Source organism: Clostridium simiarum (genome assembly GCF_018919175.1).
Taxonomy (GTDB): Bacteria; Bacillota; Clostridia; order Clostridiales; family Clostridiaceae; genus Clostridium_L; species Clostridium_L simiarum.
This window is the reverse complement of record NZ_JAHLQL010000002.1, coordinates 115,343-230,685: the sequence shown is the minus strand read 5'-3', so window position 1 is coordinate 230,685 and position 115,343 is coordinate 115,343. Positions and strand designations below refer to the sequence as shown.

Annotated in this window: 105 protein-coding genes and 2 pseudogenes (2 of these 107 running past the window's edge); 21 read left to right on the top strand and 86 right to left on the bottom strand. The window is 30.2% G+C overall.

The annotated features are described in order from the left end of the window. The 21 genes from KQI89_RS09070 to KQI89_RS08970 all read right to left on the bottom strand — a co-directional run. A protein-coding gene (locus tag KQI89_RS09070) for a hypothetical protein (protein ID WP_216456835.1) crosses the window boundary here: on the bottom strand, window positions 1-49 show its start. Its footprint begins 1,085 nt before the window's first position; 49 of the gene's 1,134 nt are visible here — the first part of the coding sequence; its start codon is at window positions 47-49; the stop codon falls past the left edge of the window. A gap of 268 nt (window positions 50-317) precedes the next feature. Then, a complete protein-coding gene (locus KQI89_RS09065; protein WP_032120543.1) occupies window positions 318-782 on the bottom strand; it encodes a cupin domain-containing protein in 465 nt (154 codons plus the stop codon). Window positions 783-890: 108 nt separating this feature from the next. After that, on the bottom strand, window positions 891-1,982 hold the full coding sequence (eutH, locus tag KQI89_RS09060; protein ID WP_216456834.1) for an ethanolamine utilization protein EutH: 1,092 nt from the start codon (window positions 1,980-1,982) through the stop codon (window positions 891-893). Window positions 1,983-2,066: 84 nt separating this feature from the next. Then, window positions 2,067-2,609: a BMC domain-containing protein gene (locus KQI89_RS09055; protein ID WP_216456833.1), complete on the bottom strand. Its 543-nt coding sequence runs from the start codon at window positions 2,607-2,609 to the stop codon at window positions 2,067-2,069. 24 nt (window positions 2,610-2,633) lie between these two features. Next, window positions 2,634-2,903 carry a EutN/CcmL family microcompartment protein gene (locus KQI89_RS09050; protein ID WP_032120540.1) on the bottom strand — a complete coding sequence of 90 codons (270 nt, stop codon included), beginning with the start codon at window positions 2,901-2,903 and terminating at the stop codon, window positions 2,634-2,636. Between the two features lie 24 nt (window positions 2,904-2,927). Continuing rightward, a complete protein-coding gene (locus KQI89_RS09045; protein WP_032120539.1) occupies window positions 2,928-3,635 on the bottom strand; it encodes a TIGR02536 family ethanolamine utilization protein in 708 nt (235 codons plus the stop codon). A 14-nt stretch (window positions 3,636-3,649) separates the two neighbouring features. Then, window positions 3,650-4,492 (bottom strand): ethanolamine utilization protein EutJ, encoded by an 843-nt coding sequence (gene eutJ / locus KQI89_RS09040; RefSeq protein ID WP_032120538.1) that lies wholly within the window; start codon window positions 4,490-4,492, stop codon window positions 3,650-3,652. An 11-nt stretch (window positions 4,493-4,503) separates the two neighbouring features. Further along, on the bottom strand, window positions 4,504-5,145 hold the full coding sequence (gene eutD, locus KQI89_RS09035) for an ethanolamine utilization phosphate acetyltransferase EutD (RefSeq protein ID WP_216456832.1): 642 nt from the start codon (window positions 5,143-5,145) through the stop codon (window positions 4,504-4,506). 12 nt (window positions 5,146-5,157) lie between these two features. Further along, window positions 5,158-5,919, bottom strand: a complete 762-nt coding sequence (locus KQI89_RS09030; protein WP_216456831.1) for a cobalamin adenosyltransferase — start codon at window positions 5,917-5,919, stop codon at window positions 5,158-5,160. Between the two features lie 115 nt (window positions 5,920-6,034). Further along, window positions 6,035-6,319 carry an ethanolamine utilization microcompartment protein EutM gene (eutM, locus tag KQI89_RS09025; protein ID WP_032120535.1) on the bottom strand — a complete coding sequence of 95 codons (285 nt, stop codon included), beginning with the start codon at window positions 6,317-6,319 and terminating at the stop codon, window positions 6,035-6,037. Between the two features lie 52 nt (window positions 6,320-6,371). Beyond that, window positions 6,372-7,844 carry an acetaldehyde dehydrogenase (acetylating) gene (locus tag KQI89_RS09020; protein ID WP_216456830.1) on the bottom strand — a complete coding sequence of 491 codons (1,473 nt, stop codon included), beginning with the start codon at window positions 7,842-7,844 and terminating at the stop codon, window positions 6,372-6,374. Window positions 7,845-7,856: 12 nt separating this feature from the next. Further along, a complete protein-coding gene (locus tag KQI89_RS09015) occupies window positions 7,857-8,543 on the bottom strand; it encodes a BMC domain-containing protein (protein ID WP_216456829.1) in 687 nt (228 codons plus the stop codon). Window positions 8,544-8,549: 6 nt separating this feature from the next. Then, entirely contained in the window at window positions 8,550-9,206 is a 657-nt protein-coding gene (eutL, locus tag KQI89_RS09010; protein ID WP_032120533.1) for an ethanolamine utilization microcompartment protein EutL, read from the bottom strand. Between the two features lie 18 nt (window positions 9,207-9,224). Then, on the bottom strand, window positions 9,225-10,109 hold the full coding sequence (gene eutC, locus KQI89_RS09005) for an ethanolamine ammonia-lyase subunit EutC (protein WP_216456828.1): 885 nt from the start codon (window positions 10,107-10,109) through the stop codon (window positions 9,225-9,227). Window positions 10,110-10,123: 14 nt separating this feature from the next. Beyond that, window positions 10,124-11,491, bottom strand: a complete 1,368-nt coding sequence (locus KQI89_RS09000) for an ethanolamine ammonia-lyase subunit EutB (protein ID WP_216456827.1) — start codon at window positions 11,489-11,491, stop codon at window positions 10,124-10,126. A 23-nt stretch (window positions 11,492-11,514) separates the two neighbouring features. After that, window positions 11,515-12,951: an ethanolamine ammonia-lyase reactivating factor EutA gene (eutA, locus tag KQI89_RS08995; protein WP_032120530.1), complete on the bottom strand. Its 1,437-nt coding sequence runs from the start codon at window positions 12,949-12,951 to the stop codon at window positions 11,515-11,517. Between the two features lie 266 nt (window positions 12,952-13,217). Continuing rightward, window positions 13,218-14,633 carry a sensor histidine kinase gene (locus tag KQI89_RS08990; RefSeq protein WP_032120529.1) on the bottom strand — a complete coding sequence of 472 codons (1,416 nt, stop codon included), beginning with the start codon at window positions 14,631-14,633 and terminating at the stop codon, window positions 13,218-13,220. A gap of 15 nt (window positions 14,634-14,648) precedes the next feature. After that, the gene (locus tag KQI89_RS08985) at window positions 14,649-15,227 is read right to left on the bottom strand and encodes an ANTAR domain-containing response regulator (protein WP_216456826.1); all 579 of its coding nucleotides are present in this window, start codon (window positions 15,225-15,227) and stop codon (window positions 14,649-14,651) included. A 78-nt stretch (window positions 15,228-15,305) separates the two neighbouring features. Continuing rightward, window positions 15,306-15,740, bottom strand: a complete 435-nt coding sequence (locus KQI89_RS08980) for a EutP/PduV family microcompartment system protein (RefSeq protein WP_096877946.1) — start codon at window positions 15,738-15,740, stop codon at window positions 15,306-15,308. A gap of 12 nt (window positions 15,741-15,752) precedes the next feature. Beyond that, the gene (gene eutS, locus KQI89_RS08975; protein ID WP_246583043.1) at window positions 15,753-16,097 is read right to left on the bottom strand and encodes an ethanolamine utilization microcompartment protein EutS; all 345 of its coding nucleotides are present in this window, start codon (window positions 16,095-16,097) and stop codon (window positions 15,753-15,755) included. Window positions 16,098-16,294: 197 nt separating this feature from the next. Then, complete coding sequence (locus KQI89_RS08970) at window positions 16,295-17,464, bottom strand: 1-propanol dehydrogenase PduQ (protein ID WP_216456824.1); 1,170 nt, start codon at window positions 17,462-17,464, stop codon at window positions 16,295-16,297. 493 nt (window positions 17,465-17,957) lie between these two features. Here KQI89_RS08970 and KQI89_RS08965 point away from each other — a divergent pair, with 493 nt between their 5' ends. The 3 genes from KQI89_RS08965 to KQI89_RS08955 all read left to right on the top strand — a co-directional run bounded on the left by KQI89_RS08965 (window position 17,958) and on the right by KQI89_RS08955 (window position 21,537). Further along, complete coding sequence (locus tag KQI89_RS08965; RefSeq protein ID WP_216456823.1) at window positions 17,958-20,666, top strand: sigma-54-dependent transcriptional regulator; 2,709 nt, start codon at window positions 17,958-17,960, stop codon at window positions 20,664-20,666. A 206-nt stretch (window positions 20,667-20,872) separates the two neighbouring features. Beyond that, window positions 20,873-21,184 carry a PTS sugar transporter subunit IIB gene (locus tag KQI89_RS08960; protein ID WP_032120518.1) on the top strand — a complete coding sequence of 104 codons (312 nt, stop codon included), beginning with the start codon at window positions 20,873-20,875 and terminating at the stop codon, window positions 21,182-21,184. Between the two features lie 47 nt (window positions 21,185-21,231). Then, a complete protein-coding gene (locus KQI89_RS08955; protein ID WP_216456822.1) occupies window positions 21,232-21,537 on the top strand; it encodes a PTS lactose/cellobiose transporter subunit IIA in 306 nt (101 codons plus the stop codon). 44 nt (window positions 21,538-21,581) lie between these two features. Here KQI89_RS08955 and KQI89_RS08950 read toward each other — a convergent pair whose 3' ends face one another. From KQI89_RS08950 to KQI89_RS08900, 11 genes are all read right to left on the bottom strand, one after another. Then, window positions 21,582-22,595 (bottom strand): sugar kinase, encoded by a 1,014-nt coding sequence (locus KQI89_RS08950; RefSeq protein ID WP_216456821.1) that lies wholly within the window; start codon window positions 22,593-22,595, stop codon window positions 21,582-21,584. Between the two features lie 6 nt (window positions 22,596-22,601). After that, on the bottom strand, window positions 22,602-23,342 hold the full coding sequence (gene dagF / locus KQI89_RS08945) for a 2-dehydro-3-deoxy-phosphogluconate aldolase (RefSeq protein ID WP_216456820.1): 741 nt from the start codon (window positions 23,340-23,342) through the stop codon (window positions 22,602-22,604). Between the two features lie 2 nt (window positions 23,343-23,344). Further along, the gene (locus KQI89_RS08940) at window positions 23,345-24,463 is read right to left on the bottom strand and encodes a DgaE family pyridoxal phosphate-dependent ammonia lyase (protein WP_216456819.1); all 1,119 of its coding nucleotides are present in this window, start codon (window positions 24,461-24,463) and stop codon (window positions 23,345-23,347) included. Beyond that, the gene (locus tag KQI89_RS08935; RefSeq protein WP_216456818.1) at window positions 24,463-25,584 is read right to left on the bottom strand and encodes an amidohydrolase/deacetylase family metallohydrolase; all 1,122 of its coding nucleotides are present in this window, start codon (window positions 25,582-25,584) and stop codon (window positions 24,463-24,465) included. The genes KQI89_RS08940 and KQI89_RS08935 overlap by 1 nt, the downstream gene beginning before the upstream one ends. Before the next feature lie 2 nt (window positions 25,585-25,586). After that, window positions 25,587-26,684, bottom strand: coding sequence for a DUF871 domain-containing protein (locus KQI89_RS08930; RefSeq protein ID WP_216456817.1), 1,098 nt, complete (start codon window positions 26,682-26,684; stop codon window positions 25,587-25,589). A 1-nt stretch (window position 26,685) separates the two neighbouring features. Beyond that, complete coding sequence (locus KQI89_RS08925; RefSeq protein ID WP_216456816.1) at window positions 26,686-26,991, bottom strand: hypothetical protein; 306 nt, start codon at window positions 26,989-26,991, stop codon at window positions 26,686-26,688. 20 nt (window positions 26,992-27,011) lie between these two features. After that, on the bottom strand, window positions 27,012-28,304 hold the full coding sequence (locus tag KQI89_RS08920; protein ID WP_216456815.1) for a PTS sugar transporter subunit IIC: 1,293 nt from the start codon (window positions 28,302-28,304) through the stop codon (window positions 27,012-27,014). Window positions 28,305-28,547: 243 nt separating this feature from the next. Then, complete coding sequence (locus tag KQI89_RS08915; RefSeq protein WP_216456814.1) at window positions 28,548-29,249, bottom strand: GntR family transcriptional regulator; 702 nt, start codon at window positions 29,247-29,249, stop codon at window positions 28,548-28,550. 201 nt (window positions 29,250-29,450) lie between these two features. Continuing rightward, window positions 29,451-30,518: a PTS sugar transporter subunit IIC gene (locus tag KQI89_RS08910; RefSeq protein ID WP_216456952.1), complete on the bottom strand. Its 1,068-nt coding sequence runs from the start codon at window positions 30,516-30,518 to the stop codon at window positions 29,451-29,453. A gap of 206 nt (window positions 30,519-30,724) precedes the next feature. Beyond that, entirely contained in the window at window positions 30,725-31,573 is an 849-nt protein-coding gene (locus KQI89_RS08905; protein ID WP_032120508.1) for a DNA-binding domain-containing protein, read from the bottom strand. A 4-nt stretch (window positions 31,574-31,577) separates the two neighbouring features. Further along, a complete protein-coding gene (locus KQI89_RS08900) occupies window positions 31,578-32,864 on the bottom strand; it encodes a sensor histidine kinase (protein WP_216456813.1) in 1,287 nt (428 codons plus the stop codon). Between the two features lie 271 nt (window positions 32,865-33,135). Between KQI89_RS08900 and KQI89_RS08895 the strand changes: the two genes are divergently transcribed. Further along, window positions 33,136-33,696 (top strand): RIO2 family protein, encoded by a 561-nt coding sequence (locus KQI89_RS08895; protein ID WP_216456812.1) that lies wholly within the window; start codon window positions 33,136-33,138, stop codon window positions 33,694-33,696. 136 nt (window positions 33,697-33,832) lie between these two features. After that, window positions 33,833-34,183: a CGGC domain-containing protein gene (locus KQI89_RS08890; protein ID WP_216456811.1), complete on the top strand. Its 351-nt coding sequence runs from the start codon at window positions 33,833-33,835 to the stop codon at window positions 34,181-34,183. Between the two features lie 111 nt (window positions 34,184-34,294). On the opposite strand, the gene KQI89_RS08885 is transcribed toward KQI89_RS08890, so the two are convergent. The 9 genes from KQI89_RS08885 to KQI89_RS08845 all read right to left on the bottom strand — a co-directional run bounded on the left by KQI89_RS08885 (window position 34,295) and on the right by KQI89_RS08845 (window position 47,908). After that, window positions 34,295-36,985, bottom strand: a complete 2,691-nt coding sequence (locus tag KQI89_RS08885; RefSeq protein ID WP_216456810.1) for a transglutaminase-like domain-containing protein — start codon at window positions 36,983-36,985, stop codon at window positions 34,295-34,297. A 4-nt stretch (window positions 36,986-36,989) separates the two neighbouring features. Then, window positions 36,990-38,414: a leucyl aminopeptidase gene (locus tag KQI89_RS08880; RefSeq protein WP_216456809.1), complete on the bottom strand. Its 1,425-nt coding sequence runs from the start codon at window positions 38,412-38,414 to the stop codon at window positions 36,990-36,992. Between the two features lie 168 nt (window positions 38,415-38,582). Next, complete coding sequence (locus KQI89_RS08875) at window positions 38,583-40,580, bottom strand: alpha-amylase family protein (protein WP_216456808.1); 1,998 nt, start codon at window positions 40,578-40,580, stop codon at window positions 38,583-38,585. Between the two features lie 77 nt (window positions 40,581-40,657). Then, the gene (locus tag KQI89_RS08870; RefSeq protein ID WP_042439031.1) at window positions 40,658-41,506 is read right to left on the bottom strand and encodes a carbohydrate ABC transporter permease; all 849 of its coding nucleotides are present in this window, start codon (window positions 41,504-41,506) and stop codon (window positions 40,658-40,660) included. Then, window positions 41,506-42,405, bottom strand: a complete 900-nt coding sequence (locus tag KQI89_RS08865) for a carbohydrate ABC transporter permease (protein ID WP_216456807.1) — start codon at window positions 42,403-42,405, stop codon at window positions 41,506-41,508. Before KQI89_RS08865 ends, KQI89_RS08870 begins: the two co-directional genes overlap by 1 nt. Window positions 42,406-42,536: 131 nt before the next feature. After that, the gene (locus KQI89_RS08860) at window positions 42,537-43,859 is read right to left on the bottom strand and encodes an ABC transporter substrate-binding protein (protein WP_216456806.1); all 1,323 of its coding nucleotides are present in this window, start codon (window positions 43,857-43,859) and stop codon (window positions 42,537-42,539) included. Window positions 43,860-43,925: 66 nt separating this feature from the next. Further along, window positions 43,926-45,689, bottom strand: a complete 1,764-nt coding sequence (locus KQI89_RS08855; RefSeq protein ID WP_216456805.1) for an L-fucose isomerase — start codon at window positions 45,687-45,689, stop codon at window positions 43,926-43,928. Window positions 45,690-45,712: 23 nt separating this feature from the next. Next, window positions 45,713-47,182 (bottom strand): rhamnulokinase, encoded by a 1,470-nt coding sequence (locus KQI89_RS08850; RefSeq protein WP_216456804.1) that lies wholly within the window; start codon window positions 47,180-47,182, stop codon window positions 45,713-45,715. A 33-nt stretch (window positions 47,183-47,215) separates the two neighbouring features. Then, complete coding sequence (locus KQI89_RS08845) at window positions 47,216-47,908, bottom strand: class II aldolase/adducin family protein (RefSeq protein ID WP_216456803.1); 693 nt, start codon at window positions 47,906-47,908, stop codon at window positions 47,216-47,218. 165 nt (window positions 47,909-48,073) lie between these two features. Here KQI89_RS08845 and KQI89_RS08840 point away from each other — a divergent pair, with 165 nt between their 5' ends. Further along, window positions 48,074-48,829 (top strand): DeoR/GlpR family DNA-binding transcription regulator, encoded by a 756-nt coding sequence (locus tag KQI89_RS08840; protein ID WP_032120496.1) that lies wholly within the window; start codon window positions 48,074-48,076, stop codon window positions 48,827-48,829. Between the two features lie 291 nt (window positions 48,830-49,120). Here KQI89_RS08840 and KQI89_RS08835 read toward each other — a convergent pair whose 3' ends face one another. Continuing rightward, on the bottom strand, window positions 49,121-51,115 hold the full coding sequence (locus KQI89_RS08835; RefSeq protein WP_216456802.1) for a methyl-accepting chemotaxis protein: 1,995 nt from the start codon (window positions 51,113-51,115) through the stop codon (window positions 49,121-49,123). A gap of 476 nt (window positions 51,116-51,591) precedes the next feature. On the opposite strand from KQI89_RS08835, the gene KQI89_RS08830 reads away from it, so the two are divergent. Continuing rightward, complete coding sequence (locus tag KQI89_RS08830; RefSeq protein WP_032120494.1) at window positions 51,592-51,939, top strand: hypothetical protein; 348 nt, start codon at window positions 51,592-51,594, stop codon at window positions 51,937-51,939. Between the two features lie 68 nt (window positions 51,940-52,007). On the opposite strand, the gene KQI89_RS08825 is transcribed toward KQI89_RS08830, so the two are convergent. From KQI89_RS08825 to uvrA, 3 genes are all read right to left on the bottom strand, one after another. Next, window positions 52,008-52,994 (bottom strand): ketoacyl-ACP synthase III, encoded by a 987-nt coding sequence (locus tag KQI89_RS08825; protein WP_216456801.1) that lies wholly within the window; start codon window positions 52,992-52,994, stop codon window positions 52,008-52,010. 285 nt (window positions 52,995-53,279) lie between these two features. Continuing rightward, window positions 53,280-53,693: a MarR family winged helix-turn-helix transcriptional regulator gene (locus KQI89_RS08820; protein WP_216456800.1), complete on the bottom strand. Its 414-nt coding sequence runs from the start codon at window positions 53,691-53,693 to the stop codon at window positions 53,280-53,282. 154 nt (window positions 53,694-53,847) lie between these two features. Continuing rightward, window positions 53,848-56,349 carry an excinuclease ABC subunit UvrA gene (gene uvrA, locus KQI89_RS08815; protein WP_216456799.1) on the bottom strand — a complete coding sequence of 834 codons (2,502 nt, stop codon included), beginning with the start codon at window positions 56,347-56,349 and terminating at the stop codon, window positions 53,848-53,850. A gap of 471 nt (window positions 56,350-56,820) precedes the next feature. Here uvrA and KQI89_RS08810 point away from each other — a divergent pair, with 471 nt between their 5' ends. Both KQI89_RS08810 and KQI89_RS08805 read left to right on the top strand, forming a co-directional pair. Then, window positions 56,821-57,030 (top strand): hypothetical protein, encoded by a 210-nt coding sequence (locus KQI89_RS08810; protein ID WP_216456798.1) that lies wholly within the window; start codon window positions 56,821-56,823, stop codon window positions 57,028-57,030. Window positions 57,031-57,253: 223 nt separating this feature from the next. Beyond that, the gene (locus tag KQI89_RS08805) at window positions 57,254-57,991 is read left to right on the top strand and encodes a 3'-5' exonuclease (RefSeq protein ID WP_216456797.1); all 738 of its coding nucleotides are present in this window, start codon (window positions 57,254-57,256) and stop codon (window positions 57,989-57,991) included. A 117-nt stretch (window positions 57,992-58,108) separates the two neighbouring features. Here KQI89_RS08805 and KQI89_RS18020 read toward each other — a convergent pair whose 3' ends face one another. The 20 genes from KQI89_RS18020 to KQI89_RS08705 all read right to left on the bottom strand — a co-directional run bounded on the left by KQI89_RS18020 (window position 58,109) and on the right by KQI89_RS08705 (window position 85,718). Next, window positions 58,109-58,909, bottom strand: coding sequence for a MurR/RpiR family transcriptional regulator (locus KQI89_RS18020; protein ID WP_032120489.1), 801 nt, complete (start codon window positions 58,907-58,909; stop codon window positions 58,109-58,111). 109 nt (window positions 58,910-59,018) lie between these two features. After that, window positions 59,019-59,672, bottom strand: coding sequence for an N-acetylmannosamine-6-phosphate 2-epimerase (locus KQI89_RS08795; protein ID WP_032120488.1), 654 nt, complete (start codon window positions 59,670-59,672; stop codon window positions 59,019-59,021). 5 nt (window positions 59,673-59,677) lie between these two features. Beyond that, window positions 59,678-61,168: a PTS transporter subunit EIIC gene (locus KQI89_RS08790; RefSeq protein ID WP_216456796.1), complete on the bottom strand. Its 1,491-nt coding sequence runs from the start codon at window positions 61,166-61,168 to the stop codon at window positions 59,678-59,680. A 432-nt stretch (window positions 61,169-61,600) separates the two neighbouring features. After that, complete coding sequence (locus tag KQI89_RS08785; protein ID WP_216456795.1) at window positions 61,601-63,418, bottom strand: oligopeptide ABC transporter substrate-binding protein; 1,818 nt, start codon at window positions 63,416-63,418, stop codon at window positions 61,601-61,603. 18 nt (window positions 63,419-63,436) lie between these two features. Then, complete coding sequence (locus tag KQI89_RS08780) at window positions 63,437-64,396, bottom strand: ABC transporter permease (RefSeq protein ID WP_216456794.1); 960 nt, start codon at window positions 64,394-64,396, stop codon at window positions 63,437-63,439. A 12-nt stretch (window positions 64,397-64,408) separates the two neighbouring features. Next, window positions 64,409-65,374 carry an oligopeptide ABC transporter permease gene (gene opp4B / locus KQI89_RS08775; RefSeq protein WP_216456793.1) on the bottom strand — a complete coding sequence of 322 codons (966 nt, stop codon included), beginning with the start codon at window positions 65,372-65,374 and terminating at the stop codon, window positions 64,409-64,411. Window position 65,375: 1 nt separating this feature from the next. Next, on the bottom strand, window positions 65,376-66,317 hold the full coding sequence (locus KQI89_RS08770) for an ATP-binding cassette domain-containing protein (protein WP_216456792.1): 942 nt from the start codon (window positions 66,315-66,317) through the stop codon (window positions 65,376-65,378). 1 nt (window position 66,318) lies between these two features. Beyond that, window positions 66,319-67,320: an ABC transporter ATP-binding protein gene (locus KQI89_RS08765; RefSeq protein ID WP_032120483.1), complete on the bottom strand. Its 1,002-nt coding sequence runs from the start codon at window positions 67,318-67,320 to the stop codon at window positions 66,319-66,321. Window positions 67,321-67,621: 301 nt separating this feature from the next. After that, window positions 67,622-68,959 carry an amidohydrolase gene (locus KQI89_RS08760; protein ID WP_246583042.1) on the bottom strand — a complete coding sequence of 446 codons (1,338 nt, stop codon included), beginning with the start codon at window positions 68,957-68,959 and terminating at the stop codon, window positions 67,622-67,624. A gap of 3 nt (window positions 68,960-68,962) precedes the next feature. Then, a complete protein-coding gene (locus tag KQI89_RS08755; protein ID WP_216456791.1) occupies window positions 68,963-70,087 on the bottom strand; it encodes a M20/M25/M40 family metallo-hydrolase in 1,125 nt (374 codons plus the stop codon). Between the two features lie 203 nt (window positions 70,088-70,290). Then, window positions 70,291-70,965, bottom strand: coding sequence for a hypothetical protein (locus KQI89_RS08750; RefSeq protein WP_216456790.1), 675 nt, complete (start codon window positions 70,963-70,965; stop codon window positions 70,291-70,293). A 21-nt stretch (window positions 70,966-70,986) separates the two neighbouring features. Continuing rightward, the gene (locus tag KQI89_RS08745) at window positions 70,987-71,697 is read right to left on the bottom strand and encodes a DUF5058 family protein (protein ID WP_216456789.1); all 711 of its coding nucleotides are present in this window, start codon (window positions 71,695-71,697) and stop codon (window positions 70,987-70,989) included. A gap of 710 nt (window positions 71,698-72,407) precedes the next feature. After that, window positions 72,408-73,691 (bottom strand): hypothetical protein, encoded by a 1,284-nt coding sequence (locus tag KQI89_RS08740; protein WP_216456788.1) that lies wholly within the window; start codon window positions 73,689-73,691, stop codon window positions 72,408-72,410. A gap of 818 nt (window positions 73,692-74,509) precedes the next feature. Continuing rightward, a complete protein-coding gene (locus tag KQI89_RS08735) occupies window positions 74,510-78,997 on the bottom strand; it encodes a hypothetical protein (RefSeq protein WP_216456787.1) in 4,488 nt (1,495 codons plus the stop codon). Further along, window positions 78,975-79,745: a DUF6063 family protein gene (locus KQI89_RS08730; RefSeq protein WP_216456786.1), complete on the bottom strand. Its 771-nt coding sequence runs from the start codon at window positions 79,743-79,745 to the stop codon at window positions 78,975-78,977. The genes KQI89_RS08735 and KQI89_RS08730 overlap by 23 nt, the downstream gene beginning before the upstream one ends. 9 nt (window positions 79,746-79,754) lie before the next feature. Next, a complete protein-coding gene (locus KQI89_RS08725) occupies window positions 79,755-81,248 on the bottom strand; it encodes a hypothetical protein (RefSeq protein WP_216456785.1) in 1,494 nt (497 codons plus the stop codon). 4 nt (window positions 81,249-81,252) lie between these two features. After that, window positions 81,253-82,329, bottom strand: coding sequence for a Wadjet anti-phage system protein JetD domain-containing protein (locus KQI89_RS08720; protein WP_216456784.1), 1,077 nt, complete (start codon window positions 82,327-82,329; stop codon window positions 81,253-81,255). Window positions 82,330-82,478: 149 nt separating this feature from the next. After that, window positions 82,479-83,084, bottom strand: coding sequence for a hypothetical protein (locus tag KQI89_RS08715; protein WP_216456783.1), 606 nt, complete (start codon window positions 83,082-83,084; stop codon window positions 82,479-82,481). 843 nt (window positions 83,085-83,927) lie between these two features. Beyond that, the gene (locus KQI89_RS08710; protein WP_216456782.1) at window positions 83,928-84,539 is read right to left on the bottom strand and encodes a DUF4276 family protein; all 612 of its coding nucleotides are present in this window, start codon (window positions 84,537-84,539) and stop codon (window positions 83,928-83,930) included. A gap of 3 nt (window positions 84,540-84,542) precedes the next feature. Then, window positions 84,543-85,718: an AAA family ATPase gene (locus KQI89_RS08705; RefSeq protein WP_216456781.1), complete on the bottom strand. Its 1,176-nt coding sequence runs from the start codon at window positions 85,716-85,718 to the stop codon at window positions 84,543-84,545. Window positions 85,719-86,126: 408 nt separating this feature from the next. Here KQI89_RS08705 and KQI89_RS08700 point away from each other — a divergent pair, with 408 nt between their 5' ends. Then, window positions 86,127-86,393: a transposase gene (locus KQI89_RS08700; protein WP_216456780.1), complete on the top strand. Its 267-nt coding sequence runs from the start codon at window positions 86,127-86,129 to the stop codon at window positions 86,391-86,393. A 42-nt stretch (window positions 86,394-86,435) separates the two neighbouring features. Here the strand turns inward: KQI89_RS08700 and KQI89_RS08695 are convergent, their stop codons facing one another. Beyond that, on the bottom strand, window positions 86,436-86,684 hold the full coding sequence (locus tag KQI89_RS08695) for a hypothetical protein (protein WP_246583041.1): 249 nt from the start codon (window positions 86,682-86,684) through the stop codon (window positions 86,436-86,438). 150 nt (window positions 86,685-86,834) lie between these two features. Beyond that, window positions 86,835-87,104, bottom strand: a pseudogene (locus KQI89_RS08690) (ASCH domain-containing protein); the annotation flags it as partial. 116 nt (window positions 87,105-87,220) lie between these two features. Between KQI89_RS08690 and KQI89_RS08685 the strand changes: the two are divergent. Both KQI89_RS08685 and KQI89_RS08680 read left to right on the top strand, forming a co-directional pair. Beyond that, window positions 87,221-87,799: a TetR/AcrR family transcriptional regulator gene (locus KQI89_RS08685; RefSeq protein WP_216456779.1), complete on the top strand. Its 579-nt coding sequence runs from the start codon at window positions 87,221-87,223 to the stop codon at window positions 87,797-87,799. Next, window positions 87,723-88,418: a GNAT family N-acetyltransferase gene (locus tag KQI89_RS08680; RefSeq protein ID WP_216456778.1), complete on the top strand. Its 696-nt coding sequence runs from the start codon at window positions 87,723-87,725 to the stop codon at window positions 88,416-88,418. Before KQI89_RS08685 ends, KQI89_RS08680 begins: the two co-directional genes overlap by 77 nt. 746 nt (window positions 88,419-89,164) lie before the next feature. On the opposite strand, the gene KQI89_RS08675 is transcribed toward KQI89_RS08680, so the two are convergent. From KQI89_RS08675 to KQI89_RS08645, 9 genes and pseudogenes are all read right to left on the bottom strand, one after another. Then, window positions 89,165-89,935 carry an ATP-binding protein gene (locus KQI89_RS08675; protein WP_246583040.1) on the bottom strand — a complete coding sequence of 257 codons (771 nt, stop codon included), beginning with the start codon at window positions 89,933-89,935 and terminating at the stop codon, window positions 89,165-89,167. A gap of 67 nt (window positions 89,936-90,002) precedes the next feature. Next, window positions 90,003-90,545 (bottom strand): Mu transposase domain-containing protein, encoded by a 543-nt coding sequence (locus KQI89_RS17655; protein ID WP_246583039.1) that lies wholly within the window; start codon window positions 90,543-90,545, stop codon window positions 90,003-90,005. After that, entirely contained in the window at window positions 90,524-90,706 is a 183-nt protein-coding gene (locus tag KQI89_RS17650; protein ID WP_246583038.1) for a hypothetical protein, read from the bottom strand. The genes KQI89_RS17655 and KQI89_RS17650 overlap by 22 nt, the downstream gene beginning before the upstream one ends. 79 nt (window positions 90,707-90,785) lie before the next feature. After that, a complete protein-coding gene (locus KQI89_RS17645) occupies window positions 90,786-91,490 on the bottom strand; it encodes a hypothetical protein (protein ID WP_246583037.1) in 705 nt (234 codons plus the stop codon). A gap of 350 nt (window positions 91,491-91,840) precedes the next feature. Next, window positions 91,841-91,990 carry a hypothetical protein gene (locus KQI89_RS08665; protein WP_216456777.1) on the bottom strand — a complete coding sequence of 50 codons (150 nt, stop codon included), beginning with the start codon at window positions 91,988-91,990 and terminating at the stop codon, window positions 91,841-91,843. Window positions 91,991-92,039: 49 nt separating this feature from the next. Next, window positions 92,040-92,366 (bottom strand): hypothetical protein, encoded by a 327-nt coding sequence (locus tag KQI89_RS08660; protein WP_216456776.1) that lies wholly within the window; start codon window positions 92,364-92,366, stop codon window positions 92,040-92,042. A gap of 402 nt (window positions 92,367-92,768) precedes the next feature. Further along, window positions 92,769-93,800, bottom strand: a complete 1,032-nt coding sequence (locus tag KQI89_RS08655) for a radical SAM/SPASM domain-containing protein (protein ID WP_216456775.1) — start codon at window positions 93,798-93,800, stop codon at window positions 92,769-92,771. 387 nt (window positions 93,801-94,187) lie between these two features. After that, window positions 94,188-95,063 (bottom strand): radical SAM/SPASM domain-containing protein, encoded by an 876-nt coding sequence (locus KQI89_RS08650; protein ID WP_216456774.1) that lies wholly within the window; start codon window positions 95,061-95,063, stop codon window positions 94,188-94,190. Beyond that, window positions 95,056-95,250: pseudogene (locus KQI89_RS08645) on the bottom strand (PqqD family protein); the annotation flags it as partial. The pseudogene KQI89_RS08645 and the gene KQI89_RS08650, both read right to left, overlap by 8 nt. 346 nt (window positions 95,251-95,596) lie before the next feature. On the opposite strand from KQI89_RS08645, the gene KQI89_RS08640 reads away from it, so the two are divergent. From KQI89_RS08640 to KQI89_RS08625, 4 genes are all read left to right on the top strand, one after another. After that, window positions 95,597-97,237, top strand: a complete 1,641-nt coding sequence (locus KQI89_RS08640) for an ATP-binding cassette domain-containing protein (protein WP_216456773.1) — start codon at window positions 95,597-95,599, stop codon at window positions 97,235-97,237. Between the two features lie 341 nt (window positions 97,238-97,578). Beyond that, on the top strand, window positions 97,579-97,716 hold the full coding sequence (locus KQI89_RS08635) for a hypothetical protein (RefSeq protein ID WP_216456772.1): 138 nt from the start codon (window positions 97,579-97,581) through the stop codon (window positions 97,714-97,716). Window positions 97,717-97,730: 14 nt separating this feature from the next. Then, complete coding sequence (locus KQI89_RS08630) at window positions 97,731-98,051, top strand: radical SAM protein (RefSeq protein WP_216456771.1); 321 nt, start codon at window positions 97,731-97,733, stop codon at window positions 98,049-98,051. Window positions 98,052-98,201: 150 nt separating this feature from the next. Continuing rightward, window positions 98,202-98,711: a hypothetical protein gene (locus tag KQI89_RS08625; RefSeq protein ID WP_216456770.1), complete on the top strand. Its 510-nt coding sequence runs from the start codon at window positions 98,202-98,204 to the stop codon at window positions 98,709-98,711. A 237-nt stretch (window positions 98,712-98,948) separates the two neighbouring features. Here KQI89_RS08625 and KQI89_RS08620 read toward each other — a convergent pair whose 3' ends face one another. Continuing rightward, a complete protein-coding gene (locus tag KQI89_RS08620; RefSeq protein ID WP_216456769.1) occupies window positions 98,949-99,098 on the bottom strand; it encodes a hypothetical protein in 150 nt (49 codons plus the stop codon). 608 nt (window positions 99,099-99,706) lie between these two features. Next, complete coding sequence (glmS, locus tag KQI89_RS08615) at window positions 99,707-101,533, bottom strand: glutamine--fructose-6-phosphate transaminase (isomerizing) (protein WP_216456768.1); 1,827 nt, start codon at window positions 101,531-101,533, stop codon at window positions 99,707-99,709. An 885-nt stretch (window positions 101,534-102,418) separates the two neighbouring features. Between glmS and KQI89_RS08610 the strand changes: the two genes are divergently transcribed. The 5 genes from KQI89_RS08610 to KQI89_RS08590 all read left to right on the top strand — a co-directional run bounded on the left by KQI89_RS08610 (window position 102,419) and on the right by KQI89_RS08590 (window position 109,087). Next, the gene (locus KQI89_RS08610; protein ID WP_216456767.1) at window positions 102,419-103,750 is read left to right on the top strand and encodes an HAD family hydrolase; all 1,332 of its coding nucleotides are present in this window, start codon (window positions 102,419-102,421) and stop codon (window positions 103,748-103,750) included. 377 nt (window positions 103,751-104,127) lie between these two features. Continuing rightward, window positions 104,128-105,453, top strand: a complete 1,326-nt coding sequence (locus KQI89_RS08605; RefSeq protein WP_246583035.1) for an HAD family hydrolase — start codon at window positions 104,128-104,130, stop codon at window positions 105,451-105,453. Between the two features lie 306 nt (window positions 105,454-105,759). Beyond that, on the top strand, window positions 105,760-106,083 hold the full coding sequence (locus KQI89_RS08600) for a lactococcin 972 family bacteriocin (protein ID WP_216456766.1): 324 nt from the start codon (window positions 105,760-105,762) through the stop codon (window positions 106,081-106,083). Between the two features lie 175 nt (window positions 106,084-106,258). Then, window positions 106,259-108,439, top strand: coding sequence for a DUF1430 domain-containing protein (locus KQI89_RS08595; protein ID WP_216456765.1), 2,181 nt, complete (start codon window positions 106,259-106,261; stop codon window positions 108,437-108,439). Between the two features lie 3 nt (window positions 108,440-108,442). Beyond that, window positions 108,443-109,087, top strand: a complete 645-nt coding sequence (locus KQI89_RS08590) for an ABC transporter ATP-binding protein (protein ID WP_216456764.1) — start codon at window positions 108,443-108,445, stop codon at window positions 109,085-109,087. A gap of 176 nt (window positions 109,088-109,263) precedes the next feature. Here the strand turns inward: KQI89_RS08590 and glmM are convergent, their stop codons facing one another. From glmM to KQI89_RS08550, 8 genes are all read right to left on the bottom strand, one after another. Further along, window positions 109,264-110,610 (bottom strand): phosphoglucosamine mutase, encoded by a 1,347-nt coding sequence (glmM, locus tag KQI89_RS08585; protein ID WP_032120476.1) that lies wholly within the window; start codon window positions 110,608-110,610, stop codon window positions 109,264-109,266. Window positions 110,611-110,797: 187 nt separating this feature from the next. Further along, complete coding sequence (locus KQI89_RS08580) at window positions 110,798-111,625, bottom strand: ABC transporter permease (protein ID WP_216456763.1); 828 nt, start codon at window positions 111,623-111,625, stop codon at window positions 110,798-110,800. A gap of 13 nt (window positions 111,626-111,638) precedes the next feature. Next, window positions 111,639-112,463, bottom strand: coding sequence for an ABC transporter permease (locus tag KQI89_RS08575; protein WP_216456762.1), 825 nt, complete (start codon window positions 112,461-112,463; stop codon window positions 111,639-111,641). Window positions 112,464-112,476: 13 nt separating this feature from the next. After that, complete coding sequence (locus KQI89_RS08570) at window positions 112,477-113,475, bottom strand: ABC transporter ATP-binding protein (protein WP_216456761.1); 999 nt, start codon at window positions 113,473-113,475, stop codon at window positions 112,477-112,479. A 176-nt stretch (window positions 113,476-113,651) separates the two neighbouring features. Continuing rightward, the gene (locus KQI89_RS08565; protein ID WP_216456760.1) at window positions 113,652-113,906 is read right to left on the bottom strand and encodes a hypothetical protein; all 255 of its coding nucleotides are present in this window, start codon (window positions 113,904-113,906) and stop codon (window positions 113,652-113,654) included. A 110-nt stretch (window positions 113,907-114,016) separates the two neighbouring features. Continuing rightward, window positions 114,017-114,388: an SHOCT-like domain-containing protein gene (locus KQI89_RS08560; protein WP_216456759.1), complete on the bottom strand. Its 372-nt coding sequence runs from the start codon at window positions 114,386-114,388 to the stop codon at window positions 114,017-114,019. A gap of 59 nt (window positions 114,389-114,447) precedes the next feature. Further along, window positions 114,448-114,810, bottom strand: coding sequence for a DUF2089 domain-containing protein (locus KQI89_RS08555; protein ID WP_216456758.1), 363 nt, complete (start codon window positions 114,808-114,810; stop codon window positions 114,448-114,450). A 152-nt stretch (window positions 114,811-114,962) separates the two neighbouring features. After that, window positions 114,963-115,343: the 3' portion of a polymer-forming cytoskeletal protein gene (locus tag KQI89_RS08550; RefSeq protein WP_216456757.1), read on the bottom strand. The gene runs 438 nt beyond the window's last position; the window shows 381 of its 819 coding nt (coding positions 439-819); the start codon falls outside the window, past its right edge; it ends in the stop codon at window positions 114,963-114,965.

The following is a 115,343-nucleotide window of genomic DNA, read 5'->3' as shown; positions in this document are numbered from 1 at the left end:
TTTTATCTAATACTTTTATTTTATTTAATTCATCTAAAACCTTTTTCATAAATCTCAATACCTACATTTTTTATACTCTTGATTATTTATCGTTTATAGTATAAATTTCTTTATAACACAAAACTGCCTAATCCCCCTTATATAAGGTTATGAATGTACTCTCCTACTCTTTGAGCACTTGTCCTAAGTTATAAAAATAAGGTATTGCAGACTAAAAAGTATCACTTTGGCAATCATTGTACAAATAGTAAAATAGGGTATATCATATTTGGTACATAATAAAAAAGCCAGCAGTGCTGACTTTTTTTACATTAAAACTATTCTTGATCTGCCCAGTCTGCTGGATATGTTACATACATAAACTTTGCGTAGTTTGGAACTGTAAAGTTTATTTTAGAATCTCTTGGGATATAAATTATATCACCTTTATTTCCAACAACTTTTTTACCGTTTATATCTATTTCTAATCTTCCTTCTATTATATAGTCCACTTCATCATATCTTAATGTCCATGGGAAACTAGTTTCTTTCATTTCCATGATTCCGCAACCTAATCTTGGACTTTCTTGTACTGATATTACATCTTTTAAATAAACTTGATCTCCATCTTTTCCTGTATCAAATTTTTCTGGTTTAACTGTTTCTGTCTTTATTGAAATAACTCCACTTTGATCTACATTTCTTTCCATTTCAGGAGCTTTTTCTTTAGATGCTTCCCCTAATTTTTCTGTTATTAGTTTTCTTACTATCTCTTCTATCATTGCTTCATTTAAATTTTCCATAATAATGTCTCCTTTAAACTTTTTAGTTTCTTGTTCTTGTACTTAGAACTTTATGGAACTTATAGTTTTATTGCATCCTATAAGTTCCTTGTAACATCCTTGTTTATATTAAGCTTTTTTAGCTTCTACGATATTCTTAGTCATCATAACAGCTACAATTACAGCTGTTATACCTCCTACTAATTTACCTACTATCATAGGTGCTATTAGTCCTGGGTTAACCCCTGCTGCAAATCCTAAGTGATCTCCAAATACAAAGGCTGCACTTACTGCGAAAGCAACGTTAATGATTTTTCCTCTTTCATCCATATCTTTCATCATTCCAAACATTGGTATGCTGTTTGCAAGTGATGCTATCATACCTGCTGCTGAAACATCATTAATTTTAAGTAATGATCCAACTTTCATAAGAGGTTTTTTGAATACTTTTGTTATAAAATGTACTAGAGGATATGCTCCTGCAAGTATTACAACTATATCTCCAACAACAGTAAGTCCTTCTTCAATTGGTGCCATACCTTTTATTAAAACAATTCCTGTAGTCTTTTGTAATACAGCAGCTGCAAGTCCTAAAGTTATTACTATAGTTATAAACTTTCCGAAATAAGTGAATCCTTTTATCATTCCTTCTGGTGCTAGCTTTAATCCTAGAACTATAAGTAATGCAACTATTATTATTGGTGTTAAACTCTTAAGTACTAACATGGCTGGAAGTCCTGCTAAAACTCCTCCTACAAATGTTCCAACTGGTACTGTTATGATACCTGCTAAAACTCCTCTAGCTAAAAACTTTTGGTCATCTTTTTTTATTATTCCAAGTGCTACTGGGATTGTAAAAACTATTGTAGGTCCCATCATTGATCCTAATATCAATCCTGCAAATGGTCCTACTGCCGCATTTTCTGCTAATTCTTGAGCCAATTGATATCCACCCATGTCACAAGCAAGTAAAGTTGTAGCAAACATTGATGGGTCTGCTCCTAATGCTTTATAAACTGGAACTACTATTGGCTTTAACACATTTGCTAAAACTGGTGCTAGACAAATAGCTCCTACCATAGCTAAAGCAAGAGATCCCATAGCCATAAATCCTTCTTCAAATTGCTCACCATATCCAAACTTATTTCCTAAAAGTTTGTCTATAGCTCCTATTACTAAAAATGCCATCATAATATATACAATAATTTCGTTAACGTTCATCTGGTACACCCCTTTTTTATTTTAAATCATCTTTGTAAAACTTTATTATGTACTTACTCTTTAATATCAAAATAGATTTTAAACTTATAAATTCTTTAAAAGAAATTCACTTGGGGAGGGGATTACTGCACTATGAATTATTTTATTAGGGCTTACATGGGCTTTAGATGCTCCTATGCCTTCTTCAACACTGGATACAGATCCGTTAATTATGAAATAAGCTTTTCCAGCAATACCATTTCCTAAAACTAATTTAACAAGCTGAACATCAGAAGATTTTAAAGCTATATCCAGCGCTATTAATGCAGAAGCCATAGTATTAAATTCCATTATACCTATGGCATTAAAATTTATTATTGTAGGTCTTTTTTTTAACGCATTTAGCATTTCGTAACTAGCATTTGTTATAACAGTACCTTCAACTAACTTTTTTTCTTCTTTACCCTTAGCTTTTTCTATAGCTTCTTTTACTTCCTCAGTTTCACCTGAAATTATAGTTAAAAATTTTCCAGGGCATATATGCTTTAGTATTTCTACTTCCACAAAAGAAGCTTTTAAAAGTACATCACTTACTTCTATACCCTTTGATATGCTACTAAACTCTAATATCCCTAAAGCCTTTTTCATAAATTCAATCTCCATATCTATTTGTTATTCTTCAATTTCCAAAGTATCTATAATAGCTACTATAGTTGCATCAATTGGAGCCTTATTTTCTTCAAGTACATATCTAGCAGAGCTTCCTCCAACTACAAGAACTTGATCCCCGAATCCTGCACCTACAGAATCCACTGCTACAATTGCCTCATCAGTAAGTTCACCTTTAAAGTCTAACTTTCTTACAACTAAAAACTTAAAACCATTAAGGTTTTCATCTTTTCTAGTTGCCCATAAGTTTCCTGTTACTTGCCCTATAAACATATTCAGCTCCCCTTTCCTCTTTGATTAACCTTCTATCTTAATCTTAATATTATTTACTCTAGCAAAATCCTTTGCAAGTGGAGTTACTATAGATTTTTTAGGAACTATAATCTCGCCTATGCCTTCTTTCTTTAAGTCTCGTACATCAACTTCTGAAATTAACCTCTTACTTAATACTTGACTTAAAGAATTATTATCTACCTCTTGTACTTTAGAAATACCTGCACTTATAGTTTTCTCTATGACACAAGATTCTTTACAATCTTTAGATTTGCTTAAAATGCTTCTTAAAGATGTAAATTCAACTCCAAAAGATGCTAGCTTATCTTTATAACCTTTAAAAACTTCTAATAATGCTTTAGGTGATGTGCTGTCATACTTTTTATATTGTAATCCTTTTTCTAGTGCATATATTTTTTTGCCTTTTAAAAGAAGGTCTAAGATTACACTCTCTTTAGATGAACTTACATATCCTCTTGATATATTAATCAATTCATTATTAGAAAGGTTTTGTATTAATATAAATTCGTAAGAGTTTATATCTTTCATGTTATCTATATAATCTACTGATATTCTCTCTTCTTCTATCTTACCTTTAACTATAGGACATAAATCCTTAGTCTCTTCTAATATTAGTACCCTTTTTTCAAGGTCACTATTACTGTCCATCATAAGTTTTATTCTTTTCATAACTTCTTTAGTTATAGTGTCCACTAGTATATCCTTATTCACAGTTTCAACTCCTTTCATCTCATATTAAAATGATTAGTAGCACAATTCATTGCAATTCCTAAAGGAGTAACTAAAAATGGATTGGATGGCTTAACTGTACTTATTCTTGTTTCTTTTTGAATTACTTTTTCAAATTCTTTCAGACAACATGTACCGCCAACTAAATAGATTTCCTCTACATCAAATCCCTTTATATGTGTTTTAATAATAGATGCTATCTTTTGAATTACTGGTGTTACAATATGGAAGATCTCCTCTTGATTTTTAGCATCTTTTTTCTTTTGTTCAGCTTCTTCAAAAGGAATCTTATAAGCACCTGATACTACTAAAGATAGTTGTGTACCTCCAGTAGCTTCATCTGCAGTATATATAACCTTTCCATCTTTAAATATAGAAAGACCTGTAGTTCCTCCTCCAACATCCACAACTACTCCATTATCAATTTGCAATACAGCATTTGCAGCAGTTGGCTCGTCTTCTACAGATATAACTTCCATACCAGCGCCTTCAATTACATAAGAATGAGTTTTTATATCTCTTTCGTCAGTTCCTGGTGGTACTGCTATTGCCGCCTTTGTAAGTTCAACACCTAACTTATCTTCTAATTTTCTTTTAAGGTCTTTTACTATATTAGTAGCTCCTATAAAGTCTACAACCAAACCATCTCTAACTACTTGAGCAAATTGCATCTCACAGGCAACTGGTTTTTTCTCACTATCTAAAACCACTATTACTATATAAGCTGTACCTAAGTCTACACCTACATACAGTTCCTCATCCTTATGAATTTTTCTAGGGCTTTTTATTGAGTCTTCAACTTCCTTTATAAGTTTATCAACTCTACTTAAATTTATCATAATTAACCTCTTTATTTAAGTATTTCTCCACGCATACCTTTAACAAATCCACATGCATTTGCCTCATCATAATCTATGTGAACTACAGTGCTAAATTTATCACTTACTCTAACTGCTACCTCATCAAAAATTAAACTTCTATCACTATTAACTTTAAACTTAATGATATCATTGTTTTTTATTCCGTATTTTAATGCTTCTTCTGGCGTTATATGTAAATGTCTTTTAGCCACTATTACGCCCTCTTCTATTGTAATAGCTGCTGTTTTAGTAGCTAAACTGATAGGGGCACTTTGCTTTATATCTCCTGACATTCTAACTGGAGCCTTAACTCCTAGTAAAACAGCATCACTTTTAGAAATTTCAACCTGTGTATCTTTTCTTACAGGTCCTAATACAGCAACATTTTGCATTACACCTTTAGGACCTATTAAGGTAACTTTTTCTTCACAAAGATATTGTCCTGGTTGAGATAAATCTCTTTGCTTTTTTAATTCATATCCAGGTCCGAATAATACATCAACATCCTTTTGAGAAAGATGAACATGCTTTCCTGATGCTTCTACTAATATTCCTTTATCGTCTTTTTTTTCTTTTAATCTTTTTATTACTTCATCAATTATATAATTAATTTCTAAGTTAGATATTTCCATTACTTTCACCTCTTATTTGTACTTCCCTGAAACAAACTTGCACATCATTACATAAAAACAACTACTAAGTCTATTCATGGCTAGTGCTATATCATTTCTTGAAAGCTCTCCGTCTTCACTTTTAAATGCGCTAAAGGCTACTATCTCCACTTCTCTACTTTCAGTTCTTAACCTGTTTAGTTCTATAACTATATCTCCCATTTCATAGCTTGGGAATATTATATGATCAGTATTTAAGTACTTTTTAGGATTATGAGAATAGGCTCTAAGCTCTTTTTCATCTAATCCTATAAGCTTAACCTCTGGCAATGGTTTTTCTGTTACTTCACACTCTAATATCTTTCTTACATAGGCTAAAATTTCTTCTAGATCTTGTAGAACTACCTTTTCATTTAAATTTTTACATAAAATTTGCGCTCTTAATATTTTAGATTGTAATGAATCAAGTCTTCCTCTTAATACTATTCGTTTATGATCCTTACATACCAATTTGTTTCCATTAAGCTGAGTCATATGTTCTGGCTTATTTTCAAATAAGCCGCCATTTAAATGCTCATATTTAGGTACAAATGTTTTTTCTTTAACTTCTGATATATTTGCACTTTTAACTGCCTCATTAGTGTTTACCTGGTCTTTATATACTAATTTTATCTTCTTATCTTGAAGATATTGCTTTGCTGATGGAGTTACTATAACTCCCTTTTCAACTACATATTCACTAATATCTTGATTTTTAAGTTTACTTCTTAAAGTACTTTCTGTTAAAACACTCATTAATTCACATCCTTTATAAGATGTTTTCTTATTATTCTAATCATGCCCATGACTAATTAAAATAAGTTCATGAGCATGATAAATGGAGTTTAAAATATTTTTTTATAATTTAATTTTATAGTGCAGCTTTTGGAAGTATAACTTCAACTTCACCATGTGGTCTTGGTATTACGTGAACAGATACTAATTCTCCAACTCTTTCAGCAGCAGCAGCTCCTGCATCTGTAGCAGCTTTAACAGCTCCAACATCTCCTCTTACCATTACTGTAACAAGTCCTGCACCTATTTGTTCTTTACCTATTAAAGTTACGTTTGCAGCTTTAACCATTGCGTCTGCTGCTTCTATTGCTCCTACTAATCCTTTAGTTTCTATCATTCCTAATGCGTTCATATTTGCCATTTTAATATCCTCCTTAAGTTTTACCTTTTATTTATATTTTAAAATTTATTTTTTAAGAAAGTGTTGATAATTGTTCAACAACTTTTCTTATTATTAACTCTAATTGATCTTTAGACATTGAAGTTTCATTTCCCTTAACTTCTGGAGCTTTAATTCCTGTAACTTCTTCTTGCTCTTTAACTCCAAAAGCAACTCTTTTAATATTTAATAGATTTAAAGGTCCTATATTATCAGAAGTTGAACTTCCTCCAATAGCTCCACAACCTAGTGTAAGTGCTGGAACTAGATTAGTAGTTGCTCCTATTCCACCAAGGGTACCTGAAGTGTTAACAAGTAATCTAGCTACTGGCATTCTAAGTGCAAAAGCTTTTACAACTTCTTTATCTTCTGTGTGAAGTGTTGAAGTATGTCCTTTTCCTTCATTCATTAATATTTCTACACAAAGTTCAATTCCTTTTTCTAAGTTATCTACTGTATAGAAAGCTAATATAGGTGTAAGTTTTTCTCTTGAGTAAGGATTATTCTTACCCACTGTAGTTTCTTCAGAAATTAATACTCTAGCACCTTTTTTAACATTAAGGCCAGACATTTCAGCAAGCTTTTCTACACTTTTACCAACTATTTGTGGGTTCATAGTTCCATTTGCTCTTAGTATAAACTTACCAAGCTTTTTAGACTCCTCTTCATTTAAGAAGTAAGCACCTTGTCTTATAAGTTCTTCTTTAACAGCTTCTTTCATGCAACTTTCAACAACTATTGATTGTTCTGATGCACAAATTACTCCGTTATCAAAAGTCTTACTAGCTAGTATTCTCTTAACAGCTAACTTAACATCTGCTGATTTATCTATAAATGATGGTCCATTTCCTGGTCCAACTCCTATAGCTGGTGTTCCTGAACTATATGCAGCCTTTACCATTGCTTCTCCACCTGTGGCTAAGATAAGAGCTGTGTCTTTATGCTTCATAAGTTCTGTAGTTGCTCCTAGTGAAGGCATTGTAGTATAACCTATTAATCCTTCTGGTGCTCCAGCTTTAGTTGCCGCATCGCTTAATATCTTTGCTGTTTCAACAATACAATTCTTAGCATTTGGATGTGCTGAAATTACTATAGCATTTCCTGATTTTAATGAGATCAAAGTTTTGTAAATTGTTGTTGATGTTGGATTAGTTGATGGTATTAATGCAGCTATAACTCCAAGTGATACACCAACTTCAAAATACTTTTCTTCTTCATTTTCGTTTATTATTCCAACTGTTTTTAAATCTTTCATGCTTTCATAAACTACTCTGCTTGCAAAAGTATTCTTTACTACTTTATCTTGCCATATTCCAAATCCTGTTTCTTCAGAAGCCATTTTAGCTAATCTAACAGCTTCTTTTTCAGCAGCCTCTGTTACAGCTTTAACTATTGAATCAACCTTTTCTTGAGAAAATGTTTTGTATATATCATGAGCTTTTTTAGCCTTAGATATAAGTGTCCTTGTCTCTTGTAATGATAATAAATCTTTATCTAAAAGTTCCATTGTCTACTCCTCCTACTGCTCATTAAGTATAGCTTCTACAAGTTGATCTTTTTTGCTAAACTTAATTTGTTTTTTAGTTAGAGAAAATTTATGTTGTTCCTTCAAATTTCTAGCCACAGTTCTAAGCTCTTGAACCTTTAATGCCTCTAGTTCTTCTTTTGACATTTTCATAATTTCTTCAACTTCTAGGCTCTTATTTAGGTCAGCATCTTGATTCTCTATATTTTCATTAATTTCTATGCTCTCTTTTACAGATTCAATCTTCTTAGACTCTTCTAATTTTTTAGTATCTTTTACTTTTGCAGACTCCCCTATGCTTTCAGAATCTTCAACCTTTACTGAAGTTCCTATTTTTTCGGTTTCATCTACTTTTTCCAAGAAATCTTTTTTTAAAGTATCTGCATTTTTTTCTTCAGTTTCTTTATTTAACATGTTCCAAACTTGTTCATCGCCCCTAGCTATTACATGGGCACTTCTTAAAGTTCCTATCCTATCTATTGCTGTACATGCAGCCTCTATAGAAGCCTTTACAGATGCTACATCTCCTGTAAGTACAACTGTAACTATTCCACTACCTATAAATTCACAGCTAACAAGCTCCACATTTGCAGATTTTAAGGCTACATCAAGACCTTCTACAGCAGCAACAAATCCATAAGTTTCTAAAAAACCTAAAGTAGATTTATTTAAATTTTTCATCTAATTTTAGTATTCTCTAGGATTCTCTGCTACAAATTTAACTGCTGTTGCAAAAGCATCACAAGCTGCCTTACATGCTGATTGACTTCCTGTTAATAATCCTCCACCGAAATTTGTCTCAGATGGTGGTCCAAAGAATGCCTTTAATTCAACTGCTGCTGCTTTCATAGCTGCATCTAATGCGTACATTGCTTCTAGTGGTGGAGCTATTAAGTAAGCTAATGCTTCACCTTCTTTTATTCCTGCTGTTTTAGAAAGATATGAACCTGTTCTTGATACACATTGTGCATAATATGGGATAGAATCATCATCATTAGCACTATAGAATGTAGCCACTCCGCTTTCTATAAAGTCAACTGCTACATTTAATCCACTTCTAACTTCCGCTGGACTTGGTCCTGCTATAATTCCTATAACTTCACCTGCAAGTTTACTGTTTGCATTTGCAGCTCCACCATAGAATGATTTTGCATAAACTACTTCAACATCTACAGATTTAGTAGCTTCATCTAATGCAGTATAAGTAACATCATCACAATCAGCTGTTAATATTCCTATACTTTTATGTTCAGGTTTTAAATTAAACTCTCTAGCCATATCAGCATTAACATTAGGTATTAACTTAACACTCAATACTGATGGACGAAGTTGATCATTTTTCATAACAATGTCCTCCTTGAATTATAATTTTAAGTCTAGTCCACTTGCCTTCTTCTCTAACATAAGCTTTATAATGTCAGCTATATAAGCTCCAGCTTCAACTGCAGGAGTACCACCACTATGTATGTTAGATACAACTGTTCTTCTTGACTCTTCCATTCCTACTGTTCCTTTGTAAGCTATGTAAGCACTCATACTCTCTGCTGTTACAAGACCTGGTCTTTCTCCTATAAGAACACAGGTTACATCAGCTCCAAACTCTTCAGATATAACATCCATAACCCCAACTCTTCCAAGTTTTACGAAGAAAGGCTTTCCTACAGATATTCCATATCCTTCAAGTCCTTGTATTAATGCTGGTAATATGCTTTTAACGTTAGCTTCTATAGCTTTTGAGCTTAATCCGTCTGAAACATATATTTGTACTTGTGGATTTCTTTTGTAAGATTTTAATTTATCTAACTCTTCTCTTGAAAGCTTTCTTCCAAGGTCTGGTCTAGTTATAAACTCATCTTTAGATGAACACATAGTTTGAACTATTTCTAAATCCATCTCTTTTAATAATTCTTCATCAACATCTGTAAATACAGCATCTTGTGCAGCCGCATGGTCTGCTCTAAATCTAAGTACTGTCTCTGTTTTATATCTCGCTCCAGCTTTTCCAACACCAAGTCTTGCTGGAGTGTGTTTTTTCATTTTTAAGTAACCTTCTCTATCTTCTGGGTTTTCTACTAAAAGAGTTGACTTTATATCAACCTCTGTGATGTCAGGAATCATCCCATTTTCATCTACAGCTATATTTTCTTCATTTTTCTTAGGTTCACTTTGAATATTCATGCCATCTTTTGTAGTCATTTCTACTAAAACTTGCTCTACTAATTTTTTTAAATCATTTTCTGAAAACATGTCTTTACCTCCCGTTACTTTTTAAGAAATATAGAAGCATCCCCTGCTCTTGATGTCAATCTTCCATTCTTTATGAATTCCCATTTTTCTAACCAAGCTTCAAACTCAGCAATTGGTCTTTTATTTAATAATTCTCTTAATGTTGCTGTTTCATGGTATCCTGTAGTTTGGTAGTTAAGCATTACGTCATCTCCGTGAGGTATTCCCATAAAGTAAGTACATCCTGCTGTAGCTAATAATACAGCTAAGTTTTCTACATCATTTTGGTCTGCCTTCATATGGTTTGTATAACAAACGTCACATCCCATTGGTATTCCAGTTAATTTACCCATGAAGTGATCTTCAAGTCCTGCTCTTATAACTTGCTTACTGTCATATAAATATTCTGGTCCTATAAATCCAACAACTGTATTAACTACAAATGGGTTGAATTTCTTAGCAAATCCATAACATCTAGCTTCCATTGTTACTTGGTCTGCACCAAAATGTGCTTCTGCTGATAATTCGGAACCTTGTCCTGTTTCAAAATACATAACATTTGGTCCTGCTGCTGTTCCTTCTGTTAATGCTAATTGTCTAGCTTCTTCTAACAAATCACCTGTAACACCAAAAGCTGCATTTCCCTTTTGAGATCCTGCTATACTTTGGAATATTAAGTCTGTTGGAGCTCCTTGTCTTATAGCTTCCATTTGAGTTGTTACGTGAGCTAAAACACAGTTTTGAGTTGGTATTTCATAAGTTTGTTTTACCTCTTCAAATTTCTTTAATATCTTAACTACACTTCCAACTGTATCATCAACTGGGTTTAATCCTATAAGTGCATCACCTATTCCAAAAGTTAATCCTTCTAATAAAGAAGCAACTATTCCATCAACATCATCTGTTGGGTGATTTGGTTGTAATCTTACGGATAATCTTCCTTCTTCACCTATTGTAGTATTACAATGAGCTGTTATCTTTATCTTTTCAGCTCCATATATTAAATCTAAATTAGACATAAGCTTTGCAACTGCTGCTATAACTTCACTTGTAAGTCCTCTTGAAATTCTTCTTATATCAGCACCTGTTGTAGTTTCAGCTAAAATCCACTCTCTAAGTTCTGAAATTGTCCAATTCTTAATTTCACCATATATTTTTTCATTTACTGCATCTTGTATTATTCTTGTAACCTCATCCATTTCATAAGGAACAACTGGGTTGTTTCTTATATCTGCAACGGTTAGATTGCTTAATACAACTTTTGCTGCAACTCTTTCTTGAGCTGTTTCTGCAGCTACTCCGGCTAACTTATCTCCGGATTTTTCTTCATTAGCTTTTGCTAATACTTCTTTAACATCCTTAAACTGATACATTTTTCCAAACAATTTAGTTTTAAGTATCACTTTCTTCACTCCCCTAAATAAAATTATGAATTAAATACTAAGGTTTTGATTACTACTGGTACAACCTTCCCATTTACAAGTGGTTTCCCAATATCAATATAGTCTCCATTTTCTACCTTCACGCTATCTATACATATTACATTGTTTTTTCTACCTAATTTTGCATAGATAGTTTGTCCTAGAACCTTGGCTATATCATTTTCAACAATTATAAATAGAGGATAGTTACTGCTTATTAAAGATTCCATTCCATTTATAATTGAGGTTGCTAAATTTTGTATATCTATAAAAGAAGGATTTTTACTCCCTTTTAAAGCTACTGCTACTAACTGATTTTGATTTTCTACATTAAACCAATTTATTTTTTCTTTTATTGATTTACCTAAAAACTCAAATCCGTTACTTTCATCATCATTTGACAACTTTAATACTGGAAGATTCTTAATTGGAAACACATCTTCTGTTGTATAAGTAATTGTGCTACCACTAATATCTGTTGTATGAGATCCTGCTCCAACTACTGTTGCCCTTATGGTTTCAATGGCTGGTTTTAATTTTATTTTTGATAATAAACTAGATTTTTTTATCTCTTCTCCTAAAATTACTCCCATATCTCCGAATTTAAAGTAGTCACTATAATCTTCACTGTATATGTAATCAGCTACACCACCTGAAAAAGTTACATATTCTATGTTATAGCCGTCTTTTATTCCTTTATTAGTTTGAAGATTATCATACATCTTACTTCTTTCTCTTATACAAACAGCCTCTTCTAATATTTCTGTCATCTTTCTTGCAATTTTTCTAAGTTTATCTATATCTGCGGTATCTCCAACCTCTATTTGAACACCTATAGACTCTGCTAATTCCTTAATTTTAGGATAGATATAGTATATTTTCTTAGTATTTATATCTATTTTTATAAGTCTTCCACCTATATCCATGCATCCTGTGTCTACAAGCTCACCATTTTTAAATAGTGCTAAGTTAGAAGTTCCTCCGCCTATATCAACATTTACAACATATGCATTTTCTTCATCTGACACCTTATCTGCCCCAGCGCCTCTTCCTGCAATAATTGATTCTAGATCAGGCCCTGCTGTTGCAACAACAAAATCCCCAGCAAAACCGCTTAGTGTTTGCAAAACATCATTAGCATTTTCTTTTCTTGCAGTTTCTCCTGTTATTATTACTGCACCAGTTTTTACATCGCTTATACTTACTCCTGCTTTTTCATACTCGCTTTTTATTATCTCTTTTACTTTTTCTTTATCTATTTTCTTTTGAGTAATAAGTGGTGTAAAGTAAATTTCGCTTCTATATATAATCTCTTTATCTACAATATTTACTCTTGGTACAGAAAAGTTGCTAGCTGTGTTTTCAATTGTAATATTGCTAAATACAAGTTGGGTTGTAGAGGTTCCAATATCAATACCTACACTTAAAATTTGTTCTTTCATATCACTCTCCGTTATATAACTTTTAAGTACAATAAGTTATAAGTTATTAAATACGGACTCCTCCTTTCTTATTTTTTAATATTTATTAAATTTATGAAAAATAAAGTTTAATTTTTCACAAATTTGCTAAAGTTAGGTGTAAAATATCTATTTATAAAATAAAGCCCAAAATATTCATTAGCACATATTAAAATGTTATCTAATAAATATTTTGGGCTTCATTGCCTTTTATACACAAAAACATCTTTGTCTTTGAGTTACTATATTTAATTTTTAAAGTCAAAAGTAATAGTAGTTCCATTGGCTGTGGATTGAATATCTAGCTGTCCTTTTAGCTTATCTGAAACTAAACTATTAATTATCATAAGCCCTAGACTACTTTGCGATACAGAAGCCACATTAAATCCAATTCCATCATCAATTACAGATATCTTTGAGTAAACATTTCCTTTTTCTACTTCCACTATTATCTTTCCATTTTCTCTACCTACAAAAGCATGTTTTAAACAATTTTGTATAGCTTCATTTACTATTAATGATATAGCTGTAGATTTATCTGAACTAATAGTTAAGTCATCCCCTATAACTTCAATTACTAAATTTAAGTTTTCGTTTTTTTCAAAACTTATCATATAAGATTTAATCTTATTTATAACTTCTTTTATATTAACATCATCAATACCTTCTTTAGCAAGCATTTCATGGGTTATAGCTATACTTAAAATCCTATTTATACTATCATCTATAGCTGCTCTAAACTCTTTTCCTTTAATCCTTCTGGATTGAAGTCTTAAAAGGCTTGCTATGGTTTGAAGATTATTTTTTACCCTGTGATGAATTTCTTTTATTACTACAGATTTTAAAACAAGTTCTCTTTCTTTTTCTTTTAAATCTGTAATATCTCTTACAAGCATTACTAACTTTAAAACTTTACTGCTTTGGACAATGTACTTTATTTGAAAAGACATCTCCCCAATATCTATCTCCTCTGAATCTATAGCCTTCCCTTCAATTAGTTCAGCTATAGTATACTTGGATAAAGATAGGTTTGAAAAATCCATACCAACTAATTCCTGATGATACCCAAGTTTATTGTATAATTCTTCAGCTACAGGGTTCTTAAACCTTAAAACTCCATCCTCATCAAATATGAGTATGGCATCATCTATATGGTATGTTATGTTTCCATCTCCAAGTCTTCCTTTTTTGCCTTCTATCTGAGATAATAACTCCTCATTGGTTTCTGCCAATATCTCTAGTTTTTTACTTCCCTTTAAATCTTCAGTAACATCTTGTTCTGAAATAATAACTGCAATAACTTTATCATTATGATTTTTTATTGGTTCAACGTTTTGTTTAACCAATATATCCTCTTGTGTAGTAGCCTTTATGTCCCTTGAAGGTATACCTGTCTGCAATGTCCTTAGTACAGCTGGTTCATTTTCTCTTATAGCAAGTTTACCTACAACCTCTTCTTTATAAAAAGATTGTGCTCCTCTAGTCTTTGCACTTGCAACTACTATGGCTGCATTTTTGTCATTTTTCACCATGCAATCTATAAAAACATCTGCTTTTGCAGAATCAGCTACAAATTGAAGGGTCTTTGCTATACTTTGTATTATTTCAATATCACTCTCATTTAAAGAAGTATACTTTAGACATATATCCCTTATTTTTTCCATATCTATTCCTACTTTTTAAGTTTCTTCTTCACTAATTATTATTATTCTAGCTATTTCTTCCATAGTTGTTCTCTTTTTCATGCTTATATCTCTTATATGTATGTAAGCATCATTTTCAGACATCCCATTTTTAATCATAAGTATGCCTTTAGCTTTTTCTATGATTTTTCGTGATTCTAATTTTTTTTCTAAAACTTTAACATTTTTCTTTATCTCTTTAATTTCCTTATGTCTTGATAAACAAACTTCTATAGTTGCAACTAAAGACTTGTTATCTATAGGTTTTACTAAATAACCTATAACCCCTACCTCTTTAGCTTTTTCTATAAAGCTTTTGTCACTATAAGCACTTAAAAGTATTATCTCACAAGCCAGTTCCTCTTTTAAAATTATCTTAGCTGCATTTAAACCATCTAAAAGCGGCATTTTTATATCCATGATTATTAAATCTGGCAAATGTTTTCTAGCAAGTTCTATAACGTCAAACCCATCTGAAGCTTCAGCTACTACATTGTAACCTTCTTCTTCTAACATTTCCCTTAAATCCATTCTTGTAATAGGTTCATCATCGGCTATTACAATCCTTTTCGCCATTTTATTCCACCTCTTTTGGATAAATATATTTGAATATAAGTGTAAGGTATTTCTTTAAAATCATTTTATCATAAAACTTTAATCAAAATCCAAATATTTTTTTAATTCCTCAATTTTTTCATTATTTATAGCGCTTACACCAAATACATATTGTGCCCCTGCTGAGGATAAAAATTCTTCACTTCTTTTTAAGTTTTCTTCGCTTTCGCATAAATCAATTTTAGTACAAATACCTATAACTTCCTTATTAAACATATTACCAAAACTCGGTGGAAAACTGCTTGTTTCATCAGTGGAATCCTGAACTAATCCAATTACGTCTGCATCTGCTGATGTTACTACTAGTGCATTATAGTACACTTTATTATCAATATACTCTCCTGGTGTATCTATTATATAGTCATCAAACTCTATAGACTGAGTTTTCTTATATTCTATTATTTCATTTTTTAGAGCTTGAGTTAATGTAGTTTTTCCTGCTCCAATAGATCCTATAAGCATTATTTTTTTCAATACTTCTTCCCCCTAGGATTTTGTTATATCTGTAATAGAAAAATGTAAAATGTTTTTAAGTACATTGCAAACTTCTCTTAAAGAAGCCTCTACACTTGAAACATCTCCAGTTACTATTAAAGATCCACTAAACCTATCTACAAAACCTATCTCAACTCCAGCTGCTTTAGTTGCAACATCTGCTGCTATTATAGCTGCCTCGCTTGGGGTTATTGTTAGTATTCCTATTGCCTCTGAACCTTCTTCTTTAAGTCCTAATTTTTTATATATTGATTTATTAGGATGTGCAATTAAGTGAGCTAATGTAACTTGTTTTCCAGGTACGTATTCCTGTATAACTCTTTGCTTTTCTTCCAAACTTCCCACCCCACTCCTATTTAAAAGTATAAAAAGCCCCTTAAATAACAATCAATGTATTTTAAGGAGCTCCATTGCTCTAATTAATAATCGTACGCCATTGCACAATTAATATTTATTAACTTATACTGAAATTATAATATTAAATACTTTAATTGTCAAATGTTTTTGAAAACCTTTTTAAGTTTATATCTCAATTATTTTCCTTCGTATACTTTTTTAAACAATATATTAAGTTCTTCCACTGTTGGCTTCCTTGGACTAGTTGCTGTGCAGCCATCATTTAATGCAATCTTTGAAAGATCTTCTATATTGTCTTCAAAATCTTTTTTACTTATATTAACTTCTTTAATACTAGATGGTATCCCTAAAGATTTTCTTAGGGAATTTATAGCTCTTATTAAAGCTTTAACCCCTTCTCTAACATTATTGCTGCTTGTTAGGTTTAAAAATCTAGCGATTTCAGCATATCTTTTTGCAGTATCACTATATTCATTTCTGTTATTAAAGCTTAAATCTGCATTGTATTCTATAACATATGGTAATAATATTGCATTTGCCTTTCCATGAGGGATATGGAATCTGCCACCTAATATGTGTGCCATACTATGGTTTATTCCAAGGGAAGCATTGGTAAATGCCATTCCTGCTATACAAGAAGCATTATGCATTTTTTCTCTTGCCTCTAAATCCTCTCCATTTTTATATGCCTTTTCTAAGTAATTAAATACTAATTTTATAGCCTTTTCAGCTAAAGCATCACTAAAATCAGAATGTTCTGTAGACACATACGCCTCTATGGCATGAGTTAGAACATCCATACCTGTATCCGCAGTTATAAAGTTCGGAACTGTTTTTACAAGATTTGCATCTAATATAGCCATATCTGGTACCATGGATTCCTCAACTAATGGATACTTAACATTATGTTTTTTATCAGTTATAACTGAAAATGCTGTAACTTCAGAGCCTGTGCCACTAGTTGTTGGTATAGCTATAAATACAACTTTTTTATGTTCTACACCTTGATTTAACCCTTTACTTATAAGACTTCTAAAATAAATTATAGCCTTAGCTGCGTCAATTGCAGAACCGCCCCCTAGTGCAATTACTGCTTCCGGATTGAATTCATCCATTTTTTTAATACCCTTTGAAACTATTTCAAGTGGTGGATCTGGAACTATGTCTGAAAAAATAGCAAATTCAATATTTGCAGCCTCTAAATTTTCTGTAACTTTATTTATTGTTCCTGAGGTCACCATAAATGGATCTGTTACAATAAATACTCTTTTGCAATCAAGTTTTCTAAGTTCTTCAAGCTTTCCAGCTCCAAAATAAACATTAGGTCCTACTTTAAAATTACTCATACTTTCACTTCCTAAATATAGATTTTAAGTTAATAAAAAAATAAAAGCCCCCTAAGAAAATCTTAAGGAGCTTCATCACTCTTTATAATTGCACGCCATTGTGCAACTTTATCTTTATAAAATTGTATGACATTACTTTATAAACTTGTACACATTTATTTTATAACTTTATAATATTACTGTCAAGGTGTTTTACATCATTTCAACTTAGGTCATACCCTCATTGAGTATAAAAGTATTAACGTTAATTCATCTAAAATATACTATACAAATTTTTAATTTATATAAAACAATCCACAATCCTCCCCCTATAATAGCACTAGGCTGTGGAAAATATCTTAAGTATAATTTGAAGCTTTAATATCTCAACCCTAAATAGAGATATTAAAATTTATGATTTCATTATAGTCATTCTAAAATAATAGTATATAAAGTTGTCTATGATATAATTGATAATAACACTACATTTATCTTATGTATTTGGAGGACATTAATGAAAAAAATTGATAAAGTTTATAGGCTTCTACAGGATTTAGAATCTCAGGGCAAAGAAAATATTTCAGCAGAAGAGCTTATGCAACACTTAAATCTTGATAGAACCAGCATAAGTCGTTACCTTAACGAACTATTTAGAAAAGGTAAAGTTATAAAAATTAATAGTAGACCTGTTTTGTATTCTTTAGCAAAAGAAGAGGCATCTTCAGAAAAAATAGATATAAAAGCAGGTAGCTTAGATAAGTTAATAGGTGCTGATTTTAGCCTTAAAATATCTATTCAGCAAGCCAAAGCTGCTATACTCTATCCTCCTACAGGACTTCACACTCTAATTTTGGGAGAAACAGGTGTAGGAAAATCTATGTTTGCAGAACTTATGTATGAGTTTTCTAAAGAATGTAATATACTTAAAAAAAATGCTCCTTTTATAAGGTTTAATTGTGCTGATTATGCAGATAATCCTCAATTACTTATAAGTCAGATATTCGGTGTTAAAAAGGGAGCTTATACTGGAGCTGATCATGATAAGGAAGGACTACTCACAAAAGCAAATAAGGGAATTCTATTTTTAGATGAAGTTCACCGTTTACCTCCTCAAGGACAAGAGATGCTATTTACGTTTATAGATAAGGGTTCCTTTAGACCTCTTGGAGAAACAGAAAATATTGTAAAAGTTCAGGTTCAAATAATTGCTGCTACTACGGAGTACTCAAAGTCTACTTTATTAAAAACCTTCCTTAGAAGAATTCCCATGGTTATAGAGTTACCTCCCCTTAGAGAAAGAAGTTTAGTGGAAAGATACTACCTATTAGTGGATTTTATAAAAGCAGAATCTAAGAGATTAAATAAGAGTATATATATAGATAAAAGTGCCTTAACTTCTTATCTACTATATGATTGCCCTAATAATATAGGTCAATTGAAAAGTAATATTCAGCTAGCTTCTGCAAAAGCCTTTTTAAAGTATAAAACTAATAATATTGGTCATATACTTATTGATCAGGAAGACTTAGAGCAAGAAGTAAAAAAGGGACTAATGAAAATTCAAGATTATAGAAAAGAGATTAATGAAATATTTAAAAATAAAGGTGATATTCTAAGATTTAATTATAGTGAAGAAGGTATTATAAATAATGAAATAATAAGCTTAGAAAATAATGAAAGTAGCGAGATCTTCTATGATGTTATAGAAAAGAAACTCTCTCTTCTAAAATCTCAAGGATTATCCGAAAAAGAAATAAATCAAATATTGAATATAGATATTGAAAGTTACTTTAGTAAATATATGAATAAGCTTCCAGAGAAGCTTCCTAAGGATCAGCTTTATAAATTTGTAACCATGGAAATAGGTGATACCGTGGAGGAAATCTTAAATGTGGCTAAGGAGAGATTAAATAAATCTTTCGATGAAAAGGTTTATATTGGTTTAGCTATACATCTTCAAGGTAGCATAGAAAGAATAAAAAATGGAAATAAAATTTATAATCCTAAACTTAATTTTATAAGAATACATTATTCTAGCGAATTTCTTGTGGCTATGGAACTTGCAAAAATAATAGATAGCAAATTTAATATAGAAATTCCTTTAGATGAAATTGGATATTTAGCTATGTTTTTAGCCTCTGATTTATATGAGTCCAAAATAAAAAAGGAATCAAAGGTAGGAATACTTGTAATAATGCACGGAGATTCTACTGCAAGTAGCATGGTGAGGGTTGCTAATTCCTTAATAGGAGAGGTATATACAGAAGCATTGGATATGCCTTTAACCATGAAAGCTGAAAAGATGTATGATGCTGCAAAAAATAAGATAATAGAAATGGATAAGGGTAAAGGCGTTCTTTTATTAGTAGACATGGGATCTCTTACAAACTTTGGAGAAATGATATCTGAAGAAACAGGAATAAGCATAAAAACTATTGATATGGTTAGTACGCCTATAGTAATCGAGGCTTGTAGTAAAGCACTTTTAGGAAGAGAGCTGCAATCAATTTATAAATCCTGCTTAGAATTAAGTAGGTGTAGGATTGAAACAAGAGGCAATAACTATAGTAAAAAAAAGTTTTTAATTATTACAGCTTGTTTTACAGGTGAGGGAGCTTCTGAAACCTTAAAGCAAATCCTAATTCAAAGTTTAACTAAATCCTATAATATAGAAATTATAGCCTTGAACATATTGGATCACAATGATTTTTTAACTCATGTTGATAGTTTAAGTGAAAAGTATAAGATTATTGCCCTGGTTGGTACTGTTAATATGTTTATTGAAAATATACCCTTTATTCCTGCACCAGATATTTTATCCGGTGAGGGAGTTAAGAAAATAAATAAATTAATAGAGGTTGAAGAAAACTATATGAAAATTGACCAGTCATTGAAAAATCATTTAAACCTTGATAATGTAGAAGACTTAGTTGAAGATTGTAGAGTTATTATTAGAAATACGGAAGAAATACTTAGTATAATTATAAACGAAGAAGCAAAGACAGGAATTATTCTGCATTTAGCCTTTATGATAGATAGAATTAAAAATAAAAATGGTACTCCAATAAAAGAAGACATTAATTCTATGAGAGACATTTATACTAAGGAGTTTATACTTATAAAACAAACTCTTAAACCTTTAGAAGAAAAATACGATGTAAATATAAATGATGATGAATTGGCTAATATAGTAAAAATTATAATAAACAATAATGAAAAATAATATATTTATACTACTGTGTAATTATATAATACCGTGCAATTATATTGAAATAGTGTGCTAGTTTTTAACACACTATTTCAATATTTTTTGCTTTAAAAGCTGATAATTAGGTGAAGTTGCACAGTTATATTTGGCATGCAATTTGCTTATTATATATGTGTAAGTAGTATAATATTTTTTAAAAAATTGATTAGGGGGAACAGTATATGATAAGAGTATTACTAGTTTGTTCAGCAGGTATGTCAACAAGTATGTTAGTAGCTAAAATGAGAACGGCTGCAGAGACCCAAGGTATAGAAGCAGAAATAAATGCAGTGGGTGAATCTCAAATCTCTAACTATGTAGATAAAATAGATGCATTATTACTTGGACCACAGGTTAGATTTTTACTTAATAAGGTAAAAGCAAATTTAGAACCTCAAGGTATACCAGTAGAGGTTATAAATAATATGGATTATGGCACTATGAATGGTGAAAAGGTATTAAAACAGGCCTTAGATATGATAAACAATAAGTAATAAGGTACTAAAAATAATAATATCCACAATAGAAAGAGGTAACTTAAATGGAGCAAATTGTTTTAAATCTTATAATGAACAGTGGAGATGCTAGAAGCTACGCAATGGAAGCTATACAATCCGCCAAAGATGGCGATTTTAATACTGCAGAAGATTTAATGAAAAAATGCAATGAGCAGTTAGATCATGCTCATTCCGCTCAGACTAGTCTTATTCAATCCGAGGCTAGTGGTAATAAAACAGAACTTTCATTACTTCTTGTACACGCTCAAGATCACCTCATGACAACACTAACACTAAAAGATCTAGCTTTAGAGATCATAGATATACACAAAAGAATAGATGCTAAATAAGAATAAAAAAGTAAAGAGCCAGCTTTAAAGCTAGCTCTTTACTTTTATCTAAATATATCTGTTTTATCTTTTTTCATTAATCTATAGATTGATTTCTTCCCTACTACAGGACTATCTCCATAGGTGGTATGAGCAAGAACAGCACTGCAAGTAGCAAATTCTAAAGCTTCAGACCTATCTAAGTTTTCAAGTATGGAATAAATTATGCCTGCAGCAAATCCATCACCAGCACCGATCCTATCTAAAACTTTAAGTTCATATTCACTACTTTCATGATATCCTTTATGGTCAATTAAATAACCCTTTATATATTGATGTTCACTAGATTGGATCCTTCTATTTGTTCCACAGATAGTCTGTATATTATATTTGCTTCTCATTTTTAATAATACATTACGTGAAATGTTTTCTTCTTTCTCATCTTTGTCCGGTTCCATTCCTAATATTAACCTGGCATCTTTATAACCAGCAAAGACTACAGTACAATATTTAAGAATTTCTTCATACTGTATCCTTGCAAAACTATAATCCTTATCACCCCATAAGGAAGGTCTATAATTAAAATCAAAGAATACCTTTATGTTTTTTTCATAGGCTTTTTTCGCTAGATTTATGGATAATTTTCTTGTATTATCATTAAGAGCAAGAGATATTCCACAAATATGAACAGCATCAACATCTTGTAATATTTCATCAAAATTATAATCTTCAATAGAGCTTTGACAAAAGGCACTATTTTGTCTGTTCATATAAGTTACTTCTGTGGCTCTAGGTCCAAAACCTGTTTCTAAGAAATATATTCCTATATAATCTCCACCAAAATTTATATAATCATCTTTCACACCTAATTTACGAAGATAAGCACTAGCCGCATAACCTACATTATTATTAGGAAGTTTGCTGGCTAAATAAGTTTCATAGCCCATTTGATATAAACCTGAAAGAATGTTTACCCCTGTTCCAGAAAAAATATATTTTAAATCCTCAGACTGTGAAAGCAGCTTATGGTCTGGAACCATAAGCCTCATCATAACTTCACCTAAAGCTAATACCTTCATATGAAATTACTCCACAACTCTTTTTATGATTTCATAGATTTTGATTATATCTTCTACCTTAGTTTTACCAGTAGCTTTATCTACTATAGAGGTGTAAACATGAGGAACAACTTTTTTTACTCCTGCTTTAAGAGCTATAGTAAGGATTTCTTCAAAGTTATCTAAATCTATTCCCCCAGTAGGTTCTAATATAAAGTCTTGTTTTGCACAAGCTTCTGCTAAGGATTTATATTCTTCTATAGTGCTTAATCCATTCATAGGAAAAAACTTAACAGAAGTTGCCCCCATATCCTTTAACATTTCAATAGCTGTTTCTACAGTTACAATACCATCTTCAGCTTTTGAACTTAAAGGACCAGTAGAAATTTTTACATAACCTACTTTTCCACAAGGAGATACTACAGCATTTACTAAGGTTTCATTTTGTCTTAATAAAGCACGAGTATAGCCTACAGCAGTAAATACTTGGTTTACGTGTTGAGGTTGTAACTCTTCAGATATTTCTGCTACCATCTTCCATTGCTTTGGATCTCCAGCACCTAATCCTACAGATACTGCATTATTAATTTCTTTAGAATATAATTTCATATCCTCTACAGCAGCTTCTACAGTAGGATAATTTTTTGATAGTAATCCTACTAATATATGCCCATCTATAGCCTCGTATATTTCTTTAGCATTTTCTATGGAGTTTGCAAGAACATTAATACATACTTTATCCTTATAAAAATTAGCTTGTTTTGTCATAGTTATTTACCTCCAATTATTTCTATAATTCTATCTTCAATAATCTTTAGTTCTTCATCACTAACACTTCTTATATCAATTTCTATTTTGCCCTGATTAGCTCTATAATCTCTAGTATATATTGCTATATCTCCTTCTTTTAATTCATTAGCTATATATTTAGCATTTAAATTTAGAACTTCACTATTAAAACTTAATTCACCTCTTACTATGTCTCTTCCAGAATCATCTTTTACAGACTTTGCTTCAACGCCATTTATCTTATTGAGTGTATTGATGAAGCCTTCTAATCTTTTATTAAGTTCTTCACCAGTAGTCTTTATGCTGTTTTCATATAGCTCGATAGCTCTAGTTAGACCTAAAATATTTTCTTTTCCAACCTTCATAGCTCTTCCGATACCTTGGCTTTGGAGCTTAATAAGATCGATATATTTCTTTTTACCTATTACTAACCCAGAAGTAGGACCTTCTATAGCTTTTGCTCCACTATAGATAACCACATCTGCACCTAGGTTATAGTATTTTTTTAAATCTTCTTCTGCAGCAGCATCAATAATAACAGGTAATTTATACTTTTCACCTAAGTCTACCAATTCTTTTATTTCTACCATACCCTTTTGTACACAGTGATGAGATTTTACGTACATTAGGGCTAGGGTATTTTCATTTATCAAAGCCTCAACATGTTCCTTTTTACATTGATTGGAGTAACCAGCTTCTCTAAGTAAACCTCCACCTAATTCTATCATGGTTTCTACAGGGCATCCATAGTCTACATTATGACCCTTAGGTAGTATTATCTCTCTAGGAACATCATATTTTCTACTATGAAGATTATAAATAATATCTAAATTATCCTTTGAAATCAATGAAGCAACACTTAAGGCAATACCCGCAGAAGCACTGGATACTATATAAGCAGATTCTACATTAAGTGTTTTAGCTATATAAGCTCCTGTTTTATCTAACAAATCCTTTATTTCAAAAAAGTTTGAAGCTCCTTTTTTCATATCCTGCACAACTTCTTCACTTAAAGTAGAAACTCCTAGTATGGTCATTTTTCCTGAAGCATTTATCACTTGCTTTAAACCATACTTTTCGTAAAGAGACAAATCACTCATTAAAGCTCAACCTCCTTTAAATCTATATATTCACCATTTAAAACCACAGCCAAAGGCATTACTTTTTTATTTCCTTTTACTACAGTGCCAAGAGAGTCTACAAGCTCTATTTCTTCATCATATAGAGTGAAAATAGTGATATCTGCATCCATATCTTTTTCTAAACGACCTTTCTTGGTTAGGTTAATAGCCTTTGCAGGATTTATTGTAACCAAAGGTATTATTTCCTCTAATGAATAACCTAGATACAAAAATTTTGATAGGGTAGTAGCCATATTAAACACTGGCCCATGAATTCTATTTCTAAAGTAGATATCAGTGCTTATGCTATGAGGATAAATTTTAGCACTTCTTCCCTGACCTGCTACCTTAAAGCTAAAACTCTCTTTTCCATGTCCTACATCTAAATGTAGACCCCTATCTAAAGCTTTCAAAAGTTCCTCTTTAGGAATACCCTCTTTATCAAACAAACCATTCTCTTTTCCATGATAACAGTGAGTTAGTATATCATCTTCACCTAATAAAGAAAGAATCCCCTCTATTTGTGGAGGCTTAGTTCCTATATGCACCATAAGAGGCATATGATCATTTTGATCCTTTGCTTCTAAAGCAAGCTTTAGAGGCAATATGCCATTATCTCCAACTACACTTTTACTCATCCTAGCTTTTAATCCAATTATAAAGTCTGGATATTTTTCTATACTGCTTTTTATTAATTTTAAATCTATATTACTTAAGTCTGATAGCTCATTTTGCTGAACTATACCAGTTTTAGATATATTTAAAAAAGCATAAACATTTGTTTTATATTGTTTTGATAAATTATAAAAATCTTCTATATTTAAAGCCCCAGCTGTACCAGTGTCCACTACAGTAGTTACCCCTGACTTTAAACCTATTTCATCAGGATTATCACTATATAGTTTTAATCCTGTATAGGAATGGGTATGCAAATCTATCCATCCTGCACTTACATACTGGTTATCCTTAAGCTCTATTATCTTTTTAAAATCATTTGTATTTATATTTTTATCTATATCTAATATAGTACCATTATGAATTGCAATATCATAAATTTCTCCAGATACTAATTTAGCCTTCTTTAATAATAAATCGTACATCTTTATTTACCTCTTTTTGAAACTAATTTAAATTTACTCCAAGGTTCTATAAAATCTAAGAGTATAAGTTCCTCTTTAGCTATTCTACCTACTAAATTTTTTCTTTCATCATAGCAATCCTCTAAGATTATTTGTAACTCCCCTTTGTATTTACCAAACTCATCATTACCTATAACTATATCTCCAGGTTTGAATTCAATTTTGTTATCATGCTCTGGAATGTTTTCTTTAGCATATTTTTTTCTTACTTCTGTAGATCTAGCCACTTGAGAAGATATGTCACCTCTTCTAAAATGTTGTTCTTTAAAAAGAATTGTTTTTTCAATATCAGAAGTATTTTCTAAAGTTTCCACTGACAGCTCTACTTGATATTTATTGATATTTGATAGTGCTTTAAGCTCTTTTTCAGAGGCATAGGCATTTCCTATTATTACATCATCTATTAATCCTGTAGCATATAGATGTTTTGCTTGAACCTCAATAGGTAGATTCCTATGACCTTCTAAAGTACATAACCCATCATTTATATTCCAAGGACCTATATTGGCATTTTTAGCGCTTACAAAAGCAGCAGTTCTAATACCATATTTTTTAAATCTCCTGCTGCACTTTAAAAAAAAGTCGTAAGGAAGTCCTGTACCCTTTTGTGGGTAAAAATTATGACAACCATATATGAAAGGAGTATTAGGTTTATACGTGATTATATTGTCTAAATAAGCCACATCATTACTCATGTTAAGTTCAATCTTTAAATGATATTCATTAAATGAAAGAAGAGCTTCTTTATTTCCATCAAAGCCTAAGTCAAGTCTTATACCATCAGCACCTAATTCATGAAAAAAACTTAAATTATCGTAAGAAATACCTAAGGAATCAAATATATTAGGAGCTATGTCCAATACTACTTCAAAATTAAAAGTCTTTGCATAGGAAATTATATTAGAAAAATGCTCCTTTATCTCTTCTTTAGAGTGAGAAACAGATAGCATACACATAAAAATTCTAGAAAATCCATATTTGGCTGCTAATTCTATATATTTTTTATCTTCTTCTATTACAGAGTGTTCAGGATATATTGATATACCTAGTCTACGTTCCATATTACATCCCTCCTTTAATTTTACTTAATTTATGTCTATAAAAAACATTAATGAAGCTAGCGTTTATTATAGTAACCAAACCCAAAAGTGTTGTAAAACCCTTTATATAAGCTGCTAGAGTTAAAAAAACAAACTCTATGGATAAGGTTATGAGCATCACAGGAAAAGTTCTTATTTTATCTTCTATTTTAATTATTAAATACTTCTCAAAAACAAGATGTGATACAAAAAAGGCCATAAGCATTAGTAATATATATATTCTCATAGATTTAATTGAGTAAAGGTATAATACTAAAAGACACAGCATTATACCTTTACTCTCCCCTCCTATTGGATTTCGCTTTTTTCTTTTTCTAGTTGTTGTTTTTCAAATACCTTGAAGAATGGATAATAGATAACAAAAGATATTATAAAATTAATTACCACAAGCACACCTGCCATGATACTCCAGTTAGTACTCATAACTGCCGCTAAAGGAGATGGCATTGTGAAAGGTAATCTTGCCATCATCATAGGAATAACTCCTGTGACAGTTAAGAAATAAGATAAAACTGCCATTACCATAGGCGCTAAGATAAATGGAATAGCTAATATTGGATTCATTACTATAGGAGCTCCAAAGATTATAGGTTCATTTATATTAAATAATCCTGGTAATAAGGATAAGCGTCCTAAGCTCTTTAAGTATTTTGATTTTGACATTAAGAACATTATTACTAAAGCTAGAGTAGCTCCGGATCCACCAATCCATAAAAACCATTGTAAAAATTGCTCTGTAAATAGATTTGGTAAATTGTTAGCAGAAACTCCGTTAGCAAAAGCTTGCATATTTTCAGCAATAGACATATCCCATATAGGTCTTATGATGGGTCCTAAAATTGCAGGTCCATGAATCCCTAAAGTCCAGAACATTGTTATTAAAAATACTGTTAGTAATCCGCCAAATAAACTGTTTCCAGCTAATACACCTTTTAATGGTGAAAGTAAAGTACTCAATGTAGCACTTATATCAAACTTTAAGAAGTGTCTAATTACCCAAAATAGTAAAATTACAACAAGAGTAGGTAATAATGCTGAGAAAGAATTTGATACCTCTGGAGGAACTCCCTCTGGCATCTTAACAGTGATATTTTTTTCTTTCATCCACCTATAAATTTCTACAGCAATCATCGATGTTACTATGGCTCCAAATAAGGAACTAGAACTTAAGCTTGCAATATTAATGTATCTTCCAGCACCTATAACGCCATCTACGGCTTTTTCTACATGTACAGGAACTACAGTAGATATTAAGAAGGCTAATACAGCTAGAAAACCTGAACCTACCTTGTCCAAATCATAACTGCTAGCTAAAGCGGCTCCCATTCCATAGGCAGCATATAAAGATAGAATCCCCACGGTAAATCTAAAAGGAATATCTATTATTGCTTTGTATGGGGCTATAAATTCTGCATAGCCTGGAATAGGAATGTTTAAGAATATTACAAAGAACGATCCCACTATAGTTAGTGGAAGAGTAGATATTATACCAGTTCTTATTGCTCTCATATGTCTTTGCTGACTTATCTTTAAAGCAACTGGCATAATTTTTTCTTCAAGGAATTTAATAAACTTATCCAATGATTACACCTTCTTTCTTAAGATTACATTAATATTATAACATTATAATGTTATAATGTAAACATTTAATTTAATTTTAGAATTTAGAAAATTCATCATAGTATTTCACGGGAAAACAATAGTTAGCAGTCACATTTAAATCCTTTACACATATTAAAACTTATTAGCTAGGGAGGTGATGTTTTATATAGAATATATCGTTGTTTTAAGCTATAAAAAATAAGTGAGGTTATGCCCCACTTATTATATTTCATATTTTATTATATAATTATGAACCTTAGTATTATATTTTGCATAGGATAATTCAAGCACATTGTTGTTACTATCCATAGATTTTCTCTTTCTACCTAAAAGAGGCTCCGAACCTAATTGTAATCTTGCTAAAATATCTTCTTTTGGATAATCTATAAAAAATTCATCTTGAAATTTGGATATGTAAAGCTGGTTATTATGAAGAAGCATATATAAAGAAGCATCGTTATCTATAGTATCCTTGTCTAATTTAAACTTATAAGGAATATAATGTTCAAAATAAATATAAGGCACATCATCTAAATAATATATTCTGATTATTTTATAGCACTTTTCACCAAAGTATTGGTAAAGCTCAGAATCCTCTTCATTAAAAACTGCTGTAACTTCTTTAATTTCCTTTCTTAATGAATATCCTTCCATCTTTAATATACTTGAAAAAGATTCAGCTTTAGATAGCTTATTGAATATACTATTACTTAAAACCGTAGTTCCTCTTCCACTTTTTTTCATTACATATCCTTCAGTTTCTAAAAGCTCAATAGCCTTTCTTATAGTAATTTTACTAACCTTAAACTCTTCTTCTAATTCAATTTCAGTAGGAATAAAATCTCCAATTTTATATTCCCCTGTTAAAATCTTCTCTTTTATTATCTCCATTATTTGGATGTATAAGGGTGAGTTTTTCTGCATTACAATCATCCTTTTCTTAATATATATATTTATAAAAGATTAACTTATATAATTAAATAAAATTATATACTATTTCTATAATAATAGACAATAGTTGTGCCTAATAACCCTTAATTACCCAAAAATGTTTATATTATAGAAGTAGCTACTTTTAGAGCAAAATAAAATGCGAGCCCAAAGGACTCGCAAGAATTATATAATTTAAGCAATTACCTGTTTTTTATTTTTAAGTTCTATTTTATCACTTTCTTCATCGGTTGTACCATCACTTAGTTCTTGATCTTTTACAAAGCCCTTAAATACAACTGACCCTAAAAGTCCTGCCACGGTTCCCCCTAATATTGCAAAGAAGATTGCTAAAACTACCTTTATGGGATCATTAAAACCAAAGGGAGCTAATAGTCCTGGTATTGGGGATGCTGTCCCTGGTGCATTATTCACTATATTAAAAAATGCAGCCGAAAGTCCGGCAAGTCCACCACCTAATAAATTTGAGCAATATATTGGTATAGGATATTTTGTTACAATATGAGCTTGAGTTAATGGTTCCAGCATAACAGCTATTACATTACTTTTTTCTCCAAGTTTTAATTTTTTAAATATAATGCCATTTGTAAATGAACCTCCAACACAGGCTATAGCCGCTATTCCCATAGCTAATCCTCTTAATCCTATCATTGCAGTTAATGCCATTGAGCTTAATGGTGATGTACATGTTACCTTCATTATTCCACCTAACAAAAATCCCATTACATATGGAGATTGCTTAGCTGCTGTTGATATCATTTCTCCTATATTAACTAAAGTTGAGTTTACTACTGGATCTACTCCTAAAGCTATAAGTCTTGCTAAGGGTGCTATTGTAAGTGCTCCCACTATTGTATCTAAACCTTCTGGAAGCTTCTTTTCTATAATGGGCGCTACAAGTCCTACTATATATCCTGCCACAAATCCTGGAAGTATTCCATATCCTCCTAATGCCACACCTGCCGCTACCGCATATATAGGATTTACTCCCATGGATATTGGAACTAATATAGCCGCTGCAACTCCCCCCATAGACCCGGAGCTTTCTCCTACCTTTCCTAAAAAGCTTATGCTTAAAAAGTCGCCACTTATATATTTGTGTATTGCTTCTACAAGAAAAGTAGCTACCGCTGCATTTGCAAGTCCTGACATAGCTTTGCTTCCTTTTGGTGCCTTAAAGCTAAATAGTGAAAATAAGCCTAATGTAAATAGTAAGAGCCCTATACCCTTTAATATGTCCATCATAAAACTCACTCCTTTAAAATTTATAATCTAAATAACCTCAATTTATTGATTATTCTGATTGTAATGCTTTACCTTCAATAGGTTTCAAAGAGTTTCAAATTAGTATTTATGATGTCCTATCAAATATTCTTATAGCTTCTATTCCTTTTTCAAATAGTTATTATCTACAACATTATTTTTCCCTATTTAAAGCCCCTGTAAGACTAAAAGTCCTTGATATAATAAAATATTCCCTGTAAGAATTTTTTCACATTAACTTTTCCTCTTTCCTTACTTTTACCCCTTATGTAATCCATTTCTTTTTTAATATCATCAAAACTGAATAAGGATGTTGAAAACTCAGTAAAGGTTTCATTCATATAATCTTCTATTCCTAAATTAGCTAAATTATTCATAGCTACAAAGGCTGTTCTCCTTATCCTTTGTTCTGTAGACTTAGGTTTACATGAGATTTTTTTAAAAAATTCGTTTAAAGTGCTTTTATCTAAAATCCCCTCATCTCTCACCATATATGATAAAGCTTTTATTATATCCTCTTCTCCCCCTTCACCTAATATACCTATTCTTTTCATTATATCCTTAACATTATCTTGAATAGATACCTTTGGTGGAGCTTGCATTGTATCCTCCCTTACATTCTCTACTTCAAATAAGGTTTGAATTTTATTTAATTTTTCCCGCATTAATATATCATTTATTACTCTAGATAAAACTGCCTTAACTTCAATGGCATTTATAGGTTTATTTATAAAAAATTCTATTCCACTAGCATAAGCCTTTTCTATCATGTCTTTTGATGTTACTTGAGATATCATGATGAATCTTATGTTATTATATCTACAATTTATTTCCTTAATTAATTCTATTCCATCTTTACCTGGCATTAATAAATCCACTATTATTATATCTGGTTTTTCTTTTTCTATTAAATTAAAGACTTCTGTACCATCTAAACTTCTATTCTCTATCACCTGACCTATTTTCTCATGCTCTATTATCATAGTTAATATCTTATGTATATTAAAATCATCATCAACTATAAGTATTTTCATTTTCTCACTCCTCTAATATACCTTTAGGAATCAAAATAGTAAATTCTGTTCCCTCACCCTTTTTAGAGGCAATACCAACAGTGCCCTTCAGCCTAACCTCTATTATCTCCTTTACAATGCTAAGACCTAATCCTCTATTAATACTTCCAGTTTCAAAGTTTATTTTAGTGGAAAACCCTGGATTAAATATGTAATTAATATCCTCCTTATCAATTCCCTGCCCATCATCTCTAATGCTAAAAACATGGTATTCATCCTTTTCCTTATTAACTAAGTCATGACTTAAATATATATTTCCATCATCTTTTTCTATGGCATCTATAGCATTATTTATGATATTTCTAAATACGGAAATCAAATAATAATGATGTATTGTCTTAAAATTCTGTCCTTTATCTATATGTAATTTTATGTTTTTATCTTTAAGCACTGGTGTCATCATTTCATTTATAAGATCTACAACATCATAGTATTCCATAATACTATGTTTTACTCTATCATCTGTTATTTCTATAACACCTCTAGCTATAAGAGCTATTTCCTTCTTTACCTCATGTATGTCCTTAGCTATACCTCCTGCCGCCTCTTCCCAATGAGGATACTTATTAAATGACTTTATTTCATTATACAATTTGTAGGATTTACTCATTACTACTTCCACATTATCCATAGTTTTTTCCATTAAATATATTTCACTTTTCATTCTTGAAGTAGCCATAAGAAGATTCATATACCGAGCTCTATGCTCTTTTTTTAATAGTTTTACACTATATCTATCCATGAGATTTAATATAATCCATATAAAAAAAGACCTTATTACAGCCACTATAGATAACCCTATGTATACATTTATTCCTATTACTTCTTTTAATAAATAGCTTCTTACCGCCATTTCTACTATATTAGCGAAAAAGTCACATAGTATAGTATAGAAAAAAAGTCTGTTTATGTTTTTTATTCTCTTATTAAACAATGTATAAAAAAGAATATAGCTAATATAAAATATAGTCTCTGGAAAATAATTAATTAAACCTTTATTTAAATAATAAAGCTCTCCTCCACAGTTTAAAAAATATGTAAAAGCCCTTAAAACACAGACAAAAATCCCACAAAGTACACTAGTCTTTAGCTTATCCTCCATATCTCCTTCATAAAAAAATATTATTAAAGCTACTATACCAAAGGATACATTAAAATTTTCTATAAATATGCCCATATAAACTTGAGAAAAAAGTGCCGACAAGGCAGCTATAAATATTATCTTTCCTTTTCTTTTAAGAGTCTCCTCCATAAAATCCACCCTTTAATATTATAAGTAAAATCAAAAAATTCTATCTATAAAATATTTCGACATTTTAATATAAAAACCTTTACTATGACTAATTCTTTGTTATATAAATAACAAATACTCTTTATTATGTTTCCCTATATTGATAAAATCTTTAATCTTAGATTTTTTACACAATGACATTTATTTAACTAATTATCTCTTACCCTTTCTTTTCACCACTCTTTCACTTATGTAATATAATATAATACTGATGATTAACCGAGGTGAAAAAATGAATAGTTCTAAGAATAATAAATATTTAGGAGTTGATTTAAATCTTTGTAAATTTATAGGTAAAGGCTATGAAGGAAAAGTATACCTACTTCCAGATGAAAAAAGAGTTATTAAAGTATATAAATCTCCTAAAGGATGTAGGGGTGAAGCCAAAATACTACTAAGTGTAGACAATAATCCATACTTCCCTAGGATATATGCCTATAATAATATTTGCATGATAAGAGAATATGTCCCTGGCATTTGCATTACAAAATATCTAAAAACCCATGAACTCTCTAGAAAGCTAGCTATAAACATAGTTAAACTTATAGAAAGCTTTAAATCTGAAGGTTTTAAAAAATTAGATATAAGATGTGCCCATATTTTTGTGCAACCTGATGAAAGTCTAAAAGTAATAGATCCCAGAAGAGTTTTTGAGAAAAAAATCAGCTATCCTCGAAGTATATTAGAAACCTTAAAAAAGTCAGGACATCTTCAACAATTTATGGAAATATTGAAAGAGGAATACCCTGAGTTGCATAAGAAATGGGGCCATAAATATAAAAAACATAGATAACTTTTATTCATTTTTTATCTTTCATTACCTTATTAATTTAAAAAGGATAAATATTATTTTACAATAGCTATTATGGAGTATATAATGATATGGTTAGGAATCACTGCAAGATAATTTCAAAGGGGGAATAACTCATATGAAGATAGGTATACTAGTAAACGAAGATACAGCTAATAGGTGTACAGGAAAAGGCTGTCTAGACGCCTTTTATAAAAATAAGGATTCTTTTGAAAGATATAAAGATGTTGAGGACATAGAACTTATGGCATTTACCCACGATGGAGGAGATATAAATAGAAAGATTGAAAAAATGATATCAAATGGAGTAGAAGTTGTTCATCTTTCTAGTTGCATGAGAGGTTCTTCAAATAATTATGAAAAACTTGCTGATATACTATCGGAGCATTTTGAAGTAGTTGGCTATACCCATGGGTCTAAAGAAGGTAAAAAGAATAATACAATTAATTTAGATAAAAAAACAGTTTAATCTTATAGGTTTATCATTACGATAAACCTATTTTTTTATATATTAATTTATATGGTTCTACCTCTTAGGCAATCCCTTTTTATAGACACACCTAAGAGGTAGAGTTTAGAATTAAATCATTCTAATAATAAGTTCTGCTGTACCTACATTATATCCATTAGTGGCATAGATTCCATTTATATACTTTCTTGAATCTTCTACTTTTTTTGACCCCTCAGCAATTAATATCAGTGGAAGTTTGTCTGGATCTAGGTACATTCTTCTAGCAACGGTATCTACATTTTCTTTAAAATCATCAAAATAAGTTTTAATACTTGGTATTAATTCATAAACCTTTTGCAAAGTCTTATTTTTAAGTGCTGAGCTATCTTTTACAATAAATATTATCTTGCATTTTATATTAATAAAGTCTTTATGCCTCTCTATCATTTCATTTAATATATGCTCTGTTGGTTCACTACCCTCTTCTATCCATATAATAATGCTTTTTTTATCCTTTACCAACTCAGATAAACTCACTAGATTATTACTCTTATCCCTAATATTTAAATCTTCAATATCGTAATTTTCTACCATATCTGATATTTTTGCATCGCGAAGAGTTATATCTATAGATTTAATTTCATCATTATTTACCTCAAAAACATATTTCTTTATAAATACACTTCCATTCGGTAATCTATTTGAGGTTAAAATTCTATAATATCCTGGTTCAATGTTTACGCTAATTTTATCTTTACCTTGTATATCTTTATTTAGAGTAAGAGTCTTATATATTCCATCTTTTAGTACTGACATGGTCCAATTTTGAAAATATTTTAATTCTGATTCATTAGCATTATTAACTATAACCTTTGAAGTTATTACTTTAGATTCATCTTCTATTTTTATAAATACCTTATCATAATATTCTATAGATAAATCAGTTTTATTTATTCTTGCAGGTATCCCAAGACTTCTGCATATAGCAACAAATAAGATTTTCTTAGATATAAGGCTTCCAATGCCAGTTTTAAGCAAAGCTACAGGTGGAGTATATAGCTCCTCATAATCAAAATCTTTAAGTTCTATAATATGTTTTTTAATATAATTCCATATTTCTATAGGTGTTTTTATAAAACTTTCTTTCAAGGAACCATTAAAGTAATTTATTATAAACCCTCTATAATCGGTTAATGCTTCTAAATATATCCTAGGACAAATCACATATTTAAAGTATATTTCTTTAGGATAATCTCCTGAAAATTTGATTGCATGATTAATATGTGAATTTAATATATTAGCTTTACTATCTATATAATCTTTTTTGGGTAGGCACATTAATAAATTTATAGCCTCTTCAAATTTATTATTATTATAACTACAATTTAAAAATTCTAAAATTTCATTATAATTCCCCATAGAATATAATAATATGTCCTTCACCTTAGAGTTGTACTCTTTTGAATAACTTACACCATTACCTTTTGTATTAAGTTCTTCTATATTATCTATACCTTTAATAAATTCCTGATTTTTTTCTATATTATCTATTTCTTTTATAATATTTTTTGTAATCTCAGTATTTTTCTCTTCTCTAATTTTATTACAATTTTCTAATCGTTTTTTATGCTTAGACTTTTCATCATCAGTTATATTATAAGATATTCCTCTTTTATCAGAAGGAGGAATTATATTTATATCTTGTTCCTTTACCTTTTGTTTTTCAGTGTTTTCTTTATCTATTTCTGATATATCCATTTTCTCTTCAGTATAACCAAAGTCATCTGCATTAAAAACTACTTCATCTAAATCTTTTGTATTAACTACTTTATAAAAAAACTTATTATCCTTTACTAGGTGAACTACTATAGTACCAGCACCAATATTTATATTAGCAGTACCATTTTCATCAGTATTTAATATAGCTATAGGAGTAAATTCGGAGTAGTTTAGTATCTCAATTCTTACCTTTGCACCACTTATAGGTTTATTTTTTGAGTCTACTACCTTAATAGAAAAGTTTTTTGAATTAGCATATTTTCTAATATTATTTATGGTAGTCACTGCCTTATTCTTTGAAATTACATCCTCATCTTTAAAATACTCCGAGAATATTCTACTATGGATTACCATAGCCCTAGAGGCTGCCGATGTAAACCAACCTTTATCTAACACTGGCTCTGGCTCACAAGCTCCAAGATAATGCCACTGACCATCACACCATACTTCCACCCAAGCATGATTATCATCACAATGCGCCCACCTTGGGGTGTATATCTGTCTCGCTGGAATGCCTACACTACGAAGAGCTGTAACTGTAAAAGTTGACTCTTCTCCACATCTTCCATAGCCGCACTTTAATAGAGTCATTGGAGATGCTGTTCTTTCATCTGTAGACTTATAGGTTGCTTTCTCTGCACACCAATAGTTAACTTCTAAAATTGCTTCGTACATACTTTTATTTTCTAATCTGTGATAAAGCATATCGTAAAATACTCTTCTGCAATCTTCTATTGCTTCATTGTTTACACGATAATGAAGCACATAATTTAAAAATATATCTTCAGGAATTTTATCTCCCCAAGGTGTATTTTCTCTTAAATATATGGCATGTTTAACATACTCATAATAAACTTCAAAATCGTAGCTTGCCATATCACTTAAATTCATGGAAGCATATAAGTATTTCATTAAAAACTTTTCCTCTTCGTTACATAATGAGATCTTATAAAGTATCTCCCCTTCTTTATCACCACACATTTTTAATACATTATTAAATCTAGAGTTTACATATTGCTTAACCTCACTTGTATATACCATATACTTACTCCTTTTCATCAAATAAATAATACATAGATGTTACTCCTGCTCCTGTAGCTCCTTTAGCTTGATATTCATAAAGGGGTGTGTCTACCCAAGCAGTACCTGCAATGTCTAAATGTATCCATGGTGTGTTTTCAACAAATTGTTCAATAAAAAGTCCTGCTGTTATAGTTCCACAATAACTTTTACCAATGTTTTTTATATCCGCTATATCACTTTTTATCATATCCCTATGCTCATCACATATAGGAAATCTCCAATATTGTTCACAAGATTTACTGTAGGCTTCTTTAAATTCTTTAAAGAACTCATTATTATTTGTTAAAACTCCTGCAGTGCTAAAGCCTATGGCATTAACCACAGCTCCTGTTAATGTTGCTATATCTATAATCTTAGTGGCATTTTCCTTTTGAATAGCATAGGTTACTGCATCTGCTAAAATAAGTCTTCCTTCAGCATCTGTATTTAAAACTTCAATGGTTTTTCCAGCCATAGAATTAATTACATCTCCAGGAATAAAACTTTCTCTTGAAATTCTATTTTCGCAGGCAGGTATAATCCCTACCACATTAGCCTTTATCTTATTTTTTGCCAAAGAGTAGATTGCACCTACAACAGCAGCTCCACCTCCCATATCTCCCTTGATTCCTTCCATGGAACCTGAAGGTTTTAAGCAGTAACCTCCAGTATCACAGGTAACCCCTTTACCTACAAGAGCAGTAATATCTTTGCTACTAGGATCTTGTAAATATCTAAGTACAATAAGCCTTGGAGGATTTCCACTACTTTTTCCTACTGTATAAAAAGCTTCCATACAAGTGTTCATAATGTAATTTTCATCAAAAACTTCTACCGTTACTCCCGCAACCTTCCCCATGTCAGCTATTTTTTCTGCCATGATTATAGGGGTAAGCATATTTGCAGGGGTATTAACTAAATCTCTGGCAAGTATAACTCCCTCTGCAATATTTGATCCTAGTTTTATTTCCTCCATTATACTTTCTTCATCACAGCTTTCATAACCTTGAAAAAATATATTATATTTCTCTTGTTTTTTTGATGTATTATATCCCTTAAATTTATAAAGTCCTAACTTTACTCCTAAAACTATCTCACTTACGCACCTAATATCATATTCTTTCAAAAATGTGGATATATCTAAAGATACATCCTCTATGCTGTATTTTTCAATCTGTTTTATACTATAAGCTACAATATCCTTAATCTTTTTAAAGCTAAATTTTGAACGTTCACCAAGTCCCACATACAATACTGGAACATTATTTTCTTCAATAAAAGGGATGTTTGTTTTATATTTCTTATTAAAAATTTTTCTAATATTTAGTGGTAGAGTATTCATGTCTTCATCTTCATAAACAAATGCAATTTTAAAAGCACATTTTTTAAAATTGTCTACACTTATCATAAAATCACTCCTACTGAATTTTAATAATTAACCTTTTTCAATTAATTTTATACAACTAATTTCAAAGAATCTAATTTTTATAACTAGAATTTAAAAATCTACATGTTATAAGTAAGATTAAAAAATTATATGCGATAACATTTAATTATCGCATACCTATTTTACAAATTAATACTCTATTGAAACCATCTTATGTCCTTCTATCTTATCTAATTTAAATGCTATATAATTATTAGTTTTTTCAAAGTCTATAGATTCTAATTCAGGTACTATTTTTACTGATTTAATATGTCTTTCTCCAACATATACTTTAAAATCTACGTTATAAAGTGGAATAACATCCTCTATTGTATAGATATCTTCTGAACGTTTTTCAGTTATATAGTGTAAAATATGAAGGATATCCCTATTATTTTCCTTTTGTCTATTTAAAGCTGTAATCATAGTAGATGGTCCATTATGATCAATAAGCTTATCCTCTAGAAGCATTTCTATAGCATCTTTCATAACTAACTTGCACCATCTAGCACAATTTTTGCGATATATCTTAAATATAGGGTGGGAAAAATATATAACATTTCCTTTTTTAGTAGCTGCAGGATATCCAAGCTTCCCTGATGAAGGTGTATGTTGATGTGAGCAAAAAGTTTTACCCTCTCTATTAAAATAAGGCTCTACAGAATGCATTAAAACTTCTGCATCATTAACTTTATTTTTAGCTCCTCTTAAATACATAACATATTCTTCTTTGTATAAATCTTTCCCTATAACATCATTTGGTAAAATAAAATCTCTATAATATGTTGATTCACCTTCATAAGAAATTCCATATAGGCTACTCTCTTTGTTTTTATCATCTATTAAAGATTTATGAGTTCCAATTACCTTACCACCATTTTCCACATAATTTAAAAGTTTCTTCTCTAATTCAGGCATAAAGTTTATATCATCTGGCAATATAATAAGCTTATATTTATCAAAATCAAATCTACTATCTATTATTTCAAATTGGTAGGATAATTCTTGAAGCATTCTTACTGTACCTATTAAAGCAGCTGGAATACCTAAATCGTGATCACGGAAAGAATAAAATTCCTCAGGTGTTAGTACTGCTATTTCTGATACTGGCTCTGCCCCTATGCAATAATTTTCTTTTTCTTTTACCTCCTCATAAACAGAACCTATTAAATCATAAGCCCCTTTAGACATTTTTCCACTAGGATGAAGTTGATCTCCTATAGAGCATCCTGCTCCTAAAGCTAACATATTAAAACATTCAAATTCTAATGCAGCTTTATTTTTTAGAGAATGAAAGTCTCCCCAATAAGTATGAAATTTACCTGTCATACCCATTATGTCTTTTCCTAAATTTCTAGCATACCTAACTGTTGCTGGAAAATGATCATAACCCCAACCTCCACTTGGCAAAGATTCTAATTCTAAATGGGTATATTCTTCTAAACTTTTTTTAGAATTAGGTCCTATATGTGAGCTATTATAAAATATACTTGCCTTTGGGACTCTAACCTTTATAAATTCAGTAATTTCCTTTTTAAACTCATCTAACATCACTGTAGAATATTCAATTCTACTATCTTTAACCTTTGGATCAAATCCTAAATCTTTCATCTTTTCAACACAGTTTTTACAATTACAGTCCACTTTAAAAAGGATGTCCATGAAGAATCCATCTATATTTTCTACACCTACAACATCTATAATATCTTGTAGATGATCCTTAAAGTATTGTCTGTATCCGCTATTTAAGCAAATAGTATAATAAAAATGAGGTTTTGGTACTCCTTGACTGTTAATAAATTCGCCATTTTCATCTATGGCTAGCCATTCTTTATGAGTTTCAGCAATATGCCCATCCCATTGAACAGTTGTATAAATTGGTACCTTAATATCATTTTCATGACAAGCTTTAATTTGATCTATCAATAAATTATTATTACTTAAATTAGGATGTATTAAATCCGGTGTATTTTTAGAAGGGTAATATAACCATCCATGATGACACCTTGCAAAACAAGTAATAGAATTAATATTTGCTTTTTTTAAAGTTGATACAAATTGTTCCTTGTTAAAATCTTTAGCTATACCTTCTATGTATTCACTGGTATGAAAGTCTAAATGTACTTGTCTATATCTTAATTGATTCATCTGAAAATCCTCCTATATCCCTATATAAAACATAATCTATTATCATATCTTAATTGTAATTTTTTATTCCGTAGGATTTACTCCTTTACTGCACCTGCTGCCAGTCCACCTTCAACCTTTTCTTGGAATAACAGATATATTACAAGTGGTACCAATACTGTAATTACTATTGCTGCCATTAATGGTCCGTATTCAGAACCTCTCTCGCCACTAAAGTTTAAGAGCCCTAATGAAATTGGCTTTAATCGATCATCATTTATAAATAATAGTGGGAATAATATATTATTCCAAGCTCCTAGAAAGTTAAATATTGATATAGTAGATATAGCTGGTACTGATAATGGCAATATAATTCTAGTGTATATTTGAAAATATCCTGCACCATCTATAATAGCTGCCTCTTCTAAAGATAAATTAATTCCCTTCATAAAATTCGTCAATACAAATATACTAAAAGGAAGGGAAAATGCCACATAAAGTAGAACAAGGGCCACTAAATTATTCTTAAGTCCTAATCGTCCAATTAAATAGGAAACAGGAACAAGTATAGTATGCATTGGTATCATCATACCTAATAAAAAGAACATTGAAAGATATTTATTTATCTTAAAGTCAAATCTAGAAAGTACATATGCAGCCATGGATGATACAATTACAAGAACTATAACTGTAGCCATTGAAATCATAATACTATTTAAAAAATATTTGCTCATATTAGCTTCTTTCCATGCTACTATGTAGTTTTGATATCTAAAAACCTTGGGTAAGCTAAATGGAGCACTAAATATTTCATTATTTTCTTTTAAGGATGAAATTATAGTAAACAACATCGGGCATATAAATACTAAGGACATTATCCCTAGAAATGTATATAATCCCGCTTTATTCTTTATCTTTTTATTTGGATTATATCTTTCTTTTTTCATTATTTAGCCTCCTCATATCGTCTTCTTTTATCCATAATAAAGTTACTACCAATGGTTAAAACCAAAGCAATTACAAGTATAATTACTCCTATAGCGCTACCAACACCATAATTATCATATCTAAATGCCTGATAGTACATAAGTGTAGTCGGAAGATTTGTAAGTCCATTAGGTCCTCCCTCTGTCATTACAAAAATAAGGTCAAATACCTTTATTGTTCCTATTATATCCATAAGTATGCACATACTTAGAATTGGCTTAAGCATTGGAATAGTTATGTGGAAAAACTTTTTAACAGGATTTGCTCCATCAATATCTGCTGCTTCATAAATTTCTTCTGGTATAGTTGTAAGTCCTGCAATTAATATAACCATATAATATCCTATACCAGCCCATATATTTACAAATATTATAGTGTTCATTGCTGTTGTCGGATTTATAAGCCATCCTTTTGCAAGGTTCATAAGTCCCATAAGTTCTAACATTTTATTCAAAGAACCATTTGGCATGAATATAAAGTACCATAATAATCCTACTGCTGTTAATGGAAATATAGTTGGTATAAAGTACATTACCTTAAAAAATCTATATCCTCTACATTTGGTGTTTATAGCAACGGCTAGTAGCAGTGCTATAGGTGTGTGGAAAAGCACACTGAAAAACACCATTTTAACCATGTTTTTTAGGGATAATATAAATGCAGGATCTTTAAATACGGAAATGTAATTTTTAAGCCCTACAAAATTTATAGGTGTTCCCATAATTCCTTTCCAATCAGCGGCTGAAAAATATAATGCTCCAAACATGGGTATAATAAGAAATAATATGTAAATTAATAATGCCGGTACTAAAAAAAGCATTATTTTAGATTTATCCTTTTTACTTTTTAATTTAATCAAATTAATTTCCCCCTTTTTAAAGGTAGTTCCAGAGATTTATCTCTGGAACTTTTATAACTGATTTATTCAAATTTTTAAAATTTATTTAGATTATTAAGCTTTTACTTTAGTTATATTTATCTAACCTTACCTTATTTAGATTTATCTACTTCTGATTGTATTTCCTTTGCTGCTTCTTCTGGTGTCTTACCTATAAACATACTTACTATAGAGTTTCTAGTTCTATCCTGCATGGATGGAAGTGGATCAAAGTCAAATACGTCTACTGCTATTCCTGTAGAAGTTGCGCCTAGATCTACGTTATCTAAAAATAGTGATGAAACCTTTGATTTATCAATTTCTATATCTTTTCTTGGAATAAGGAATTGTGATTCTTCTGCAAATCTTTTTGCAGCTTCAGCAGAAGTTAACATCTTAAGTAATTCAATAGTATATTCTTTTTCTTTACCTTGAAGTTTACCATTAACCATGTAAGGGCTTAATATTTGCATATCATCATTTTTAAATTCAGGTTTCTCTTCAAAATAAGGGAATTTAGCAACTTTTATGGATTCAGTATACTCTGTTTCACTTGGATTTGTAAATTTACCTAAGTTCCAAGGTCCTGTAATAATCATAGCAGCTTTTCCTTGAAGGAATTCTGTTAAAACTATATCATCGCTAATACCTGCAGCATCTTCACCAAAAGCTTTCATATCATTTAATTCTTTTACAAAGCCTAATGTTTTAACTACATCTGGATCTGTCCATTTCATATCTCTAGATCCTAATTTTTTTGCTGCTTCTGTTCCCATATACTTGTAAAATATTTGGTCATGAAGGTGACCTGCCATATATGTAGTTTTAGCTCCAAGTGCTATTGGTGTAACTTTTTTATCACTTAATTTTTTTATAGCTACTTTAAATTCGTTCCAAGTTTCTGGGAACTTCTCTATACCCGCTTCTTTGAACAACTTTTCATTGTAGTATACTCCAATAAGCCCTGACTCCATAGGAATTCCATATGTACCTTCATAGCCTTGAACTTGATAGTAGCTAAGAGCTCCCTTAGTAAATCCTTCGCCCCATTTTGGATCTTCTTTTAAAATTGGATCCATATTCATTAATAATCCACCTTTAATATATTCTCCAAGATTAGCTACCCCTTGAATTCTGAATATATTTGGAAGTGTCCCTGATGCTAAATCTGTCTTTAACTTATTATTGAAAGATGATTCATCTCCTTGAGATTCATCTACAACGGTTACATCTGGATGCTTTGCTTCAAAATCTTTTACAATATCTTTATATATTTTTACTTGAGTTGATGTACCTGCCATTCTAGTTAAAAGTCTTATCTGTACCTTATCTCCATCTTTTTTCCCAGTATCTGTTCCCTTACTTCCTTTACTTCCACATCCTACTATTCCAATACTCATTGATACTGCAAGTAATAACGCTAATGCCTTTTTCATTTTTTTCCCTCCATCTTTTTATTTTTATTAAGGAATATATGCTTTTATTAATATTGTAGATTTATTTTATTTGTATAATGGACCATAAGCTTTACAAGCTCTATAATCAGCACTCTCTATATCTTTAGTCCCGAAAGCTGCGAAGCTGTGAGGTCTAAATATATCCTTATCATCAATATTATGAAGTGAAACTGGTATTCTAAGCATGCTAGCTAAGGTTATTAATTCTTTACCTATATGTCCATAACTAAATGCTCCATGATTTGCTCCCCAGTTTTTCATGACACTATATACATCTTCAAAACCTTTTGAACCAAGCCTTGGAACAAACCATGTTGTTGGCCAGGTCTTATCTGTTCTTTCATCTAATATTTTGTGAATATCATCCTGTAGAGTCACAGTGTGTCCCTCTGCAATTTGAAGCACCGGTCCTACTCCATGAACCAAGTTTAATCTGATTAATGTAACAGGCATTTCACTTTGAGTCTTAAAATGTGATGAAAATCCTCCACCTCTAAAGTATCCAAGATTCGCTGGACACCAATCTGTTGCTTCTAAGCACGCATTAATATCATTTGCCTCCATATCCCACCATGGTTTAATGCAATCCTTACCATTTTTGTCTTTTGAAAGCCCTACTGCATCTAGTGCAGCTGCTCCTGAGTTAATTAAATGGATAAATCCATTTTCTGCTCTACCTTCTAATTTTTTTCCTGTAACTCTTAATACAGCCTCTGGACTCCAATAAGTTCTTACATCTGCAAATATACTAGCAGTTCCAGTTAAAAGCTTTCCAAAAACCATAGAAACCGCATTTAATGTATCGTTTTCTGTAGCTAATATGGTAGGCTCTTTTTTACCATTCCAATCAAAGGAAGAATTTAAAATAGCTTCTGTAAAGTCTCCATTTGGTAGCCAATCCGTCCACATTCTTTGTCCTTGGAATCCTCCTGCAATAGCATTTCGTCCCATGGCTTCTTCATGAAATCCTAATTCTTTTAACTTTGGATTACCTAACATAATGTCTTTGCAAACTAAGGTCATCTTAACTACAAATTCCCATTCCTCTTTTTTCTTTTCAGGGGAACGTCTTTTATCCTCTGGATTTAAATCATAGCCTTCTTTGCAATTTTCCTGTACCCACTTAATTGCTACATCATATTCTTCACTATCATAAATCCCATTATTTATTCTTCTTAATATTTCAGTCATATCAACCCATTCAGCTCTTATTCCAAGATACTTTTGGAAGAATTCTGGATCACAGAAGGACCCCATTATTCCCATAGATACTGCGCCTAAATTAACATAAGATTTATTTTTCATAACTCCTACTGCTATAGCACATTTACCAAAACTTAAGATCTTTTCTTTAACGTCTTCTGGTATTTCTTTATCATCTAAATCTTGTACATCTCTCCCGTATATAGAAAATGCAGGTAGACCCTTTTGAGCATATGCTGCCATTACTGCTGCTAAATAAACAGCTCCAGGTCTCTCTGTTCCATTAAATCCCCATACAGCCTTAATGGTAAGTGGATCTAAATCCATAGTCTCACTTCCATAGCACCAACAAGGTGTTACAGTTAAAGTCGCACAAACGTTTTCACTAGAAAACTTTTCAGCACACTTTGAAGCTTCATAGGATCCTCCAATAGTGGTATCTGAAATCACGCACTTTACCTTGGTTCCATCTGGATACACTAGATTTTCTTCTAAAAGCTTTGCTGCGGCCTTAGCCATATTCATTGTTTGCTCTTCGAGGCCCTCTCTTATGCCTCCCCATCTCCCATCAATAGTAGGCCTTATTCCTATTTTAGGATAACTCATATTATCTCCTCCTATAATTCATCTTACGCCTTCTCAATTATACCTTTATATATAATGTAGTTATCATCCCAAACTTTATTTTTACATGGAATATATTTATCTGTACCAAAAGATTTCTCTACTATATCTCTTCCCTCTTGAAGGTTTTTAATCTCTCCTTGAGCAATTAATTGAACAACTATATTTCCTATAGCTGTTGCCTCAATTGGACCTGCAATTACTTCAAGTCCTAGAGCATCTGCAGTCATTTGACACAATAATTTGGACTTAATTCCACCACCCACCATATGAATGGATTCATACTCTTCTTCTGTACATTCACTTATCTGTTCATAGGTGTATCTATACTTGTATGCTAAGCTTTCATATATACATCTTACTATTTCTCCATCACTTTTTGGTATATACTGTCCTGTACGCTTTGCATAATCTTGAATCTTTAATGGCATATCCCCTGGCATTTGGAATTCGTCTGAGTCAACATCTATAAAACAAGTAAACGCATCTGCTTTATCAGCAATTTTTTCAAGATCACTATAGGTATAATTTCTTCCTTCTTTTTCAAAGTGTCTTTTGCTTTCTTGAATAAGCCAAAGTCCTTTTATGTTTTTTAAGAATCTAGTGGTACCATCTATACCAGTTTCATTAGTAAGATTATACTTCATGGACTTTTCATTTATTAAAGGTTCCTTTAATTCAGTTCCCAAAAGTGACCATGTACCACAAGATATAAAGATAAATGGTTTTTTAGATGGTACAGCTACAACTGCACTTGCAGTATCATGGCCACATACTGCAATAACTGTTTTTATGTTTATACCTAGTTCCTCTATTAACTCTTCCTTAATAGGACCAATTTCTGTTCCTGGTGAAATAATTTGAGGGAATATATCTTTATTAAAGCCAAGCTTATTTATAATATAATCGTTCCACTTCTTATTATATGGATCAAATATCTGTGTTGTTGAAGCTATGGATTTTTCCGCTCTTTTCACACCAGTTAAAAGGTAATTAAATAAATCTGGCATCATGAGCATTGTTGTGGCTTCTGAAATAGTTTTATCCTTTTTTAAATACTCATAGTAAAGCTGGAACAAGGTGTTTATTTCCATAATTTGATTTCCAGTTAAAGTATAAAGTTTATCTTTTGTTATATCCTTTGCTACTTCGTCTATCATACCTAAAGTTCGTGTGTCTCTATAATGAACTGGATTGTCTAGTAGATTTCCATCCTTATCTATAAGCCCATAATCTACTCCCCAGGTATCAATTCCAATGCTGTCGTATCCACCTTCAGCCTCTCCCATCTTCATCCCTCTTTTAATTTCATCAAATAACTGAGGCAAATTCCAATACATTATATTATGTTTCATAATAGCTGTATTTGTAAACCTATGAATTTCTTTAAGTTCAATTTTATTTCCATCAAAGGATCCCAATATGCCTCGACCACTAGAAGCACCTAAGTCAAAAGCAAGAACATTTTTTAGCATCTATGCTCCTCCAATTCAACATTAATTATACCTTTATTCATTTTCAGTTTTATTATACTTTTTATAACCTGGGTGTTTTCCAGAAACCTTATAAGCACTTCTCATACTTATTAGTCTATCAATATTTTCTTTAGATAGTTCTCTCTCTTCCCCTAAAAGCTGAGCTACTAAACTTGTTTTAGCCCAAAGCTCTAAAGTTTCCATCCTATAATAAGCTGTTAATAAGTCTTTACCTACTGTTAGTGCTCCATGATTTTCTAAAAGTATCACATCATGTTCTGGAAGATAAGGTGCTATAGCATTAGGCACTTCATCTGTAGATGGTGTTCCATATTTTGCAATAGGCACTGAACCTACACTTATAACACATTCAACTAATGAATATGTATCCATATTTCTATGAGCTAGTGCAAAACCTGTAGCTGTTGGCGGGTGAGCATGCACTACTGCTCCTACATCTTCTCTTTCCTCGTAACATCTTAAATGCATTTTTATTTCACTAGATGGCTTATACCCATCTTTTGCTTCTAGTATTTCACCTTTAGAATTTATTTTTACTATTTTATCAGGGCTCATAAAGCTTTTACTTATTCCCGTCGGTGTTGCTAAAAAAGTATCCTCATCGATTTTTACTGACACATTCCCGTCATTTGCAGCTACCCATCCAAGTTGCCACATTTTATGACAAATATCGCATATTTGCTCTCTTATTTCCTTCTCATTCATTCTTTTTCTCCTATATCTTATTAATTATTATATTTTATTCTTATAAATTAATTATACCTCCTAATATGCATTTGTATATATTTGAACATATTATTGCTATAATATCGTTTTCTATGATATTATTTATTCATAAAAGTTCATTTTAGTTCAAGAAGGAGTTTTAATATGTTTTCAAAAGAGAGATCTGAAGAAATACTTAATATACTAAAGGTAAAAAAACAAGTTTCTACAAGCTATTTATGTCAAAAGCTATATTGTAGCATAGCAACTATAAGACGGGATCTGATTGAACTTGAAAAGGCAGGTCTTATTAAAAGGTTTCATGGCGGAGCTTCTTTAGTTCCAAATTTCAATATAGAGTACCCTCATATGTTTAGAGAAATGGAGAATCAACAAGCAAAAAACTACATATGTAATCTGGCTCTAGACTTTATTTCTGATGGATATGCAATATTTTTAGACTCAAGCAGCACAGTAGGAAGCATTTGTCATCTTCTTAATGATTACGATAATCTAACAGTTGTAACCAACGGTGTTAAAACAGCCTTAGATTTGGTTCAACTTGATTCTATCACCACATTTATAGCCGGCGGTCAATTAAAAACAGGTTCCACCTCTATAATAGGTGAATTTACAAGCAATTTTATTGATAATTTTAGAGCAGATCTTTCTATAATTTCTTGTAGAGGTTTAGATGAAAATGGTGCCTATGAGGCCAGTCAAACTCAAGCCTTAGTAAAGCAGCATATGATTAAAAATTCAAAAAGCACCATACTTTTATGTGATAGCAGTAAGTTTAATCATTCAAACTTCTATAAGCTTGATTCCTTTGCCAACATAGAAGCCGTCATTACAGACACAGAACCTTCATCCAAAATACTAAATAGTATTTTATTAGAAGGCTGCGAAGTTATCTATTAATAATCTCCTACCTCTAAGCCTCATCTATTTTAGTAAATGAATGTAGAATTTATATATTAGTTCACAAATCTATTAACAACTTATCTATAGATCACACATAAGGAAGGGATATGTTATGCATATATAATATATCCCTTTAATTGTCTTTATATATTTTTCAATTAAGTATCCATAATTATAAGGCTTTTTGGTAATATTTCTTTCAAATTCTAGTATATTCATCATCCTTATTTTGTGAATATTTCTTAATACGTATCCTCTACGCTCCACTTTTTTGCTATTCTTTTGAACTTAAATCTTAAACTTGTTTACTTCCTGAAACATTTTACTAGTCATACTGCTAAGTTCTTGGGAGGCTGCCGCTACTTCCTCTGTTGACGCATTCATTTCCTCTGATGATGCTGCAATCTCTTCTGATGATGCTGAAACTTCAAGTGCCACTCTGGACACCCCATCTACCTTAACCAAAATATCATCTTTATCCCTGTCTATACCTTCTGCAGAACTTTTAATAGTTTCTATCTTAGGAATCACTTCATTAATCTCTTCTATAATTTCTTTAAAAGATGATATTGAATTATTGATAATATTAACTTGTTTTATTAATTCATCATCAATACCAACAGAATCTTCAACTATAGTATCTGCACCTTTAGATATTCCACTAATTAATGTGCTAATTTTTTCCGATGATGCCTTTGACTGTTCAGCTAGTTTTCTTATTTCATCTGCCACCACTGAAAACCCTCTTCCAGACTCTCCTGCTCTAGCAGCCTCAATTGCTGCGTTCAATGCTAATAAACTTGTTTTCTCTGCAATATTATTTATTATACCGGTAATATCATTTATCTCATTTACATCCTTTCCAAGACCTATAACCTTACCACTAAATGTTTTAAATAAGTCCCCAACATTTGTTACAGATTGATTTAATTTATCCATTTCTCCACTGCTATTATTAGCCATTAAAATAATCTTTCTGGCATTTGAATCTAAATCTTGTATTTCTTTAACCATTTGAGATAGCTTATAACTAAAATCATCAAGAATCTCTGTTATATTTATCAAATCTTCAGACTGTGATCCTGTCCCCCTTGCAATTTCATTTATTACTTCCGCAACATTTTGAGATGAACTTGCTATCTCCTCTGAAACTGAAGATAAGTTCTCTGATTGCATGTTTATATTTGAAGATACTTCTTTTATTCCATTAATCATATTTCTTAATGAATCTTGCATTACCTTCATGGAATTAGTCATCTCTCCAACTTCATCCTTTAGTTTTAGATATTTAGGGGAGACCTCTTTACATAAATCACCATCAGCTAATAACTCCAAATGTTTTGAAGTTGATTTTATTCCTTTTGATATTCCTTCTGAAATTATATAAACCATTATAAGTCCAACTAATAAAAATAATATAGATGATACTAAAACAGACAACTTTAAGCTGTTAAGTTCTGATAATACCTCATCTTTTGCCACTACTACTCCTACTGACCATTCAGTTCCCTTCACCGGCGCATATCCTATGTATTTATGTATTCCTTCATACTGATATTCACCTATTCCTGTTTCCCCTAATGCCATTTTCGCTTCAATATCTGCTAACTTCTGCAATTTTGTATCTTTTTTTGCTTCATCAATGGTATTATACATATTAATAACTAAATCTTTATTGCTATGGGCGATGGTTATCCCATCTCTTTTTATCATATATCCACTGCCTGTTTCCCCGAATTTAATCTCATTGCTTAAATTGCTTAGTTGATTACCATCTCTTATTTCAATTAATACTCCTACCACTTCATTACTATTTTTAATTGGTACAGCATAGACAACTGCTATACTTCCATCTAGTTTGCTTATCAAAGGATCTGATATATAACTTTCACCAGATAATGCTTTTTGAAAAAATACTCTTTCCTTAATATTAATATCTTGACCATTAGTGTATTTTGTATCACCATTTTTATCGGCTACACCCATAATTACGCTGTTATTTCTTTTAACCTCTCCTAAAAGAATTGACTTTTTATTTTCCCATGAATTTTCAGTATCTTTTATGCCTTCTATTGTTGCCACAACCTCTAAGGAGTTAAGTTGTCCTTGAATTCTCCCTTGTATATTACTAGCTGATTGTTCTGCAATCTTAGGTAAAGTCTTTCCTATATTTGAAGTTAACGCCTTTGACGAGTTTATGAAAGATATACCTCCAAGTCCTATACATATAATTCCTATTAACAGTCCTAAAGATACTATTAGTTTTGCTTTTATACTTTTCATGTGTGCCCCCTAACTGATATTATTACAATTTTAATAAATTTAATAATTTTATTAAATTTTATAACAATATCATAAATCTCATTAATATTTTATCATATTATGCCATAAAAATAAATAAACTGACATATATAGCCTCCTCTTTACAAATTTACATATAATGCAACATTTTATGTTAGAATTGAGCAAATATTAATATTCATTTGAAGTTTCATCAAGAAATATTAAAGCAGGTATTTATTATATAAATTTGCTTTTTGATTTAGTAAGAATTTTTATAATAGATATTATTAAGTTAAAATTTATATTTTAATTATTACTTATGTTTTAAATATTATATAATTTATGTTATAATATTATTGGTAATTTCCAAAAGTTTCTTATTTGCAAAAACAGTAAATTTAAATGTAATATAAGAAACAAAGTTATTAAAATATAGGACAAGTTACCCTAAACTTGTAGAAAGAGGAGCTGTTCACATGGATAAAAAATTTGATTTTAAAAGAAATGACACTACAAAGACATTAGAGATATTTACAGAGGGAGTATTTACACAGGAAGACGGAGAGGAATATGTTAAATCTTATAAAACTCAAGTTCTGAAAATAAATCCAATGGAGTATACCCTAAAGTTTGATTGTTCAGATTTACAATTAAATAGACCCGAAGTATTACCTTTGCTTCAAGGTTGTTTTGAAATGTATAAAATGAATAATTTTAAAAAAATCTTAGTAACTGTAGGAAATTCTAAAAACAGTAACATTCTAAAAATGCAGATTGGTAGACTTGCAAGAACTGTAGGCTTAAATAATATGGAAATTATATAAAAAAACTCCCCGTTAAGTATGTTTTTCAGCTAAAGATACTTCTGAAAAACATACTTAACGGGGTTATTTTAATATTTTATAAGCATAGCACAAGTTATCCAGTTGCCACCTATTGACCAAAAGGCGACGTTGTCTCCTCTTTTTATTTGCCCATTTTCAATCCCTTCATATAATGCTATAAAAGGACTGCTTGTACCAGTGTATCCATATTTGTTACCTACATAAATAAACTTATCTCTATCAACTCCAAATTTCTCTGCACTCCCGTCTATTATGGGCAAAGCAAATTGAGAAAAGCAGAACCAGTCAATATCAGTAAGGTTCATTGAGTGTTTTTGCAATAATTTATCTACGCTTTCTTTTGCATAATCAATTATGAAGGCTCCATCAAAAGGAGTCCAGTGAATTTTTCTTTCATTAATATCACTATCATAGATCTTTGAAGATCCAGAGGCAGGGAACTTTACAATATCCGGATTTTCAGAATTAGTACTATAAAAACTATCTACAAATCCACAGTCTTCTTCTGTTTTTTCAAGTATTACAGCACAAGCACTATCCCCAAACAAAGGATAGGTATATTCATCATATTCTCTACAATGAACTGATATGTAGTCTGAACCTATTATTAAAGCTTTGTTCATATCCTTATTGTTTTGTAGATATCTACTGGCATAATCAAATGCAACAATCATACCAACACAATCAGCATTGCTATCGGTACAAAATGTTTGCGCCTTTCCATTTATAGCTCTATGAACCATTAATGATTGAGGTGGAATAGTGTACTCTGGAAATTGACTTGTAAATATGATCAAATCAATATCTTCTCCAGTAAGACCTGCTTTTTTTAAAGCTTTTTTAGATGCTTCTATCCCCATAGTTAATGTGTTTTCAGTTAAATTATCTATAATATACCTCTTATCCTTGCCAAAAGCCTTAAGTAGTCTATCTATGTCCTTACCTTGTTTTTCAAAATGCTCTAAATAATACTTGTTTTCTACCTGCTTCTCTGGGTGATACACATCTATTGCTCTAATTTTTACATTTGTCATTTGTTTACCCCCGTCTACTTATATCCTTGTGTATATAAATATTATATAATTATATACTTAATTTAACAATGATTATTGGCATTTACTGTGACTTTGCTTAATCTCAACTTTTATATACATTTCTACATTCTAAATTTGAGGAAATATTAGCAGATGCATCATTTAAGAAAAACAACATTTAAACACATCGTCTTATACTTTATGACTTTCACAATAGTCATCAGTGAATCTATTTATTAATCTCACTATAATAACTAAAAACTCATATAAAGTATTATAAAAAAACTATAGAGATTCGTTTATTTTCTTACATATATGTATAAATTCCTTTAGTTCCTCATCAGTTAAGCTATCTTCAATTCCCTTTACAATTTCATTCCTTGAAGCTTCTGCTCTTTTTAAAAAACCACGCCCTTCATCTGTTATAGAATTATAAAAATATCGTCTATCATTTTCATCACGAGTTTGCATGATCATATGTTTTTCTAATAATTTTTTGTTTAATTTAGAAACAGCAGATACTGTAATATTTAAGGCTTCTGCTAAATCACGGGTAGTTTTAGAACCCTCTTTTTCTAAATAATCAAGAATATTATATTGGGCTGAAGAAATTCCTTCTATATTAAAATTATTGTGATGAGAAACAATCTTGCACTGAAAAGCAATATATTCTTTTTTAAACTCTTCTTTAATTGTCATACTTCTTACTCCTTTCATAGCTTATTTCACATTTATCCCTTGGTTATCTGCTTTAGCCAGTGATAAGCATTGATACGACCCTTAATAAGTTCTTTTAAGGTCCAGATGGAGAGTATTTATCACAAACAAACTCCACTTAAACCTATGAATCACTTTATAAATATTCTTTTAAAATTGATTTTGGATTTTCTCTTATTGCTTGTGGTGTTCCTTCTGCAATTAAATATCCACCCTTATCTCCACCCCAAGGTCCAAGTTCAATAATCCAGTCAGCCTTACTAATAATACTTAAATTATGTTCAATCATAATAACACTGTTACCTTTTTCAACTAGTTGATTTAATATATTCATTAATTTTTCCGTGTCATTTTCATGCAATCCTCTTGAAGGTTCATCAAGAATGTATAGTGTATTTTTATTTTTACTCAAAGTTAATTCAGATGCAAGTTTTATTCTTTGCCCCTCTCCCCCTGACAAAGTATCTGCTGGTTGACCTAGCTTTAGATATCCTAATCCAATATTATATAAGCAATCAAGTTTTACTCTTATCTTTGAAATATCATAAAAAAGATTTCTTGCTTCCTTAACAGTCATCTCTAAAACGTCAGCAATATTATACCCTTTGTATTTTACTCCTAAAATCCTTTCATTATATCTTTTACCTCTGCAAGAAGAACAGGTAATGAATTGAGCTTTCATAAAATGCATTTGAATTTTTATTTTTCCTGTACCTTTACAAGTGCTACATCTACCACCTGTCACATTAAATGAAAAGTCTGATGCTTTAATATTTTTTCCCTGTTTTTTTGCTTCTTCTTTAAAAAAATCTCTTATATCATCAAAAACCTTTGTATAAGTAGCTGCATTAGAACGTGAAACCTTGCCCATAGCTTTTTGGTCTACAACTACAAGTCTATTTATATGCTCTGTCCCTTCTAGTTTTTCACTTTCACATTTCAAATCTGTATTTAAAGAATTTAGTAACTCATTAAAAATCAAGGTAGATTTACCAGAACCAGATACCCCTGCTATAACAGTAATTGTATTTAGTGGAATAGCAGTACTAATACTTTTTAGATTATTTGCAGTAGCATTTTTAATTATTAATTGTTTATCTCCTTTTCTACACTGTGTTTTTAACTCTTTTTTATCATTCTTTAACCATTTAGCAGTTATAGATTCTTCACATTTTAAGAAATCATAAATAGTACCTTCAAATATTAAATAACCCCCATCACTTCCAGCTTCAGGACCAATATCTACAATATAGTCTGCTTCCTTTATTACATCTAAATCATGTTCAATTACAATAACCGTATTCCCTAAATCACATAATTGTTTTATTGAATTAACTAACTTATCAGTATCTTTAGGATGTAATCCAGAAGTTGGCTCATCTAAAACGCAGATCATTCCTGATAAATCAGCATTCAATAAAGAAGCTAGTCTCATTCTTTGTGCTTCTCCTCCTGATAAGCTAGAAAATCCACGATCTAAAGATAAATAACCTAGGCCCACATTACATAAACTTTCACATCTTTCTTCTAAATCAGATACTATTGTCTTTGCAATTTCTAAGTATTCATTAGAAATAGATGCCTTTAATCTATTTATCCATTTTACAAGTTCTTTAATGGATTTAGTAAAAACATGATGTATAGGAGTATTGTTTACCATCACTTCTAAATTAGATTTTTTTAACCTTGTTCCTTTACATTCTGGACAGGTCATTGATTTGAAAAACATTGAAATATCTTCTGCTCTTCCATCTTCCTGTGCTTCTTCTTCATATCTTCTCATTAAGCTATTAATAGCCCCTTCATATCTTCCATCTTTCATATTAATAGGGGCAGGTTTATCTGGACATAATTCTCGAATCTTAGGATCATCTGTACCAAATAAAATAAGATGTTTCACCATTTCATCTAACTCACCAATTGGTCTTTCAAGATCTTCCGTTTCCAATGGAAGGTTATAATATTTTGCGGCTCTAACCAGTAACGGTCCAAAATGCCAAACAAATCCTTTTTTCCAAACTTTAATTCCACCTTCCTTTATTGAAAGGTTATGATCAACTACTTTATCATAAATTGGATCAACAACTTCACCTAAACCCATACATTTTTCACAAGCTCCAGCAGTAGTATTAAAAGAAAAATGCGCCATTGTAATATTTTCTACTGGACATCTACATTCTGGACATAAATACATTTCATCATTGTAACTATCATCCTCCCTTATAGATGCGGGTAGAGTACGCATTTTAGCTAATTCAATCTTTTTATGGCAGTGTGGACATTCCATTTCACCAATAGCTGTATATAGTAAACGTAAATAAGTATATATCTCACTATATGTACCTACTGTAGACCTAGGATTATTATTATAGTTATTCTGGCTAACACTTATAATGGGTGCTAATCCATATATATTATCATAATCAGGACGCTTAACCTTATCTGGAGCTTTTCCTGTAGCACTTATAAATTTTCTTTCTCCTTCTTGACAAAATATATTAAACATTAATGAAGATTTTCCTGAGCCAGAAACTCCCGTTACTACGCTCATTTTATTTCTAGGAAATTTAACATCTATATTTTTTAAATTATTCTCTCTAGCTCCTTTAATCATAATCCATTTATTATTTTTTAACATCCTTTTCACCTTCTATAATAATTTTTTAAATATATCATATGTATAAAATCAGTATTTTATTGACCAATGACAAAATAAACACCATATCAATAGTTTACATACTCAACTATTGATACGGTGTTTATTTTACTGCTACATAATTTATTTGTCAACAATAAGATTTATTTTTTAAAATTTTTCTTTATATAATCTTTTTATTGGCATAAATACGTGCAAATGCACTCTTCCTTTTACCAAATGCATTAAATTGTTTAGAGAAATTTATAGGAATTCATTCCCCTTATATTAGCAAATTAAAACTATTGATACTTCTTCATTTTTGAAAAATATGGTATAATATATTAGATGTTTAACTTATATATAAAGAACCGTAGCTTAACTACGGTGGGTTTTAGAGTTAGAGTTTCCCCCACCTTTCATGCATAAGAAAGGTTCCTTTTCTTAAGAAGCAATTCTAAGAAGGGGGGTGATATGTTGAATATTTTTTCATTTTTAGCAATAGTTTTTATAGTTGTTGCCGTAGTTTTTATAACTGTCTGCGGTAAAAATACTAAAATACTTAAAATTAGGCTATTAGGTCTATTTAACGTAGAGGTAGAAAATTATAAAAACCAAAAAACAAAAGTTGTCAAAAAAGAAAAAACTGGTGCGTCAACACCAGTTAATTCTAAGAAAGAATAGTAAACTTAATACCCTAAAAAACTCTACATTGAGACGAGGTTCTTGCAAAACCTCGCCTCTCTTTCTTTTATTATAGCATATTCTTTAAAAAATATACAATAACTTAGTTTTATTAGTCTTTATTATTATAATATACATATAAAATAAATGGTTATAATAATCTATATAAGTTTAATTATTATTTTAGTTTTTTCTATTTAAATTCATAAAGTAGGTGAAAATAATGACCTATATAGTATATGATCTAGAATTTAATCAAAAGTATTCAAATAGTTCTAATGATAAAACCATATCAGAACTCCCCTTTGAAATAATTCAAATTGGAGCATTAAAGCTTAATGAAAACTTTGAAACAATATCTACCTTTAATGAATTAATAAAACCTAAAGTATATACAACCATTCATCCATATGTAGAAAGCCTAACTAATATAACTATTGATAAACTCTCTTCCTCTGAATTGTTTACTACAGTTTACCATAATTTTATAAATTTTATTGGCAATAGTGATGTAACCTTATGTGTTTGGGGAAAAGCTGATATAAAAGAACTTATTAGAAATGTGAAATTTAATAATCTTTCCACCTCATTTATTCCCCTAAAATACATTGATGTCCAAAAACATGCCTCAACTTATTTTAATGTTCCAAAAGGTTCAAAAATTGGATTAAAAACAGCTGTTGAGCTTCTTAATATAAATTTTGAAAATAGATTTCACGATGCTTTTTATGATGCTTTTTATACTACAGAGGTATATAAAAAAATTTATAATACTAATATAAATCCTAAAATCTACACTACTAATAACGCTAAAAGACTTAGTAAATCTAAAAATAAAGTTAATACCACAGCTTTAGTTAATCAATTTGAAAAAATGTATAATAGAAAAATGTCAGATGAAGAGAAGTCTATAATAAAGCTTGCTTATATTATGGGTAGGACTAATCAATTTGTACACTAATAATATTTATATGCATATAGCCTGTGAAAATTTCCTTATTAAATTCAAAATTAATATATTTACTTAATATTTATAAAAATTGCTATAAAGAAAATTTTCCTTATAGCAATTTTTATATTAACTATTAATAATAGCATTGATAGTTGTTTGCATCTTATTACTTAAATTAACATCTTTTAATAGAACCATAGATATTAAATCAAGAAGATACATTGCTGAAAATTGAGTATTTATAAATCTACTTCTATCAACGAAATTAGGATTATATACTATAAACTTTATATCTGAGTATTTACTTATAGAGCTTCCTTCAAAACTAGTTATTGAAACTATTTTTGCTCCATTTTCCTTTGATATCTTTAATGAGTGTATAACTTCTTCTGTTTCTCCTGATATAGAAATTCCTATAACTAAGTCATTTTCTGATACAATTGAACTGTTAATTATCATCATATGAGGATCCGAAATAGAATGCACATTAAACCCCATTCTTAATAATCTTTGCATCATTTCTTCAGCTGTTAATCCAGAACTTCCAACCCCATATATGTATATATTTTTAGCCTTTTTTATTTCACTAACAATTTTAAATATAGCATCCTTATCAACTAGCATTTTAGTTCTTTCTATAACCTCATTATAATATTGATAAGCATATGAAAATATACCATCTTCATCATCAATATAAGGTTCTACTTTATTAGATCCAAGCTTTATTTTCATATCTACAAAGCTATCACAACCAATTTTTTTAGCAAATCTTGTTATTGTAGCTCCTGATGTTCCTATGTCTTTTGCTAAATCAGTTATATTTATATTTTTTATTTTATCACCATATTGCATAATATAATCAGCTATATCTTTTTCTTTATCAGAAAATTCATTGTATTTTCTTTGTATCTCACATAAAATATCCACTTAATATCCTCCATAAATTTAGTATATCTATTAATTTATATATAATAGAATACCATTAAAACTAATCAAGTAAAAGAGATAGAGATTTGAATCTCTACCTCTTAAAATATTATAATGCTTTTAAAACTTCATCATTAAATTTTTTAGTTATTTGTTGTGGTCTAGTTATAGCCCCACCAACAACAACGGCATAGGCTCCTTCTTCTAAAGCTTTTCTAGCTTTTTCAGGGGTATCAAAATTACCTTCTGCTATTACTTTTGATTTACAGTCTTTTATTAAAGCTTCTAATACTTCAAAGTTATTGGTTCCTTTAGAATGATTTGTGTATCCTACCAAAGTAGTTCCAACATAATGGAATCCTAGTTCACCAGCTCTTAACCCTTCTTCTATAGTAGATATATCAGCCATAAACTTTTGTGAAGGATACTTTTTGAATATTTCTTTTAAAAATTCTTCATCTTGATCAATTGTTGCATCTAAAGCAATTACATCTACTCCACTTTCAACAAGTTCATCAACTTCCTTCATAGTCGGAGTTATATAAGGTTTAATACCTGGATAATCTATTTTTATTATACCTATTACAGGTAAATCAACTTCCTTTTTTATTGCAACAATATCTTCAACGCTATTAGCTCTAATTCCTATAGCTCCACCTTCCTGAGCTGCTACAGCCATTCTACTCATGATATAAGAGCTATGTAGTGGTTCATTTGCTAGTGCTTGACATGATACGATTAATCCTCTATCTATTGCTCTCACTGTTACTACTCTCTCCCTATAATTTCATTTATTTTTTGCTTTAATGGGTCTGCCTTAGCTCCAAATATAGCTTGAACTCCACCTTTAACTTCTAATACAGCAGTAGCCCCTAAAGATTTAATTTTATCTTTATCAACTTTACTTACATCTTTCACAGCAACTCTTAATCTTGTTATACAAGCATCAACATCATCTAAATTATCTTTACCACCTAATGCTTCTAAAACTTGTGTTGCGGTTTCATTCATGTTATCTTTTGTAACAACTTTAACTTCTTCACCTTCTGGTTCTCTACCTGGAGTCATAATATTAAATTTAGTTATTAAGAATCTAAATGTGAAGTAATATAATGCTGCCCAAATTGCTCCTACTATTAATACATATACCCAATTTGTCTTAGCATTACCTTGAAGAACTCCAAATAGTGTAAAGTCTATCAATCCACCTGAGAATGTATTACCTATTGATATATTTAGTATATCAGCTATAAAGAATGATAATCCATCAAATACAGCATGAACTACATATAACCCTGGTGCAACAAACAAGAACATAAACTCTATTGGTTCAGTAATACCAGTAATAAATGATGTTATTGCTGCCCCTAAGAATAATCCACCAACTAACTTTTTCTTCTGTTTAGGTACACAATGGTACATAGCTAAGCATGCTGCTGGTAATCCAAACATCATTGTTGCAAAACGTCCTGCAAAAAATCTTGTACCTTCTGTAAATAATCCAACATGATTTGGATCAGCTAATTGTGCAAAGAATATATTTTGAGCTCCTGTAACAGTTTGACCTGCAACATTTGCAACTCCGCCTAATTCAGTATACCAGAATAATGGATAAATCATGTGGTGTAATCCAACTGCTCCAGTTAATCTTAACAAGAATCCATATAAGAAAGTTCCTATTGGTCCTAAACCAGCTATTGCATTACCTGCTGAAACTAACCAACCTTGGAATGTTGGCCATATTAAGAAAAATATAGCACCAATAAAAATTGCTGAGAATGAAGATACTATTGGTACAAATCTTGATCCACCAAAGAATCCTAAAACAGCTGGTAATTGAATGTTTCCATATTTATTATGAAGATATGATACCGTTAATCCAATTACTATAGCTCCAACAACACCAGTATCTATTGCCTTAACCGCTGGGTTAAATGTAGCTATCATACCTTTAATTGAAGCATTCATAACTAAAAATGCTACTGCACCAGCCAGTCCTGCAGTACCTTTGTCTTTTTTAGCTAATCCTACAGAAAGACCTATACACATAATAAGTGCTAAATTAGCAAATACTACCTCCCCGGCAGATGACATTATTGAGAAAATACCTTGTAACCAAGAAATATTTAAAAATGGATAAGCCTGTACAGTATTAGGATTTGATAAAGCTCCTCCTATACCAAGTAATAACCCGGCTGCTGGCAATATAGCAATGGGTAACATGAAGGACTTCCCAATTTTCTGTAATTGTTTGAACATATATATGCCTCCTTTTGCTTGAAAATTATTTTTATTTGTTTAAATATATGAAAAATATTTTTATCTGAATACATTTACATCTTATCATGAAAATTATTTTTATTCAAGTATATTTTTAAAAATTTTTTTCGTTCTTTTTATATTTTTTAGAATTTATTCTTATCTAAGATTAGTATTCTATTAAATTAAAATATTATTTACAACAAACTACCCTTGTGTGCAAAAATTGCCAGTGGAAACCTGTTATATTATTTCCTTTGAAGTGGTAGTAATAAAAAAAGTCCACAGCCTTTCCCTTATAAAAGTTTCAGACTGTGGACTATATTAAATGACCTGTTTACTTTAATTTGTATATAGATTATTATTTAATTCTATCAGTTACATTCCATTATAAAAGAGAATTTCATTCAATATTTTCAGCTTAAAATTTTACTATTTTGCTTTTTCAGGAGTATCAGATAATAAACCAATCTTCTCCCATCCCCAATCACTAACTGTGTTTAGATCCCAGGAGGTAACTCTCTTATTTGTTACTGTTATTGTATATCTAAAGTTAGTAGGTGCTACTGGAACCTGATCATGAATATATTGTTGCCATTCATGATAAGCCTTAACTAAATATTCTTCATCAACTCCATCTTTGCCAAATGCATCTTCAGAAGCAATAGCCCCTAACAATTTATCATTTTCTTCACTGGCAAATCTTGTATAGTTGAATTGAGCGTCTCTTCCGTATAATCCTGATGGATCTGGATTGGATCCTGTACCCCATCCACCCATGAATATATCTATTTCTTCATTATCCTGTTCAACCATATCATAAAAAGCGTTCATATCTACTAATCTACCATTTTGTAATCCTACATCAAGTCCTATATCCTTCCAACCTTGAACGAAGAACTGGGCTAATGGTTCAGCAATTTCTCCACCTGACATTGAAAGGAAATTAATTTTTAGCTTATTTCCTTTTGGATCTTCTCTCATTCCATCACCGTCTACATCTTTATAGCCAGCATCATCAAGTATTTTTTTTGCTTTTTCTGGATTATAATTATATGTGGCTAACTTTGAGTTCCAAAAAGTAGCGTGTGCTGGATCTATTACAGAGTTAGCAGGTAATCTTAAACCATTGTAGAACACTTCAGCTATCTCCTTGGTATCCATACCATAAGCCATTGCCTGTCTTAATTTAACATCAGACATTTTTTTCGTTGGATCTACTATCACTTCTTTAGCTTCATTATCCCATTTACCCAATTTAAATCCTATATATCCATAAGATCTTTGTATTTGAGATAACAATTCAATATTACTTAAATCTTTATACTCATTATAAGCATCTACATTAATTTCATCAACCACATCAAATGTTCCTGCTTTTAATGCTTCTACTATTGTATCTGGGCTTGTTCTTTTATAAACAATTTTATCAACTTTAGGTTTTTCTCCAAACCAGTGTGGATTAGGAACATATTCAACAGATTCTCCTGGAACAATATTAGAAACTACAAATGGTCCGCAAGATAATGGCTTTACTCTAACTTTATCATGAGCTTCCATATCTTGTATTGGAATATCTTTTAAATAGTGTTTTGGCTCAGCATTAAATGTTAAACCTGCACCCCAGAGTATTCCTGGATAATATTTTTTAAAAGATACTTCTAATGTTTTATCATCAATCCTTTTAAGTCCTGATATAGTTTCTGCAGTGCCCTTATTATATTCTTCAATACCTATAACATTTTTATAATCTGAGTCATATCTTACTCCCTTATAATCTTTATGTGCAATAGATTCATAAACAAAGATTAAGTCATCAGAAGTTACTGGAACTCCATCACTCCAAGTTAAATCTTTATGAATTTTATAAGTTGCTTTTTTGGCTTCTTTGTTAAATTCAACGTCACAATATCCACCGTTAACGATTTCAAAGTTTTTTCCACTTTTCATAAATGACCCAAGCATAGGACCCATTAGTTGAGAATCTGACTTATTTGAGTATAAAAAAGTGTTAAAGATACCTTCAAAAGGTGTATCTGTAACTAATGCCACGTTAAGTGTTCCTCCAACTGTTTTTCCTTCTTTCTGAAGAACTGCCGGATGTGGAAGTTCTATTTTTAATAAGGTTTCCTCCTCTGACCCACCTATAGCAGATCCATCCCCTCCATCAGGTTTATCTTTATTACATGCTGCTAATAACATTGTTGATGCTAATAGTAATGGAACAAGAAGTTTTAATCTTTTTTTCATTTTTCTTCCCCCTTTATTCTATCCTAATCTTTGCTTTGCGTCAGAAGCCCTTCTAACTGCTTGACCGACGTAATTTATACACAACATCATCACTAATATTAATAATGATGCAGGTAACCATAGCCATAACTTATTTGACATTGCTCCTGGAGTTCTAGCATAAGAAACTAATGTTCCTAGGGACGGCGTCGATGGTGGTAACCCAAATCCTAAGAATGATAATCCAGTTTCAATTCCAATATTACCAGCAAAGCTTAAAATTAAATCTACAATTATAATGGAGCTAATATTAGGTAAAATACTACCGTACATAATCTTTAAATTACTTGTTCCCATTATCTTAGATGCATTTACATAATCTCTCCTGCTTTCTGATAAAGCTTTACTTCTTACCAATCTAGCCATCCCAACCCAATAAAACACACTCATTATAAATATAAAATGCCACATGGTATAACTTGGGATAACCACTACAAATGTAATTATGAGTAATGTGGTTGGTAGAATCGAAATAAAATCACATATTCTCATTATTATATTATCTACCATTCCACCATGGTAACCTACAATCAAACCAACAATTATGCCCACTGCAGAGGTTATTATAGTAACTGCAAAACCTATTAAAATAGAATTCCTTCCCCCTATTAACAATTGACCTGCAATTGACCTTCCCCCTATATCTGTTCCTAAAATAAATTCTGCCCCTGGAGCCTTATATCGATTTCTTAGGTTTATCTTCATAACTTCATTTTGATCTATAATTAAAGAACCTATTAATACAGATGCTAATATTATAAGTAAAATAACAAGACATACTTTTGCTAGTTTATCAGCTTTAAATTCTTTTTTAAGTACCTTCCAAAACGATGGAACTTCACTAATTGATTTTAATTTTTTTTCATCTATTTGGGATCCAATATCTTTTGCACCTGCTTTGGAGGCAATAGCCTTTACATCAATATCTTCTTTACCCATATTTACCGCCTCCTATTCTATTCTTATTCTTGGATCAACAATTGTCATGATTATATCAGACAATAAGCTTCCCATTAATGTTAAAAATCCAAATAATAGAACCAAGGCATTCATAACTGAATAATCCCTACTATTTATTGATGTAATAAATAATTCACCCATTCCTGTATAACTAAAAATAGTTTCAATAAATATAGAACCACTCAAAAGTCCCATAATAGTAAATCCAAAAAATGCTGCAACAGGTAGTAATGAGTTTCTAAATATATGGTGAGAATAAACTTTATTTATAGGTACACCCTTACTTCTAGCAGTTTTTACATAATCTTGACCTTTTGCATCAATTACTTCATTTCGTAAATATTGTATCGTTCCAGTTGTCCTCAACACGGCAGCTGTAATTGCAGGTAAAATCATATGATACATTTTACTTTTATAGTATGCAAATGTCCCTTTTTGTATCCCAATTTCTACAGATCCCGTAGTAGGGAACCATCCTAACTTATATCCAAATATTAAAATAAATATAAGACTTAATACAAATGTAGGTATAGCATAACTTATGAAATTATATACTATAACACCCTTATCGAATTTTGAATTTTGATATCTTCCAGCATAAATACCTAGTGGTATCGCTATTAAGTAAGTTAAAATCAAAGTTAATAGAGATAACCATAAAGTGTTCTTTGCTCTCTCACCAATAATGTTAGCAACTGGTACCTTTTGTGTGTAAGATTTTCCAAAATCACCATCTCTAAGAATTTTAACCATCCAGTTTTTATATTGAACGGGGATAGGATCATTTAGTCCCGCCTTTTCTTTTAGTTGCTCAATGACCAAAGGATCCATATCACCACTTATTAATCCAGTAAAAGGATCTCCTGGCATCATTTTCCCAAAACCAAAAACAATTACACTTAATATTAAAAGCTGAGGTATCATTAATAATACTCTACGCACTACTGTTTTCCACATCTTATAGATCCCCCTTTTCTCTTACTGATACATAGTGAGTTTCAGAAATTTTAATTAGATCAAAGGCTCTACCATTTTCATCATAAAACAGCTTTTCTTTTTTATCATATTCTTCTTCCACTTTAATTCGTTCCTCTCGAGCTTTCCCTCTATCATTAACAGAAATTTCTGGTATAGCAGCTATTAGTCTTTTTGTGTAAATATGTTGAGGATTATTATATATATCATCCCTTGTACCTGTCTCTACAAATCTTCCTCTATGCATAATATAAATATAATCACACATATGTTTAACTACTCCTAAATCATGAGATATAAAAAGATAGCTTAAATTAAAATCTCTTTGCACATCTTTTAAAAAGTTTAATACTTGAGCTTGGATTGATAAATCAAGAGCCGAAACCGGTTCATCTGCTACAATAAGTTTCGGATTTAAAGATACAGCTCTAGCTACACCTATTCTTTGACGTTGCCCTCCTGAAAATTCGTAAGGATACTTATACAAAGCATCTGAGGGCATTCCAACTATATTTAATAAAGTTAAAATTTTTTCTAATTCTTCTTCTTTAGTTAACTTTTCATAATTTCGAATGGGCTCTGCTATTATATCTCTAATTCTTTTTTTAGGATCTAAGCTAGATAAAACATCTTGAAATATCATTTGAACTTCCTTATTGTATCCAGTCTTTTTCCTCAATCTCTTTGTATTTACTATTTGATCATTATATAAAATTTTACCTTCTGTAGGATTCTCTAATCCTACAATAGTTTTTCCAATAGTAGTTTTTCCTGATCCTGACTCTCCTATAAGTCCATATGTTTTTCCATCTTCAATTGAAAGTGATACTCCATCTACAGCACGGGTATAATCTTGTATAGTATTAAAGATTCCTCCACGAATAGGAAAGTGAACTTTTAAATTATCTATTTTTAAAAAACCCATTTTAACACCCCACTTCATTTTCAAAGTAAAAGTTTTTCCAACAGGTACACCTTACAAAGTGTCCTTTTAAAACTTCATGAAGTTCTGGGTTCTCTTCATGTTCTGACTCTGAAATCCACGGAATCCTTTCTGCAAATCTACAGCCTTTTCGTGGCAATTTTTCTAATGAAGGAACCATACCTCGTATTACATGTAATTCTTTTCCTACTAAATCTGAATTTGGTATAGATTGTAGTAATGATTTAGTATAAGGATGAAGAGGATTGTTAAAAAGTTCTTTCGCATCAGCTAACTCTACAATTTGTCCTGCATACATAACAGCAACCCTATCTGCGTTCTGTGCAACCACTCCCAAATCATGGGTTATAAGTATAATTCCTGCATTAATCTCTTTTTGAAGTTCTGCTAATAAGTCTAATATCTGAGCCTGTATAGTAACATCTAGTGCTGTAGTAGGTTCATCTGCTATTATAATGTTAGGTTTACAGGAAAGAGCAATAGCTATCAATACCCTTTGCCTCATACCTCCAGATAATTCATGAGGAAACTGTTCAGCAGTTTTTTCAGGTTTTATAATTCCTACTTGATCTAATAAATCTAGCATTCTCTTACGCCTTTGTTTTTTGTTTAAATCAGTATGATATATTAGAGATTCTTCTATTTGCCTCCCAATTTTGTGTAGTGGGTTTAAAGATGCTAGGGGATCTTGAAAAATAAATCCAATTTCTTTACCTCTAATCTTATTAAATTTTTCTTCTGAGTATTTTATAATATTTTCCCCTTTATAAATTATTTCTCCACTTACTCTAGTAAAAGTACTATTATGTAACCCAACTATGGAGTTAGCAATGGTACTTTTGCCACATCCAGATTCTCCAACTATTGCTAGCAATTCATTTCTATTTAATTTTAAAGAAACTCCATCTACTGCATCAAAGTACTCATCATTAATTCTAAATCCAGTATGCAAATCTTTGATTTCTAATATGGTCTCATTTTCCATTTCACATTTCCTTTCTCAATATATTTATTAGCTTATTACATAAATTTGAGAATAGTCCTATGTTGAAACATTAATCTAAGTTTAAGAAACTCAATATCTATCCCCCTTTTTTATGATGATTCTTTTAGTACTTTAATAAATATTTTTTATTATAATAATATATGGAATATTTCCAGAAATGATGACTATTATAAATGAACTTTGTGAATTTACATATTATTCTGAATTTTAGATGCGTTTTTTATTTAATTAAAGAGCCATAAGATATCCTTTATCTTATGGCTCTTTGTTATCTTTATATTTACTCTAAGAACTCTCTTTTTATAAGCTTGTCATTTGAATTCATGAAATTTAGATATTCTTCTTTTGTCATGGCAGGAACAAAGTCTTTAAGAATATTTTTAGCTTCTTTTGCGTCATCAAAAAGTAAATCTATTATAGTTAAAGCTAATGCCTTAGCTGGCTCTAAATAAATATATTCTTCATCAACTATACAATAATCTTTTGAATGAAGCTCTCCCCTTATTCCACCAAACATAGGATGTAAAGTTGGCATAATATGAGACACATCACCTAAATCAAAAGAACCGGTGAAGTCTCCTCCTTGTATTATATCGTCTTTTGTAATTTCAAGACCTATTAAATTCTCAAATAATATATCTTCCATCTGTTGATGTTTTAAAATTGGCAAGTATCCTGGTAATTCTTTTATTTCAATATTAGCACCTACAGCCATAGCTCCAGCAATTAATGCCCTATTAACTTTTTTATTTGCATCTACCATTGCCTGTACAGTTCTTGCCCTTGTATATGATTCCATTCGAACATCAGCAGGTACCACATTTACAATGTCTCCACCCTTTGTTATAATTGGGTGAATCCTTACTTTATCACTGTCTTCAAAGGTTTCCCTTTGAGCATTGATGTTGTTTATAGCAAGTAATGCTGCATTAAGTGCATTTACTCCTTTATATGGAGCATTACCCGCATGAGCTTCTCTACCAATAAATCGAATATCTTTTCCGATAAATCCGTTACTTACAGGTCCCACTAATACTTTTTTATCGCCAGTATCTAAAGCATGGAACATAACTGCCATATCCACGTCATCGAAAGCACCATTTCTTATTAATTCCTGTTTCCCTCCAAAATATTGAATAACTCCTTTTTCTTTGAGTTTGCTTCTATAATCTATCTCTATAAATTCTTCTGCAGGAGTTGCAATAAAATCAATCTTACCACCTAGCTCTTTATATACACCTGATTTTATAAGACCAATTGCTATACCTAGCATTCCTGCAATTTGTATATTATGTCCGCAAGTATGAGAAGCTCCCGAGCTTAAAGAATCTTGATGATCATTGCAAACTATACCATCTAACTCACCTAAAACTGCAATTTTTGGGCCAGATTTATCATCATTTATCTTGGCTCTGCAACCAGTATAGGCAATACCATCTACCACCTCAAGATTTAATTCCTTTTCAAAAAACTCCTTCACAAGTTTTGTAGTTTTAAACTCTTTATAACCAAGCTCAGGGTTTTCATAGATCTTTCTACCTATTTGAAAAATCAAATGCCGATTTTCATCAATAGTAGAAATTACTTTAGCTTTCATTATTTCTTTACTCATACCCATATATTAATCATTCCTTTTTATATATCTAACAATAGCCTCTGTTGTTTTCAGTAATTCATCAATTTCTAAATACTCTTCAACAGTATGTACATTGTTCATTCCAACTCCAATAATAATTGAGTTAAATCCTTGTTTTGCAAATATATTACTATCTGATCCTCCTCCAATAATCTTAAGCTCACAGGGAACATTTAACTTTTCATATACCTTAGCAAATTGCTTTGCAAAAATCAAATTATCCTTTGGTTTTAATGCTGGATAATCACACTTATAATCTAGTTTATAGCTACCACCAAGTTTTTCAACGGATTCATCACATATTTTTTTATACAATTCAATAATCTCTAAAATCTTATCTTCAGAATGACCTCTTACTTCTCCAGTAATCCTGCATACATCAGGGACTACATTTGATGGAAACTCAGAGCTTATTTTCGAAATATTAGATGTTGTTAAATCATCAATTCTACCTATATTCATACGGGATAAAGCATAAGATGCCACGCTTATAGCATTGATTCCCTTTTCAGGCTCTATGCCAGCATGAGCCTTTTTACCTTGAAAACAAATTTCAATATCATATTTGCTTGGAGCAGTATGTGCAATAAGCCCAGCTTTTCCAGAGTTATCAACAACAATCATATTCTTTGCAGGTAGCATAGCTTCTGATACCTTTGTCCAATCAAAATACTTAGCGCCAAGCATACCGATCTCTTCACAGGGTGTTAAAACAATATAAATGTCCTCATGTGAGATATTTTCCTCTTTGATGGTTCTCAAAACTTCTATAATACTTGCTATTCCTGCTTTATCATCTCCACCTAATGTGGTTGTTCCATCTGTTCTAATTATATTACCATCTACTATGGGTTTTACATTTAAATTAGGCTCTACAACATCCATATGGGCAGCAAGGGTTACCCCTTCACCTTCTACATCACCAGGAAACTTAGCTATTATTGAAGGTGAATCCCCACCATATTCTAGATACCCTTTGTCCAAGTATATTAAGGCACCCATTTCTTTTAATAAATTAACAAGATATTTTGCATACTCTCCTTCTTTTTTTGAAGGTGAATGAATTTTTAACATTTCAACTAGATTATTTAATAATCTTTCCTTATTCAACCTTATACCTCCTTATATAATCTAGTTATAATATTTTGTAGAAAATTAAATACTTTCCTACCCAACATTACATCTTAATTTTTAATTATTTTTTTACTATCCTCAATGCTTTGAAATAACACGAATTTTTTAAATCATATAATTTTTTAACCCTTTACTTTATTATTACTAACTGCTCTAATACTACATTGTTATAAACTAATTTAAGCTTCTTTATTATCTATTTTCCTAATTAATTGTCTCTTAGCAAATGCAATTGTGGCAAATACTGAAACTAGAGTAACAATAAACGATGGTTTACCTGGAATAATATCAACAATCTTTGTCATTACAAAAGCAATAGTAAGAGCAAATATACCTGACTTTGGTGATTTTAATGCGAATTGAGCAAAGACGCCACCAAATAATGCAGGAATAATAAGAGACAACATTCTACTAATAGACTCAGGCAAATTAGCTAGCAAAGTCTGCCCAGCAAATACAGATAATAATAAAAATATGATACCTACCCATATAGAGACTCCTATTCCTATAGTCCCCATAATTGCTCCTTCATCAGTACCTGACTTATAACCTGATCCTTCTAAGGCGGATACAGCTGCTGGTATTCTCATATTTACTAAATTTCCTGACAGAAACCCCATATATAGTCCAGCCCTACCAACAATAGGAAAATAACTAATAGGTTCACTAAAATAAAAAGCTCCAGAAACTGATATCTGGGAAATTGCTCCAGCTAAAATCGCTCCAAGTCCAGGATTAAATCCAAATACCAAAGTCATAACCAATGGAGGAAGAAAACTTACAACCAGTCCAAGAAGCATAGTAAATCTACCAATCTTTGTAATATCCTTAATATATTTATCATAAACTTTCATCTATCGTAGTCCCCCTTTATTTTAAAATGTTAAAGTTCCAATAATTGCTCCTCCAAACATTGCAATTGTTAGAGCCCAATCTTTTAGCCATTTAAACTTTTTTTCTCCTAATTTCAAGCAAAGCATCATAATAACTAGACCTGAGATTGCAGAAATTGTTACATCAGGATTTGTCTTAAATTTTAGATAATTACCAACATTAAAGTATGCAAAAGATCCGAGCATAGCTCCTATACTAACTGCTGGTAATAATGCTTTTCTTCCACTTGTTAATAAGTTATTTACTTTATCCATTTTATGTCCAAATAAAAACACAAATATTATCCATCCAATTGATCCTAATGCCATGGCCCATAGAGCATTTGTAAATACTACAGGAGTCATATTAGTAGATAGTTCTGATCCTAAAGCTTTAGCTCCAAAGTTGGCTGCCATAGCTTCAAAGTTAGAACCTCCAATTACACTTAATCTAAATGCAGATACAGGAGATCCCATAGTAACTAATAGAGCCAGTAAACTTCCAACGACACCTAATGCTGGGCCGATACTACCGATTGCACTTGTCTTAATACCTTTCTTAATTTTAGAATAATCCATTCCCATATCTAAACCCGCTTTAATTGACTTTCTGAGTATTAGTACAGATTGAATTAATACAACAGATATACCTATTATAGATACAATCCACATAATAGGGTGATTTGCATAATATAAATGATTTGCTTCTATCATTGTTTACCTCCATCTTTTTATTCTTTTGAATCTCTCTAGCTAATTAATATATCAACTTCTAGAAATAATATTTAAAACGTTTAAATTTTAGGAAGTATTTAAACTTGATATGGATTCTTACAAAGTTTAAGTATTCATTATTAATGAATCAGCTATTTAATTATGATATGTACTTGTAGTATTAGACTTCTCATCACCTCCTTCTATAATATTTAACAAGTTATTTGCTTCCATAATAAAAACGTTTTCTACATAAGAAATGGTTTGTTAAAATATAAATTATTAATTAGAAAAAAATAGCCACAATTTTTATCGTGTCTTAAATAGGTCTTTAATTATCTCAAATTATAGTATATCTTTTTTTCCTTGTCAACAATTATCAAGAATTGTCTGATTTTTTTATGATAATGTGGTAATATGTCACATATAATTATGTCTTAATTTAAAAAATATAGTACAATTAATCTAATGAATAAAAACAAGGTAGGCAGAAGAATAAAGGTTGATTTAAAGATAAAATCAGACAGTCAAAATTATAACTATTTTTACAATCTACTGCTCCCATGACTTACTAAACATTTAAATAATTAAGAAAAAATAAAATTCCAATAAAAATAAAATTTTTACTGGAATTTTGCTGTTAAACCTCTTAATAATTATTAACTTTAATAAACTCTAATTCTTAAATTGGTTAGAGTTTGTATTATATTTTATGATTTAAGTTTAATCTTAACTTTACGACGTGGCCTACCTGCTCCTAAGGAATTCTCTAGGTTTGACTCTTCTCCATAACCTTTATCTATAAGACTTTTTAGAATACGGTTGGCACTACGCTCACTTATAAAAAGAATTTCAGCCAGTTCTTTACTTGTAAATTCATCTCTTCCTAATTTCTTTATTACACTAATAATTTTTTCAATATACTGATAGCTGATTCCAATTTCTTTAGATAATTTTAGAGTTTCTTCATCTACTAAATTTTTGTATTTGATTTGATTCTTCTTAAAAATCGGTCCTACTACATTTTCACCATCATAAAAATAAATATTTCCCTGCTTTTCAGAAGTGCTCTTTCTTAAAGCATTTCTTGCATTATTTTCAGATTGATAAATGGTTACCCCCTCACCTATGCCTACGCCTAGTATAATGTTTCTTAACTTACAGTTGTTTATTATTCTGTATAAAGAATTTATATTTTCTACACTTAATGCTGCACCTTTATTAGATATAATGAGGTACTCATTTGAATTAATAGTCTGCATCATACCTTCAATTTCTTTAGAATACATCAAGATTTCTTCTTCTAATTGAAATTCACTATTTTTACTATCCTGAGTCCTAGCATTTCCCTCCACCACTTGAATGATTTGTACTTGAATTGCACATTCATTGAGGTTTTTTAAGTTAACACTATTTTTTAACTTAAAAAATCGATTTTTAATGTCAATATTCGTTGCTTGTATCCTATATACTGGAATATTATGTTTTTTTAAATAGTTATATATATATCCAAAAGAGGTAAAAACACAATCAATATTTCCCTCTTCATAATTTTCTAAATAATACTTAAGATAATCTCCTTCATTCTTAGAAGGTAAATATTTTTGAATATCATAACTCTTGATCTCAATATTAAACTCATTAAGCACGTCAATGAGATCTTTTTCTTCAATTATATCTAAAGCAATCCTTGTATCCTTTGTATCATCCCACTCCATATAAAATTCCCATAAAGCTTTAATGATACCTATAATACCTCTTTCTGTATAAACAACAGGTTTTTCAAATCTTATTTTGGAAGTGATTTCAGAATAAACACCTATTCCAGTCAAAAAGATACCATCTATTTCACAATCTATGTTTTTTGTCATATCAATAAGTTTTTTTATTTCATCTTCAGCATACTTAATAAACTCTATATCTTTATGTTCTACGGAGAGAACTTTATATACCTTTTCAACTGAATCTGAAGCTCCCATTATAGCAATTTTCATATATATATTTCTCCTATCTTAAAACCATTAGTTATGGGGCTGTCCCATTAAGAATAAATACTACAATATATTGTGCTAATTTTAAATTTGCAAAGCAATATATTGTATGTAAATTCCTTAGTGCGACAGCTCCATCTATAAAGAAAGCCAAAATTTATCTCCATATATTATTAGTCTAAAATTAGTGAAAATTACACTAAGTTTTGTACAAATTATCTTAACATAAGTATTATAAAATTAATACATAAACGAGAGTACACTTTGTTTACCTTATAATATCATAAAACAAATTGCTACCACTTCTTATCTAAAGCGTTATGTTTCATAGATATCAATTTTTTGTTTATATTCCTATATATTGTAATATATGTTTATCCACTTGTAAAGTTTAACCCCATGACCCCCGGGGGTGTAAAAGTCACCAGTATAAACCTGTTATGTTCAGTCCCCTGGAAACCATATCTATAATAAAAAAGTCCACAGTCCTCCCCCTATAAAAGGTTCAGACTGTGGACTATATTAAATGATAACCCGCTAATTTAGTTAGCTAATACTTTTTCTATATCAGCTATAATTATTTTAATTAATTCGAGCTTTCCTTTTGCATAATCTTGTTCTTCTAATAAATCTATGGAAAACTCTATGCATCTTTCAGTTTCTTTGTATTCTTATACTTTTGCAAATATCCCATAAGTATAAAATTTAAACAAGACCGCCTTGATTACGTCAGAACTAACATCTTTTAAATAATTTTGATACCTGCCATTTTTAAAATTATGTCCTTGTTCATTATTCTTTTAAATAATGATTAACAATAGTTAATCAACAACTCTACCACCATGTACCACCTTACCAATTAGACTGCCAAGCCTTCCATTTTCTCTTCCATCATTAATCTTTAATGCCCAAAATATAGGAAACCTTTCGCTAATCTCTGTTTTTATTATTTCTGGTGCGGCAAAGGCTATAATTTGGAAATTAAGTTGATTTGCAATCTTAAATACAGGGTCAAGCACATGAGCTCCTGAAGCCTTTCCAAAAGGGTTATCCAACATGGGCACTGTCCATGGATTATCATTTCCAGTGGTTTTCTTTCTGTAATTCATAAGCATCATAATCATAAATGTATTTATAGAAAGAGTTTGTCCTCCACTACCTTCTGGGGCATCGCCATCTCCCCCATTTACAGCTCCCCAAGTGGAATAATGATGATTCTGAGGTCTAGCATATAAAAATTCATTTTTCTCTGTCATCTTATAAACTTCTAAGTCAGGATACTTTCCCCTTAAGGCTTTAGAGAAGATCATTTTGTCGCTCATGTAATCTTCTAGCAATTTGTCCTCTAAATTCTCAAAATCTACACCTGCTTTTTCAAGCTTTTGTATGCAATCTATAAAGTGCTCATTTAATAAAAGTTTAATACTGTCTTCTTCTTTAGGAAGTAAGTCTTCTCCCTTTAATCTAACAAGTTTAAAAGCATATCCATTATCATTTACATACACCATTTTATTTACCATTTCTTTTAAGCTTTCTGCGATCTTTATTGCCTGCCTAGCAGCCCTATATGCCCACTGTTCTCTTGCCCTCTCTGCCTTAATCTTATCGTTATTAACTTGACTTATTTCTCTTTTTGCATGTTCCTTCATACTAGTGAAGGAATCTTTGTTATTTGAAAAGTTATCTATTTTTATTCTATCACCTATCATTTCCTTAATTTTATGCTTTAATATTTCATCCTTAATATTTGTTTTCAGTCCCTCTAAAAACTGTTCAAAGTTTCCTTGAGCTTTATCGGTATGAGTTTTTATAGCATCTTTTATTTTCTTAAAGCCTCGTTTCCACTGTTCAACCTCATTCTTCTCATTTTCTTTAATTTTCTCTATAAGGTACTCCGAAGTTTTTCCTTTAGATGGATCTATTTCTTCATAAGGACTCAATTCTGCTAAAAGACCTTTCATTACAAATTCTCTATTATTTAATTTTTTTAATATATCCTCAACGTCCTTTAAATATTTATCATTACCTTTTATTTCTTCCTTTAGTTTAAAACCCTTTTCTTCTAAATCAGTATCTTCCCATACCTGTGGTGCTTTATTATATTCTTCATTTATTTTCTTAGCTTGACGATTTATATCTTTATCTATCTGAACTATCAATCCATCTTTTTTAGATATACTTTTTTCTAATTTTAAATGTGTTTCGTTTTTTGAATTCAAAGATTTCTCTAACACTTCAGCCTCTAACTCTAAAGTTTCTAAAGATATTCCTTTTATTCTATACTTCTTCCAATCTACATCAAGCTTATTAAGCGTTTTAATTTTATTATCAATACTATCTTGAAGCTCATCAATCCTTTCACTTATCATCTTAATTTGATAATTCTTATCCTCTACTTCTAAACTTAATCTTTTCCTATACCCTAGATCTAAATAAATACTATCTTCCTCTAAAGAAGAATAACTTGGCTCTATGCCTGATTCATATACTTCACCATTACTTTCATTAAACTCTGCTTTGTCAATTACCTCTCTAATTTCTTTAAGTTTATTATCCCTATTAATCTTCCAAGTTTCATAGTTTTTGTGAGCTAATGTCTTTTTATCCTGTACATTTTCCTGTTCCTGCATTTTTTCTATTAATATTACTTCAATTTCATTAAGATTTTTTTCTTCCTTTTTTATATCCCTTTCTTTTTCTTCTATATAATTTCTAAACTCCACAAAACTTTGAAGCTTAACTATCTGTTTTTCTAAAAGTTCTATCTCTTCTTTTACTTTGTCTCTAAAGACTTTATTGAGATTTAAACCCTCTTTTAAGTTATTAGTCTTTGAATAATTAATAGATAACTTCTCTAAAAGCTTAGTAACGTCAAGCTCTAAATCTTTTATTTTTTGCTCTAAAACCATTGAACTTTCAATATTAATCATGACTTCAATGTCACTAATTAATCTATCTATCTTTTCTATAGAATTCTCTAAAACATTTATATTTTCATTTAGTTCTAATGCCCTCTTACTAAGATTTTCTCTCCATAAAATGAATTCCTCGTTATTTTCCATGAACACTAGTCCCTTATGATCCGTAAATTTACAGTTTATTGGTACAATACTCTTCATTTCTGTACGTATATATATTGGTACAATACTATGCAAAAACAAATCCTTAGATATATTTTTATTTACAGTATCCCATTCCTCATAATTTGTTATTACTAAGCTAAAAGGAAGTAAAGGAAATAGGATAAGCTCTTCCTTTCTTTTCTCATAATTTAGTGAACCTAAATATTGAGTACCATAAATCACCTTTATCCCTAAAGCCTCAATCTTTACTTTTACAATTTCTATATCATTATTTGGTATCCAATACTCCTTATTATTCAGAGTTAAATCCATATTTGTTTCCCAAAGTTCTTTTCTAAGCTCATTTAATCTTTGTTTTTTTATTTTTTTATCTTTTATGATTTCAAAGCTTCTATTTTGAAGCCAGCTATGAGAATAATCCTCTTCTATTTTCTCAAGCTTACAAACATCTAAAACTCTTGTAAGTAACTCTTCTTCAGCTCGTTTCTGCTCTTTATACTTACCCTCAAACTCAGTTTTTTTCTCATTCAAACCATCTTTTTCAAGCTCTATTTTGTTATTCTTTAAACCAAGTTCTAGAATAGTTCTTTCTAATTCTTCAATAGTTTTATTTAAATCTATTAATCCTTTATACTTATTAGATTTTTCATTTTCAATTTCCTCAAGAAGTAAGTCTGGATATACTAATCTAAATGAATCAAACTGATTTTCTAATTCTTTTTCTTTTTGGCTAAAATTCTTTTTCTCTTCTTCAAATACCCCAAAGTTAATCTTAATATTCTGTTTCTTTAAATTTAAATCATTTATTTCTTTTTTATATTTTTCTGCGAGAACATTTAAAAATGATTCATATGCTCTATATTTTACAGAAGTAGCCTTCCACGAAGCCTCAGTAAATTTCCACTTTTCTTTAATATTATTATCTATAGACTTAATAGTTTCCTCTACATCCTCTAAATTAAGAGATTTTATAATCATAGTTTTCTCTTCAATTTTGCTCTCTCTTTTTCTACTCTCTTGATCCATAGGAATAATTATTTTGTTTATGTCATACTTCTTATTTTCTTCTTTTAATTCTTCTATTTCACATTTTATCTGAGTTAATCTACTCTCTTCTTCTAGTTTTTCTTCTTCATATTCCTTTTTTGTCCTTATATTTCTTGCATACTCTAAATTATCTTTTTGAAAAACAAGTTCTTTTTTTATTTCTTTAGCCTTTTCCTCTTCCCATATCCACTTATCTCTCTCTATTATTATATTGTTATGTAGACTTCCTAAAGTACAGTAAAGATTGTTACCATCTACAATAGATTTTGATTTTCTTTGTCCATAACTTATACCAATTTCTGCATCTTCTATTAATGGTTCTAGTAAGGTTACTATATTTCTATAATCAGCTTCTCTACTAATTAAAATTGGGAGATTCTTTGTTATGGAAATATTACTTTTAAAAATATCTTTTAATGCATTTTTATTTTCTTCAAACTGATTATTTAAATTTTCCGATATGACTGGAATTATGTATTCATCAAATATCCCTTTGTTATCTTTAGCTTTTGAAAAATAGTCTCCTACTCCACCTTCAACCCTATTTATAAGTTTTAGAATTTTCCATTCGGAACGATAAATACCATTTTCCTCTAAATATTTATAGTAATCTGAATTTGTACTCTTAGTTGCTGATTCAGAAAACCTTCTGAAATCTCTTTTGTTTTCCAATAGAAATTTTTCAAAGTCATCATAAGATACTGGCTTTCTTTCTTTTTCGTTATATACTGGAATATTTTCTACAGTATAAAAGCTATTAGCATAATGTTCGTGTGTGTATAAGAAGTATTTTACTCCAATTTTTTCTTCTTCCTTATTATCATCTTTTGTAATGCTTTTCATAGCAGTCATACATATACCAGTTACTAACCATTTTTCTGGTATAGTATCTAGCTTCCACTGAAGGATTACATGAAAGGTATATGGAGTGAACTGGTTGTTTTTATTAAGAAACATACCCGTAATTTTATTTCCATCATTTTTACCCCATCTAGTATTAGGAAGAGCTATTTGAGACATCAACTGCATAAGTACTCCTTTGCCACTTCCATTTTCAAGAGTATATAATGTATGATCTGGCTCTCCCTTTTTTGTTAAATCAAAAATAGTATTCTCATGACACTTTTTAAAATTGTCATATTTAGTTCCAACTATTCTAAACTTGGTTATTCTTGGCATTCCTATTTTCCTCCTTTATAGCTTCAATTAGAGCCATAAATTCTTTATATCTATCTTGGTTATGATAAATTTTATCTAACCTTTCATACAGTTCATTTCTAGGAATAATTTTAAGCTCTTTTGTGTTATTGTATATAAGCTTTTGATCAGCCAATGGCTTTAAAGACCTATAAATAAAACTAAATCTGTTATCTGTGGTATTTACAACATCTATATTTCCTCTAGTCTTACTATTTTTCATTGGAGAAAAGTCTTTGCTCCATACCTCCTCAATTTCTTTTAAGGCTATTCCCCAATTTTCACTAAACCCTTCTTCTTCATTACTTCTACTTATCCATGAATTTATTGTGCCGTTTACTAAACCCTCCAGCTTAGCATAAGATATTCCTTCTTCTTCCCATCTAATTTTAATATTATTTTCCTTATCTACTTCCGATAAAAATACGCATATTATTATGTTTGCAAGATAGAAATACTTCTTATTCTTCAAGGCCTTATACTTTTCTTTCATCTGCGTATATGAATTTGCGAAAATTGATCCATTAGCTGTAGAAACCAAATGTATATTTTCTCTAGTATCAAAAACTCTTAAATTCCCCTCTATTGCCATGGTATTAACTATTTCTCTTATTTCCCTACTGTTTATATATTCTTCTGCCAAAGGTTCTTTAGCTGATATAATATTCTCCTTTAAAAGAAGAAAAAATAATGCTGAAGCCTTCTGAATATTTTCTGTTGTATATGACATAAGTTCCTCCTAATTATTAATAAAAATCTTATAAGGTGATATGAATAAATTTTCTAAACATAGGGGAGCTTGCTCCTCCTCAAGCCTTGAAACAATAGTTTTTCCTATAAGCTTTTTATATTTTTCATTTTTTCTACACAACTTGTTAAAAAGTATCATTCTCTCATCCATCTTCTCAAATTCAGTGCTTTTTTCGGTGAAGGTAATGCTTGTAATTACAAACATCATAAATATCTCAACATTTTTACGCTCTGAAAGCCACGCTTCTTTATAAAGCACATCCTTATCTTTCAACTCAGTAATACAAAAACCTTTTCCTTCAATAAAATCATCAAAAATTGGCTGCCACACCTGTAAGATAAGCTCCCAATTCACAACTTTTTTATCTTGATATTCCTCATCTTCATCTACGCTAATCTCATCTATTTCTTCACTTTCATTATCCTTAATCCCTATTTGCTCTTCCCATGCCCAATCCAATGGATATATAAACTCGATTTTTGGTGATAATATTGGAGCCACCAAAGCTTCAATTAAATCAAAAGTTGGTAAACCATTTTTCGCCACTATATTTTGCCATATATCCTTTTTAAAAGATACTCTTGATGTAACCCAGAAGCTCTCTGGATAATTTACTCTTATCCTTACCTCATAAGCTATATTATCTATAACTATTTTAGCTAGCTGATTATGAAGTACTCTCGCTTTTTCCACTTCTCTAAAAAGCTTCTCTGCCTCATTACGCTTATCTTTTGGAAAACTTTCTAATCTATTTTTCCAGGCTAACATATCCTCAAAGTTCTTCTTTTCATCATCAAATTGATTTTTAATTTCCTGTTCGCTTTTTCTTCTATCTCTTTTGATATCAAAAAATATTATTTGAGGACTTCTAATCATATCTTGACGATAATCCCTTTCTCTTCTAATCAAAGTCTTTACCCTTGCAATTAAATTACTTATACTATTTAATGCTTTATTAAAGTTTCCGCTTTTAATAAGCTGTAAAGTATAAAATTGTTCTACATCAAAACCAAACTCCTCAAGCATCTCTCGGGTAATAAAAATAATCTCCTGTGCCTCTTCAGTAAGCATATATACTGTACTTCCACCCTGCTCCCAATGGGAGTTCTCTCTATCCTCTTTTAAATATCTAAACTTATAAACCTCATGTTGTCTTGTTTCTTCGTTATATATAGGACAAGAAAATGGTTCTTGCCTATCTGGGTCTTTATACCATAATAATCCGTCAACAAGTCTTTCAATATTTTTATTCGTACTATCTAAATTCATATCTCTTATAATATCAGAAACCATATATAACATATCACTTCTAGTCCTATTTGTGTTTTCAGTAATTTCTCTTCTAAATATGCTTAGTAAAAGATACAAAACTATTTCATGGGCATAGCTTGTTAAATCTCCAATATCAATACCAGTCCCCATAAGCCTAATTGCATTTATCTTTTTTAATCTATCTTTTATTCCATTCTGCACCAAATCCATTCCTCTATATCGCTCCCTTCATTTTTAGTAAGTATTCATAAGTTATTAACTCTTGTGGAATCCTCAGCTTCAACTCCCATAATCTTTTAATCCTATCTTGGTAGGTTTCACAACTGAACTGCCTAAGTTCTTTTAGCATTAAGTCTAAATGCTTCTGTTTCTTAACATGATCTTTACAGCTATAATCTTTATTACATATCTTTAAAAGCTCAATATAAGCCGGTGCTAATAAGTTTATATCTATATTAGAATACTTTTCTCTTAACCCTACATAAATACTAAATCCAACGGGATCTATATCTCCAAAATAATAAACCTTAATAGTACTTGGGTCAGCAATTTCATCAATAAAAGAAAAACTACTTAATATTTTATTACCATACCCAAAAATAAGGGCATCAGGTTCAATTCCAAAAATATCAATTCCACTTTGAACGGCTTTTTTAAATGAAAAGAAAGTTGAATGATTTTCAAGAATAATAATTGTTTTTATATTACTTACGCCTCTGTTCCAGTAAATAAACTGCTCGCCATATTGCTTAGCCTTTATATCCTCTAACTTAAGCCCTAACCTCTTTAGAACTTTATTATTTTTTTTACCATCTTCATTTTCTGTTAAAAATTTTTCATCCTCAAATAATTCAAGACATCTTTCTTCTACACTAGCCCATTGTCTTTTATCATTTTCCTTCAAAAATGAATAAATATTCAGAATGTACTTCCATTCTTCTTTTGTTTGATATTTTGGATATCTCAGGTAAGTTTTTAAATCTAAAATATCTGAAACCATAATTATGTCTTCATCAAGCCACTGCTGTTTAACTTCATTAGTAACTAAGCTCCATCTAATCTTCATAGGAAACTTATATCTTTTATTACTATCAGATGTTTTCACTTCTTTAATTTTCCCCTCAGCCTTAAGATTTTGCATTGCATCATAAAAAGCTTCATAACCTCCTTGACTATAATAACCACTCTGTCCACCACATCTATTAATAATAAAATTCTCTAATTCTACAATATCAAACTTTTTATTCTTTTTACCTTTAATATCTAAAAATATTTTTATTAAATTATACATACCATCACCACTTGTTTTTTATTTTTATTATATAAGGTTCATACCATCATTCTTTATTATATAATAAAAGAAGTTATTGCAAAATTATTTAATAAAATCCTTTTGCAATAACCTGTTTAAAATACATAACTTGCATAGCTATCATAATATTATGAAGCCTTATTATATTTATCAATCTTCTTAATTCTAAGTAATCCCTCTCTTATATCATCAAATTTAACCCATAAACTTTTATCATATCTACCATACACATGAGATAAAGTATTAACTCCCTTATTCAATTCTTTATCTACCCATTGCCCACCATCCTGCTCCAAAATTCTTTCATACTCATCCATAGCAGCTAAGATGATATCTGTATTTTCTAACATATTTCTATAATCTCTGGTGCAATATTCTAATGCACTATCAATAATAGCTGTTTTTTCACAGTTTTTTCTCTGATATACCTTAGAATACACTTCACTGTCTTTCTCATATGTTGCTAATTCATCTATACTTTCATAATAGTCTTTCTCTAAAATTAATGCTATTAGATTAGGATTAGTTCCTTTATCAACAAGTATGTTTTGTATCACCTTTGAATTCCTTATTATTTTGCTAAAAAAAAGTTTGAAGTTCGCCGGATTATTACATTTATATGCAAAATTTTCTACATCCATCAAAGTTTTTATTGCTTCTTCAGTTAATGAGATATTGAATATATTTACGTACTCCTGTAAGTCAGTAATAATTATGCTAGGTTTAATTTTCATAATATAAACAACTCCTTTGAAATTTACTTTATATTCATAGCTTGTCCATATATGGTGTTTTTATTCATTTAGTAATAAAATAATTCTGAATCCTTGAATTAAAAATTGGTAAGCTCACTCTCTTTCTTATTTTCACAACCATCCAAAGAGTATAAAAATTAACTTTTAAGCAAAATTGTATTACTATAATTAGTCAAATATACTAGTTTATTCTTTAAAGCTATCTTTAATAAAAGTACGTTAAGGAATTTAGTAATATTAAAATAATAAGTATTTACTACCTAATTTAACTGGTACAAGAAGTATATTGATGCCTTATAAAAAACATAAAAGCTAATTAAAATTCTAGCAAAAATATGGAATAAATAGATTTTAGAGTGTTTATTAAATATTAAAATTAATGAAGTTTTTAATAATTCATTTCCTAAATTATGCTTAAATATATTATAAATATAGCAAATCACTAAAGTAATCTAGCCATAACACCCTTTCAATTTCATTGCTATTTTTGTATTTTATAGTCATATTAACAGTTAAATGCATATTATTCACTTTCACTTCCTTTTGTTTTAGGGTTTTTATATAGTTTTGACTCTAACATTTTAGAAATCATATTCTTTTCACCTTCATTAAAGATTTCATTTTTATCTAATTCCAGCGAAGATAATATCCATTCAATATTTTTTGCTTTACCTAATGGTATTTCTTTATTTGCAACAATCCTCCAATCAATGCCTTTATCCTTTTTCTTGACAACAAAAAAATGCCATTTCCTATATGCAACATTACTTATTTTTTTTAAGCAAAGTCACTTATAGAAAATAACATTCTGAATACATTATTTTAATCTAATTCAAAATCACCTTTTATCATATTAATACCATCTTTTAACGCACTACAATTTTTGTGGATTTTATCTATATCCAATTTTTCTAAAAAGCTCTTATCTCCCTTTATATAATGTTGCTTTCTTGTACCTTTTCTAAAAAGTACTTGCAATTCTTTATGGGTAAGCCTTTCTGTATTGGAATATGTTCTCCTTAAGTTATCTGTACAAGGTATTCCTATATAATCACAAATACCTTCTATATCATAAAAGAACCAACTTTCTATCATTATAATAGCTTCTATTTTTTCAATTCTTTTAATCTGCTTTTTATTCAATGCCTTTTTTATTGCATCAGCATCAAATTCCACTAAATCACTTTTCGTACCCTCTCTATCAATAAAAACATACACATACAACTCTATATTCTTATTTTCTTTTTTGTTTAAAAAATAATATAATTCAGCTGCAATACTTTTATTAATACCAGTACCTGTTTCAAGATTTTTAGTTTTATTAGGTATACCTCTTAAATATTGTAAAAAAATTCTTTTATAGAAGATTTCTTCTGTATCTCCCTCATAAAAAATATACGCAAGTTTTTTACTTTTTTCTTCATATTTAGCCATACACTATTCCTCTGTATATAAAAATATATCACTAAAACTTGAAAAGGGTCCTGATAATTTTTTGATTAATTCTTTCTTATTTTTAACTTGCTCTATAGTTGCTTTACCACATGCCCTATTACTTATTATACTTACTTCATCAACTTTAACCATGTTTAGAAGCACTGGTGAATGAGTAGTTATTATTACTTGTATATTATAAAAATCATTTTTTATTAAATTTATCATCTTTTTCAATAGTTTAGGATGTATTGAGTTTTCAAGCTCCTCTATTGCAATAACAGGATATTTATTTGATACAAGATAAGTTACTATATTAAGTACAATAAGAGTTCCATCTGACAGTTCATTTATATCATTTTCTTGTTCATCATTAAATTTGAACACTAAGCTTTTTAAATCCTGAGCAATATTAATAACATTAATATTGCTAATATTTAATACATCATTTAATATTTCTCTATAATATTGAGCTTTCTCGGATTTTAATATCTTATCGATTTCCTCAATAAGAGCAAGTGATACTATTCTCCCATTTTTTATTACATAATTTTGTTTTTTTATTGATTCTCTTATCACATCTGGTGCACTATATAATACTGGAGTTTTGCATAAAAGAAAAATATTGTCTATTCCTATCTGTATAGGTTTATCAAAACTTTCTTTAATATCTCGTATTTTACTAATAAGTGATACCAATGCCTCGGAACCATCTATCTTTTGAATTTTAGGGCCTTTTACTCTTCTTACAATTGTATTTTCTCTCTCAAAAGCTGTTGACATTGGACCTGTAGAACTTATTTTCTTATATTTAAATAGTTCTTTGTTTACATATCCAGTATCAAAATCATGACTTCCAACTACTACTTCAATAAAATATGAATATCTATAAAGTTCACCATTCACTTCTTCGTTAAATTCGATTTCAATAGAAATAGCTTTCTCTTTAAAATTCTTACAATGAGATACTATTTTATCGTTATCTAATTCACCTTTACTTAAAAGTCTTTCTTTTAAATCTTCACTTCCAGTTAAAAGTATATTTAAAAAAGAAAACACTTCTAGCAAGTTAGATTTTCCACTATTATTTGCACCTATTAGTACATTAAAATTTTCCAAAGCATATTGACAATTTATTAGATTCTTATAACCATGAATTTTAATACTAACTATTTTCATAACACACCCTCATTTCACAGGATATTAGTTTTATTTATCAAGTATTATTGACACTTTTCATATTAACTATACCATTATATATGGTGTGTTACAATAATTTATTCATTAATTAATCATTAATTTTCTTCAAACTGTTTTATCCTTCTATAAAGTATATTAGGTTTAAGCCCTATCTCCTTCATAAATAGCTTATGAAATATTTCAAATAAAAATTCGAACTCTAATGACATAGAATTAATGTACTTATGTCATTTACCTTCAAAGTATGCTCTATTGACAATCATTCCTAAAACCTATAATCCAAGTAATCTATTCTTTATATAAACCCCAAAATGGTGTTAGTATAATATTGTAGACATGAAAACCCCAACGCTCTAAAATATAGAAAGGGAAGGAAGTGTATCTGAAATGGCAAAAGGCAAAAAGCAATACACAGAAGAATTTAGAAAGACAATTACGGAGCTCTATAACTCTGGAAAGAGTTTGGCAGCGCTAAGTAGCGAGTATTGTCTATCAAAATCAGCAATCACAGGATGGGTGAAGAAAATTAAGCCAGTAACTGTGGATAAAGATACAACTATTACAGCGGCAGACTATCAAACTATGTTAAAGAAGATGGCTAGGCTTGAGGATGAAAATGAAATAATAAAAAAGTCCACAGTCCTCCCCCTATAAAAGGTTCAGACTGTGGACTATATTAAATGATAACCCGCTAATTTAGTTAGCTAATACTTTTTCTATATCAGCTATAATTATTTTAATTAATTCGAGCTTTCCTTTTGCATAATCTTGTTCTTCTAATAAATCTATGGAAAACTCTATGCATCTTTCAGTTTCTTTGTATTCTTTTAATAACTTTTCTAACTCACTTTTTGTAGCTTTTGAATAAAGTTCGATTAAAAGTAAGTTGCAAACGCTGATTTTATACAGAAAGAAACCAACTGTTTTGAAACAAAGTTTGATCAAAACAGTTGGTTCTTTATTTATCTAGTTTGATTTTTATAATAAAGATTGATTATTTCTGGATGCGAATCTTCAATTAAAGCACCCGTTAGGTTGAAGAAGGAAAAGAGGCACTTATTCCATAATGGCGCCCGATTGCTTAAGAATGAATCTTTACCCATTCTTCACATCCACCACTTTAAAACGCTCACAAACAAGGAGCATATCTTCCGAAAATTCACGTCCGGTTGCGTTTAATTTATTTCTGAAAAACTTTTCATGAGCTTCCCACCAATATTTATAGGTTCTATCTCCTTCACCTTCTGCAATAGCGAACTCCTCCGTGACTTCATTCATAGGAGTTAGTGTAACTTCTACTGTTTTAATAATTGCTACAGGTTTATCATTGTTGTTTAAAATAATACTGTAATCCTCCGTTGTTGGTAGTGGTTCATTAGGGCTTTATACATGTTATTTTTCTGTTATTTATATTGATTTCTGTTATTTAATCTGTTATGATTACTTACGAACGTTCGTAAGTAAATAAGGAGTGGTTTTCAATGAAAAGTGATGAGATTAAACGTGCAGCACTGAAATACTTTACCATTCACGGATATGAAGGGGCTTCTCTTTCGAAAATAGCCGAAGAAGTTGGATTGAAGAAACAATCCTTATACTCCCATTTCAAAGGCAAAGATGATTTATTTCTTCAGGTTATACGTGATGCCGGTGAAGTTGAGTTGAACACAAAGCTTTCGTTCTTTAATAATCATAAAAATGATTCGCCGGAGAAATCATTACATGCATATCTAGTGATGGTTAAAGAACTATTTCAGTTAGACGAGCGCATGAAATTCTGGCTGCGTATCTCCTTCTTTCCGCCCGAACATCTTTATCATGTGATAATAAATGAAGTCTTTGCCATTGAAGACCAGGTCATGGAGATGCTTGAAGCGAAGTTCGCTGAGTGGATGAAGGAAGAAGAGATCTATAAGGAACACCCCTCTATTCCGGCAAGTGCATTTACTGGGATTGTTGATACCTTGATGCTGGAGTTACTCTATGATTCAAGTCCAGAGCGAATTAACGAGAAGCTGGAGTCAACTTGGACAGTCTTTTGGCGAGGAATTTCCAAGTAAGAAGAGAGCAAATATTTTCAACAACTATAATGAAATTAAGCGAGGTGCTACAATCATGCATTTTATAGAAGTTACTCAACAGAATTTAAAACTGGCCTATACCATTCAAAAGGAAATTTTTTCGAATTCGCCTGATATTCTGCACATCAAAAATTCTATTGATAACAATGATCCGGGCTATGCTTATTGGATTGTGTACGAGAATGAAACTGCCATAGGGATTTCGGGCATTTATACTGTAGAAGCTGACAGAGATTCCGTATGGCTCAGTTGGTACGGTGTTTTGCCTAAATGGCGGAGCAAAGGCTTTGGAAGAAAAATTCTGCTTGAATCCATCGAAAGAGCTACATCACTGAACCAATTCAAATATTTAAGACTATATACATCCGAAGAGTACAATGCGAGTGCATTGGGGGTGTACAATTCTGTTATGGACCTATGCGAGCGGTATGAAAATCCGGATGATGAGACATTTGAACGGACTGCTTTGGTCTACTCCTATTCACTAACGGAAGAAAAGGTAACGCCCTGGAACAATAGATATATGGGCATTCGAGAGCTTGAGGAGCTATGCGTAGCAGGTGAGTTGTATTTAAAAGATCACGGATACGAAATATAGCAGGTATCATCCCCTTTAAGTAAAAACTATAGTTAAACTCAAACAGGGCCGTCCCAGGCAGCTATTTCATGACTTATGGGGTGGCCTGTGTTTTGTCAAGTGGAGTTTCCTGGTCAGATCATCAAAAATCCTTGGTGAATTTCCAGTTGCTACAGTCACTTTTGGCGCATCAGGGTATGCTTCAGGAAACCTTCCAAAAACAAACTTTAGGAAGGTTATTTGTCATGCGCTTTTTAGTATAGCACGTGCATATTAAACTTTTAACAGAAAATTATTGACAAACTATTAGCTAGAACAGGGACGCTTATTAAACAATCGCGCCCATTAATTGAATAACAAACAGCTTCTATTAGCTAGTTTAGTTTAAATTCATTTCTTCACAATCTCAAAGTGATATTATCATAGATTTCCAATAAAAAAACCTCACCTCTAAAAATCTATAGAAGTGAGATGTTTTTAATCAAACTTTATTACAAATTATCAAACTTTATTATAAATGATCAAACTTTTTTATAAAGCTACATTTTTGTTGGTTTAAAACAAAGTTTGATCAAACCATAACTCTATAAACCCAAAACTACATGTAAAATACAATTAAATTTTAAAACAAAGTTTGATCAAAATATTTACTTACTATCTTTTTTCTACTTATTTTTTTAAAACAAAGTTTAATCAAAATCATCAATTCACGGTAAGGGAACTATTTATTCACTTATAAGTACCGCTCTAAGGCGGTACCTATAATATTAAACATCCTCAGATAAATTAGCTGAAAAATGTTCTCTCATGTTTATGCTTCTTGTCTCTATTCGGATGGAGTTATGGACTATACGATCTAGAATGGCATCAGCCAGAGTTCCACCACCTAAGCGAGTATGCCAATCTGAAATTTTATACTGAGTACAAAATATAGTAGAGTAGCAGTCATAACGCTTTTCTGTGAGCTCGAAGATAAACCTAACATCCTCATCTGAAAGTTGATTCATTAACCATTCATCTAGGATTAAAAGATGATAATTTGAGAACTTAGTTACAAGTTTACTTATACCTCTACCTTCGGCAACAGCTTGGTCACGAAGGTCTAGAAGTTCAGGTATTCTAATATACCTTACTCTGTATAATTGTCTACAGGCTGCCTTTCCTAGGGCACAGGCTAGAAAGGTTTTTCCAGAGCCTGTGAATCCATGTAACACCAGACTTGCATTATTACGCATATATTGACAAGTTGAGAGTTCAATTATTTTATTCTTATCTAACCCTCGTTGAGCATAATAAATTGTATTAATATCTGCATCTATAAATCTAAGATGTAATTGCTTAATGAGATGCTTTGCACAATTGTTATTCTTATATTGATATAGGCTGTCAATAGCTAGATTAAGTCTTTCATCAAAAGGCATTGAAGTATAAAGAGCAGGATCGCTCTCTTGAATTTTCAAGATATCATTCATTTCGTCTAGTCCAAGTTCCCTAAGCTTACGCTTGGTTTCATCACTAATCATATTTCCCACCTCCATAATACTCAGAACCCCTTATATAACCAGAGGACTCCATATTTTGCTGTATAGATTTGAAATATTTAGTTTACTTTTCTGCATAAGATATATCTTGATTACTTGCTAATATTGATTTAAGTTGTTTATATCTAGGTACACGCATCATAGGCAAAGCAGTTTCAAGACGACAATTGGAATAGCTCTTACTTAATTTTAAAACAGACAAGGCTGCGTTATAAGCTTGCTCTTTAATGGTTACACTTTTAAATAGACGTTCTACTAATTCATATGTGTGAGTACCAATACTTGCTGCCCATTGCTTTATCCTAAGATCATTCATCTCTGGTTGCTTAAAGGCATCCGCCATGTCTTCCTTATGCGTAGCATAGTGGTTGCTCACATAAAGTGGAAATCTTGGATGTGTGGAGATACGTTGATGATTATTATGAATTTCAATACTGCTATCTGTAATCTTAACATCTACATGTTGACCTGCATAAGCAAACGGAACAGAGTAAAAGTTCTTTTCTATACATACGTGGCTGTTAGGATAAACCTTACGGTTGTATTCCCATATTGCTAATTCATAAGGTACTATTGGAAGAAGTCTTAAGTAGTTTCTTTCTTCCATAAATACTTCTGCTCTGCTATATTAACGTTTTTGAAAATGGCTTCATTGAAGGATTTTAAAGCACTAGCTACCGCTATCTTCAATTCAGGAAGTGAGTAAAATGTGTAATGGCGTAGCTTTGAGATAATAGCTGTAGCTATTTTCCCAACAGTTACTTCCACTGATGCTTTCTATTTTGGCTTTCTAACTGCCGTAGGCATTATAGCTGTAATGTAGTGGCTACCAAGAGCCTCATATGCATCAGTTAAAACAATTTCTCCTTCTTTTGTATGCTTTATCTTTTGTATGCTTTACTACTCCAACTTTAAGGTTATCACACACAGTTTTTACAGGTACTCGCGAAAAGAACTCATACATATGAACATGACACCTAAGCCATGTATCTTGTTTCTCATCAAGTGTAGGCTCTACATATGCATATTGACTATATGGTAGACAAGCTACAAATAGATGAACCTTTGTTACTTCTCTAGTTTCCTTGTTTACAAACTCCATTTGTTTTCCACTCCAATCCACCTCAACACTTTGACCTGGTTTGTGGTCTAAATGGTTAGATAAGTTACAATGCTTAACATAATCACTATAGCCCTCAGTAAATTTGGTGTATCCTACAGGGATAGTACCTTCTTTACTGCAAGAATCTTTATACTCTTGGTATAAATGCTTTAATGTTACTCCAATTCGTTTTAACTCATTGTGAATGTAGCTGTAGTCAGGTAATTTAAACATGGTTTCTATGGCAAATTTATCTAGATAAAAGAAGTGATATACCTCACTATCTGATTTATCCTTGATGTCATCATAAAAAATCTGTTTTTCTTTTGCTATGTTTAACACATCGGAGATGGATCTTTTAGAAATGTGATGTGTCTTAGCAATCACATTTTGCGAGAATCCAGCTGCTTTAAGCTCCATAATGAGTTTAACATTAATTTTATTTGCCATTGTTCTGGCTCCTTTCTAATAAGAATTGATAGTCATAAATGACTTCTCATGTAATTCTTGTCAAAAATGTGGTACTTAAGTCCGAATCAATGGTCTCATTCAACGAATTAAATTAAAATTCAAGTGGTTTTATTATTGTGAATTATCGGTTTCCACAAGCGAAATGGTGTCTTCGGAGGCGTGAAATATTCACATAAGTAATTATAGGTTAAGCAAGTACCAATTTTAAAAGGATAAGGTAATAATATTACGTTTTCTGAGCAAATAAAAAATTACCGCATATTATTTACAAAATACTACGATATTTTTATAAGATTATTAACTAACTTATCTTCCAAGTTTTAATCCATCTATTTGTCACTTTCTGATAAACATTTATTTGTTTTACCAATTCTATCTTTAAATTTCTTCAATTCTTCTTCCTTTATTTCACCACATATATTATCTAATTGAGTAGGATTATTACGATATATAGATTTTTTATTAATATCTAATGCCAAAGATACTCATTTATTTCTTTAACTGCCGAAGGACTAATGCTTATTTTTTCTACCAATTTATTAGTTTCCCCAGTATTACAGCTTTCACAACTGTATCATCCCATGCATAATTTAATGGCCCTTTTGGTCCATGAAAAGTAAACTTACCAGATTGTCTGCATATTCGATGTGAAAAATCCATTTTACTATATATTGCTATTGGTATATGATTTGCAGGACATTCATTTAAATCCTCAGTCCATTCATTAAAATACTTGCCCATATTATCAATGTATAATGCTTCCTTAATCTCATTTTCTCCTCTTCTAATAAATGAATTTTGGTGACTAATTGTAAATTTACGGAAATATAAGGACTTCAAACCATTGCAGTGCATAGGAAATGCCTTCCTAAATGACCTAAAACAAAAGATAATTAGAGATGTGATATATCAGTAAATATATGAAGAGTGTAATGATAAAGATTATATTTCAGAAGGTAGAGAAGAACTAGTAGATGCATTGATATACATGATAGCATTTAAAGATGTTTTTCAAACCAAATGAAGCAATTTAAGAGGCCAGCATAGTAAAACGGAGTTGACAAGAGTGTCCATTGCTAGCGGAAAGTATTTATAGATGATTAGACACATACATTATTATAAATGCATAACAAAATACTCTTTTTTATAATAATTGCAATTTTGCCCACCTCAATTATTATCAAAAAAGAGTATTGTTTATTCAGCCTATACAAATTATATACATGTTCTTTTTATAATAATATATATATGATGTTATTAACTATTACTTGAATATAATTTATATCTAACATTAGCAAATTCACATGCTAATGAAGATTTCCCTAATAAATTGCCATCCTCTAATAAAGCAACTCCAGGACATCTAGAACAATATTCATTATTTTCACATTCAAAACACTTTAGTAAATCTTTCCACTGCAAATTTTTAATTTTATTCAATAAAGAATTATCATTCCATATATGATTTATTGAATTATCGTAAATATTACCTATTTTATAGAAATATTTATTACAAGGGTACACATCTCCATTACTATTTATAGATATAGAACTCTTAATAATAGGACATATTGGCTCATTTGCAGAATGTTTATGTATGCTAAAGCCCCTCATTTTATCGATATCAACTAAAACCTCTTGGAGTTGATTTTCAGACATTTTTAGTTGGTGCGGTGCCGAATCCCCATTATTTTTGGAAAAAATTTCAGCGTCAACTTTAAATTGAAACCCATTTTCACTACAAAATATTTCTACATCTTTAAATGAATTATAATTTTGTTTCATAACTATCGTCTTTATTTCTAGCGGGATTCCATATTTTTTTATTAGCATTATGTTATTCAAGGCTTTTTTTAAGGAACCTGGTATTTCTGTAATTGAATCATGAATATTTTCATCTAGTGAAAATATTGTACATGATATTTGATTAATATATAAATGCGCTAATTCTTTTATTTTTTCTTCATCTAATAAAGATACATTGGTAAGCAAAGTTAAGTTAAAATTCATTTCACGCGCTTTTCTGATGATGTCCATTATGTCTTTTCTATAAAATATTTCACCACCAGTAAGTGTTAAATCAAAGCATGGAAGTTGTCTTAATTGTGTAAACATATCAAATAGTACCTCTTTTGAGATTCCTTCATTGTCATGAGATGGAATATAGCAATGCTTACATTTCCAGTTACATTTAGTTAATAATTCAATTATGACATTTACAAGAGTATTATTTTTTTCTGCCAAATCATAAATTTCCGAATATATATTTGAGGTGTCAGTATCCATCATTTTTTACCAACCTTTCACTGCAATAAAAAGTATTTTGTTATGAAATAAGCTCATTTAACCTGTATTATTAATAAGTTAAATGAACTTATTTAATTAAAATTATTGCGATTGCCTTAAATTAGCATATCATATGAGTAGTGCAACCACTGCATCTACAAGAAATAACTATTTCTGGTAATGCCTTTGGAGCTTCTTTTTTTAGTTCAGGTTTTTTGTAAGTTTTAATTTTTTCATCTCCTTTTTATAATATAATTTATGTCTAATATTAGCATGTGCACATGCTAATGAGGACTTCGATAAAATGCTACCATCTTCAAGTAAAGAAATTCCTGGACATTTGTAACAATATTTCATATTATTACAGCCCGTACATTCTTTTAAATCATCTCATTTAGTATTCTTAATATTTGACAAAATATCCGAATCGTTCCAAATGATATCTATAGGAGTTTTATATATATTCCCAACTGGAATATTAAAAGTATTGCAAGGATAAACATCCCCGTTATATCCAATGAATAATGAAGATCTAATTGTATTGCATACGTAATCATTCATGGATAAATGACGTGAATTTATATCATCAACATTATCAATTGATAGAAACACTTCTTCTAATTGTTCTTGTGATAATCTGAATTTTTGTGGAGAATTGTCTCCATTATTTTTTGAAGAAACTATAGGAGTAGCAGAGTATTCAAATCCATTATTTTCACAAAAAACTTGTAATTCTTTGTCTGAACTATAGTTTTGATTCATTAGTACTGTTTTTATTGTCAATGGTATGCCGTATTTTTTTATTAACATTATGTTATTTAAGGCATTTTTTAAGGAACCTGGTATTTCTGTGAATGAATCATGAATACTTTCATCTAATGAAAATATTGTACATGAAATATTATATAGATGAAGTTTTGATAATCTAGATATTATGTCTTCATCCATTAGTGATACATTAGTAAGTAGAGTGACTTTAAAAAACATTTGTCTTGCTTTCTCAATAATATCTACAATGTCATTTCTACAAAATATCTCTCCACCTGTAAGCACAATTTCAAAAGTACCTAAATTTCTTAATTGTTCAAAAATGTTAAAAACCATATCTTTACTTAACCCATCGCTAGTATGATTAGGTATGTAACAATGTTTACATTTCCAATTGCACTTTGTAAGTAATTCTATAGTAACTGAAAAAAGTGTATTATCTTCTTCCACCATAGAAAACAAATTCTCTACTATGCTAGATGAAGTATAACTATCCATTATGAGTTACCAATCCTTCTTCTACTAATTCATTAATATAACTTTTAACATCATTATATAAAGTTTCATAATCAACCTGATACTCTTCCATGAGAACTTCAAGTATATCATTTAAGCATTTATTCTGGTCAATTTGCAACCATATATCTTTAGATATATCTTTAAAACAATACCATTTTCGATTTTTATTATTTAAAACATATACAAAATCTTGACTAGGCTCTACTTGTCATGCAATAGATTTTGAAAATTCAAATTTACTTAAAATTTGTTTATTCATAATAATTAACACACTCCTCTTGTAAATATAATTACATTGTTGCAGTATCATATCAATATTTTACAAATATTACATTTATTATTATAATAATATTTTATTACAATAAGTCAACATTTTTTATATAATATTACAAATTTTTATCTTATTGTATTTAATGTAATATATTGAAATGAAATAATTAAAATGGTAATATTAAAAATATTAAGGCTTACAAACTATATTCTAATCTTTAAGCAAAATAGGAGGGAGAAAATTGAAAAAGTATTTTTATGAAACAAAATTCTTTATTTTTATGAGAATTTTATTCGATGGGCTTATGGCATTAACTGCTGCAGCAATACCAGCGTTACAAAAAAAATTATTTGATTTATTTACAGGAAATGTAACAGAAACGCACTCTTTTCTTACGGTTATAATTATATATGTCACATGTTTATTGGGCTCTGTGCTGTTTAGCTATTTATCTATGATTTTTACATGGAAAACTTCTTTGAATTTTGAACAATCATTAAAAGGGGATTTCTTTAAATCAATTTTTAACTATAGTTATGAGGATTTCTCAGCAAAAGATGTAGGGGAGTATATTTCAATACAAGGAAATGATATAACTGCACTTGAACAAGATTATTTAACACCATTGATAGACATAGTACAAGTTGCTAACAGAATTATAATTTATGGTGTTTTCTTATTTTTAAATGTAGATTTCAGAATCTCAACTGCAATACTTTTAGGATCAATACTTACAATAATAATTCCAAAACTTACTTCAAAACAATTAGCAACTAAGCAAAACGCTTATCTAAATCAAATGGGCGTTTATGTTTCTAAAATTAAAGATTTTCTTGAAGGATTCAAAGTTATCCAAAGCAGAACAAGAAAAAGCATTAATAGAGAACATGAAGAAGTATTAGCTAATACAAAAAATATGAGGTTTAACTATGGAAAATATAAAAGTTTAGCAATGTCTTTAGAATATCTTAGTTTAAATTTTGTAAGCGCAATTGCATTTATAATAGCGGCATTTTTATTATTTAAACATGAAATAACAGTGGGTACATGTGTAGCAACTTTTGGTTATATAAATAGTTTTATTGGCCCTATTGATTCCATAATGTATGATTTGAATTCGGTAAGTTCCATGAAGCAAACAAAAGAAAAAGTGCTTTCTTATTTGAAAAAAATACCAGATGATAAATTAATAGTTACGAAGAAATTTAACACTGATATCGTATTCGATAACGTAACTTATGACTATGCTAACTTTTCTTTAAAAGGCGTCAGCTGCAAATTTGAAAAAGGCAAAAAGTACGCATTAATTGGCCATAGTGGATCAGGAAAATCAACTATGATTAACATGCTTATGTCATATATGACACCGGCTTCTGGCAACATTAAGATTGATGGAGAAAATATAAATTCTTTGGATACTGCTAATATTATGTATTGTGTCAATCAAAATGAGCATATATTTTGTAATGATTTTATGAATAATGTTACAGTGTTTTCTTCATATTCAGAATCAAATGTACACAAAGTCACTGATAATTTAAAAATGAAAATTGTAGATGTTATAAAATCAAATAGTAATTCACAGCAGTTAAGTGGAGGTGAAAAACAAGTTATAGGAATCATAAGAATGCTTACAGCCAACACTGAAATATGTCTTATGGACGAGCCCTTTGCAGCCATTGACGCAAAGACAACTGAAATATTAGAAAATACTCTTCTTAATATGAAAGAGAAAACCATTATTATGGTTACTCATAAATTATCAGACGACTTAAATAAGTTTGATGAAGTGCTGTTAATGGATAATGGTAAAATCGTACAAAGAGGTAAATTTGAAGATATTTTCGATACTGATGAGTTTAAAAAAATGAAATTTGTATAAATGTAATGTTTTTTGGTGATATTTCACAGAAACTCTAGTAAGATTTTTAGTCTGTTCGCTGTTAAAAACCTATATTCAAATGTCTAAAGTAAGGTCGTGTTGATAATACTTTGTTTTCTAAAACAAATTTTTGAATTTCACAATGAGTGGCTTATCATTAATTTTTTACAATACTATTAAACTTGTTAATATTAAACAATTCATAAAATGAATCTATTACAATATTTTGGAGATTTAAGTATTATGACACTACAGTAATATGTTAAATAAATATAATTGAAGTAGCATTCGCATTAAAATTGACAGTGTACTACTTCTTATTACGATTGGAGGAAAATGTTTTGTTTGAGTATAAATTTAAATGTAATGGGACTAATGCAATTTTAAACATAGAAAATAATTATATTAGAATTGGTGAAAAAGAAATAAAACTAAAAAGTTGTGAACTAAAAAGCAGAAAAAAATATATTATAAAATAACAAATGATTGTAATTTGAATTGTGTATATTGCTTTCAAAGATACGATAATAAAGATATAAAAAATATAAAGATTGGTGAATATAGTAAGATTATATCTAAGCATATTGATGATAAAGAAAATGAGATAATAATATTTGGAGGAGAACCATTTATTGATAAAAACATAGAAAATCTACAATATTTATTTGATGTAGCAAATATGAAAAATAAACTATCATTTTTTACAAATGGCTGTTATTCTATAAAAATTGATGAATTGATAAAAAACAACAAGTCAAGTATAAACCATTTAACTATTACACTTGACGGGCCAGAAAGAATTCATAACAATTGAAGAATTTTTGTTGGAAATAATTCCTATAGAACTATAATTAAAAATTTACTTGAATTACAAAAGGAAAAGATTCCTTTTGTAATTCAAGTAAATGTCGACAGTAAAAATATAGATTCAATTGAAGAATTATTAGACAATTTAGATTGTGAATTGGGATTACAAAACATTGAGATTGGCTTAAATAAAGTATTAAGGGATAAATCTACAATTAATGAGTTAGAATTACTGAAAAAATATGTAAACCTAATTTCAAAGTATAACAATGCAAATCTTGATATAAACTCTAAGGTATATGAAAATATCTCAGTATATATTTCAGGAAGCGGATATAACAAATCAAGGTGTGGTATCGGTGATACGACTATGATTTTTGACTTTTTAACAAATAAGATATATTCTTGTCCACAAGAAGTAAATACAGAGATCGGATATTTTACAAATGATACAATAAAAATTGATGATGTTAAAAAATATGAAATGTGTAGTGTATCAAATAAAAATAATGCTATATGTAGCCAATGCGAATATACAAAGTTTTGTTCATTTGGTTGCTATTTAGAAAAAAATAATATGCATGCAAATTGCAAAGATGAAACGGAAAAAGTTATTAAATATATTTTTGAAAATTTTGAAACACTTTTCTTATCAGAGGAAAAGTAATATTATATGAAAGATGTAATTAGAAAACAATTATATTGTCAAGTTGTGTAATGAAGATTAAACTAATGAAGAAAATTAACTTTTAAAAAAGTGAATTGCACAAATAAAATTTAAGATCAGCATAAATTAAAAGTAAATTTTTAACATAATGGTATGATATAAAATATTTAATTGTCTTGTATGTATTGATAATACAAGAGTTGGCAATATTAACACTTTTAGATTTACTTGGTGGATTCAAACTTTAAATCCAATTAGTCTTATACTTCTACCTAAAGAAGGTACATCTTGTATCCCTATCCACGACTTATATTTACTGCTTATTCCTTTCCCATTACCTTTTTTAATTAACTCATTAATATTAAGTTTTCTCTTTCTTTTCGCCACTTGATTCACCATCTTTCTAGATTCTAAAAAAGCTACACACTCTCTAAAATGAGAATGTGTAGCTTTTTTATATTTTAAATTGAGACTTTATATGCTACACATCTCTGATGTATAGCATACGTTTATTCTAAAATTTTATACAAACTTTGTTTTAATTTTCATTATCTTTTGCCTTTCTTCCTCAGTTTGCTTGATCTTGCAGACATCATTCTTAATAATGTTCTCATTCACCCTGCTCTATTATCTTTATATTTCTAGTATTCATGCATCTTATATTGCTTGCGATTTGGTCCATATATTCATTACCAATGGTTCTAAACACCATTGATTTAAGTCTTTTCCACAACCCTTCTTATATCATTTTTTTAATATTTTGTATTATCTTTCTTTTAGCCATTATCTCACCTAAAAAATAAATGATAGACATTTTAAGAAAATTAAAATGTCTATCATTACATTTGATTTAATACTAAACATCTATACTTAGTATTAAATCACTATTCAATTTAGTTAAAAAAAGTGAGACTTTATTTAATAAGTTTAAGCTATATTTAAATTGATTAGACTTTGTTTAAAATCTACAATTTTCATATATTTTAAATCTCCTCTTATTCAACTGTTACTGATTTGGCTAAATTTCTTGGCTTGTCTACGTCACAACCCTTTTGCTTTGCCATGTAGTATGAAATTAATTGAAGTGGTATAACACTTAATATTGGAGATAATATATCTAATGTTTTTGGTATATATATAACTGAATCTACAGATTTTTCAACATCATTGTTGCCTTCAAAAGTTACTGCTAGTATTTTTGCACCTCTTGTAACTACTTCTTTTATATTGCTTAACATTTTATCCTTTAAATCCATTTGAGTTATGGTGGAAACTACCACGGTGCCTTTCTCTATAAGAGCTATTGGTCCATGCTTAAGCTCTCCTCCAGCATAAGCTTCAGAATGAATGTAGGATATTTCTTTAAGCTTTAATGATCCTTCCATAGAAACTGCATAATCTAGTCCTCTTCCTAGGAAAAACATATCTCTATGCATATAATTTTGTGCTGCAAATTTTTGGAGCATTTCTTTTTTTTCTAGGGTTTTTTCAGCTTTTTCTGGAAGGCTTAAAAGTTCTTCTTTTATATCTTCTATCTCTTTCTTTGAAATAGTTTCTTTGATTTCTGCAAAATATAAAGCTATTATATACATTGCTACTAATTGGGTTACATAAGCCTTTGTAGAAGCTACTGCTATCTCTGGTCCAGCCCATGTATATATAACATCATCTGCCTCTCTAGACACAGAACTTCCTACAACGTTAGTTATAGCTATAACACGGCATCCCTTTTTCTTGCTTTCTCTGAGCACCGCTAAAGTATCTGCGGTCTCCCCAGATTGACTTATAACCATCACTAAGGTTTTATTATCTAATATTGGATTTCTATATCTAAACTCAGAAGCTATATCTACCTCTACTGGAATTCTTGCCAAGTTTTCTATAATATTTTTCCCTACAACTCCTGCATGATAGGCAGTTCCGCAGGCTACTATATATATTCTATTAAAATTTTCCAAGTCTTCTTTTGTTAATTTTATTTTATCTAAGCTTATAGGATTTCCCTTTGTTATTCTAGATGCCATAGTGTCTCTTATAGCTTTTGGTTGTTCATGAATTTCCTTTAGCATAAAGTCTTCATATCCACCCTTTTCTGCTGCGTCAGCATTCCAAGTTACATGGTATATATCCTTTGAAACTTTTTCTTTATGCTCATCAAATATTTCAACGCCTGTCTTTGTTAATACTACAAATTCTTTATCCTCTAATAGATAAACCTCTCTAGTATGATTAAGCACTGCTGGAATATCTGAAGCTATAAAATATTCCTCTTTTCCTACTCCAACTATTAAGGGACTGTCTTTTCTTACAGCAACTATTTTATCTGGTTCTTTAGTACATATAACACCTAGAGCATAGCTGCCTTCCATATCTGATACTGCTCTCATTACTGCATCTAAAAGATCTCCATTATAATAGTAATCTATAAGATTAGGTATTACTTCTGTGTCAGTTTCTGATAAAAATTCATAGCCTTTTGAAATAAGCCACTCTTTTATATTTAAATAGTTCTCTATAATTCCATTATGAACTACACTTATACTTTCATTTTTATTACTATGAGGATGTGAGTTAACATCTGAAGGTTCTCCATGAGTTGCCCATCTAGTATGTCCTATTCCTATGCTCCCCTTTATAGGTTCTTCTGATAGCTTATCCTCTAGATTTTTTAATCTGCCTTTGCATTTTATAACTTCAATAAGTTCATCCTTTAAAACAGCGACACCAGCTGAGTCATATCCTCTGTATTCTAGTTTTGATAGACCCTCCACTAAAATAGGAGAAGCCTCCTTTTTACCAACAAATCCTACTATTCCACACATTTTTTTGTCTCCTTTTCTGTATCTTATTTTTTACACAACGAATAGACCTTTAAAAGCCTATTATTGAAATTTTTTACATTAAAATTCAATAATTAAACTTAAGGTATTTAAGTGTAATTTAATTTTTAATAAATATAAACAAAATAAATTTGGGAACAAAAAAGAATTGAATATAGATAGGTCTGCGCACCTGACTTATATTGTGCTAGAAATCACTTTCTAGTTTTATAAGCCTTTTACGGTAGTGCGATACCGTGAGGCATCCGCCGAAATTTCGATACTCCTCATCCTCGTCAACTAAAGCGACACCCCAAATCTCTGATTTGGTTGGTGGAGCTTTCTCCACTGTAAGTGGAGATTCCTTTTTCCTCCCAAAATCTCTGATTTGGTTGGTGGAACTTCCTTTAACCTTACAAAAATCTGTGATTTACTCGGTGGACATTACTCTTCCAACCTAAAATCTATTGTCCTGCGGGTTAAGCTTTAGTTCTGGCGCTTATATTAAATTTTCAAACCTTACTTATTAACCATATCTTTTATGATCCTATATTATTTTTAAATACTATCATATCATTATATGCATTTCTTTATATTTTCGTCAAGAGATTTAACTATTTATTTACATTTTCAAGGTGTCTTAATACCTTAAATGCTCTGATATCCCAGTTGAGCATATTGAGCTTTATATATTTATTAAATTTTTCTGTTGACATTTGCCCATGCTCGTTATATAAATAAAAATGTCCTAATAATAAAGGTTTACATAACTACTTTAGTAAATCTTTATATGCTTTTATTTCTGTTTAATACTTTATATTAATCACTAAATACATATTGAAAACATATACAATAAAAAATCTACATAATAAATAAGGGGTGTCATTTATGAATAACTTGAAAAGAAAAGTCTTTAGTATAGCCTTAGCATCCACCATATCCTTTTCTCTAGTTGCCTGTGGAAATTCTGCTAAAGTTCAAAATACTAATGAAAGTAAACCTACTACAGAACAAGCAAGTAAAAGTGAAGTTAAATTAGAAAAGGGAAACTGGGCAGATGAAAACTATAAGGACTTAAAGGCTCTTATAGAAAACAATGGTAAGAATAGTAAAGACTATGACCAAAATAAAAAACCCTATGCTGTATTCGACTGGGATAACACTACAATAATTAACGATGTTGAAGAAGCATTACTTGCATATCAATTAACAAATCTTGAGTTTAAAATGACTCCTGAAGAGTTCAGTAAAACTATTAGAATTAACATTCCAAAGGATAACTTTGCAAAACAATGTAACAACAAGGCTGGAGAGCCTGTTAACATTGAATCAGTTGGTGCTGATATTGATTCAGACTACAAGTTCTTATATGAAAATTATAAAGGATTCAAAGGCGATAAATCCTTAGATGAAATTAAAGCTACTAATGAGTATAAAGATTTTATAGCAAAGACTAGATATCTTTATGCATCAATTGGAGAATCTTTTAGTTCAGATGTAAGCTACCCATGGGTTACTTATTTATTTGCTGGAATGACAGAAAAGGAAGTTGCTACATTAACAGAGAAATCAAATGATTACTGGTTATCTCATGAACTTGGAGAAGAAACTTGGACAAGCCCAGAAGAATTAAAAGGTAAGTCTGGTGTAGTTTCTGCTACTTTCAATACTGGTTTAAGAACAATAAAAGAACAACAAAACCTTTATAAGACTTTAATGGATAATGGAATAGATGTTTATATCTGCTCCGCGTCATTTATAGATGTTGTTAGAGAATTTGCTACAAACCCTAAGTTTGGATATGCTCTTCCAAAAGAAAATGTATATGCTATGGAATTAGAAAGAGATGCTAATGGCGTAATCAAATCTGAATTTAGAAAAGATTACGATCAAACTCAAAGCAAAGGTAAAACTAAAACTATAGAAAGATTTTTAGTAGAAAAACATGGAGGAAAAGGTCCTTTAATCGTTGGAGGGGACAGTGCCGGTGATGTTGCCATGTTATCTGACTTTAAAGATACAAAGTTTGCATTAATAGTTAATAGATGCAAAGGTGATGAGCTTGGTAAGCTTTCAAAAGAAGCTGCAGACACTATAGGAAAAGCAGATGCTAGATACCACCTACAAGGAAGAAATGAAAACACTGGTGAATTCATACCAACTCAAAAATCTATATTCCTTGGAAAAACAGAAGAAGTATTATTAAAAGAAGCTAAATAATACAAACATACTTATATAAAAAAGTGAATTAATTATAAATATTGCTTGTAGAAATAAAATACTATTTTAGGATTGGGGACAGTTCATTAATAAAGATTAATGAACTGTCCCCTATTATTTAAATAATATATTTTAAGCTTTGAATTGTTATAAAAAATTTAGCATGCTTATTAGGTTATTGTGATAGCTTAATCATTATCTTTATTGAGGTTGTTTTAATAGCACATTTCAATTTAAAACAATAAAAATTTTAGGTGCCCTGTACCTTTCTGTATGGTAAACTTATCTTAAACAATATTTTTTAAAAATTGTAGTCAAAGGTTGCTATATGTACGATGAAATATTGTTTTAATATATTAAGTAAGATAGGAGCAGCAATGAGTAATATAAAAAAAGAAGCTGAAGTAACTTGGGTAAATTTTAACATGCATAACCTTACAAAGGAATTTAAATGCTCTTTTGAAACAAGTGATGAAGACATAAATCAAAGTAATTATGATAATCAATATAATAAAGATGAAGTTATTCTTAATAGAGGTAACTTTGCCTATGAAAATTATGAGTCTTTAAAAAGCCTTATAGAAAATAAGGGTAATAAAAGTAAAGATTATGATGAAAACAAAAAACCTTATGCAGTATTTGACTGGGATAACACCTCTATAATTAATGATACTGAAGATTCTGTTTTGGCATACCAATTAATGAATCTTAAGTTCAAAATGGATCCAAAAGAATTTAGTAGAGTTATTAGAATAGGTGTTCCAAAGGATAATTTTAATGAGAAATTTAATAATAAAGAAGGAAACCCTGTTAATATTGAATTAATCGGGGCTGATATAGATTCCGATTATAAATTTTTATATGATAACTATGAAGGATTAAATGGGGATAAATCCTTAGATTACATTAAACAAACTTTACAGTATAAAGATTTTATAGCCAAAACTAGATATCTTTATGATGCCATAAGTGATTCCTTTGATTTAGATGTAAGTTACCCTTGGGTAATATATCTTTTTTCTGGAATGACAGTTGATGAAGTTTCTAAGTTATCTGAGGAATCAATTATTTACTGGTTAAAACATGAAATTAATAGAACTACCTGGACAAGTCCCCTAGGTTTAGAAGGTAAATCTGGAATTGTATCTGTTACCTTTAATAGCGGTATTAAACCAATAAAAGAGATGCAAAATCTTTATAAAACCTTAATGTATAATGGAATAGATGTTTATATCTGCTCCGCCTCTTATTTATATGTGGTTAGAGAATTTGCTTCAAATCCTAAGTTTGGATACATTATTCCAAAAGAAAATGTATTTGGTATGCAACTTGAAATAGATAAAGGTGGCCTAATTAAGCCAGAACTTAAAATAAATTATGACCAAACACAAGGTGAAGGAAAGACTAAAACCATTAAAAGATTTTTAGTAAAAAAACATGGTGGCAAGTCTCCTTTAATAGTTAGTGGAGATAATCATGGTGACGTTTCTATGTTATCCTCCTTTCATGATACAAGCTTTAGCCTAATCATCAATAGATGTGTAGATAAGGAACTTTTTGAACTATCAAAAAAGGCTGCCCATAGTATTGGTAATAAAGATGCCAGGTATCATCTACAAGGAAGAAATGAAAATACAGGTAAATTTATACCAAGCCAAAAGTCTATACTTTTTGGAACTAATGAGGAAAGACTTTTGAGATAATAATCTAGTATAATATGTCCTTTTATTCTTTTTTAAAGTAACATATTGTGACAAGCTTCTTGATATGTAAATGTTAAACTGTAAATGTAAGGAAGCTTGTCCAAATATAAAAAGATTAACTAGTTATATTTTTCTAATTTATATTTTAAATTAGTCATCTTGTCTAACTTAACTTTATTTTAGTTTTCTTTATTGCACTTATCTTTTTTAGGGACGTAGCATTAATCATGCTTATTAGGTTTCCAAGGTTGATAAGTGCAATATTAATGTAACTTAACAAACCAAATAAAAAGAGGGGGTATTAAGATGAAAAAAACAAAAAAGGTCGCATTGGTTACAGGTTTATTAATTGCTACTACTATGACAGTTGTAGCAGCTTTTACACACAGTAGTGATCAATTTAATTTTGGTCCTGAACCTAATCCATTACCTTGGGCTTGGGATCAATCAAGACAATATTCACATTTTTATTGTGGTGAACAAAAACATCACGCTACAGCTATAATGAAAGATTCAGATGGTCAAGAATTTAGAGATAGAACTGATGCACCTGCTGGAAAGTGGGCTAAAGCAAGAACTAGTTATGTGAAAAATCCAAGTGAATGGAACTCTTATTACGGTCATGATTAATTCAAAAATTTAATAAACCATGAGTTTATGTCTTTTGAGAGGTGTTTGAATATATTTCATACATCTCTCGACTAAAAGAGATTTGTAATTTAAGATTTAGATATTTTACACAGATTACCAAAGGGTACTCTTAAACATTAACTAAATCTATTAATATACATAGGGAGATGTAACAATGAAAAAGAAAATTTTTTTAGGCTTTATTTTCCTTTTCATAACTATATTCACATTTAACTCTTTATTTTATGAGGAAAAACACAGCAGGTATTCTGAAATGATAAATATAGGAGAAACAAACAAAAGTAATAAGATTGTTATTTCACATTCAGGGGAAAGTGCAGAAGATATTTATGAAATATTAAAACTGTACTTAAATAAGTATAATGGAAATCTATATTGTAGTGAAACTTCAACAAAACCTGGAAAATCTGTTCATACAAAATATATATATGTAACTAACCCTGATTTTTTTAAAAATATTAGATTAAGTAATGGACGGTTTTTAGCTGTTTCGGAAAACGAGTCAGATAAATTTTTGTCTACTGAAAATCTTGATGATAGTAATCAAATAGGACAAATAGAAGATTTTGTAGGAAATAATAACTTTGAGATTAGAACAATTAAAAATAATCTAGATGATAACTTTTTTAATAAAAATCTTATTATTCAACTGAAAGACCCAACAGATTTCAGTAAATTTGTAAAGGATTTAGAGAAAGAAAATCTATATGTTCAAATATTACTAGGTAATTCAGGCACAATGAATTCAGCACCTGTATTTAAGATCATGGTGGTGATTTGTTTTTTTGTTTTAATTATGTTGGTAGTTTATGATCTATTAAATTCCTATAAAAAAATAGGAATTGAAAAAATGCTTGGGTATAGTAAAAAAGATATATGGATTAAAGGTATATTACCTATAATCAGCATAGAATTTATTGTTATGTGTATTACAACCTTTATTCTTATTTTTGTTAATTTTAAAATATATAGTAGTTTATTTATATCGTTTATAATTAATCTACTTAAAGTTTACATTTTAATGATTGTATTTACCTTTATAGTAATATCCCTGCCCTTCTTATATGTAAAGAGAATTTCTATATCAAATATGTTAAAAAATAAGCGCCCAGTAAAGTCTATAGTGTGTTTCAATATCTTTATAAAGATTTCATTATCTATATCTTTAGTATTATTATCTGTAAGTGTATATAAAAGCTATAAAATTGTTCAATCTAGATATTCGAGTTCCTATGAAACTTGGGAGAGTACAAAGGAATATGCAATAGTTACATCATTAATAACAAAAGGTAAAACTATTAATGATGATTATTCTGTAGAGCAAATGCAAAAGGAGAAAGAACTATTCTTGTATTTCAACAAAAAAGGTGCTATATATGCAAATTTCCAGAGTTATGCTCCAGATGTGTATGAACTTAATTTAAAACATAGTGATGTGAATGAAGGACCGCTATCAATAAATATAAACCCTAATTATTTAAATAAACATACTATTTATGACGAAAATGATCAGATAGTAAGTATTGATGAATCTGAAACAGCATTAATATTATTAGTCCCCAAAAACTATAAGTCAATTGAAGATGGCATAAAAAAATATTATGAATCTAACAGAAGTAACAAAGGTAAATCTCATTCCGACAAGGAGGATGGTGATAATTCAAAGGTAGCACAAGAATATCTGGATCCTAATATTAAAATAATATGGACTAGTGAAGGACAAAACTTTTTTTCTTATAGGCTAGATATAAATCCCAGCAATGGAAATTGTGTTACAGACCCTGTAGCTGTGGTTATAACTGAATCAAACGGAAGCTTAATTGATTATTATAAATTACTTGGATATAACGGTAGCCCTTTTAAATTTAAAGTTGATGATATATCTAATCCAGGGGCAAGCATCCTAGATAAGGTAAAGGATTACTATGATATGAGCATATACAGTTTCCCAATATCTAGTGTTTACGATAATGTTAAAGAAGAGATTTTAGAAATAAAAAGAGAAATTAGATTTTTAACTGTAATTATCATAATATTAATATTAATTATTATGATAATTACAGTGCAAAACATATATAACTACTTTGAACAACACAAGGTTAGACTAGCTATACAAAGGTTTCATGGTTATAAGACAATTGATAAATATAAGGGATGGTTTTTAATAGAATTTATAAGCTTTCTTATAATATTAACTGTTTCTTCATTAATAATGAGATCCTATGAAGTTTTATGGATAACACTTATTTTCTTCACTGCAGAACTTATTATTTCCTTAGTATTCATTAGATTAACTGAGAGACGAAACATCCTTAGAATTACAAAAGGAGGCTAAGCTATGTCATTAATTGAATTAAATAAGATTACTAAAAAGTATGGAGAAAAAACCATACTAAAAGATTTCTCATTAAAAGTGGAAAGTGGTGATTTCATAGCACTAATGGGTGACAGTGGCTGTGGAAAAAGCACCTTATTAAACATTATAGGTTTACTTGAAGAGTTTGATGATGGAGAACTTATTATAGATGGAGAGAGTAGCCCTTATCCAAATAGTTCTGGTGCTAATAAAATATTAAGGGAAAAAATAAGTTATCTTTTTCAAAACTTCGCACTGGTAGATGAAGAAACTGTAGAGTATAATTTGAAATTAGGCTGTAAATATGTAAAGGGAAGCAAAAAGGAAAAAGAACTTAGTATCAGTGAAACCCTAAAACATGTAGGTCTTAATGGTTATGAGAAACGTAAAATATATGAATTAAGTGGCGGAGAGCAACAAAGAGTGGCTATGGCAAGAATAATGCTAAAACCAAGCAAAATAATATTAGCAGATGAACCAACAGGATCTCTAGATGAAAAGAATAGAGATGTGGTTCTAGATTTATTAAAAACACTAAACAAAGAGGGAAAAACTATAGTATTAGTAACTCATGATAGGTATGTTGCTAGTCAGTGTCATAGAATTATTAATATTTATAATAACTAAAACAATAGTTTCTTTATAATCTGAAGTTGTAAAGATGAACTTCCTTTGAAAGAGCTTTATCAAAGTATAATTTTTTAATATTGACCTAAAATATAGCTTAAAATTAAAATAAAGAGGACAGTTCATTAATCTAAATATTAATGAACTGTCCCTAGTTAAATTTTATCTTTCTTTATTTAATTTGCTTTCTTCTCAATTAATTTTGCAAGTTCATGTGCCATCTTATCTATTTCTTCCTGATTTTCTCCTTCAAGCATAACTCTTACTAAAGGTTCTGTTCCAGATGGTCTTATAAGAACTCGTCCACAACCATGGAGAGATTTTTCTATATCTTTTATAACTTCGATTATCTCTTCATCCTTTTCATGAATATCCTTTTTATCATTTGGTATTTTTGCATTAACTAAAACCTGTGGTAACTCCCTCATAATCTTTGCTAATTCGGATAAAGTTTTTCCACTTTTTTTAACTACAGCGGCTAATTGAATTCCTGTAACTATTCCATCTCCTGTAGTGTTATAGTCTAAGAATATAACATGACCTGACTGCTCTCCTCCAAGTTTATAACCTTCTTTTAGCATTTCCTCTAGGACATACCTGTCTCCAACTTTAGTTTTAACAGATTTTATACCTTCTTTTTCTAGTGCAATATCTAATCCTAGGTTGCTCATTACAGTTGTTACTAGTACATTATCCTTTAATCTATTTTGATTTTTTAAGCTTCGTGCACAGATAGCCATTATAAAATCTCCATTTATAAGGTTACCTTTTTCATCTACGGCTAAGCATCTATCTGCATCTCCATCAAAGGCAAGACCTAAATCACAGTTTTTTCTAACAACATAATCCATAAGTTCTTCTGGATGGGTTGACCCACAATTTTTATTTATGTTTATACCATCTGGATCGTTGTTAATAACTACAACTTCTGCCCCTAATTCTCTGAATGTATCTACTGCTGCTTTATACGCAGAACCATTAGCACAATCTAGAGCTATCTTCATACCTTTAAAATCTACCTCTATAGTGGATTTAGCGAATTCAATATAGTCTTCTAGAGCTTCCTCTTCAACTACTCTTCTTCCTAAATCTCCACCTACAGGTGTTGGCACACCCTGAAAATTATTTTCTATAGTGCCTTGTATGCTATCTTCTAATTCGTCAGATAGCTTATATCCCTTATTATCAAAAAACTTTATTCCATTATATTCTACTGGATTGTGAGAAGCAGATATCATAATTCCTGCGTCTGCTCCGTATTTTCTTGTTAAGTATGCTATAGCTGGCGTTGGTACTACTCCTATACAGACAGCTTCTGCTCCTACGGATAATATTCCTGCTACTAGTGAAGACTCTAACATATCTCCAGATATTCTAGTATCCATACCTACTAATATTCTTGGTTTATGGGTGCCTTCTGTAAGAACATAAGCTCCTGCTCTTCCTAAATTATATGCTAATTCAGCTGTCAGATCTTCATTTGCTATTCCTCTTACTCCATCGGTTCCAAACATTCTACTCATAGGTTTCCCTCGCTTTAACAGTTAATTTTTTCATTTATAACACTACTATTATATAATAGGAGAAGAATTTAAACAATAAACAAATTGTTACTATTAGTTCTTAAATATATTTTCATCTTAAACATTTAATATGAAATTAAGCTACGCTCTTTTAAAGGCGTAGCTTTTAAATTATTATCTTTCTATTTTAATGACCTGATAATAAGCCAAGTTCTCTACATTTCTTTTCAATCTTATTGAATATAAATCCACCAACAATTATACTTATTATGGTAAAACCTATTAGTATTATAAATTCATACTTAAGAGGTAAAAAAGTACTTTGTCCAATTAACACACCTCTTATACTATCATTTAAATAGGTTACAGGAATTATAAAGCTTATCATCATTAAAGCCCTAGGTAAAATATTTATAGGGAAGTAGGAACCTGAAAAGGCTGATATGAACCCATTGGATATATCAATTATAGTATTTGCCTCCTTAGTTATAAGGACAAAGGAAGAAACAATAAGTCCTATCCCAATTAAGGATATTATTCCCGGTATTAATATAGTTACTGCCTTCAATATATCTGGTGTTATATTAAAACCAAAAGCAAAGTGGCAGGTAACTCCTGTAATTATTATTTCTAAAGTGGTTATAAAAAACCTAAAAATACTTTGACTTACCACTAAAAGTATTCTATTAGCTGGAGTACTCCAATTAGATTCTAATACCCCTTGTCTCATTTCTTCCTTTAAAGAAAATCCTATTGACCACATGGCAACCCCCATATAAGATGACATCATATATCCTATAACCATGAATCCTACAAAATCTGAGTTACCAGTATAACTTTCAAAACCTGATATTTTCCCTCCAACTTCAAAGGCTTTTGACATAAAATAAAAAGGACTAAGCCATATTATTGGATCAAATAAGGTTAGTATAAAGTTTAAAGGATATCTAAAATATATCTTTGCAGATATTATAAATCTAGCTCTTAAAATATTAAAATTCTCTTTAATAGTCATAAATCTCCCCCCTTTAAAACCTTTCTAGAGAGCCTGAGTCTCTAACTTTTTTCTCTACAGCCATAAAGCATACCCTTGCTATTATTAGGTATATAAACCCTATAAATAAACAGGCTAATATATCCTTCCCAGCTCCAAGTATCCCTAGGTTTTCTATCATAACCTTTCTAGCTGCAGATATACCAAAAGTAAAGGGTAAAATCTTTGCTATGCCCTGCATCCATTCTGGCATAAGCATTATAGGAAAACTTATACCACAAAATATCATTATTATACCTCTAACCAGTTGAACTGCTGCACCAGTTTCCTTAGCCCATAGCACTAAACTTGCAAAAACAGTTCCAAATCCATAAACTCCAGGTATGAGAGTTAAAAATATAATAATCCACTGAAAAATATTTCCCGTAAATTTAATTCCATATATAAATTTATATTCAATGATACTCACAGCTACAATGAAAAAACCAAGAACTATAGACACTATAGCCCCTCCTATTAACATATCAAATCTATTTATAGGACAAAGCCAATTAGATTCTAAGGTTCCTCTAGTTTGTTCATCCCTAAGAGAAGTTCCAAAACTCCACATTACAGAGTTTACCCACATCCATATCATTACGCCTATAACTATAAAACTATTAAAATCATTGGTTCCCGAAACTTTACTAAAAGCCTCTGTGCCAGCACCTCCAGGACCTGCCATAGCTATACCTGTTAAAATATACATTAGTGGAAATATTAAAGGCCAAATCGTTAAGCCTATTATCCAAGTGGGATATCTTATAAATTGAATTAGCTCCTTTTTTGCTACTGCCATTATGGTTCTTATTCTATGCATATATATCCCCCCTCTACTCCCTTAAGCTTTTACCGGTAAGGCTTATAAATACGTCTTCTAGAGATGGCTCTACTACTTTTATATTTTTTATGCTAGATTTATTATAAGATAATATATCTAATATTGGTTGTATTATTTCTTCTCCATTACTATGATGAATAGTTAGTTCATAAGCTCTTTTTTCACTATCGTATTCACTTAATACAGTTTCTATCTTATCTATTTTTTCAATATCACTTATAACTCCATCATTAATATTATTAACTTCTATTTTTATAAGTTTAACTTTATTTATACTCTTTTTTAAATTTTCTGGAGTGTCTAGTGCTATGATTTTACCACCATCTATTATGGCTATTCTATCGCAAAGAAAATCCGCTTCCTCCATATAGTGAGTAGTGAGCAATACTGTTTTTCCCTCATTTTTAAGATTTAAAATGATTTCCCTAAGATTTAATGCAGATTGAGGATCAAGTCCTAAGGTAGGCTCGTCTAAAAGAAGCACTGGTGCCTCTGAAATAAGTGCTTTACCTAAAGCTACCTTTTGTTTCATACCAGTAGAGAATTTTTCCACTAAAATATCTGCTTTTTCTTCAAGTTCTAACTTTTTTAACACCTTAGAAGTTCTCTCTTTAGCTTCTTTACTGTTACAACCATAAAGTGAAGCAAAATACTCCAAATTTTCTCTTCCTGTTAATTTCCAATACACACTTCTATCTCCAGCAAGCACCGTTCCTAGGTTTTTTAAAGCCTCCATTTGATTTTTATCTACATCTTTTTCCATAACCTTAACATAGCCTGATGTAGGTCTTAAAAGTCCTGTTATCATCTTTATAGTTGTGGTTTTTCCTGCTCCATTTGGTCCCAAAAATCCAAAAACCTCTCCTTTATAAATATCAAAACTTATATCATCCACAGCTCTAAATTCTTTTTTATCTATAGTCTTAAATAATTTCTTTTTTCTACTTATAAAATATTTCTTTAAGTTTTTAACCTCTACAGCCCTTTCCATATAAATCCCTCCCATAAAATCTATCCCATAGCTACTCTCTAATACTCTTTTAAAGTAACCTCATCTTCATAGATTTGGATATACCCTTAATTGAGAATAAAGAGTGTTTACATCACAAAATAACGACTTCTAGGTTCAGAGAGAGTTAAAAGTCCCTCTGAAACCAAGAATTCTGTTTATACTATTATTTCAACCGCTTCTCCATCTTTAGACTTTATATCTACTATCTTTAACCCTTTATATTTTCTGAGTAAACGCATACTATGAGAAATACTATCAAAATCTATAACCTCTAAGTATTTCATTTGATCTTCATCCATATTTTTAATACATTCCCTTTTTATAATTCTAAGTACAAACTTTGAAGTTAAAAGTCTAGTTGGTAAAGGTATTTTGAATTTTCTTCCTTCAGCCTTAATAATAATTATCAAATAAAACACCTCTCTAAAACATCGATATTCACAGGTTCTTTAAAAATAATAATGTGGGTTATGTTTTAATAATATTTAAACTTATTAAAACATAACCTAAGTCTTAACTATTATTCTATAACTATTTCCACAATATCTCCCTTAGAGCTTTTTACGTCCACTATCTTTCCTGTTAACCCGTTATCTATAGCACTTAGCAACATATCTACATCCACATTTTCCATCCCCTCTATATTTAAAGGAACCTTTTTACAAGAACCAATTACAGCCTTTATGAAATTTACTGGAAGTTGAATATTTACCTTGTCTTCTTCCCCTGATAAAACCTTTACCTTTAACATTTTTTCATCACTGAAATTTATCTTAGAAACCTCTTTAGGTTCTACTGATTTGTTTAAAGCCTCTATTAATTCTGAAGCCTTTTCTGAAGTAATCTTTCCCTCTTCAACCATTTTTAAAACTCTTAATACTTCCTCTCTCATAAATATCCCTCCATTATTTTTAATTAATGTATTATTATTACTTTAAATGTTAAAATTTTTTAATCCTTTAACATTTCTACAGCTTGTTCTGGACTTATCTCGCCTCTTTCCAACATATCTAAAACTTCAGTATTATTTGCAGAACTTTTTTTAGGTACATCATAACCTAAAGTAGATATTACCTCGTCTAATTTAGCTCTAACTGTGGGATAGGAAATCCCAAGCTCTTTTTCTACCTCTTTTATACTTCCTCTAGATTTAAGAAAAACCTCTACAAAATTAAGTTGATCTGCGCTTAAATATTCAAATTTAGATAGGGAAAATTCATTTTCTATAGTAGTTCCACAAACTGAACATTTAAGTTTTGTTACTTTCAATTTTTTAGAGCATACTGGACACCTACTTAAAACTCTATATGTCAAATTACCAACTCCTTCCCTATAGCTAAATTATATATCATTAAATAAATAAAATCAATATAAATATTAATTATTTTAATTAATTTATTTATATTAATTAGTTTTTTAAGATTTTATATTAATATTTTTAATTTATATATTAATATTTTTAATTTTTATGTGGTTTTTATTGATTCCTTTACGGCTTTACTATCTTCTACTTTTAATTCATCCTTATATTCCACTCTATCAATCTGACAATCTGGCCCTATAAATATGTTATTCCCTCTTACTATTTTAGCTCTAGTACACTCTAAATAGATTTCATCTCCTTCAATAATTTCAGCTTCTACTATGCTACCTACATAATTATTAAATAAAGATCCTAAGATGTTCTCTAGAGCAAAAATGCCCAATACCTTTTGGATTCCTCTTTTAATTTCTATCTTTTCCCCTCCAATTTCTTTGGCAGAGCAATGTCCTCCTACATTTATTACTATATTGTCCGCAGTAAGCAGTCCATTTATCCTAAAAGCTCCAGAGGATTTAAAGTTCTC

What these genes read in the sequence shown, in the direction of transcription:
- KQI89_RS09065 (WP_032120543.1), bottom strand. Translation starts at nt 782, where the DNA reads ATGGAAAATTTAAATGAAGCAATGATAGAAGAGATAGTAAGAAAACTA.
- eutH (WP_216456834.1), bottom strand. Translation starts at nt 1,982, where the DNA reads ATGAACGTTAACGAAATTATTGTATATATTATGATGGCATTTTTAGTA.
- KQI89_RS09055 (WP_216456833.1), bottom strand. Translation starts at nt 2,609, where the DNA reads ATGAAAAAGGCTTTAGGGATATTAGAGTTTAGTAGCATATCAAAGGGT.
- KQI89_RS09050 (WP_032120540.1), bottom strand. Translation starts at nt 2,903, where the DNA reads ATGTTTATAGGGCAAGTAACAGGAAACTTATGGGCAACTAGAAAAGAT.
- eutJ (WP_032120538.1), bottom strand. Translation starts at nt 4,492, where the DNA reads ATGATAAATTTAAGTAGAGTTGATAAACTTATAAAGGAAGTTGAAGAC.
- eutD (WP_216456832.1), bottom strand. Translation starts at nt 5,145, where the DNA reads ATGGAAATATCTAACTTAGAAATTAATTATATAATTGATGAAGTAATA.
- KQI89_RS09030 (WP_216456831.1), bottom strand. Translation starts at nt 5,919, where the DNA reads ATGAGTGTTTTAACAGAAAGTACTTTAAGAAGTAAACTTAAAAATCAA.
- eutM (WP_032120535.1), bottom strand. Translation starts at nt 6,319, where the DNA reads ATGGCAAATATGAACGCATTAGGAATGATAGAAACTAAAGGATTAGTA.
- KQI89_RS09020 (WP_216456830.1), bottom strand. Translation starts at nt 7,844, where the DNA reads ATGGAACTTTTAGATAAAGATTTATTATCATTACAAGAGACAAGGACA.
- KQI89_RS09015 (WP_216456829.1), bottom strand. Translation starts at nt 8,543, where the DNA reads ATGAAAAATTTAAATAAATCTACTTTAGGTTTTTTAGAAACTTATGGA.
- eutL (WP_032120533.1), bottom strand. Translation starts at nt 9,206, where the DNA reads ATGAAAAATGATCAACTTCGTCCATCAGTATTGAGTGTTAAGTTAATA.
- eutC (WP_216456828.1), bottom strand. Translation starts at nt 10,109, where the DNA reads ATGTTTTCAGAAAATGATTTAAAAAAATTAGTAGAGCAAGTTTTAGTA.
- eutA (WP_032120530.1), bottom strand. Translation starts at nt 12,951, where the DNA reads ATGAAAGAACAAATTTTAAGTGTAGGTATTGATATTGGAACCTCTACA.
- KQI89_RS08990 (WP_032120529.1), bottom strand. Translation starts at nt 14,633, where the DNA reads ATGGAAAAAATAAGGGATATATGTCTAAAGTATACTTCTTTAAATGAG.
- KQI89_RS08985 (WP_216456826.1), bottom strand. Translation starts at nt 15,227, where the DNA reads ATGGCGAAAAGGATTGTAATAGCCGATGATGAACCTATTACAAGAATG.
- KQI89_RS08970 (WP_216456824.1), bottom strand. Translation starts at nt 17,464, where the DNA reads ATGAGTAATTTTAAAGTAGGACCTAATGTTTATTTTGGAGCTGGAAAG.
- KQI89_RS08965 (WP_216456823.1), top strand. Translation starts at nt 17,958, where the DNA reads ATGAAAAAAATTGATAAAGTTTATAGGCTTCTACAGGATTTAGAATCT.
- KQI89_RS08960 (WP_032120518.1), top strand. Translation starts at nt 20,873, where the DNA reads ATGATAAGAGTATTACTAGTTTGTTCAGCAGGTATGTCAACAAGTATG.
- KQI89_RS08955 (WP_216456822.1), top strand. Translation starts at nt 21,232, where the DNA reads ATGGAGCAAATTGTTTTAAATCTTATAATGAACAGTGGAGATGCTAGA.
- KQI89_RS08950 (WP_216456821.1), bottom strand. Translation starts at nt 22,595, where the DNA reads ATGAAGGTATTAGCTTTAGGTGAAGTTATGATGAGGCTTATGGTTCCA.
- dagF (WP_216456820.1), bottom strand. Translation starts at nt 23,342, where the DNA reads ATGACAAAACAAGCTAATTTTTATAAGGATAAAGTATGTATTAATGTT.
- KQI89_RS08940 (WP_216456819.1), bottom strand. Translation starts at nt 24,463, where the DNA reads ATGAGTGATTTGTCTCTTTACGAAAAGTATGGTTTAAAGCAAGTGATA.
- KQI89_RS08935 (WP_216456818.1), bottom strand. Translation starts at nt 25,584, where the DNA reads ATGTACGATTTATTATTAAAGAAGGCTAAATTAGTATCTGGAGAAATT.
- KQI89_RS08930 (WP_216456817.1), bottom strand. Translation starts at nt 26,684, where the DNA reads ATGGAACGTAGACTAGGTATATCAATATATCCTGAACACTCTGTAATA.
- KQI89_RS08925 (WP_216456816.1), bottom strand. Translation starts at nt 26,991, where the DNA reads ATGCTGTGTCTTTTAGTATTATACCTTTACTCAATTAAATCTATGAGA.
- KQI89_RS08915 (WP_216456814.1), bottom strand. Translation starts at nt 29,249, where the DNA reads ATGCAGAAAAACTCACCCTTATACATCCAAATAATGGAGATAATAAAA.
- KQI89_RS08910 (WP_216456952.1), bottom strand. Translation starts at nt 30,518, where the DNA reads ATGGACATATTAAAGGGTATAGGGCTCTTACTATTTACATTAGGCTTA.
- KQI89_RS08905 (WP_032120508.1), bottom strand. Translation starts at nt 31,573, where the DNA reads ATGAAAATACTTATAGTTGATGATGATTTTAATATACATAAGATATTA.
- KQI89_RS08900 (WP_216456813.1), bottom strand. Translation starts at nt 32,864, where the DNA reads ATGGAGGAGACTCTTAAAAGAAAAGGAAAGATAATATTTATAGCTGCC.
- KQI89_RS08895 (WP_216456812.1), top strand. Translation starts at nt 33,136, where the DNA reads ATGAATAGTTCTAAGAATAATAAATATTTAGGAGTTGATTTAAATCTT.
- KQI89_RS08890 (WP_216456811.1), top strand. Translation starts at nt 33,833, where the DNA reads ATGAAGATAGGTATACTAGTAAACGAAGATACAGCTAATAGGTGTACA.
- KQI89_RS08885 (WP_216456810.1), bottom strand. Translation starts at nt 36,985, where the DNA reads ATGGTATATACAAGTGAGGTTAAGCAATATGTAAACTCTAGATTTAAT.
- KQI89_RS08880 (WP_216456809.1), bottom strand. Translation starts at nt 38,414, where the DNA reads ATGATAAGTGTAGACAATTTTAAAAAATGTGCTTTTAAAATTGCATTT.
- KQI89_RS08875 (WP_216456808.1), bottom strand. Translation starts at nt 40,580, where the DNA reads ATGAATCAATTAAGATATAGACAAGTACATTTAGACTTTCATACCAGT.
- KQI89_RS08870 (WP_042439031.1), bottom strand. Translation starts at nt 41,506, where the DNA reads ATGAAAAAAGAAAGATATAATCCAAATAAAAAGATAAAGAATAAAGCG.
- KQI89_RS08860 (WP_216456806.1), bottom strand. Translation starts at nt 43,859, where the DNA reads ATGAAAAAGGCATTAGCGTTATTACTTGCAGTATCAATGAGTATTGGA.
- KQI89_RS08855 (WP_216456805.1), bottom strand. Translation starts at nt 45,689, where the DNA reads ATGAGTTATCCTAAAATAGGAATAAGGCCTACTATTGATGGGAGATGG.
- KQI89_RS08850 (WP_216456804.1), bottom strand. Translation starts at nt 47,182, where the DNA reads ATGCTAAAAAATGTTCTTGCTTTTGACTTAGGTGCTTCTAGTGGTCGA.
- KQI89_RS08845 (WP_216456803.1), bottom strand. Translation starts at nt 47,908, where the DNA reads ATGAATGAGAAGGAAATAAGAGAGCAAATATGCGATATTTGTCATAAA.
- KQI89_RS08840 (WP_032120496.1), top strand. Translation starts at nt 48,074, where the DNA reads ATGTTTTCAAAAGAGAGATCTGAAGAAATACTTAATATACTAAAGGTA.
- KQI89_RS08835 (WP_216456802.1), bottom strand. Translation starts at nt 51,115, where the DNA reads ATGAAAAGTATAAAAGCAAAACTAATAGTATCTTTAGGACTGTTAATA.
- KQI89_RS08830 (WP_032120494.1), top strand. Translation starts at nt 51,592, where the DNA reads ATGGATAAAAAATTTGATTTTAAAAGAAATGACACTACAAAGACATTA.
- KQI89_RS08825 (WP_216456801.1), bottom strand. Translation starts at nt 52,994, where the DNA reads ATGACAAATGTAAAAATTAGAGCAATAGATGTGTATCACCCAGAGAAG.
- KQI89_RS08820 (WP_216456800.1), bottom strand. Translation starts at nt 53,693, where the DNA reads ATGACAATTAAAGAAGAGTTTAAAAAAGAATATATTGCTTTTCAGTGC.
- uvrA (WP_216456799.1), bottom strand. Translation starts at nt 56,349, where the DNA reads ATGTTAAAAAATAATAAATGGATTATGATTAAAGGAGCTAGAGAGAAT.
- KQI89_RS08810 (WP_216456798.1), top strand. Translation starts at nt 56,821, where the DNA reads ATGTTGAATATTTTTTCATTTTTAGCAATAGTTTTTATAGTTGTTGCC.
- KQI89_RS08805 (WP_216456797.1), top strand. Translation starts at nt 57,254, where the DNA reads ATGACCTATATAGTATATGATCTAGAATTTAATCAAAAGTATTCAAAT.
- KQI89_RS08790 (WP_216456796.1), bottom strand. Translation starts at nt 61,168, where the DNA reads ATGTTCAAACAATTACAGAAAATTGGGAAGTCCTTCATGTTACCCATT.
- KQI89_RS08785 (WP_216456795.1), bottom strand. Translation starts at nt 63,418, where the DNA reads ATGAAAAAAAGATTAAAACTTCTTGTTCCATTACTATTAGCATCAACA.
- KQI89_RS08780 (WP_216456794.1), bottom strand. Translation starts at nt 64,396, where the DNA reads ATGGGTAAAGAAGATATTGATGTAAAGGCTATTGCCTCCAAAGCAGGT.
- opp4B (WP_216456793.1), bottom strand. Translation starts at nt 65,374, where the DNA reads ATGTGGAAAACAGTAGTGCGTAGAGTATTATTAATGATACCTCAGCTT.
- KQI89_RS08770 (WP_216456792.1), bottom strand. Translation starts at nt 66,317, where the DNA reads ATGGGTTTTTTAAAAATAGATAATTTAAAAGTTCACTTTCCTATTCGT.
- KQI89_RS08765 (WP_032120483.1), bottom strand. Translation starts at nt 67,320, where the DNA reads ATGGAAAATGAGACCATATTAGAAATCAAAGATTTGCATACTGGATTT.
- KQI89_RS08760 (WP_246583042.1), bottom strand. Translation starts at nt 68,959, where the DNA reads ATGGGTATGAGTAAAGAAATAATGAAAGCTAAAGTAATTTCTACTATT.
- KQI89_RS08750 (WP_216456790.1), bottom strand. Translation starts at nt 70,965, where the DNA reads ATGAAAGTTTATGATAAATATATTAAGGATATTACAAAGATTGGTAGA.
- KQI89_RS08745 (WP_216456789.1), bottom strand. Translation starts at nt 71,697, where the DNA reads ATGATAGAAGCAAATCATTTATATTATGCAAATCACCCTATTATGTGG.
- KQI89_RS08740 (WP_216456788.1), bottom strand. Translation starts at nt 73,691, where the DNA reads ATGAAAATTGCTATAATGGGAGCTTCAGATTCAGTTGAAAAGGTATAT.
- KQI89_RS08735 (WP_216456787.1), bottom strand. Translation starts at nt 78,997, where the DNA reads ATGCCAAGAATAACCAAGTTTAGAATAGTTGGAACTAAATATGACAAT.
- KQI89_RS08730 (WP_216456786.1), bottom strand. Translation starts at nt 79,745, where the DNA reads ATGTCATATACAACAGAAAATATTCAGAAGGCTTCAGCATTATTTTTT.
- KQI89_RS08725 (WP_216456785.1), bottom strand. Translation starts at nt 81,248, where the DNA reads ATGGATTTGGTGCAGAATGGAATAAAAGATAGATTAAAAAAGATAAAT.
- KQI89_RS08720 (WP_216456784.1), bottom strand. Translation starts at nt 82,329, where the DNA reads ATGTATAATTTAATAAAAATATTTTTAGATATTAAAGGTAAAAAGAAT.
- KQI89_RS08715 (WP_216456783.1), bottom strand. Translation starts at nt 83,084, where the DNA reads ATGAAAATTAAACCTAGCATAATTATTACTGACTTACAGGAGTACGTA.
- KQI89_RS08710 (WP_216456782.1), bottom strand. Translation starts at nt 84,539, where the DNA reads ATGGCTAAATATGAAGAAAAAAGTAAAAAACTTGCGTATATTTTTTAT.
- KQI89_RS08705 (WP_216456781.1), bottom strand. Translation starts at nt 85,718, where the DNA reads ATGAAAATAGTTAGTATTAAAATTCATGGTTATAAGAATCTAATAAAT.
- KQI89_RS08700 (WP_216456780.1), top strand. Translation starts at nt 86,127, where the DNA reads ATGGCAAAAGGCAAAAAGCAATACACAGAAGAATTTAGAAAGACAATT.
- KQI89_RS08685 (WP_216456779.1), top strand. Translation starts at nt 87,221, where the DNA reads ATGAAAAGTGATGAGATTAAACGTGCAGCACTGAAATACTTTACCATT.
- KQI89_RS08680 (WP_216456778.1), top strand. Translation starts at nt 87,723, where the DNA reads ATGATTCAAGTCCAGAGCGAATTAACGAGAAGCTGGAGTCAACTTGGA.
- KQI89_RS08675 (WP_246583040.1), bottom strand. Translation starts at nt 89,935, where the DNA reads ATGGAGGTGGGAAATATGATTAGTGATGAAACCAAGCGTAAGCTTAGG.
- KQI89_RS17655 (WP_246583039.1), bottom strand. Translation starts at nt 90,545, where the DNA reads ATGGAAGAAAGAAACTACTTAAGACTTCTTCCAATAGTACCTTATGAA.
- KQI89_RS17645 (WP_246583037.1), bottom strand. Translation starts at nt 91,490, where the DNA reads ATGGCAAATAAAATTAATGTTAAACTCATTATGGAGCTTAAAGCAGCT.
- KQI89_RS08660 (WP_216456776.1), bottom strand. Translation starts at nt 92,366, where the DNA reads ATGCACTGCAATGGTTTGAAGTCCTTATATTTCCGTAAATTTACAATT.
- KQI89_RS08655 (WP_216456775.1), bottom strand. Translation starts at nt 93,800, where the DNA reads ATGATGGATACTGACACCTCAAATATATATTCGGAAATTTATGATTTG.
- KQI89_RS08650 (WP_216456774.1), bottom strand. Translation starts at nt 95,063, where the DNA reads ATGGATAGTTATACTTCATCTAGCATAGTAGAGAATTTGTTTTCTATG.
- glmS (WP_216456768.1), bottom strand. Translation starts at nt 101,533, where the DNA reads ATGTGTGGAATAGTAGGATTTGTTGGTAAAAAGGAGGCTTCTCCTATT.
- KQI89_RS08610 (WP_216456767.1), top strand. Translation starts at nt 102,419, where the DNA reads ATGAATAACTTGAAAAGAAAAGTCTTTAGTATAGCCTTAGCATCCACC.
- KQI89_RS08605 (WP_246583035.1), top strand. Translation starts at nt 104,128, where the DNA reads ATGAGTAATATAAAAAAAGAAGCTGAAGTAACTTGGGTAAATTTTAAC.
- KQI89_RS08600 (WP_216456766.1), top strand. Translation starts at nt 105,760, where the DNA reads ATGAAAAAAACAAAAAAGGTCGCATTGGTTACAGGTTTATTAATTGCT.
- KQI89_RS08595 (WP_216456765.1), top strand. Translation starts at nt 106,259, where the DNA reads ATGAAAAAGAAAATTTTTTTAGGCTTTATTTTCCTTTTCATAACTATA.
- KQI89_RS08590 (WP_216456764.1), top strand. Translation starts at nt 108,443, where the DNA reads ATGTCATTAATTGAATTAAATAAGATTACTAAAAAGTATGGAGAAAAA.
- glmM (WP_032120476.1), bottom strand. Translation starts at nt 110,610, where the DNA reads ATGAGTAGAATGTTTGGAACCGATGGAGTAAGAGGAATAGCAAATGAA.
- KQI89_RS08580 (WP_216456763.1), bottom strand. Translation starts at nt 111,625, where the DNA reads ATGACTATTAAAGAGAATTTTAATATTTTAAGAGCTAGATTTATAATA.
- KQI89_RS08575 (WP_216456762.1), bottom strand. Translation starts at nt 112,463, where the DNA reads ATGCATAGAATAAGAACCATAATGGCAGTAGCAAAAAAGGAGCTAATT.
- KQI89_RS08570 (WP_216456761.1), bottom strand. Translation starts at nt 113,475, where the DNA reads ATGGAAAGGGCTGTAGAGGTTAAAAACTTAAAGAAATATTTTATAAGT.
- KQI89_RS08560 (WP_216456759.1), bottom strand. Translation starts at nt 114,388, where the DNA reads ATGAGAGAGGAAGTATTAAGAGTTTTAAAAATGGTTGAAGAGGGAAAG.